The following is a 111,990-nucleotide window of genomic DNA, read 5'->3' as shown; positions in this document are numbered from 1 at the left end:
CGGCCCCGCCCCCCCCCAACCCCCCCCCCCCCCCCACAACCGCCCCCCCCGCCCCCCGCCGTATCGGCCGCGCCCGCCCCGCTTCCGGTTGTGCGGAAGCGCGAGGCGCCTCGCGCGGCGCGGCGGCGCGCAGCGCCGTCAGTCGCGCCGGGCGCCCTGCGCGGCGTGCACCGTGAACACGGTGGGCTCGCGGTACCCGGCCGCAGCGAAGGCGGACGTGACGGCCGTCGTGATCGTGTCACGGGCCTCCCGGTCGACCAGCGCGATCGCCGCACCACCGAAGCCGCCACCGGTCATGCGGGCACCGACGGCACCGTGCTCGAGGGCGGTCGACACCGCGAGGTCGAGCTCGGGCACCGAGATCTCGAAGTCGTCGCGCATCGACGCGTGCGAGGCGACGAGCAGGTCACCGATCGCACGCGGCCCCTGCTCGCGGAGCGTGCGGACGGTGTCGAGGACCCGCTGGTCCTCCGTGACGATGTGCCGCACACGGCGGAAGGTCTCGTCGTCGAGCAGCTCCTGGGCGCGGGGCAGGTCGTCGACGGACACGTCGCGGAGCGCCTCGACGCCGAGCACCTGCGCGCCCCGCTCGCACGAGTCCCGACGGGCCTTGTAGCCGCCGGTGGCGTGGGCGTGCTCGACGCGGGTGTCGATGACCAGGACCTCGAGCCCGTTCGCCTCGAGCGCCAGGTCGACCACGGCGGTGTCGAGCGTCCGGCAGTCGAGGAACACGACCGCGTCCTGCTCACCGAGGAGCGACGCGGACTGGTCCATGATCCCGGTCGGGGCGCCGACGGCGTGGTTCTCGGAGTACTGCCCGACGCGGGCCAGCGTCTTCCGGTCGAGGTCGAGCTCCCACAGGTCGGTGAACGCCAGCGCGACGCCGCACTCGATCGCGGCGCTCGACGACAGGCCCGCGCCGACCGGGACGTCCGACTCGATGAAGACGTCGAACCCGGTCTTGTCGGACAGGTCGGCGCCGGCCTGCTCGCGGAGCGCCCAGGCGATGCCGAAGACGTAGGCGGACCACCCCTGCATGCGGGACGGGTCCAGCTCGTCGAGCGAGAGCTCGTGGACGGCGTCCGGCTCGAACGCCGATGCGACGCGGATCAGCCGGTCGTCGCGCTGCCCGATCGAGGCGACCGTGCGCCGGTCGATCGCGAACGGCAGGACGTAGCCGTCGTTGTAGTCGGTGTGCTCGCCGATCAGATTGACGCGACCGGGGGCGGAGTACCGCACCGCCGGCTCGTACCCGTACACCTGCTGGAACGTCATGCGCGTTCGATCCCTCCTCGGATGAACTCGGCCGCCTTCTCGGGCACGAGGTCCCCGATCCAGGCGCCCATGGCGGCCTCGCTGCCGGCCAGGAACTTGAGCTTGTCCGCCGCGCGGCGCGGGGACGTGATCTGCAGCATGAGCCGCACGGTGTCGCGCGCGGTGTGCACCGGCGCCTGGTGCCACGCCGCGATGTACGGCGTCGGGGTGTCGTAGAGCGCGTCGAGCCCGCGGGTGAGCCGCAGGTGCATGTGCGCGAGCTCGTCCTTCTCGGCCTCGGTCAGGCCCGCGAAGTCGGGGACGTGGCGGTGCGGCAGCATGTGGATCTCGATGGGCCAGCGCGCAGCGAACGGCACGAACGCGGTGAAGTGCTCGCCCTGCAGGACCACGCGCTCGGAGGCCCGTTCGTTCGCGAGGTGCTGCTCGAACAGGTCCGGACCGAAGCGCTCGATCGACGCGAGCAGGCGCTGCGTGCGGGGCGTGACGTACGGGTACGAGTAGATCTGCCCGTGCGGGTGGTGCAGCGTCACGCCGATCGCCTCGCCGCGGTTCTCGAACGGGAACACCTGCTGGATGCCGGGCATCGCGGACAGCGCCGCGGTGCGGTCCGCCCACGCCTCGACCACGGTGCGAGCGCGGGACTCGGAGATCGAGGCGAACGAGCCGCTCGTCTCGGGGGAGAAGCACACGACCTCGCAACGGCCGACGCTCCGGAGCTGGCGGTTCAGGCCGACGTCGGACAGCGAGTCGAGCGACTCCGGGGCGTCCTCGGCCTCGAGCAACGGGCCGAACGACGGCGAGCGGTTCTCGAACACCGCGACGTCGTAGCGGCTCGGGATCTCGGACGGGTTTGCCGTGGTCTGCGGTGCGAGCGGGTCCTGGTCGGCCGGCGGCAGGAACACGCGGTTCTGCCGGCTCGACGCGATGGACACCCACTCGCCGGTCAGGACGTCCTGCCGCATCCGCGCGGTCTCGGGCCGGGGGTCGAGGACGCGCTCGTCGATGCTGCGCTCGGCGGGCAGCTGCGTGTCGGCGTCGTCGAAGTAGATGAGCTCGCGGCCGTCGGCGAGCGTCGTCACGCGCTTGGTGATCACCGCACGAGCCTAGCGCGTCCGTGAAGCATTGCGAAAGCCTCCGCAAGTGCGCGAAACTCGTCCCGTGCGCGACGACGACCTCTTCCTGGCCGGCTCGCTGCCCGCGCCCCTCCGACAGGACCGGATCGTGTCCATCGTCGAGGGAGCCCCCGGTCTCGTCCGCACCGCGGCGCTGGCCGCCGCGCTCGGCACGAGCGAGGTGACGGTCCGGCAGGACCTCGCGACGCTCGGACTGGAGGCCCGCATCCGCCGGGTGCGCGGCGGTGCCGTCCGCCTCGGGGCCGGCTCCGGCGAGCGTCCGCTCGAGGAGACCGCCGTCGAGCACCAGGTGGCCAAGGCCGCGATCGGGCGCGCCGCGGCGGACCTCGTCCGCTCCGGACAGTGCGTGGTGCTGGACGTCGGCACGACGCCGGCCGCCGTGGCGTCGGCCCTGGTCGCGCGCGAGGACCTGACCGACGTCACCGTCGTCACCAACTCGCTCACGACGGCGCTCGCCCTGGAACCGGCCGTCCCGCGCTTCACGGTGGTCGTCACGGGCGGTACCCTGCGCCCGCTCCAGCACTCCCTCGTCGCACCGTTCATGGGTGCCGTCCTGCCCGCGATCGCCGCCGACCTGGCGTTCATCAGCGGGACCGGGCTCGACGTCGAGCACGGGCTCACCAACGTGAACCTGCCCGAGACCGAGGCGAAGCGGATGCTCGCCGCGACCGCCGGGCGTACGGTCGTGGTGGCGGACGGCTCGAAGTTCGGCCGGGCACACCGAGGCCGCGTCCGCCCGCTCGAGGACATCGACGTCGTCGTCACCGCCGGGGCCACGGTGGATGCGGTCGCCCCGATCCGGGCGGCCGGGGTCGAGGTCGTGGTGGCCGACGGCGGACAGGACGACGAAGCAGCACGGAAGGACGGGACCGCATGACCGCAGCAGCACCCACCGGAGGGCAGTACCACCTCCGTCACGCCGGACCGGACGGCGTCGTCGAGGCCGTCGTCACCGAGGTCGCCGCGGGCATCCGGGAGCTCCGGGTCGCCGGCTTCGACCTGACCGAGCCGTTCCCCGTGACCACGCTCCCGCCGGGCGCGGACGGCATCGTGCTCGTCCCGTGGCCGAACCGCGTCGCCGGTGCCGTGTGGGAGCTCGACGGGAAGCGCCAGCAGCTCGACGTCACCGAGCCGAAGTACGGCAACGCCTCGCACGGCCTGCTCCGCTTCTCGCCCTACCGCGTGGTCGAGCAGACCGGGTCGGGCATCGTGCAGCAGGCGACGATCCACCCGCAGCACGGCTGGCCGTTCACGCTCGAGACCCGCGTGCACCACGAGCTCGTCGACGACGGCATCCGCGTGACGCACACGATCGTCAACCGGTCCGGCGTCCGCGCGCCGTTCGCCGTCGGTGCGCACCCGTACCTGCGCGCCGGGGACACCCCGGCGGAGGACCTCGTCGTGACGCTCGACGCGGCGACGGCCTTCACCGTCGACGAGCACAAGATCCCCGACGGCACCGTCCCGGTCGAGGGCACGCCCTACGACCTGCGGAGCGGGCAGCGGGCCGGGGACGCCGACCTCGACACCGCCTACCGCGACGTCACGCCCGACGCGGACGGCGTGCGACGGACGACGTTGCACGGGCCCGAGGGCGACGGCGTCGAGCTCTGGCAGGACGCGTCGTTCCCGTACGTGCAGGTCTTCACCTCGCGAGAGTTCCCCCGTGGCGACGGCACCGGACTCGCGGTGGCGGTGGAGCCCATGACGGCGCCCGCGAACGCGCTCAACTCCGGCGAGGGGCTCCGGTGGCTCGAGCCGGACGAGTCGTGGACGGGTACCTGGGGCATCCGCCGCGTCTGGTCCTGACCGACCGCTGCGGATCCGAGGCGCTCAGGCGCGACGCATCCGGAGTGCCTCGACCGCGAGGGACTCGGTGCCGTAGCGGCCGATCTCCTGCGCCCAGGCCGGGTCGTCACCGCGCAGGGCGACGTACGCCTTGCCCTGGCGGCAGACGTAGCCGAGCACGGTCGTGGCCGTCGCGACCTCGAGGAAGTCCGTGCGGATGTGCCGCGTCGTGACGCGCGCGTTGCGGCGGAGGGTGTCGAGGAGGAGCTGGTTGCTCATCGTGGTGTTCGTCGCTGCTGCGAGCTCCACGATGCGGCGCGCGTCACCGGTGGTGCTGGCCTGCGTGGCGTCGATGGGCTCGGTCACGGTGTACCCCGTCCGTTCTGTCGTGCTGCGTTCGTGCTCGGTCCGCTGATCGGGACCGGGCACGACACTATCGGCGCGGGGCCAACAGTCCGCTGAACGGAGACTGAACTGTGCACAAGACGCACCATGAACCTGCTGAGGACGACTTGTACCCCGCTCAGCGCTCGACGTCGGCGCACGAGAGGGTGGTCGTCCACGGCGCCCGGTCTGGGCTCTGGCGGAGGTCGACGCTCGTGGCTCCCGGCAGTGCCCAGGACGCCGCAGTCGCGACGACCAGGACGACCCCCGCGACGAGCCAGGGGAGCACCCGATGCAGCGTCGGAGGAAGAGCGCGCATGTGGGCCCCGTGGGGCTCGAACCCACGACCCTCGGATTAAAAGTCCGGTGCTCTACCGACTGAGCTAGAGGCCCTCACCCGCAAGGCTAGCGGTTGCGACCCGGCGGGAGGGACCGGCGGCGACGCCTCAGCTCCGGCGCCCGGTCAGGGCACGCACGATCCACGCGACGAGCGCGACGACGAACAGCACGATCCCGACGAACAGCAGGAGCTTCAGGCTCGCGACGATGCCGCCGATGAACAGCAGGACGACCGCGACGACCGCCAGGACCACGAGCAGGGCGTTCATGGGGTGACCTCTTCCTCACTCCGGGTTCCTCACGTCGGGGAGGGACCGCCTCCCCGCCCGAGCACGGTACGCGGAGGGTCGGGGTTGCGTCCAGGGCGAACGGGGGGCGCGCGCGTCGGCGGCCGTGCCTACACTCGCCGGGTGCCTCGCGATCACCACCGCCCCGTCCACTTCACCGACAAGGAGTTCGCCGCGATCCAGGGCGGCGACGACCCGGCGCTGGTGAACCGCGTCGCGCACGAGACCGCGAACGCCCTGCTGCACCGCGTGCGGGAGGACCCGGACCCTGCGGTGGTCGAGCGCCTGGTGACCTACACGGACGTGCACGGCATCGACGCGATCGCCGAGCTCTGGGCGCGCGTGGGGGCGCACACCCTGCCGGGCGCCCTGTGGCGCATCTACCTCGTCCGCGTCGTCATCCGGCAGAACCCGGAGGAGATCGCGTACTTCTTCGAGCGCGGCACGGAGCGGATCGGCACGATCGACGAGGCCGTCGCGGGCGCCGAGCAGCCGACGGGTCCGGCGGAGATCCTCACGCTCGCGGACCGCATCCTGCACGGCCTGTACACGGGCGACCTCGCGGTGGCACTCGACCGCGGAGCGGCGTTCTGCCGGCTGACCGCGGCGGGCGCGACGTCGGTCGCCGACGACGCCGACCTGACGGCGGGACCGCGTGCGAGCGAGCTGACCCGGCGCGCACTCCGGCTCACGGAACTCGCCGCGGACCTCACCGAGGCGGCGGCGCTCTGGCGTCGCGACAGCCTGGACTGACTCGAGCGCGCTGCCGCGACCGACTGCGCTGACGCGACCGCGGACGCGTCCGCCCGGACAGGCAGGACACCGCCCGGACAGCAGAAGACCGGGCCGCAGAAGCGCCTCTCGGCGCGAGGCCGCTCGAAGCGGCGAATTTTGGAGCCCGGGGCTTGCTGCGGCCCGGCGACACCCATCGTACGAGACGCTCGCTGGACGAGCGACCGTGTTCACTCTCGGTGGACACGATGCGCGGCCGGGCGTGCCCCCGACGGTCGCAGCGTGCCCCTGCTGACGGCTCCGGGACGAGCGTCCGTCGCAGCTGCTCCCAATCCGTTCAGGGGACGGTGCCGAAGAGAGGGTGTGACGCTCCTCGCGGACGTCACAGTGAGGGCCAGCGTGACCCGGTCCGGTACCCGCCGGTCAATTCCCTGCGGGTCGCGCTGCCCTCGCCCACGTACCCGCCGCGAGGACCCGATCACCCGAACCCGACCCTGCGAAGTGAACGCGTGTGTCGACCCTGATGCCACCGAGAGGGGGGAAACCTGCAATGCTAGCGCTCGTGGAACATGACACCGAGGCCTGGCGCTCCGACGAGCCCGCACCCGTGTCGCCCGACGACCTGCTCGCCCGCGTCGCCACCGGCGACCAGCCTGCCTTCTCCGAACTCTACGACGCCCTGTCCGGCCGCGTGCTCGGACTCGTGATCCGGCTCCTCAAGGACCGGGCGCAGTCCGAGGAGGTCACGCAGGAGGTCTTCCTCGAGGTCTGGCAGCAGGCCACCCGGTTCGACCGCTCCCGCGGGACCGCCGCCAGCTGGGTGCTCACCATGGCCCACCGACGGGCGGTCGACCGGATCCGGGCGTCGCAGGCGTCGCACGACCGGGACACCCGGATCGGGATCCGCGACCTCGAGGCCGGTTTCGACCAGGTGTCGGAGTCGGTCGAGATCCGGATCGAGCACGAACGCGTCAGTCGGGCGCTCGGCAAGCTGACCGAGTTCCAACGGCAGGCCGTGCAGCTCGCGTACTACGGCGGCTACTCGCACAGCGAGATGGCCGAACGGCTCGGTGTCCCGATCGGCACCGTCAAGACCCGTCTCCGTGACGGGATGATCCGACTCCGAGACGAGATGGGAGTGACGTCATGAACACCCGACACGACGACCCCGCCCTGCTCACCGGGTCGCACGCACTGGACGCCCTCTCGGACGACGAGCGCGCGCTGCTCGAGTACGCACTCACGACGTCGCCCGAGCTGCAGGCCGAGGCGGACTCGCTCCGCGAGACCGCGCTGCAGCTGGCCTACGCCGTCGAACCGATCGAGCCGCCGTCGTCGCTGAAGACGTCGCTGATGGCCCAGATCGCCCGGACCCCGCAGGCGGCCCCGGTCGCCGAGCAGACCGCTCCGGCGTCCGACCTCGGCACCGACGCTCCGGTCACCGGCCTGGAGGCCCCGGCCGAGCCCGTCACGTCCCTCGCCTCGTCCGCTCCCACGGCTCCGGCCGAGGGTCGCGCCGCAGCGACGGCTCGCCGCCGCTGGTTCCAGCGCCCGGCCGCCGCACTCGCGGCGTCGGCCGCCGTCGCCGTCGTGTTCCTCGGCGTCGGGCTCGGCGTCGGGACGAACTTCGGCCAGTCCGAGGGCACCGGCCCGGGCACCACGCAGGCCTCCGGCACGCTCGACTCGATCTACGCCGCGGCGGACTTCCAGCGCTCGACCGCGAAGGTCGCCGGCGGCGGTTCGGCCACGGTCGTCTGGTCGCACGACGTCGGACGCTCGGCGGTGATCCTCGACGGTGTCGAGCAGGCGCCCGAGGGCAAGACCTACGAGCTCTGGTACATCGGCAGCGAGGGCGGGAAGATCGTCCCGGCCGGCCTGGTCGACGGTGCCCGCAACGGGGTGCACACGGCGGTCCTCGACGGACAGCTGGCGCAGGGCGCGACCATCGGCATGACGGTCGAGCCCGAGGGCGGCTCCGACCAGCCGACCACGACGCCGATCATGGCGGTCCCGACCACGCAGGCCTAGCAGCACAGCACAGCACGACACGGGCGGGCAGCGGAGCATCCGCTGCCCGCCCGTCGTCGTCGGTGGGCGTGCCGTGCCAGCCGAAGCGTCGTACCGGCAGACGCGTCCCACCAGCAGACGCAGCGAGGCCCGGTGCCGTCCGTGGCGGACGTGCACCGGGCCTCCAGGCCGACCGTCAGGCGACGGTCCGACGGCAGATCAACCGAAGCGACCCGAGACGTAGTCCTCGGTCGCCTGCACCGACGGGTTCGAGAACATCGTCGCCGTGTCGTCGAACTCGATGAGCTTGCCGGGTGCACCGGTGCCCGCGATGTTGAAGAAGGCGGTCTTGTCGCTGACGCGCGACGCCTGCTGCATGTTGTGCGTGACGATGACGATCGTGAAGTCCTTCTTGAGCTCCTCGATCAGGTCCTCGATCGCGAGCGTCGAGATGGGGTCGAGCGCCGAGCACGGCTCGTCCATGAGCAGGACGTCCGGCTGCACCGCGATCGCACGGGCGATGCAGAGACGCTGCTGCTGCCCGCCGGACAGGCCCATGCCGGGCTTCTCGAGGCGGTCCTTGACCTCGTTCCAGAGGTTCGCGCCCTGCAGCGAGCGCTCGACGATGTCGTCGGACTCGGACTTCGACATGCGCTTGTTGTTGAGCTTCACACCGGCCAGCACGTTGTCGCGGATGGACATCGTGGGGAACGGGTTCGGGCGCTGGAACACCATGCCGACCTGACGGCGGACGAGCACCGGGTCGACCCCGGCGCCGTACAGGTCGTCGCCGTCGATCTTGACCGAGCCCTCGACGTAGGCGCCGGGGATGACCTCGTGCATGCGGTTGAGCGTGCGGAGGAAGGTGGACTTGCCGCAGCCCGACGGGCCGATGAAGGCGGTGACGGTGCGGGGCTCGATCGTCATGTCGACGCCCTCGACGGCCTTGAACTTCGAGTAGTAGACGTTGAGGCCGTCGACCTCGATGCGCTTGGACACGTGGTTTCCTTCGGGGTGGGGTGGTCTGACCGTGCGTGCTCGGCGCTAGCGCGGGAGCCGGGGGGCGAAGAGGCGGGTGATGAAGCGGGCGAGCAGGTTGAGCACCATCACGATGAGGATGAGCACGAGCGCAGCCGTCCAGGCCCGGTCGACGAACGGTACCGGGTTGGCGCCCTGCTGCGAGTACTGCGTGTACGCGAACACCGGCAGGGTCATCATCGGGTTCTTGAACAGGTCGTAGTTCATGCTCGCGGTGAAGCCGGCGGTGACGAGCAGCGGCGCGGTCTCACCGATGACGCGGGCGATCGAGAGCATGACGCCCGTGGTGATGCCGGCGAGGCTGGTCGGCAGGACCACCTTGAGGATCGTCAGGTACTTCGGGACGCCGAGGGCGTACGAGGCCTCGCGGAGCTCCATCGGGACGATCTTCAGGACCTCCTCGGTGGAGCGGACGACCACGGGGATCATCAGCACGCTCAGGGCGATGGAGCCGACGAGGCCGAAGCGGGCGCCCGGGCCGAGGAAGAGCGCGAAGAGCGAGTATGCGAAGAGGCCCGCGACGATCGAGGGGATGCCGGTCATGACGTCGACGAAGAACGTGATGCCCTTCGCCAGGGCGCCCTTGCCGTACTCGACGAGGTAGATCGAGGTGAGGAGGCCGATCGGCACCGAGATGAGCGCCGCGAAGAGCGTGATCTCGAGCGTGCCGATGAGGGCGTGCAGGGCCCCGCCGCCCTCGGAGATGACGCCGCGCATCGAGGAGCTGAAGTACGTGGCGTCGAAGCGGGCGACACCGTCGGCGACCACGGTCCAGAGGAGCGACACCAGCGGCAGGACGGCGACGACGAAGGCCGTGGCGACCAGCGACGTCACGAGGCGGTCGACCGCCTTGCGGCCGCCCTCGACGATGCGCGAGACGACGACGATGAGCACGTCGAAGAGGACCGTGCCGAGGAACAGGGCCGCGACGACGTTGAAGTCACGGACGGCACCGCCCGCGTTGAGCAGGGCGAAGACCGCGATCAGCGCGACCCACGAGCCGATGAGGAGCAGCCACGGCACGGACTTGTGCAGCTTGCCGTTGGCGTAGACGTTGCCGGCGACGCCGGTCTGACGGAGAGCGAGTGACATCGGGGCGCGACCTCTCAGGAGACCCGCTTGCGCACGATGTAGCGCGCCAGCATGTTGATGAGCAGGGTGATGACGAAGAGGATCAGGCCCGACGCGACGAGGGCGTTCAACGCGGTGCCGGACGCCTCGGCGAACTGCAGCGCGATGTTCGCCGCGATCGTCGAGGGGTTGAGCGATGTCAGCATCTGGAACGTGACGTTCGTCGACACCGAGAGCACCAGGGCGATCGCCATCGTCTCGCCGAGCGCGCGGCCGAGGCCGAGCATGATCGCGGACACGATGCCGGACTTCGCGAACGGCAGGACCGACAGACGGATCATCTCCCACCGGGTCGCTCCGAGGGCGAGCGCGGCCTCCTCGTTGAGGGTCGGCGCCTGCAGGAAGATCTCGCGCATGACCGCGGTCATGATCGGGATCGCCATCACCGCGAGCACGATCGACGCGGTCAGGATCGTGCGGCCGGTGCCGGACACCTGGCCGGAGAACAGCGGGAACCAGCCGAGGTACTCGTTGAGGAAGCCGTAGAACGGCTTGACGAACGGCGCCAGGACCACGATGCCCCAGAGGCCGTAGACGACCGACGGCACCGCGGCCAGCAGGTCGATCACGTAGCCGAGCAGCGGCGCGATGCGCCGCGGGGCGTAGTGCGAGATGAACAGGGCGATGCCGAGCGACAGCGGCACCGCGAAGACGAGTGCGATGAGCGCGGACCAGATCGTGCCGAAGACGAGCGGACCGACGTAGTCCCAGAAGCTCGTCGCGTTGTTCGGCAGCTCGCCGACCTTCGCGCTGAACGCGGGGATGCTCTGCCAGACCAGGAAGGCGGCGACGAGCACGAGCACGAAGAGGATCAGGCTGCCCGCGACCACCGAGGCGGTCGAGAAGACCCGGTCGCCGACGCGGACGACGGCCTTCGGCTTGGTGGGCGAGACGGTGGCCCCTGGCTGGGCCGGTGCGGTCGTCATGGGACTCCTGTCGGAGGGGAGGCCGTGCTCGGTCAGGAGCGGCCGGGGGAGGCGACGGGGTGGTGCGGGGTTCCCGGCCTCGGGCCGGGCGGACGTCGGGCGCTGGGCCGGACTGGCGTCGGGCGCTGGGCCGGACGGGCGAGAACCCGGACGCCGGTCGATTGGGTGGGACCGGCGTCCGGGTGCTCAGGGGGCGTTACTTGATGGAGGCGACGGCCTTCGCGGCCTTCTCCGCGAGGTCGGTCGAGAGGGCGGCCGACTTGGCCTCCTTCGCGGCGGCGTCCTGCGCGTCCTTCGAGACGACGTAGTCGAGGTAGCCCTTCACGAGCTCACCCTTGGCGGAGTCCTTGTACTCCTGGCAGGCGATCGCGTAGGAGACGAGGACCAGCGGCCACGCACCCTCGGCGGTGTCCTTGCGGTTGATGTCGATCGCGAGGTCGTTGTCCTCACGGCCGGAGACCGTCTCGGAGTCCGCGACGACCTTGGCAGCGCCCTCGGCCGAGATCTCGGTGGCCTTGTCGCCGACCATGAGCTTGGCCTTGTCGAGGTCACCGGCGCCGGAGTCGTCGATGTAGGTGATGGCGTTCGAGGCGCTGGCCATCGCCGACGCGACACCCGAGGTGCCCTTCGCCGAGTCACCGACCTGGTACGGGAAGGTCTGGCTCGGAGCCTCGGTCCAGACGTCCGACGCGTTCGCCGACACGTACTCGGAGAAGTTCTGCGTGGTGCCCGAGTCGTCCGAGCGGTGCACGACCGTGATGTTCGCGTCCGGCAGGTCGACGCCGTCGTTCAGTGCGGCGATCTGCGAGTCGTTCCACTTGGTGATCTTGCCCGAGAAGATGCCCGCGATGGTCTTCGCGTCGAGGGTCAGGTCGCTGACGCCGTCGATCTTGTAGGCGATCGCGATCGGGGAGATGTAGACCGGGATGTCGATGGCCTTGGCGTTGCACAGGTCGAAGGAGCCGGAGAGCTCCTCGTCCTTGAGCGCGGCGTCGGAGCCGGCGAAGTCCGCCGCACCCGAGATGAAGTTCTTGCGGCCGGCGCCGGAGCCGTCCGGCGAGTAGTTGACCGTCACACCGGAGGCGACGTTCTGGAAGCCGGCGGCCCAGGTGGCCTCGGCGGTCTGCTGTGCGGAGGAGCCGGAGCCGGTCAGCGTGCCCGAGAGCTTCGAGTAGTCGGTGCCGGAGCTCGAGGTCGGAGCCGCGGACTCGCCGCTGCCGCCCTCGTTCGCCGCGCAGGAGGAGAGCACGACGGCGCCGGCGATCGCGATCGCTGCGATCGAACCGAATCGCTTGATGTTCACAGGGGTCCCTTCGGGAATGTCATTGCAGGTGGGACCGCTGCTGGTCCCTCGGGCCGGTGCTGACCCGGGAGCGACTGTAGGGACGCGAGGTGACGGGGATGACGCTCATCGGTGAACGGGAGGTGAACGAGGGGTTGTGCCCGGTCCGGAACACGTGCGCGGACGCGCGAGCGGGTGCATGATCGGTCTCACTGTGCGACGATCCGGATGATGCAGATGCATCGGTCTGGAGGCGCGGCGCAGCTCCGCCACGTCGGTCCGCTTCCGGTCAGGCCGGGACGGTGTTCCGGTGGGTCTCGACCGCGACGAGCTTCTCGCCGGCGATGTGCAGGACCGCGAAGTCCCCGACGGACAGCATGGCGGCCCGCCGGAGGTCGAAGCGACGGCGGTCGTCGGCCGTCGCCGCGGCGATGCGCGCGACGATGTCCGGCAGGACCGGCCCGTGCGAGCACAGGACGGTCGACTTCGCCTTCGCGATGCGCTTCTGCACCACGCCCTTGACGTCGGCCGCGCCCCGGTCGTGGGCGTCCTGGCTGATGTCGGCCGTGCTCGAGACACCGATCTTCGTCCGGGCCGAGAGCGGCTCGACGGTCGCGAGGCACCGCGCCGCCGTGCTGCTGACGATCTTCTTCGGGCCGAAGGCCGCGACCGGGGCGGCGGCGGCCCTGGCCTGCGACCGTCCGACGGGCAGCAGCGGCCGGGTGGCGTCGGGGCCGTCCCAGTCCGATCCGGGCACGGTCTTCGCGTGCCGGAGCGCGATGAGCGCGAACGTGCGGTGCTCGCCGGCCGCGACGCGCTCGGCGAAGCGGTCGAGGATCGCGACGTCCCGCTCGTACGTGAGCCGGGCGCGGGCGTCGTCGATCGTCACCCAGTCGATGGCGGCGACCTCGTCGTTGGGGCGGAACCGCCCGGCCCGCTCGAACTCCTTCGAGCCGACGCGCGCCGACCAGTAGTGCACGACCTTGTCGCGGCCGCTCGGCAGGACGTACTCCGCCGTGCCGAGGGGCGCACCGAGGTGCACGCGGTACCCCGTCTCCTCGGCGATCTCGCGGACCGCGGTCGTCGGGACGCTCTCGCCCGGGTCGACCTTGCCCTTCGGCAGGGAGACGTCCTGGTGGTGGTCACGGTGCACGAGCAGCACGAGCGGGACGCCGTCGCGCTCGCGCCAGACGACCGCCCCCGCCGCGACGACGGGGCCCGAGGGGCCGCCGCTCACCGAGCCGAGCGCTTCCGGGCCGAGATCTTCCGCATGAGCACATTCTGCACGTCCGCGAGCGGGCGACCGTCGTCGTCCGTGGAGTGGCGCGTCCACTCGCCGTCGGACTCGAGGTGCCACGAGCTCGTCGTGTCCGCCATCGCGAGGTCGAACATCTCCTGGACCTCGGCGGTGTGCGCGGGGTCGACGAGGCGGACCAGGGCCTCGACGCGGCGGTCGAGGTTGCGGTGCATCATGTCCGCCGACCCGATGAAGACGAGCGGGTCGCCGTCGTTGTGGAACGTGAACGCCCGCGAGTGCTCGAGGTAGCGGCCGACGACGCTGCGGACGCGGATGGTCTCGCTCACGCCCTCGATGCCGGGCTTCAGCGAGCAGATGCCCCGGACCCACACGTCGACCGGCACCCCGGCCTGGCTCGCGAGGTAGAGCGCGTCGATGACCTGCTCGTCGACCATCGAGTTGACCTTGATGCGGATGCCGGACGGCTTCCCGGCGCGGGCGTTCTCGGCCTCGGCCTGGATGCGCTTCACGAGCCCCTTGCGGAGGTGCAGCGGCGCGACGAGCAGGCGCTTGAACTTCTTCTCGATCGCGTAGCCGGACAGCTCGTTGAACAGCCGCGTCAGGTCCTTGCCCACGGTGTCGTCCGCGGTGAACAGGCCCATGTCCTCGTAGATGCGCGAGGTCTTCGGGTTGTAGTTGCCCGTGCCGATGTGGCTGTAGTGCTTGAGGGTGCCGCCCTCCTGCCGGATCACGAGCACCAGCTTCGAGTGCGTCTTCAGCCCGACCAGGCCGTAGACGACGTGCACGCCGGCCTTCTCGAGCTTCCGGGCCCACCCGATGTTGTTCTGCTCGTCGAAGCGCGCCTTGATCTCGACGAGCGCCAGCACCTGCTTGCCCGCGGCGGCGGCGTCGATCAGTGCCTCGACGATGGGGCTGTCACCGGAGGTCCGGTACAGCGTCTGCTTGATGGCCAGCACGTTCGGGTCCGCGGCGGCCTGCTCGAGGAAGGCCTGGACGCTCGTCGCGAAGGACTCGTACGGGTGGTGCACGAGCACGTCGCGCGCCGCGATCGCGCGGAACAGGTCGGGCTTCGTGTTCGGCTCGCCCGGCTGGAACTGCACGGGCGTCGTCGGCACGTGGCGCGGGTAGTGCAGGTCGGGACGGGCGATCTTGGCGATCTCGAACAGTCCGCCGAGGTCGAGCGGCGACGGCAGGCGGTAGACCTCCTGCTCGGTGACGTCGAGCTCGCGCACGAGCAGGTCGAGGGTCACCGGGTCCATGTCCTCGGTGATCTCGAGACGGATCGGCGGTCCGAACCGACGGCGGAGCAGTTCGCGCTCGAGGGCCTGGATGAGGTTCTCGGCCTCGTCCTCCTCGATCTCGACGTCCTCGTTGCGGGTGACCCGGAACACGTGGTGCTCGAGGACCTCCATCCCCGGGAACAGGTCGTCGAGGTGGTTCGCGATGAGGTCCTCGAGGGGGATGAAGCGCATCCGGCCGGAGCCGTCGTCGGGCAGCGCGATGAAGCGCGAGAAGTTCTGCGGGACCTTGAGGCGCGCGAACTCCTGGCGCTGCGACTTCGGGTTCCGGACGCGGACCGCGAGGTTGAGCGACAGCCCGGAGATGTACGGGAACGGGTGCGCCGGGTCGACCGCGAGCGGCATGAGCACCGGGAAGATCTGCTCGTTGAAGTACTCGCGCATGCGCAGCCGGTCGGCCTCGTCGAGGTCGGACCAGTGCTCGACGTGGATGCCCGCGGCGTCGAGGTCCGGCTTGAGCGAGTCGATGAACGCCTGGGCGTGCCGGTCCTGCAGCTCGTGCGCCTTCGCCGCGATGTCCCGCAGGACGTCGCTCGGGGCGCGGCCCACGTTCGTCGGCACCGCGATGCCGGTGTCGATGCGGCGCTTCAGCCCGGCCACCCGGACCATGAAGAACTCGTCGAGGTTCGACGCGAAGATCGCCAGGAAGTTCGCGCGCTCGAGGAGCGGCTGCGTGCGGTCCTCGCCGAGCTCGAGCACGCGCTGGTTGAAGCGCAGCCAGCTCAGCTCGCGGTCGAAGTAGCGGTCCGAGGGCAGCGACTCGTGCTCGATCTCGACGACCTCGTCGAAGTCGTCGAGGTCGGGGGCGACGGATTCGCCGTCGAGCTGCGGTTCGGTGTCCATGTCGCCATCCTGCCACCCGCCCGGCACGGTCGGTGGAGCGCGGGTGGACGCCGGGGAGCGCGCGGGTGAACGAGGGGTCTCGGGAACGGCCCGGTCAGGACCGGCCCGGTCAGGACCGCTCGGCGTCGTCCGCGGCGTACTGCACGTCGATCGCGTGCCGGGTGAAGCCCGACCGGCGGTAGAGCGCCAGCGCCGGTTCGTTGTCGCCCTCGACGTAGAGCGCCGCCGCGGTCAGGCCCCGGCCCGCCAGACGCGCCGTCCCCGCGCGCATCAGCACGCCGCCGAGACCCTGCCCCTGCAGGTCGGGCCGGACGGCCACCGCGTAGAACTCCCCGGTGCCGTCCTCGACCTTGAGCCAGCACGATCCGGCGAGCGCCCCGTCGGCGTCGCGGAGGAGCAGGAGGTCGTCGCCGGAGAACCACGCCTCGGCCTCGCGGGCACGGAGGTCGTCGAGCGTCATCCGACCCTGCTCGGGGTGGTGCGCGAAGGCCGCCGCGTTCAGGGTCAGCCAGGCGTCCTCGTCGGCCGGGTCCCCGGCGCGGAACGCGTCCAGGCTCCAGCCCTCCGGCACCCGCGGGTCGACGGGCTCGGTGGCGATCGGCGCCCGGAGCTGCAGGAGCGTGCGGACGGCGGTCCAGCCGTACCGGTCGGCGAGCGCGCGTGCGGCCGGGTGGTCCCCGTGCGCCCACGCGAGCCGGGGCGTGGGGTCCGGCGGGGTCGCGGCCCCGCCGCCCGGGGCGAGCACCTGCGCGACGAGGGCCGAGCCGACGCCCTGGCCACGGGCCTCCCGGGCGACCACGAGCTCCAGCTCGCCGTCACGGACGACCGCCACCCCGCGCTCGTCGCCGACCACCGTCGCGCGGCCGGCGCGCACGTCGACCAGGGTCTGGTCGGAGAACGGCGGCGCCTCGCCCGAGGCGACCGACGCGCTCGCGAGCATCTCGACGACGGCGAGCACTACCGGTCCGCCAGGCGCTCGGCCTCGTCGTCGTGGACGTTGAAGCGGTAGCCGACGTTCCGGACGGTGCCGATGAGCGACTCGAGGTCGCCGAGCTTCGCGCGGAGCCGTCGCACGTGCACGTCGACCGTGCGCGTGCCGCCGAAGTAGTCGTAGCCCCAGACCTCGCTGAGGAGCTGCTCACGCGTGAACACCCGCGACGGGTGCGTTGCGAAGAAGCGGAGGAGCTCGAACTCCTTGAAGGTCAGGTCGAGCGGGCGTCCGCGCACCTTCGCCGAGTAGCTGGCCTCGTCGATGACGACGCCGGAGGCCTGGATCTTCGAGCCCGTCGGGTTCTTGGCGGCACGACCCGTGGTCAGGCGGATGCGCGCGTCGACCTCGGCCGGACCCGCGGTCTCGAGCACGACGTCCTCGACGTTCCACTCGCTGTTCACTGCGGTCAGGCCGCCCTCCGTGACGACGAGGACGATCGGCGTCGTCGACCCGCTCGTCGCGAGGATCTTGCAGAGGGCCTTCGCGCTGACCAGGTCGGTGCGGGCGTCCACGAACATCAGGTCGCTCTGCGGCGCGTTGACCAGCTGGGCGGCCTCGGCGGGGACGTGACGGATCCGGTGGCTCAGCAGACCGAGGCTCGGCAGGACGTCGCCGGGCGCGGCTGAGGTGAGTACCAGGAGCTGGGCCACAGGACCTCCAGAACGAGGGGGAGTCGTGGAGCCATCCTAGTGATGCCCGCGCAACCGCCCGCCGACCGGCTGGTCGGTCCGACGCCCACGCGGGCACGGCCCTGTCATGATGGAGCGCGTGACCGAGCCCGTCCCGCCCCTCGACCAGCGCCGTCTGCGGCTGACCTCCGTGCTGCCGGTGTGGGTGCTCGCGGTCGTCGGCGCGGTGCTCGTCCTCACCCTCACGCGGCAGGACTCCTTCGCGTGGCTGCTCCTCGTGTTCGTGCTGTGCGTGCTCGTCAGCTTCGTGCTGCAGCTCATCACCGCGACGAAGGACGGGCTGGTCGAGCGGATCAGCATCGCGTCCTCCGGGGCGTTCGTCGTCGTGCTCGTGACCGCCGTGGTCCTGCTGGCGCGCTGACCGCCCGCGCGACCCGCGGTGCCCGGCCCTGGCGCCGTCAGGCGTCCCGCGTAGACTCGCGGCATGGATTCGCTGCTTGCGCTCGAGCTGTTCTACGTGGGCCTCCTCGGCCTGGCGTCGCTCGCGATCGCGTTCATCTCGGTCGTCGTCGTCGTGAAGCTGTTCAAGGGTCAGCGTTGATCGAACTGCCCGAGGGCCTGGCACCCGAACTCGTCCCGCTGTCGTGGCTCGTCGGTGTCTGGGAGGGCACGGGCGTCGTCGAGTACCCCGTGGACGGCGAGGACGAGCCCCGGAAGTACGAGTTCGGCCAGCGCGTGAGCTTCAGCCACGACGGGCTGCCCTACCTCAACTACTCGTCGACCTCGTGGCTGCTCGACGACGAGCACACGCCGCTGGCCGCCGAGATGGGCTACTGGCGCATCGATCGCCCGAGCGAGCCCGGTGACCGCGGTCCCGCGATGCTGATGGGCGACGGTCCGGTGCCCTTCACCACGGTGGAGAGCGTCGAGGCGCTCCGCAACACCACCGACGGCTTCGACGTCGAGGCCGCGATCATCCACCCGACGGGCGTCAACGAGCTCTACGTCGGCCGCGTCAAGAAGGGCCGGATCGACCTGGCCACCGACGCGGTGATGCGCTCGCCGAACGCGAAGGACTACTCCGCCGCCACCCGGCTCTACGGCCTGGTCGAGGGCAAGCTGTTCTGGGCCTGGGACATCGCCGCACTCGGGCAGCAGCTCACGTCGCACGCCTCGGGGCAGCTCGCGAAGGTCGACTGATGGCCGTCTTCGCCGACCGTCCGGGCTTCGTCGCCGCACCGCAGGGGCCCGCGGCGCACTTCGGCAACCCGACCGGCGAGCAGCGCGCGCTCGCCGCCGGTCGCGCGGTCGTCGAGCTCGGGCTCGGCGTCGTCACGGTCAGCGGTCCGGACCGGCTCTCCTGGCTCAACTCGATCACGTCGCAGCTGCTCACCGGGCTCGAGCCGGGAGCGAGCACCGAGACGCTCGTGCTCGACCAGTCCGGCCGGGTCGAGCACGCCGCCCGCGTCGTCGACGACGGGTCGGTCGCGTGGCTCCTCACCGAGCCCGCCGACGCGGCACCGCTCGCTGCGTGGCTCGACACGATGCGCTTCATGCTCCGCGTCGAGGTCGCCGACCGCTCGGCGGACCTCGTCACGCTCGGCCGCTTCGACGGGTCGTCCGCCCCGGACGACGTGGTCGTCGAGTGGGTCGACCCGTGGTCGTCGGTCGCGCCCGGTGGGTGGGGCTACGCCGCAGGGGAGGCCCACCCCGGCGCCGACTGGACCCTCCGCATCGACGTGGTCACCCCGGAGGCCGCGGCCGCGCTGGCAGCGACGGGTGCGCCGGTCGCGGGGCTGCTCGCGTTCGAGGCGCTGCGGATCGCCGCCTGGCGCCCGACCCTGACCGACGTCGACGACCGGACGATCCCGCACGAGCTCGACTGGCTCCGCTCCGCCGTGCACCTGTCGAAGGGCTGCTACCGCGGGCAGGAGACCGTCGCCAAGGTGCACAACCTCGGCCATCCGCCGCGTCGGGTCGTCATGCTCCACCTCGACGGCTCCGACGGCGTGCTCCCCGCGCCGGGGACCGCGGTCGAGCTCGACGGGAACGAGGTCGGGCGGCTCACCGCGTCGGCGCTCCACCACGAGCTCGGGCCGGTCGGTCTCGCCGTCGTGAAGCGCTCGCTCGACCCCGCGGCGACGCTGACGCTCACCGTGGACGACGTCGTCGTCACCGCAGCGCAGGAGGTCATCGTGCCGCCCGGCGCCGGAGCGACGGCGAACGTCCCGCGTCTGCCGCGACTCGGCGCCGTCCGTCGGAGCTAGTCGGCGGGACGGTGTCCGGCGTGCGGTGTCCGGCGTGCGGCGTGCGGCGTTGCGAGGCTCGCCCAGGCGGACATCTTCGCGGCGGTCGGATCGCGAACGTGTCCGCTGGCACGAGCCTCGTGCTGGCGCGCAGGCGTGGGCGCGGCACGCCGTCAGGCGGGGGCGACGGCCGACCAGGGGACGCTGAGCTCGCCGAGGCGCCACCGGGACACCCCGTGCAGCACGGGCCAGCCCCGGTCGCGCACGCCCTGCACCGTGGCGATCCACCGCTGCCGCGGGCCGTACGTGCCGAGCGGGGCGGCGACGGCCCACGCCCGGTCGAGGTCGAGCAGGAACGCGTGCACCCGCTCCCCGGGGACGTTCCGGTGGATGAGCGCCTTCGGCAGCCGCTCGGCGACGATGCTCGGCAGTTCGAGGTCGGCGACCCGCAGCGACACCGTGAAGGTGTGCGGCGCGTGCTCGTCGAGCGTCACCCAGGACGCCACCCGGCCGACCTCGTTGCAGGTGCCCTCGACGAGCGCCCCACCGGGCTGCAACCGGTCCTGCATGATCCGCCACGAGTCGACCACGGCGGACTCGTCGTACTGCCGCAGGACGTTGAACGCGCGGATCACGACGGGCCGGCGACCGCCGGGCGTCGGCGTCTCGAAGCCGCCGAGCCGGAAGGTCACCCCGTCCCGGGTGCCCGCGTTCGCGAGCGCGACCCGGGCCGGTTCGATCTCGATGCCCGTCACCTCGACGTCGGGACGGACCCGCACCAGCCGGTCGCGGAGCTCGAGGGTGGTCGTCGGGCGGGCGCCGTAGCCGACGTCCGCGACGAGCGGGTCGGCGGTGCGCCGGAGCGCCGGCAGCGTCGCGATCCACCGGTCGACGCGACGGAGCCGGTTGTACCCGGTGGTCCCGCGCGTGACGTTCCCGATGGGCATGCAGCCCAGGGTACCGAGGCGCACCCGCTCGGTAGACTCGGGGCATGACCTCCACGCTCGTCCTGCTGCGTCACGGCAACAGTGACTGGAACCAGAAGAACCTGTTCACCGGCTGGGTCGACGTCCGACTCAGCGAGCTGGGCGAGAAGGAGGCGAAGCGCGCCGGCGAGCTCATCGCCGGGTCGGGCATCGTCCCGGACGTCCTGTACACGTCGCTGCTGACCCGGGCGATCCAGACCGCCGACATCGCGCTGCTCGAGGCCGACCTGGCCTGGCTGCCGGTGAAGCGCGACTGGCGCCTCAACGAGCGCCACTACGGCGACCTGCAAGGCAAGGACAAGGCCCAGACGCTCGAGCAGTACGGCGAGCAGCAGTTCATGGAGTGGCGTCGGTCGTTCGACGTCCCGCCGCCCCCCATCGCCGACGACGCCGAGTGGTCGCAGGCCGGGGACCGCCGCTACGCCGAGCTCGGCGACCAGCTGCCCCGCACGGAGTCGCTCAAGCTCGTGATCGACCGTCTGCTGCCGTACTGGGAGTCGGACATCACGAAGGACCTCGGCGAGGGGAAGACCGTCCTCGTCACGGCCCACGGCAACTCGCTGCGCGCGCTCGTGAAGCACCTCGACGGCATCTCCGACGACGACATCGCGGGCCTCAACATCCCGACGGGCATCCCGCTCGTGTACGAGCTCGACGACGACTTCCGCCCCACGAAGCCCTCGTACTACCTCGACCCCGAGGCCGCCGCCGCCGGTGCCGCAGCGGTCGCCGCGCAGGGCGCCAAGAAGTAGCACCAGCACGACGACGAACGCCCCGCCGGTCTCCGGCGGGGCGTTCGGTCGTCCAGGGCGCGATCTCAGACGAAGTGCGCGGCGATCTCCTGCACGAGCGCGCCGACGTCGTACGGCCGACCGGTGTCGACGCGCACGACGGGGACGCCCGGCAGCGCGACGGGCCCGGCGGTGTCGCCGTGCTCGTCCCAGAACGCGAGCACGTCCGTCAGGTCGCCGTGCACCTCGTGGCGGACCGGGAGGGTGCCGGGCTCGTACCGGTCGCGCAGCCGCTCTGCGGCGGTGACCCGGTCGACGTGGCACCAGACCTCGACAGCGCGCGGCGACCCGGCGGTGGCGAGCCCGGCCTCCAGGCGGTCGCGGTCCCGTGACGGCAGCCAGACGGCGTCGAGGACGACCCCGTTCTCGACGGCCCGTGCCATCGACCACATCGTGTCCATGGTGATGCCCCCGAGCTCGCGGGACCCGATCATCGGGCCGACCACGTCGGCGAGGGGCTCCTTGATGCGGTCCTTCGACAGGAAGGGGCAGCCGAGCACCTCGGCCAGGGCGGCCCCGACCGTGCTCTTGCCCGAACCGGGCATCCCGTTGACGACGATCGCGACCTGAGCCATGCCACGATCCTGGCAGAACCCGTCAGGCGGGGGAGGTCGTCACCGACGCGGCGCCGGCCCAGTCACCCGTCGCCAGGTACTCGACCTTCTTCGCGATCGAGACCGCGTGGTCGGCGAAGCGCTCGTGGTAGCGCGAGGCGAGGGTCGCGTCGACCGTGTCGATCGGGTTGCCCTTCCAGGTCTCACCGAGCACGAAGTCGAACACGCTCGCGTGCAGCTCGTCGACGGCGTCGTCCTCGTCGCGGATCTCCGCGGCCAGGGCGATGTCCTCGGTGGCGAGCAGGCGCGTGAGCTTCTGGGCCATCTGCACGTCGTGCGCGCCCATCTGCTTGAACGTGGGGCGCAGGCCCTTCGGCACGACCTTCTCGGGGAAGCGCTGGCGGGCGAGCTGCGCGATGTGCTCGGCCATGTCGCCCATGCGCTCGAGCGAGGAGCTGACGCGGAGGGCGGTCACGACGACACGGAGGTCGCGGGCGACCGGTGCCTGGCGGGCGAGGATGTCGATCGCGATCTCGTCGAGGCTGTTCGCCGCCTGGTCGATCTTGGCGTCGTCGGCGATCACCTCCTCGGCGAGGGCGACGTCGGACTCGCTGAACGCCTGGGTCGCACGGGTGATCGCGGACTCGACGAGCCCGGCGATCTCGGTCAGACGCTCCTGGACGTCCTGGAGCTCCTGCTGGAAGACTTCGCGCATGGGGGATGTGCCTCTCTGATGCGTACCGGACGAGTGTCGTCAGCCCAGGTGAACGAACGGTGACCTGCGGCTGAACACCTCGTCCCGAGCAGCGGGAAAGCAGGCCCGGGCGGGTGAACGGCGTCGGAACCCCGTGTGACCGTCCCTACACTGGCGGCATGGACAACGCGTGGCTCGTGCCACTGTCGATGCTCCTCGGCGGGGTGTTCGGCGCGGGTGTCGTGGTGCTGATCATCACGGCCGAGCGCACGGCCCGGGCAGCCGACGTCGCCGAGCGGACGCTGCCCGACGGTGTCGCCGCGGTCATCGCCACGATGCACAACCCGGCCGTGGTGGTCGACCCGTCGAACACGGTCGTCGCCGCGTCCCCGCAGGCGCTCACGGTCGGGCTGGTGGTCCGGCGCAAGCTCGTGCACGACGAGCTGGTCGAGCTCGTCGACCGGGTCCGTCGGAGCGGCGAGATGGGCTCCGAGGACCTCGAGCTCCCGCGCGGCCGACGCGGGGAGCTGATCGGCTACCTGAGCTTCCGAGCCGCGCAGCTCGGCAACCGGTACGTGCTCCTGACGGCGGACGACCTGACCGAGAGCCGGCGCATCGACGAGGTCCGTCGCGACTTCGTCGCCAACATCTCGCACGAGCTCAAGACACCCATCGGCGCCATCGGGCTGCTCTCCGAGACCCTCGTGCTCGCGGCCGACGACCCGGACCACGTGAAGAAGTTCGCTTCGCAGCTCGTCACCGAGTCCGAGCGGCTCGGCGCCCTGACGAAGGACATCATCGAGCTGTCCCGCCTGCAGTCCGTCGACACGCTCGAGAACAGCGAGGAGACGTCGATCGACAAGGTCGTGCAGGCCGCCGTCGACGCGAACGAGGTCGTCGCGCGGGCACGGTCGATCGAGCTGGTGCGCGCGAAGAAGTCGAAGCTCCGGGTCATGGGCGACCCGGGGCTGCTGCAGGTCGCGGTGTCGAACCTCATCGCGAACGCCGTCAAGTACTCCCCGGACCACACACGCGTCGGTGTCGGCGTGCGGCTGTCGAAGGGGTTCGTCGAGATCGCGGTGACCGACCAGGGCGTCGGCATCCCCGAGTCCGATCTCGACCGCGTGTTCGAGCGGTTCTACCGCGTCGATCCGGCACGGTCGCGAGCCACCGGCGGGACCGGACTCGGACTCGCGATCGTCAAGCACGTCGTCGGCAACCACGGCGGCGACGTGCGCGTCTGGTCCCAGCCCGGGAAGGGCTCGACCTTCACGATCCGCCTGCCCGAGGCGGATCCCGACCTCACCACCGCACTCGAAGAGCAACTGGAAGAGCAGCCATCGTGACCAAGATCCTCATCGTCGACGACGAGCCGGCCCTGAGCGAGCCCCTGGAGTTCCTCCTGCAGCGAGAGGGCTACGAGACCTCCGTCGCCGCGGACGGCGTGACCGCGCTGTCGAAGTTCGACGCGGAGAACCCCGACCTCCTGCTGCTCGACCTCATGCTGCCGGGGCTGAGCGGCACCGAGGTGTGCCGCCAGGTCCGCACCCGGTCGAACGTCCCGATCATCATGCTCACCGCGAAGGACTCCGAGGTGGACATCGTCGTGGGGCTCGAGCTCGGCGCCGACGACTACGTGACGAAGCCGTACTCGACGCGGGAGCTGCTCGCGCGGATCCGGGCGGTGCTGCGCCGTCGGACCGAGGACGACCCGGGCGACAGCGGCATCCTGCAGGTCGGTGGCATCCGCATGGACGTCGAGCGCCACACGGTGTCGGTGGACGGGTCCGAGACGCCGATGCCGCTCAAGGAGTTCGAGCTCCTCGAGCTGCTCCTCCGCAACGCCGGCCGGGTGCTGACCCGCGGGCAGCTCATCGACCGGGTGTGGGGCTCCGACTACTTCGGCGACACGAAGACGCTCGACGTGCACATCAAGCGGATCCGCTCGAAGATCGAGCGGGTGCCGAGCGCCCCGGAGATCCTGGTGACGGTCCGCGGCCTGGGGTACCGGATCGAGGGCTGACGCGAGCTGTCACGCAGTGGAGGCCCGGTGCCGGTCCGGAAGGCCGGCACCGGGCCCCCGGTGCGTTGCGTCTGGTGCGCGCCGGTCCGGCGCGCAGCGTGGTCAGTTCGAGCCGCTGTCGCCCTCGGACGAGTCGGTCTGCGAGTCGCTCGGCTGCGTGCCCGGAGCGGTCGCGTCACCGGTCGGGCGGCTGCCGCTCTCCGACGGCGAGGTCGCGGAGCTCGACGGGGTGGGGGTCGGTGCGAGGGTCTGGTACTCCTCGAGCGAGCTCGTGAGGACGGGGACGGACGCCGAGACGCCCTCGGCACCGGAGTACGAGAAGTAGGTCTTCACGAGGGACCCGGCGACGACGTCGGAGGCGTCGAACAGCACGGCCTTCGAGTCCGCGACCTCGGAGCCCTGCGAGCCGGCGCCCTCCTGCGAGTCGCCGCCGGCGGTGCTCGCCGAGGACGGGGTGTTCGCGCCGAGGTCGACGCGACCGTTCGCCGGGACCACGACGGTCTGGGTGTCGCCCCCGACCTCGATCGACAGGGTGATGTCGTCCGAGGCGTCGCGGTTGATGAGCGTGCCGATGAAGCGGGCGTCGTCGGCGTCGTCCGAGATGAAGAGCGCGTTGCGGATGTCGAGGTCGCCGGTCGTCACGTTCACGCCGTCGGTGATCTGCTTGATCTCCTTGGTGTGCGCGGGCGACATGAACTCGCAGCCGGTGGCGCCGAGCGCGATGGATGCCGCAACGGCGACGGACACGAGTACCCGAGCTCGCAAGAGATTCCTCCGGAAGATCACGTTGTGGACCGGACGGTCCGGCTCCATCCTAGCGATCGCCGGGGAGGGCAGGTGCCCAGGCCCCCCGTGGCCGAGGTGCCCCTGTGGTAAACTGGGGATCCTGGGAACGGAGCCTGATACATGCAATTCGAGGTCGGCGAGACCGTCGTCTACCCCCATCACGGGGCGGCAACCATCTCTGAAGTCAAGACGCGCGTCATCAAGGGTGAGGAGAAGGTCTACCTGAAGCTGCGCGTGACGCAGGGCGACCTGACGATCGAGGTACCGGCGGACAACGTCGACCTGGTCGGCGTCCGCGACGTCATCGGCAAGGAGGGCCTCGACAAGGTCTTCGAGGTCCTGCGTGCGCCCTTCACCGAAGAGCCCACGAACTGGTCGCGTCGGTACAAGGCGAACCTGGAGAAGCTGGCGTCGGGTGACGTCATCAAGGTGTCCGAGGTCGTCCGCGACCTCTGGCGCCGCGACCAGGACCGCGGGCTCTCCGCGGGGGAGAAGCGGATGCTGGCGAAGGCGCGGCAGATCCTGATCTCCGAGCTCGCCCTGGCCGAGAAGACCGACGAGGACAAGGCATCGACCGTCCTCGACGAGGTCCTCGCCTCCTAGCGCGGGCCACCACTGGACCACACGACGACCGTCCTGCTCCCCGACCGGGTGAGCAGGGCGGTCGTCGTCGTTGCGGCGGGCTCGGGGACCCGGCTCGGCATCGGCGACGCCAAGGCGTTCGTGCCCGTCGCCGGCGAACTCATGCTCACCCGCGCGGTCCGCACGGTGTTCACGTCGGCCGAACCGACCTTCGTCGTGGTCGTCGCCCCGGCCGCACGGCTCGACGAGTGCCGCGCACTGGTCGACGCCGTCGCCGGTCCGGCCGCGGGGCTGACCGCGGTCGTGCCGGGCGGTGCCGACCGGCACGCGTCCGTGCAGGCGGGGCTCGACGCCCTGCCCGACGGCGTCGAGTGGGTGGGCGTGCACGACGCCGCGCGGTGCCTGACGCCGGCGGCGCAGTTCGACGCGGTGTTCGACCGGGCCCGCGCGACCGGTGACGGCGTGGTCCCGGCGCTGCCCGTGACCGACACGGTGAAGCGCGTCGACGGCGACGAGGTCGTCGAGACCGTCGACCGCTCGGCGCTCGTCGGGGTGCAGACCCCGCAGGTGTTCCCGCTCGGAGCGCTCCGCGCGGCCTACGCGTCCTCGCAGCGGTCGGAGACCGACGACGCCGGTGTCTTCCGCGCGGCCGGTGGCACGGTCCGCACCGTGCCGGGCAGCGCGGACGCGTTCAAGATCACGACCCGGTGGGACCTCGCCCGGGCCGAGGCGCTCGTCGCCGGTGCCGCGGCATCGGCGGTGCGGATCGGCCTCGGGGTCGACGTGCACGCGTTCGACGCCGCATCGCCGTGCCGCGTCGGGCTCCTCGACTTCCCCGGCGAATCCGGCCTCTCCGGGCACAGCGACGGCGACGCGGTCGCGCACGCGGTGTGCGACGCCCTGCTGTCCGCCGGTGCGCTCGGCGACATCGGCGGCCGCTTCGGCACGTCGGATCCGCGCTACGCCGGTGCGGCGGGGGACGTGTTCGTCCGCGGTGCCGTCGAGCTCCTGCGGCAGGCCGGCCTCGTCCCCACCTCGGTGACGGTGCAGGTCGTCGGCAACCGCCCCCGCATCGGCGGCCGGCGGGGCGAGATGCAGGCCGCGCTCGCCGCAGTCGTCGGCGCTCCGGTCGCCGTCTCCGGCACGACGACCGACGGCCTCGGGCTGACCGGTCGCGGTGAGGGGCTCGCCGCGATCGCGACGGCCGTCGTCCGACCGGTCTGACGTCCTAGGGTGGTGGGCGTGACCGTTCGCCTCCACGACTCCCGCGCCGCAGCCGTCGTCGACCTCGTTCCGCTGGTCGACGGACAGGTCAGCATGTACGTGTGCGGCCCCACGGTGCAGTCGTCGCCGCACATCGGGCACCTGCGCTCCGCCCTCGTCTACGACATCTGGCGGCGGTGGCTGACGTACCGCGGGTACCGGGTGACCCTCGTCCGGAACGTCACCGACATCGACGACAAGGTGCTCGACCTGGCCGCCGGCACCGACGAGGAGTGGTTCGCCCGCGCCTACCGCGTCGAGCGGGAGTTCACCGCCGCGTACGACGCCCTCGGCATCCTCGCCCCGACCTACGAGCCGCGGGCGACGGCGAGCGTGCCGCAGATGCACGAGATCATCGAGCGTCTGATCGAGCGCGGGCACGCGTACGCGGCGGCCGACGGCTCCGGCGACGTGTACTTCGACACCGGGAGCTGGGAGGCGTACGGCGCCCTCACCCGACAGCGCCGCGAGGACATGGTCGAGGCGGCCGACGCGGACCCGCGCGGCAAGCGGGACCCCCGCGACTTCGCGCTGTGGAAGGGCGCGAAGCCGGGCGAGCCGGGCACGGCCACGTGGGACTCCCCGTGGGGCCCCGGGCGACCGGGGTGGCACATCGAGTGCTCCGCGATGTCGCGGCGGTACCTCGGTCCGGCGTTCGACATCCACGGCGGTGGACTCGACCTGCGCTTCCCGCACCACGAGAACGAGCTCGCGCAGTCGACCGCGGCCGGTGACCCCTTCGCGTCGTACTGGCTGCACAACGGGCTCGTGACCGTCGAGGGGCAGAAGATGTCGAAGTCGCTCGGCAACTCGATCTTCGCCGCCGACTTCCTCGCTGCCGCCCGACCCGCCGTGGTCCGCTACTTCCTCGGCGCCGCGCACTACCGGTCGTCGATCGACCACCACGAGGGCTCCCTCGTCGAGGCCGAGGCGGCCTACGACCGGATCGCGGGCTTCCTCGAGCGCGCCGGTGCCCGGCTCGCTGGTGTCCCGCTGCGGGACACCCCGGGCGTGCCGGAGGCCTTCGGGACCGCGATGGACGACGACCTCGCGGTGCCCCAGGCCCTCGCCGTGCTGCACGAGACCGTCCGGGCCGGGAACGCCGCCCTCGACGCCGACGATGCGGATGCGCTCGGAACCGCGTACCATCAGGTGGCTGCGATGGTCGAGGTGCTCGGCATCGACCCGCGCGCAGCCCACTGGTCCGGCACCGGCCACGACGTCGCTGCCGCACCGCTCGCCGCTCTCGTCGAGCGTCTCCTGCAGGAGCGCACCGACGCACGAGCAGCACGTGACTTCGCGGCCGCCGACCGGTACCGCGACGATCTCGCAGCAGCGGGCATCACGATCGAGGACACACCGTCCGGAACACGCTGGAGCATCGCCTGACCACGGCAGTGCCGAACAGGAGCTACGCATGAAGAACGTCTCGGGGAGCAGGAAGGGCCGGCCCGGCGCCGTCCGCTCCGGCCGCAAGGGCAACAAGCAGGTCGGCTCCGGCGGCCAGGGCGCCCAGGCGCTCGAGGGCCGGAAGCCGACGCCGAAGGCCGAGGACCGCCCGTACCACCCCGCCGGCAAGCGCAAGGCCGCCAAGGAGCGGCTCGACGCCGCCCGTGGTCGTCACGGGGCGTCGAGCTCGCCGCAGCAGCGCACCGGTCGCCCGCCGCAGCGGAAGTCCGACGACTCGGAGCTCGTGACCGGCCGCAACTCGGTGCTCGAGGCCCTCCGCACGAAGACCCCCTCCACGACCCTCTACATCGCCGCCCGCATCGAGGTGGACGACCGCGTCAAGGAGATCCTCGCGCTCGCCAACCACCGCGGCGTCCCGATCATGGAGATCATGCGGCCGGAGCTCGACCGCATCACGGGGCACGACAGCGTGCACCAGGGCGTCGCCCTCAAGGTCCCGGCGTACGAGTACGCCGTGGCGGAGGACCTCGCCGAGCGCGCCTTCGGCCGGGACGAGGTGCCGCTCATGGTCGCCCTCGACGGCATCACCGACCCGCGGAACCTCGGTGCGATCATCCGCTCGACGGCGGCGTTCGGCGGGCACGGCGTCATCGTGCCGCAGCGCCGCTCGGTCGGCGTGACGGCGAGCGCGTGGAAGACCTCCGCCGGCGCGGCCGCTCGCACGCCCGTCGCGATGGCGCCGAACCTGACCCAGACCCTGAAGTCGCTCAAGTCGATGGGCCTCTTCGTGCTCGGTCTCGCGGGCGACGGCGACGTGCAGCTCGACCAGCTCGAGCTCGCCGACCGGCCGATCGTCATCGTCGTCGGCTCCGAGGGCAAGGGGCTGTCCCGACTCGTGACCGAGACCTGCGACGCGGTCGTCTCGATCCCGATCTCGAGCGCGACCGAGTCCCTCAACGCGGGCATCGCCGCGAGCGTCACGCTGTGGGAGGTCGCCCGGCGCCGTCGCGCCGAGTAGCGGCCCGCACCAGCGCACCACCGCACCAGCGCACCGCGCACCACGGGAGGCCCGGCGCCGGTCCACGGGACCGGCACCGGGCCTCCCGTCCGAGCGGGCGCGGGCCGTCAGACGGAGGCGCGCCAGTCCTCGACGTCGTCGGACTCGTCCGCCGACCCGTCGTCGTCCACCACGGGGATCGGCAGGGTCATCGACGACGTCGGCGGGTTGATGAGCAGGCGCTCGTCACGACGGTGGCGCAGCACGTCGTTGATGTACGCGGTGGTGGCCTCGGGCAGCGAGACCGAGCGCTCCTCCTCCTGGGACATGTACCAGCGGTGCTCGAGCAGCTCGTGGAACACCTCGGCGGGTTCGAGCCGTCCCCGGAGGTCGCGCGGGATCGAGCGGACGACGGGCTCGAACACCCGCGACACCCACTCGTGCGCCACCATCTCCTCGTCGAGCTGGTCGCGGCCGTTTCGCGCCCGGTACGCGTCGAGGTCGTTGAGCAGTCGGCGGGCCTGGTTCTCGCCGGCGTCGAGGCCGGTCAGGCGCAGCAGCCGACGCTGGTGGTGCCCGGCGTCGACGACCTTCGGCTGGATGCGCACCTGCGACCCGCCCTCGGTCGTGTGGATCGAGAGCTCCTCGATGTCGAAGCCGAGCGCGTTGAGGCGTTCGACGCGGTCGTTGATGCGCCACCGCTCCTTGACGTCGAACTGCTCGGTGCCCGTGAGCTCCTTCCAGAGCGTCCGGTACTGGGCGACGATCCGGTTCGACACGTCGACGGCGTCGGCGTTCTCGTCGAGCCGCCCGCCGGCCTCGAGGTCGAGGAGCTCGCCCGCGATGTTCACGCGGGCGACCTCGAGGTCGTTCTCGCGCTGCCCGTTCGACAGGCCGCCGGGGTAGAGCTTCCCCGTCTCGGCGTCGACCAGGTACGCGGCGAAGGCTCCGGCGTCGCGGCGGAACAGGGTGTTCGACAGGGAGACGTCGCCCCAGTAGAAGCCGATGACGTGCAGGCGGACGAGCAGCAGCGCGAGGGCGTCGACGAGGCGCGTGGCGGTCTCCGGCCGCAGCGTCTGCGAGTACAGCGCGCGGTACGGCAGCGAGAACCGCAGGTGCCGGGTGACGAGCACCGGGTGCAGCGGCTCACCGTGCTCGTCGACGCGGTTCGTGATGACGGCGACCGGGTCCACGCACGGCACGTCCATGCGCTGCAGGGTGCGGAGCATCTCGTACTCCGAGCGTGCGACCTCCTCGCCCGTCTCCTTCACCGCCGCGACGTACCCGCTGAGGTGCACGAAGCGGACGAGGTGCCGCGAGATGCCCTTCGGGAGGGCGACGATGACGTCGTCCGGCCAGTCCTCCAGCGGGACGTCCCACGGCAGGTCGAGCAGACCGGGGTCGACCGTGGCAGCGGTGATGGCGAGGGAGTCGGGCACGGGTGGCTCCTGTCGGTGCGGTGTCCGGTGTCGGTCCGGCGGTCTCACAGACGGGAGGCGCGGTGCCAGCGGGCCCCGCGCCTCCCGTCCGGCTGTTCGCGCGTCAGGCGCTGATGACGGCCTTGTCGTCGAGGCGCTCGCCCGACTCGGTGTCGAAGGCGTGCACGTGGCCCTGCTTCGGCGCGATGACGATCGTGTCGCCGATCGAGGGGTGCGAGCGGCCGTCGACGCGCGCGACGATGTCGGTGCGCTGGCCGTTCACGTCGGCGTGACCGTAGAGGTAGCCGTCGGCGCCGAGCTCCTCGACGACGTCGACCGTGACGGGCAGGCCCTCGCCGGAGGTCGACACGATGACGTCCTCCGGGCGGATGCCCACCGTGACGTTGCCCGAGCGGGCGTTCGACAGGGTGTCGCGGTCGATCGGGTGGTTGAGCGTGCCGAACTTGATGCCGCCCTCGATGACGTCGGCCGGGAGCAGGTTCATGGCCGGCGAACCGATGAAGCCGGCGACGAACACGTTGTTCGGCTTCTCGTAGAGGTCGCGCGGCGAGCCGACCTGCTGCAGGATGCCGTCCTTGAGCACCGCGATGCGGTCGCCCATGGTGAGCGCCTCGGTCTGGTCGTGCGTGACGTAGACCGTGGTGACGCCCAGGCGGCGCTGGAGCGACGCGATCTGGGTGCGGGTCTGGACGCGGAGCTTGGCGTCGAGGTTCGACAGCGGCTCGTCCATGAGGAACACCTGGGGCTGACGGACGATCGCGCGGCCCATCGCGACGCGCTGACGCTGACCACCGGAGAGCGCCTTCGGCTTGCGGCCGAGGTACTGCTCGAGGTCGAGGAGCTTGGCGGCCTCCTGCACGCGGGTGGCGCGCTCCTCCTTGCCGACGCCGGCGATCTTGAGCGCGAAGCCCATGTTCTCGGCGACGGTCATGTGCGGGTACAGCGCGTAGTTCTGGAACACCATCGCGATGTCGCGGTCCTTCGGCGGGACGTCGGTGACGTCGCGCTCGCCGATGCGGATGGCGCCGGAGTTGACCTCTTCGAGGCCGGCGAGCATGCGCAGGGAGGTGGACTTGCCGCAACCCGAGGGGCCGACGAGGACGAGGAACTCGCCGTCGGCGACGTCCAGGTCGAGGGAGTCGACCGCGGGGCGGGTGCCTCCGGGGTAGAGACGGGTTGCCTTGTCGTAGGTGACGGACGCCATGAGCGTTCGATCCTTCCTTCACCGGCAGGTACGTGCCGGACGATCCGTTGTGAAGCGGTTGCCCGAGGGGGCCCCGGATGGTCGCCGTCGACCATCGCTGCTCATACAACACGACTTCCCCGGGCAGCGCCAGTGTCGGGGGCGACCTGGTTGGCTGGTCCCAGGAAGGACCACTACCATCGGTGGGTCCGTCCGGCGTACCGGGGGAAGGCCGCACGGACGTCAGGATCAACGTGAGGACCATCGACGCATGACCAACCGCCCCGAGGGTGACGCACGCGCCGCGCGCAACGAACGACGAGAAGCCGCACGGCAGCGTGCCCAGCGAGCACGGACGCAGCAGAAGCGTCGGCAGCGCGGGACGCGGCTCGGGCTCCGGATCGGGCTCGGTGTGGTGCTCCTCGCGGCGGTCGCCGTCGTGACGCTGGTGCTCGTCGACTCCGTCAAGCCCGCCGGCCCCGGCCCGTCGACGATGTCGCAGGGCGGGATCACCATCGGGCAGGGCCTGCAGCCCGTCGGGGCCTCCGCGTCGCCGTCGCCGAGTGCGACCGACGCCTCGGACCCGGTCCGCATCACCATGTACGTCGACTACCTCTGCGACACGTGCGCGCAGTTCGAGCGGGCGAACGGCGACTACATCGCGAGCCTGGTCGACTCCGGCGCCGCGACGGTCGACATCCACCCGGTGGCCGTGCTGACCAACCGGTCGCAGGGCACGAAGTACTCGCTCCGGGCGGCGAACGCGGCGGCCTGCGTGGCCGACCGCTCCCCGGGGCAGTTCTACGCCGTGAACCAGGCGCTCTTCGCCCGGCAGCCCGAGCAGGGCACGTCCGGTCTGACGAACGCGCAGCTCGAGCGGATCGTCACCGGCGTCGACGGCGTGCAGGACCGGGCGGCGATCCGTGACTGCATCCAGGACCAGACGTACGCGAAGTGGGTCGACGAGCGCACGACCGACGTGACGGACGGCGACATCCCGGGCTCGACGCTCGACGCCTTCCCCGGACCGCCGCTGGTGCTGGTGAACGGCAAGCAGTACGAGCTGACCTCGCCCATCACGAACGACGACTTCCGCACGTTCGTGGTGTCAGCGGCCGGTTCGACCGAGTCGACGCCCACGCCGACCCCCTCGGCCAGCGCGACCCCGAGCCCGTCCGGCGACTGATCAGCCGGTCCGGATCTCGGTCAGAGGGACGACCCCGGCACGCTGAACGTGTCGCACGCGGTCGCGCCGCGCTCGTACCCGCGGGTGAACCAGGCCTGGCGCTGCTCGCTGGAGCCGTGCGTGAACGAGTCCGGGTCGACGCGACCGGTCGCCCGCTCCTGGATGCTGTCGTCGCCGACCGCGCTCGCCGCGGACAGGGCATCGGCGATCTGTGACCGGCTGATCGGCTCGAAGAACGTCCGGCCGTCCGCGTCCTCGGTCGTCGCGGCCGAACCGACCCACGCCCCGGCGTAGCAGTCCGCCTGGAGCTCGACGCGGACGCTGCCCGACGACGCCCCGGTGCCGGAGCGGTCGGTGTCCGCGAAGGTGCCCTGGAGCTGCTGGACGTGGTGCCCCCACTCGTGCGCGACGACGTACATCTGGGCGAGCGGACCGCCGGAGGACCCGTACTGCGACTGCAGGTCGTCGTAGAAGGCGGTGTCCAGGAAGATCGAGCGGTCCGGCGGGCAGTAGAACGGGCCGGTGGCGGCGGAGGCCTGACCGCACCCGGTGCCGGTCGACCCGTGGAAGAGCACGAAGCCGGGCGTCTCGTACGAGATGCCGAGCTGTCGGGACTCGTCGGTCCAGTAGTCGTCGAGGGACTCGGCGGCGCCCTCCATCCGGCACTCGACCCGCTGGTTCGCGTCGCGGCCGGTCCGGCACTCCTCGGCCGGCTGCACCGTCTGGCCCTGGTCCTGGACCTGCGTGGTGCCGTCGTCGACGAAGCCGCTCAGGTCGACCCCGGTGAACTGCGCGATGAGGAACACCACGATCGCGCCGATGCCGACCGTGCCACCGCCGATCGCGGCCGTCCGCCCGCGGCGCTGCACCTTCCCGCCGCTGAGCTTCGAGTCGTCGTTGAACGTCATGCCGCAGACCGTACCCGCAGCCGGCCCGCGTAGCGTCGGGCTCGTCGTCTGAGCCGACACCTGTCGTGCAAGCGCTCGTCACCACCCGGAAGGAAGCAGCACCATGGCCACTCCGATCAGCACCGTCATGAGCCCCGCCCGCTACGTGCAGGGCAAGGACGCGATCACCCGCGTCGGCGAGTTCGTCGCCCCGATCGGCCGACGCCCGCTCCTCGTGGCGGACGACGTCGTCTGGGGCATCGTCGAGGAGGCCGTGCGCACCTCGTTCGCCGACGCCGACCTGCCCGTCGAGCGCGTCGGCTTCGGTCGGTTCGCCACCCCGCAGGCCATCGACGACCTCGTCGAGACGATCCGCGCGACCGACAGCGACGTGGTCGTCGGCCTCGGTGGCGGTTCGGCGATCGACGCCGCGAAGGCATCCGGGCACCTCGCCGGCATCCGCTGGGCGAGCGTGCCGACCGCCGCGAGCACCGACGCCCCGACCTCCGCGCTCGCGGTCGTCTACTCGGAGGAGGGGGAGTTCATCGAGTACCGCTTCTTCCCGCACAACCCCGACCTCGTGCTCATCGACACGAGGCTCGTCGCCAACGCCCCCGTGCAGTTCCTCGTCGCGGGCATCGGCGACGCCCTCGCGACCTGGGTCGAGGCCCGGGCCGCGAAGCGGGCGAACGCCGACACGATGGCGGGTGGGCTGCAGACCGAGACCGGTGTCGCGCTCGCGAAGCTGTCGTGGGAGCTCCTGCACGACAACGCGCTGCAGGCGATCGAGTCCGTCAAGGCGAAGGTCGTCACGCCCGCGCTCGAGAAGGTCGTCGAGGCGAACACGCTCCTCTCCGGCCTCGGCTTCGAGTCCGGCGGGCTCGCCGCGGCGCACGCGATCCACAACGGCCTGACCGCCGCACCCCAGGCGCACGGGCTCGCCCACGGGCAGAAGGTCAACGTCGGCACGATCGCGCAGCTCGTCCTCGAGGGTGCCCCCGCCGAGGAGATCGAGGACTTCGTCGTGTTCACCACGAGGGTCGGGCTGCCGAACACGCTCACCGAGATCGGTCTGACCGTCGACGACCGCGACGTCCTGCGGGCGGTCGCCGAGGCTGCCACCGTGGAGGGCGAGACCATCCACAACATGCCGTTCCCCGTCACCGCCGAGGCCGTCGTCGACGCGCTCGTCGCGATCGAGGGCATCGCGCGCAGCATCCGTGCCGCCCACGGGCTGCCGGCGCCGGAGCTGTACCGCGCCCACTGAGTCCGCACCGAGGGGGTGCGAGCAGCATGGCGGCATGGCCGACCTCGACGAACAGCACCCCCTCTTCCTCCTCGCGATGGACCAGCGTTCCTCGCTCCTCGAGCACACCTACGGCGACGAGTCCGGCGAACCAGCCGACGAGGCCGACGCCCAGCGCGTCCGCGCCGGCAAGCAGCTGGTCTACCGCGGAGTCCTGACGGCGCTCGCCGCGGGGGCATCGCGGACACGCACCGGCGTCCTCGTCGACGAGCGGTACGGCGCCGACGTCGCCCGGCTGGTCCGGGAGGCCGGCCTCCAGCTCGCGATGCCGATCGAGCGCTCCGGTCGCGACTGGTTCGAGCTCGAGTACGGCGACGACTGGATCGCGCACGTCGACTCGTTCGACCCCGACTTCGTGAAGGTGCTCGTCCGCGACAACCCCGCCTTCGACGCCGACGACCGGACGGCGCAGGCCGAGCGGCTCGCCGAGGTCTCCCGCACGCTGCACGACGCCGACCGGGCGTTCCTGGTCGAGCTGCTCGTGCCCGGCACCGACGAGCAGCAGGCGCAGGCCGACGACTACGACCGCGACGTCCGCCCCGGGCTCGTCGTCGAGTCGATCGGGTTCCTGCAGGAGCACGGCGTCGAGCCCGACGTGTGGAAGCTCGAGGGCCTGGACCGCGCCGAGGACGCCGAGCGCGTCGTGGCCGCAGCCCGTGCCGGTGGTCGTGACGGCGTGCAGTGCATCGTGCTCGGTCGGGACGCCCCCGAGGAGCAGCTCGACCACTGGCTCCGCACCGCGGCGCCCGTCGACGGGTTCGTCGGCTTCGCGATCGGTCGGAGCAACTGGGAGGACGCCCTCGACGACGTCGTGCAGCAGGGGCTCGACCACGAGGCGGCCGAGCAGGTCATCGCCGCGAACTACCGGCACTTCGTCGACACCTGGCTCGAGGCGCGTCCGGACGTGGTCGACGGGGTCGACGCCGGCGCGGCCTGACACCACCGATCAGGTGCGGACCAGCGGCTCCACGGTCGCCAGGTCCGCACCGATCCCGACGTCGACGAGCTCGATCCGTCCGGCGAGCGTCGCCCCGGGGCCGGTGAGCAGGCCCGCCTTCACCCCGCCGAACGTCACCGTGACGTCGGCGTGCAGCACGTGCTCGTCCGCGACGGCACCCGTGTCGACGTCGATGCCGCTCGGCACGTCGACGGCGACGACGAACGGGGCGCGCTGGTCGCGGGCGAGCTCGCGGATCGCGTCGACGACCTGCCGAGCGGGAGAGCGCAGGGGTGTGCCGCCGCCGGCGCCGATGCCGAGGATGCCGTCGAGCACGAGGTCGGTCGCCGCGGCGGCCTCGGCGGCGACCGCCGCCAGGCGCTCGGCGTCCGACGTCGCAGCCGCCCGCAGGATGTCGGCAGCGCCCGCGTCGTCACGGTCTGCCCCGGGGTCCGACGGGCCGTCCAGGAGGCGCGCCCCGGCGTCCAGCGCCGCTGCCAGGCCCGCCTCGTGAACCCGTGCGCCGACGCGCAGCACCGCCACGTGCCTCCCGGCCGACGCCAGCCGCGCACCCGCGAACAGGGCGTCACCGCCGTTGTCGCCGCTGCCCACCAGGAGCAGGACGGACCCGGACCCGTCCTGCGGGCGCACCGCCGGGTCGTCCAGCAGGTCGCCCACGATGCGGGCGAGCCCGTCCGCCGCACGCTGCATGAGGGGTTCGCCCGCCTCGAGGTGCGGCCGCTCCGCCGCCCGGACCTGATCGCCGCCGTAGCCGTCCATGGGGACCACCATGCCCCGGTAGCCTGGTGGGGACATGTCACTCGTCCCCGAAGCGCCCCGTCCCCGTGCCGTGATGTCCCCGGACGGCCTGAAGCTCGCGACGTACGACTTCGGTGACCCGGACGCCCCCGTCGTGGTGGCCGTGCACGGGTTCGCCTCCGGCGCGGTCCTCAACTGGCACGCCTCGGGGTGGACCCGCGACCTCGTCCGCGCCGGCTACCGGGTCGTCGCGCTCGACCAGCGCGGCCACGGGGCGTCGTCGAAGCCGCACGACCCGTCGGCGTACTCGATGGAGCTGCTCGTCGCCGACGTCACGACGGTCGTCGACACGTACCTGCTCACCGACGTCGCCTTCCTCGGGTACTCGCTCGGCGCCCGGGTCGGTTGGCACACCGCCGAGCAGATCCCCGACCGGATCTCGCGGGCCGTGCTCGGCGGGATCCCCGACGCCGACCCGATGCGACGGGTCGCGGTCGACCAGGCGAAGGCGTACATCGCGGACGGCACGCCCGTCGAGGACCGCGTCACGCGCGGGTACCTGCAGATGGCGGCGAACGTCGAGGGGAACGACCTGCGGGCGCTCGTGGCGATGGTCGAGGGGATGCGGAACAGCGTCGAGCCGACGCCCGAGAACGCACCGGCGCAGCCGATCCTGATGGCGGCGGGCAGCGAGGACGGCATCCGGGACAGCGCGGTGCGCCTGGCCGAGGCGGCGCCGGACGCGTCGTTCTTCGAGATCCCGCGGCGGAACCACTTCAATGCGCCGACGTCGCGCGACTTCCGCGAAGCGGCCATCGCCTTCCTGTCCCAGGGACGCTGACCGGGCAGTGCGCTTCCCCTGACGGGTACTGGCGGGTCCCCTCGGGGCCAGCCGACCGGGCGTAGCGTCCCGCCCATGGACTACAGACTCCTCGGCAACAGCGGGACATCGGTGTCGACGCTGACCCTCGGCACCATGACGTTCGGCAGCGAAGCCGACGAACCCACCTCCCACCAGATCATCGACACGTTCGTCGCCGCCGGCGGCACCCTCGTCGACACGGCGGACGTCTACTCGGGCAACGAGTCCGAGCGGATCATCGGCCGATGGCTCGCCGCGCACCCGACCGAGGCGCAGCAGGTCGTCCTCGCCACGAAGGGCCGCTTCCCGCAGGGCGACGGCCCGAACGACCTCGGGCTGTCCCGCCGGCACCTCCGGGTCGCCCTCGACGCCTCCCTCGAACGGCTCGGCGTCGAGCACATCGACCTGTACCAGATGCACGCGTGGGACGCCCTGACGCCGATCGAGGAGACCCTGCGCTTCCTCGACGACGCCGTCTCCGCCGGCAAGATCGGCACCTACGGGTTCTCGAACTACCTCGGCTACCAGGTGACGAAGGCCGTCTACGAGGCGAAGGCCCACGGCTGGGCGCCGCCGGTGACGCTGCAGCCGCAGTACAACCTGCTCGTCCGCGACATCGAGCACGAGGTCGTCCCGGCCTGCGTCGACGCCGGCATCGGCCTGCTGCCCTGGTCGCCGCTGGCCGGCGGGTGGCTCTCCGGCAAGTACCAGCGCGACGAGGCCCCCACCGGCGCGACCCGCCTGGGCGAGGACCCGAAGCGCGGCATGGAGGCGTGGGAGGCCCGGAACGCGGACGAGCGCACGTGGCAGGTGCTCGACGCGGTGTCCGCCGTCGCCGACGCGCACGGTGCGTCGAGGTCGCAGGTTGCCCTCGCCTGGCTGCTCGCCCGCCCGGCGGTCACGAGCGTCATCCTCGGTGCCCGCACGGTGTCGCAGCTCGAGGACAACCTCGGTGCGGCCGACCTCGTGCTCACGGACGAGGAGCTCCGCAGCCTGACGGACGCCAGCGCACCGCGCATCGACGACTACCCGTACGGCACGGCCGGCGTCGCCCAGCGCGAGCGGCGCATCACGGGCGGGCGCTGAGCGTCCGTCCCGGGCGGTCGTCGGGCAACCGCACGGCGACCGCCCAGCCCGGACGCAGACGGGGCAGCCGCTTCCTGCAGATCCGTGCGGGAACCCGCGGAACCGGGAGGATCGGTGGTCGCGGGACGCCGAACGGTGCGACCATCGAGGGACGACCGGCTGGTTACCGCGTCGAGCGCCCGGAACGCCCCCTGATCCGCGTTCCACGCGCCGAAGGGCCCGGACGGCTTCCGTCCGGGCCCTTCGTCTTCGTACCGGGGCCGGCAGCGGGACTCGAACCCGCAACCCCCGTATTACAAGTACGGTGCGCTACCAATTGCGCCATGCCGGCTGACGCGCCCATCCTAGCGGCGGACACGACGGGCGCGTCGGGGGGTCACTCGGCCGAGGAGTCCGCCGAGAAGTTCAGCGACAGCGAGTTCATGCAGTACCGGTCGCCGGTCGGCGTGCCGAAGCCGTCGGGGAACACGTGGCCCAGGTGCGAGCCGCAGTTCGCGCAGCGGACCTCGGTGCGGACCATGCCGAGGGACTTGTCCTCGATGAGCTGCACGGCCTCGGGGTCGACCGACTCGTAGAACGAGGGCCAGCCGCAGCCGGAGTCGAACTTCGTACCGCTCTTGAAGAGCTCCTTGCCGCACGCCGCACACGTGTAGATGCCGGCGCGCTCCTCGTCGAGCAGCTCACCGGTCCACGGACGCTCGGTCCCGGCCTGCCGGAGCACGGCGTACTGGTCCGGGGAGAGCTCCTCGCGCCACTGGGCGTCGGACTTGTCGACGTTGTACGCCATTGCTTCCTCCTGCTTCCGGTCGAGGCTCGATGGTGGTGCCCGACCCCTTCAGTAAACTCGCCACGATGTCCGAGCATTCCGTGCGCCACGCCCGCTGGACCCGCCTGACGACGGACGAACTGTACGGCATCGTGCGGTTGCGGAACCGTGTCTTCGCGCTCGAACAGCGCGTCACCGCCGAGGACCTCGACGGCCGTGACCGCGAGCCCGAGACGGAGCACTGGTGGTTCGGAGCGGACGACGATCCGGTCGGGTACCTCCGGCTCGTCCGGCCCGCCCGGGACGAGGCGCACCCGTCGGGTCTCCAGCCGCCGGCGTGGGTGATCGGACGGGTCGCCACGCACCCGGACCACCGCGGGCGGGGGATCGCGGGTCGGTTGGTCGCCGCGGTGCTCGACCGGCACGGGCACGAACCGTTCGTCCTGCACGCGCAGGAGTACGTCGCGGGGCTGTACGAGCGGCACGGCTTCGTCCGCTTCGGGGAGCCGTACGACGAGGCCGGCATCCGTCACGTCGGCATGCACCGCCCGTGACGAGCACCCGGCAGCGCTACGCCGCCTACGCGGACCGCATCGCCGCGGTCTCGCCGTCGTACGCCGCGTGGGCCCGGTCCGTCGACGACGGCCTGGTCGCGCTGCTCGACACCGTGCCCGAGCAGCAGCGGCAGCCCGAACTCGTGTTCGCGGTCGCCCGGCGGCTCGGCGCCGACCCGTCGGACCCCGGGGCGCTGTGCGCGCTCGGACGGGAGGCTCCGCTCCCCTTCACGAGAGCCCTCGCGACCGCCACGGTGCAGGCGAACGACCCGCGGCGGCTCGGACCCGTCGTCCCGCTCTTCGCGGCGCTCGCCGCGGCCGCGGCGCGGACCGGCGACCCGCGGCCGCTCGGCCTCGTCGACGCCGGTGCGGCCGCCGGGCTGTGCTCGATCCCGGACCGGGTGACGCTCGACCACCGGACCGGGGACGCCACCGTCCGGTTCGCGACCGCAGTCGAGGAGCCCGCCCTGCACCTCACCGTCGAGGTCCGGGGCACGGTCCCGGCACCCGCGACGGTGCCGATCCGGATCGGAGCCCGGGTCGCCCTCGACCCGGCACCGATCGACCCGGGCGACCCGGACGCGTTCGAGCGGCTGGTCGAGGCGGTCCCGCCCGAGGCGACGGACCGCACCGCCCTGATGCGCGAGGCGGCGCGCGCGACGCTCGCCGTGCCTCCCGTCCGGATCCGCGGGACGCTGCCCGGCGACCTCGACCGCGCGCTGGACGCCCTGCCGGACGGCGTGCGGCCGGTCGTCCTGACGACGGGCACGCTGGTCTACGTGCCCGGCGCCGACCGGCAGCGCGTGGTCGACCGGCTGCGGGAGCGGCGGGTGCACTGGATCGCCCTCGAACGCACCGGCATCCTCGGCGGTGTGGCCGCGACGCTGCCCGACGACGTCGACCCGTCGGACCCGGCCGCGTTCGCGACGGTCTCGCTCGACGGTGTCGCCCTCGCCGTCTGCGACCCGTTCGGCCTCCGCGTCCGCTGGTTCCGCCGGCCGCTCGCCTGAACCGGGCTTCGCGACAGTCCAGCCGCGTGCCAGGGTCCGGCCCCGGACCACCCCTACGATGTGCGAGACCCGTGACCCGACCGTGACCGGAAGTGCCGTGACCGCCCTCCCCACCGACGAGCTCAGCGAGCTCGACCAGCGCGTGCTCGCGTTCGAGCACGACCGGGCGCAGCACGACCGCACGAAGGAAGCCGACATCCGCGTCGAGTTCGACATGTCGCCGGCGCGCTACTACCAGGTGCTCAACCGCGTGATCGACCTGCCCGCCGCCCTCGTCCTCGACCCGCAGCTGGTCGGACGCCTGCAGCGCCTGCGGCACGCACGCACCCGCGCACGAGCGGCACGCGCCTTCGTCGCCCCCGCGCCCGATCCCCGTGAAGAGGAACGATGACCCAGAGATTCCCGCGAGACCGGTTCGACGACGCGACCGACGGGCCCCGGGTCGGCGCGCACCGTGGTGCCCGTCGTCGTGGTCGCGGCTGGATCGCGTTCGCCTGGGCCGCGCTCGCCACGGGCGTCCTGGTGCTCGTCGGGGTCCTCGTGCTCGCGCTCCTGAACGGCAGCACGTCGTTCCCGGGCGTGGCCTCGCCGTCGTCGACGCCCAGCGCCTCGGCCTCCGCGTCGGCCGCGCCGTCCGGGGAGCCGTCGGCGTCGTCCTCGTCCTCCGCCTCGCAGGCACCGAGCGCCGCGAAGCCCGCCGACCAGGGCTCGACGAGCGTCGTCGTGCTGAACGGCACGACCACGACCGGTCTCGCCGCCCGGGGCAGCACGGCGCTCACGAGTGCCGGGTGGCGCGTGACCTCGACCGGCGACGCCGGTACGACCGGGGCCACCGGGTCGGTCGTGTACTACCGGCAGGCCGACCAGCAGGCGGTGGCGCAGGGCATCGCGAACGCGCTCGGCATCACGGCCGTGCAGCAGTCCGCCGCCTTCCCGAACGCCGACGTCAGCGTCGTGCTCGGGGCGGACTACCGCGGCTGATCCCGATCGGCGACCGCCCGTGTGTCGGGCGTGTTTCCGACACGTTGATTTCTGACGGCATCGTCGTGAAACAACGTCACACCTCTTGCCCTCCCGCGTGCGTTCCAGCAGAGTCGTCGCCAGACGGCGACTGCGTCGTTCGCACCAGCAGCACCAGGGAGCAAGAGATCATGGCCAACGGAACCGTGAAGTGGTTCAACGCCGAGAAGGGCTTCGGCTTCATCACCGTCGATGGAGGGGGCCAGGACGTGTTCGTGCACTACTCGGCGATCGACATGTCGGGCTACAAGGTCCTCGAGGAGGGGCAGGCGGTCACGTTCGACGTCGGAACCGGCTCGAAGGGGCCGCAGGCCGAGTCCGTCCGACCCGCCTGACGTCCGGAACCACTGCGAGCGCGCCGTCCCCTCGGGGGCGGCGCGTTCGTCGTGTCCGGCGGACCGCACCGTCCGCGTGGCCACGGTGGCCCATGCCGGACGGGGTGTGTCCTGGGAAGTCGACCCGTGCCTCCCGGCTGTGTTGCACTCGCAACCGGCGAGTGCCAGAATCGGCGTTGGCACTCGCTCACGCTGAGTGCCAGCAGGACCCCCATGCACGACGTCCGGGAGGGACGAGAAACTCACATGGCTAAGATCATTGCTTTCGACGAGGAGGCCCGTCGTGGCCTCGAGCGCGGCCTGAACATCCTGGCTGACGCCGTGAAGGTGACGCTCGGCCCGCGCGGCCGCAACGTCGTCCTCGAGAAGAAGTGGGGCGCCCCCACGATCACGAACGACGGTGTCTCCATCGCCAAGGAGATCGAGCTCGACGACCCGTACGAGAAGATCGGCGCGGAGCTCGTCAAGGAGGTCGCCAAGAAGACCGACGACGTCGCCGGTGACGGGACGACCACCGCGACCGTGCTCGCCCAGGCGCTCGTCCGCGAGGGCCTCCGCAACGTCGCCGCCGGTGCCGACCCCGTGTCGCTCAAGCGCGGCATCGAGAAGGCCGTCGCCGCCGTCTCCGACCAGCTCCTCGCCAACGCGAAGGACATCGAGACCAAGGACCAGATCGCCGCGACCGCGTCGATCTCGGCCGCCGACCCCACCATCGGTGAGCTCATCGCCGAGGCGATCGACAAGGTCGGCAAGGAGGGCGTCGTCACCGTCGAGGAGTCGAACACCTTCGGCACCGAGCTCGAGCTGACCGAGGGCATGCGCTTCGACAAGGGCTACCTGTCGCAGTACTTCGTCACGGACCCGGAGCGCCAGGAGGCGGTCTTCGAGGACCCGTACATCCTCATCGTCAACTCGAAGATCTCCAACATCAAGGACCTGCTCCCGGTCGTCGACAAGGTGATCCAGGCGGGCAAGCAGCTCCTCATCATCGCCGAGGACGTCGACGGCGAAGCCCTCGCGACCCTCGTCGTGAACAAGATCCGTGGCATCTTCAAGTCCGTCGCCGTCAAGGCTCCGGGCTTCGGTGACCGCCGCAAGGCCATGCTGCAGGACATCGCGATCCTGACCGGTGGCCAGGTCATCTCCGAGGAGGTCGGCCTCAAGCTCGAGAACGCGACCCTCGACCTGCTGGGCAAGGCCCGCAAGGTGATCATCACCAAGGACGAGACCACGATCATCGAGGGTGCCGGCGACGACGAGCAGATCGCGGGCCGCGTCCGTCAGATCCGCTCCGAGATCGAGGCGACCGACTCCGACTACGACCGCGAGAAGCTCCAGGAGCGCCTCGCGAAGCTCGCCGGTGGCGTGGCCGTCATCAAGGCGGGTGCCGCGACCGAGGTCGAGCTCAAGGAGCGCAAGCACCGCATCGAGGACGCCGTCCGCAACGCGAAGGCCGCCGTCGAGGAGGGCATCGTCGCCGGTGGTGGCGTCGCCCTCATCCAGGCGTCCGTCGCGCTCGACTCGCTCGACCTGCAGGGTGACGAGGCGACCGGTGCGAACATCGTCCGCGTCGCCATCGACGCGCCGCTCAAGCAGATCGCGCTGAACGCCGGTCTCGAGCCGGGTGTCGTCGCCGCCAAGGTCCGCGAGCTCGAGTCGGGTCACGGCCTCAACGCCGCGACCGGTGAGTACGTCGACCTCGTCGCCGCGGGCATCATCGACCCGGCCAAGGTCACGCGCTCGGCGCTGCAGAACGCTGCGTCGATCGCCGGCCTGTTCCTGACCACCGAGGCCGTCGTCGCCGACAAGCCGGAGAAGAACCCGGCCATGCCGGCCGGCGACCCCACGGGTGGCATGGACTTCTAAGCGGTCCTGACAGAAGGGCCCCGCACGCTGCGCGTGCGGGGCCTTTCCGCGTGCCGGGGCGGGGGCGGGGCGGGGCGGCCGAGCGGGCCGAGCGGGCCGAGCGGGCGCGGGCACGTGAGTCGCGAGGTTCCAGAATTACGACATCTCGCGGGCTGCTCGCCGCAGGCGTGGGACCTCGGCGCGCCTCACACGGCAAGTCGTGGAACCTCGGTGGACTCCCGTTGCGGGTGTCGGCCGGGAGGCACGGCGCACGTCGTTCTCCACAGGCACCCGGGTAGGCGGTCACCACCGGCGAAACGTGCACGATGCTCGGTCCATGGGGAGTCGGACCGAGCTGGAAACGGGTGCCGGACCGTTCCGGGTGCGTGATGCACTGGCCGAGGGCGCGACGCGGACTCGACTCACCAGGAAGGACCTGCGGGCACCCCTGCACGGTGTCCGCGCTCCTGCGCAACTGCCACTCGAGTTGGTCGAGGCGGTGGCGACGGTGCTCCGGTCGGACCAGTTCGTCAGCCACGTCAGTGCAGCCCGACTCTGGGGAGTTCCGCTACCCCCACGGTTCGACGGAGGACCGGTGCACGTGTCATCGATCGGCACGGCGCCGGTCATGCGTCGTCCGCAGGTCATCGGTCACCGCGCTCGAGGAGACGTCGCAGTCGCCACCGTCCGAGGCGTTCGGGTGAGCGCACCAGGCCGCGCGTGGTTCGAGTGCGCGTCGCTCCTGACGCACGAGGAGCTCGTCGTCGTCGGAGATGCGCTCGTCGGCCCGGACGGCCCGGCCACCGCCGACGACCTGCGTCGCGCGATCGTCGCCGGCGCGCGCTCGGCCCACGCCGCTCGCATCGCGCTGGACCGGGTGAGGAGCGGAGTCGAGTCCCCGATGGAGACCCGCTTCCGACTCACGGTCGTCGACGCGGGCTTCCCGGAACCGGAGGTGAACGTCGACGTGTCCGACGATTCCGGCACGTTCCTGGGGCGGGTCGACCTCGCGTGGCCGAGGCTGCGGATCGGGCTGGAGTACGACGGCGACCACCATCGTGACCGCCCGACGTTCCAGCACGACCGACGTCGGTCGAACGGCTTCTCCGTGAACGGGTGGATCCTCATCCACGCCACGGCGGCGGACGCTTCCCGCCCAGCCGTGCTGTTGGAGCGGCTCCGGCAGGCCTTCGTGCAGCGGCGACTCGAGGACCGCAGCGGTCGGTGAGGGCTGGCGCGCACGGTCTCTGCCGGCGAGGTTCCACGACACGCCGTGTGAGTGGCACCGCGGTCGCACAGAACGCGGTCGTGCGCGCCGAGAGCGCAGAATTGCGCAACCTCGGCGGCGGCCGCCCCCGGGACGGGCGGGCGCAGCGGGTGGGCGGGGCAGGGCGGCGGGCCGGGGCCGCCGGCGGCGTCAGACGCCGGGCGCCGGGGACGCGGGGGTGGGGGTGTAGTCGCGGGGGAGCAGGGGGAGCCAGACGCGGAAGGTGGCGCCGCCGCCCTCGGTGTCGAAGACCTCGACGGAGCCGCGGTGCGCGTGCACGATGCCGGAGACGATCGCCAGGCCGAGGCCGGAGCCGCCGGTGTCGCGGGCGCGGGAGGTGTCGGCCCGCCAGAAGCGCTGGAAGATCTTCTCGCGCAGCTGCGGCGGGATGCCCTCGCCGTGGTCGATGACGTCGAGGTGGGCCATGCCGCGCTCGTCGTCGACGCCGATGCCGATCTCGATCGGGTCGTCGTGCTCGGTGAACCGCATCGCGTTGCCCATGAGGTTCGTCACGATCTGCCGGATCTTGTTCTCCTCGGCGAGGACGATCGGCGGACGGGCCGGCAGCACGACCGTCGGCAGGGGCGAGGTCTCGTCGGACGGCTCGAGACCGTCGAGGCCCATCGCCCGGGTCCGACGGGCACGCAGGCGCGCGATGGTCTGCCGCGAGAACGCGATCGGACCGGTGGTGTTGGCGGACGGCGGCGACACCGGGGCCTCGCCGGTGTCGGAGCCCTCGGTGCTGACCGGCCGCACGGCCTGCGGCACGCTCACGCCGGTCACCGAGTCCTCGACGAGCACCTGGATCTCGCGGTCCGGGTTGGAGGCCATGGTGTCGAGCGCCGAGTCGCGCGCGATCGCGACGAGGTCGACCGGCCCGAGCTCGAGCGGCTTGGACTCGTCGATCCGGGCGAGCTGGAGCAGGTCCTGCACGAGCAGGCCCATGCGCTGGGCCTCCTTCTCGATGCGGTCCATCGCCTGGGCGACGTCCTCGTCCTTGCGCAGGGCACCCATGCGGTACAGCTCGGCGTACCCGCGGAGGGACACCAGTGGCGTCCGGAGCTCGTGCGAGGCGTCCCCGACGAAGCGGCGCATCTGTGCGATGGTGCGCTCGCGGTCCTCGAACGCCGAGTCGATGCGCTCGAGCATCGCGTTCAGCGAGCGGTTCAGGCGGCCGACCTCGGTGTTCGGGGTGTCCGCCTCGAGGCGCTGGTTGAAGTCGCCCGCGGCGAAGCGTGCCGCGGTGTCCTCGACGTCGCGTAGCGGGTCGAAGGTCGCCGTCACGAGCAACCGCGTGAGCATCGCGCCGAGCAGGATGACCGAGATGCCGAAGCCCAGGAAGATCACCGTGAACCGGGCGATGGTCTGGTCGGTGTCCGCGCTCGACACCGCGACGAGCACGAAGCCCGTCTCCGAGGTCCCGCTCGACTGGTTCTGCAGCGACGCGGGGATGACCTGGGCCCGCCACTCGTGGTTGTGCTGGCTGTCGTACAGCGAGAACCGCTGCGACGACTGCGCTGCGGCGGGGAAGTCGAGGCTGCGGATGTCGGGCCGGCTGGCCGCGCGCGTCTGGCAGATCTGGTCGCCGCGGGCGTCGTACGCGGCGACGTAGGCACTCTGCGACAGCACGACCGAGAGCGTGCAGTACTGCTGGCCGTCGCTGATGTTCTGGCCCTCGAGCTGCTCGGTCGTCTGCTTGACCGTGTTGTCGAGCTGCTGCATGAGGTACGTCGACAGCACCGTCATGGTGCCGAGCCCCGCGACGAGGAGTCCGAGCGCGACGAGGAGCACCGTGATCCCGGTGATCTTCGTGCGCAGGGAGATCCCGTCCCACCAGCGGCTCATTCGCGTGTGCATGCTGCCCCAACGATAAGCGGCGACCGCCCGGTGAAACCGGACGGTCGCCGTGTGCCCGACGTCAGGACGCCTTGGTGGCCTTCAGCATGTAGCCGAACCCGCGCTTCGTCTGGATGATCGGTTCGGTCGAGTACTGGTCGAGCTTGCGCCGCAGGTACGAGATGTAGGACTCGACGATGCCCGCGTCGCCGTTGAAGTCGTACTCCCACACGTGGTCGAGGATCTGCGCCTTCGACAGCACCCGGTTCGGGTTGAGCATGAGGTAGCGGAGGAGCTTGAACTCCGTCGGGGACAGCTCGATCTGCGCGTCGCCGATGGTGACCTCGTGCGTGTCCTGGTCCATCGTGAGCTCGCCCGCGCGGATGATGGCGTCCTCTTCGTCGTTCATCGTGCGACGCAGGATGGCCTTGATGCGCGCGACGATCTCGTCGAGGGAGAACGGCTTCGTGACGTAGTCGTCACCGCCGACCGTGAGCCCGGTGATCTTGTCCTCGGTGTCGTCCTTCGCGGTGAGGAACAGGATCGGCGAGGTGTAGCCCGACGACCGGAGGCGCTTGGTGACGCCGAAGCCGTTCATGTCGGGGAGCATGACGTCGAGGATGATCAGGTCGGGCTCCTCCTCGAGCACGGCGGAGATCGCCTGGGCACCGTTGCCGACCGCGCGGACGGCGAACCCGGCGAAGCGCAACGAGGTCGTGAGGAGGTCGCGGATGTTCGGTTCGTCGTCGACGATCAGGATCTTGGGGCCATCGGTCATGGACCCATCCTCTGACCGTTCCCTAGAGGTTTCCTGGGAGCGGGACGTGTGGTGGCTACGCGGCAGCCAGGACCTGGTCGGCGTCGAGGATCGTGTAGGCGTACCCCTGCTCGGCGAGGAACCGCTGCCGGTTCTGCGCGAAGTCCTGGTCCACCGTGTCCCGTGCCACGAGGGTGTAGAACGACGCCGGCAGGCCGTCCTTGTTCGGCCGGAGCAGTCGGCCGAGCCGCTGGGCCTCCTCCTGCCGTGAGCCGAACGAGCCGGACACCTGGATCGCCACCGTGGCGTCCGGCAGGTCGACCGAGAAGTTCGCGACCTTCGACACCACCAGGACGTCGATGGACCCCTCGCGGAACGCCTGGAACAGCCGCTCGCGTTCGTCGACGGGGGTCGACCCCGTGATCTCCGCGGCGTCGAGCGACGCAGCGAGCTCGTCGAGCTGGTCGATGTACTGCCCGATGACGAGGATCTGCTCGCCGTGGTGCTTGCCGATGAGCTCGCGCACGACCGGGGTCTTCGCCGGTGAGGTCGCGGCGAGGCGGTAGCGCTCGTCGTCGCCGGACGCCGCGTACTCCAGGCGGTCCTCGTGCGGCAGGTCGATGCGGACCTCGTAGCAGGCAGCGGGGGAGATGTACCCCTGGGCCTCGATCTCCTTCCACGGGGCGTCGTAGCGCTTCGGCCCGATGAGCGAGAAGACGTCGCTCTCGCGACCGTCCTCGCGCACGAGCGTCGCCGTGAGCCCGAGCCGGCGACGTGCCTGCAGGTCGGCGGTCAGCTTGAACACCGGTGCGGGCAGGAGGTGGACCTCGTCGTAGACGATGAGCCCCCAGTCGAGTGCGTCGAGCAGCGACAGGTGCGTGTACTCGCCCTTCCGACGGGCGGTGAGGATCTGGTAGGTCGCGATGGTGACCGGCCGGATCTCCTTCGAGGTGCCGGAGTACTCGCCGATGTCCTCGGGCGTGAGCGTGGTGCGGCGGAGCAGCTCGTCGCGCCACTGCCGCGCGGAGACGGTGTTCGTGACGAGGATGAGCGTCGTCGCCTTGACGGTCGCCATCGCCCCGGCGCCGACCAGCGTCTTGCCCGCACCACAGGGCAGCACGACGACGCCGGACCCCTGCGCGAAGAACGTGTCGACGGCCTGCTCCTGGTACGGACGCATGTGCCACGACTCGGTGTCGAGGTCGATCGGGTGCGGCTGCCCCGGCGTGTAGCCCGCCAGGTCCTCCGCCGGCCAGCCGAGCTTCACCAGCTCCTGCTTGACCTGACCGCGGGCCCACGGCTGCAGCGCGACCTCGTTCGGGGACCGCTGGTCGCCGAGCAGGGGCTTGATGCGCTTCGACCGGGTCACCTCGGCGAGCACCGCCGGGTCCTCCGCCGTGAGCAGCAGGACCGGCTGGCGCTCGAGCTCCTCGGTCGGGGAGTTCGCGATCGCCGGGGCGTCCTCGCGCTCCTCGCGCCGGATGACGAGTCGTCCGTACCGCGAGACCGTGTCGCGGATGTCGACCGTGACGCTCTGCGGGACCGGGAACTTGGCGAACCGCTCGAGCGTGCCGGTCATCGAGTCGGCGTCGTGTCCGGCGGCGCGGGCGTTCCACAGACCGAGCCGCGTGATGCGGTACGTGTGCACGTGCTCGGGCGCGCGTTCGAGCTCGGCGAAGGCCGCGAGTTCGTGCCGGGCGTCCTCGGCGTCGGGGTGGGCGACCTCGAGGAGCACGGTGCGGTCACTCTGCACGATCAGCGGTCCGTTCATGACGGATCAGCCTAGGCGGCGCGCCTGCGAGCAGTCGCCGTCAGCGCGCTGTGGTGGAGAACCGGCCCGTCCGGCACGGGTGTGCAGGACGGCCCGGGGCATCACGCCTCGCTGTCGACCGCCACGACGAGCGACAGCGGCAGCGTCCGCTCGACGTCCACCGCGGTGTCCCGGCCCCGCACGCGACCGGCCGCGACGGACGTCGGCACGATGGAGAACGGCCGCTCGGAGCCGTCCGGCATCCGCACCGTGAGCCGGATCGGCGTCTTCCCGCGCACCGCCAGGTCGATCTGCCGACCGAGCCACTCCTGCTCCGGCTCCGCCTCGCCGCGCTCGGTCGTCAGCCGCAGCCGCTCCACGAGCGCGCGGGCGGCCTGCTCCGGCGTCCGTCCGGCGGCACGGCGACGGACGGGAGGCGCGTCCTGCGTCACGGGTCGGGCCGCGGCCGTCAGCACGGCCGGGTAGCGCTGCTCCTCGAGCGCCGCGTGCACCACGTGCGGCGGGTGGGCGGTCGCCAGGGTCGTCAGGTCGACGCGGTCCCAGCCCAGCTGCCGGAGTTCGGCGTCGACCCCGACCAGGTCGAGCTGGTCGGGCGTCCCGACCACCCGTGCCCCGGTACCGGTCGGGTCCACGTCGACGACGATGCCGCCGTCGCGCGCCGCGACCTGGTCGACGAGGTACCGCAGCGGCTGGGGCACGTCGGTCGCGGACAGGCGGTCGAGCAGCGCGAGCAGGTCGTCGCGGGTCGCACCCGCGCGGAGGGCCCGGCGGACGGAGTCCTCCGAGACGCGGTACCGCGCGGCGAGGCCGGGCGCCTCGAGGTCGGCGACGCTCCGGAGTGCCTCGTCGTCCGCGGGGGAGAGCGGGCCGGGAGCGATGACGGTCAGGTCGTGCTGCAGGTACACGCCCTCGACGGTCGGCGGCAGGTCCGCCGTGGCCGCCGCGACGTCGCCGTCGAGCACCGCACGGCCGGTCGGGGTCACCCGGCCGTCGACGGCGGTGCCGAGGACCTCGGCCGTGCCGCCGACGTCGAGCAGGACCGCGTCGAGCCAGCGCGCCCCGGCCGGGAACGCCCAGCGACCGACGGACACCAGGTCGCGGAGGTCGTCGTCCGCGGCTGCGAGCACGTCGTGCACGGCAGGGTCGAGCGACCGCCACCACCGCGTCGCGAGGTCGACCCAGCGCTCCGGCCAGGCGGCACGGAGCCAGGAGTGACCGTCGTCCGTGACGCTCCACCGGCCCTCGCCGGCGTCCGCGAGACCCGTCCGACCGAGCAGGGCCAGGCGGTCCGGCACCACCTCGGGCTCGGCGCCGACGCGCTCGCCGAGCGTCCGGGCGAGCGGTGTGCCGATGCCGCCCTTGACCAGTTCGCGGACCTCGCCCGCGTCGACCGCGCGCAGCAGCTCGGCGAGCACCGTCATCGTCGCGAAGGCGCGCTCCGCGCCGGTGGCACGGGCGCGGGTCGGGTCGGTGGCTGTGGCTGTGGCTGTGGCTGTGTCTGTGTCGGCCGTCTCCGGAGCGGAGGCCGCGGGGCGGGGCTGTTCCGTGCCTCCCGTCCGCAGCGCCGTGACCTCGGGGGAGGCGGCCAGGCGGGCGGCGACCGCGTCGTCGACGGCGCCCGCGTCGTCCGCCAGGCCGAGTGCGACCGCGGGTGTCAGTGCGTCGGGGTCCGCGGCGCCGTCCCGGAGCGCGAGGAGCGTGGCGCGCGGCAGGTGCTCGAGCGCGGCGTCCACCGCGTCGTCGGTGCGGAGCGCCTCGGCCAGGTCGAAGAAGTCGGACGCGTGCTGGGGCCCGGAGTCGGCGAGGACGGCCGCGGGCAGCCGTCGGGCGACGACGAGCCGCTCGAGCTCGTCGTCGGGCATCGCCCGGAGCCGGGCGGCCAGGTCGGCGGTGGTCGTCATCGTCCGCCCCGACGGTCGGCGCGGGGGATCAGCGTGCCGACCGGTTCTCGCGGGCGCGCTTCGACCACGTGATGCCGAGCAGGACGATCACGAGCACCATCCCGATCGGCAGACCGATCAGCGGGATCGCCATGATGACCGGCCAGGGCATCGAGCCGTTGGCGCTCGGCACCGTCAACCACATCACGACCATGGCGATGATGCAGAGGATGCCGGCGACGAAGATCCCACCGATCATGAACCCGAGGACGCGTTCGGTACGATTGAACGTCATCGAGGGCTCCGCTGCTTCGCGGGGAGTCCCGGTGGATCGGGTCGGCTTGGCCATCGGCCCAGGATATCCGACGCACCACGGCCGTTCCACGACCACGAGGAGACCACGCATGCCCACCGGCAAGGTCAAGTTCTACGACGAGCAGAAGGGCTTCGGGTTCATCACCGGCGACGACGGCGAACCCGTGTTCCTGCACGCGTCCTCGCTGCCGGACGGAACCACCTCGGTCAAGGCCGGCACGCGCCTGGAGTACGGCGTCGTGCAGGGCAAGAAGGGCTCGCAGGCGCTCACCGTGCGGCTGCTCGAGGCCCAGCCGTCGCTGTCGAAGCGCTCCCGGCGCTCGGCGGACGACATGGCGGTGATCGTCGAGGACCTCGTGAAGGAGCTCGACCGGATCAGCGGGGACCTCCGCCGCGGTCACTACCCGAAGAACGGCGAGCGTCTCGCCGCGATCCTGCGCCACGTCGCAGACCAGCTGGACGCCTGATGGAGGACGTCACGGAGCTCGCGCGCACGGCGCTGCTCGAGGTCACGCCCGAGTCGACGGTCGGTCAGCAGGTCGGCACGGTCGACGAGGGCGACGGGGTCGTCTCCGTCCTGTTCGCGAACCGCATGCCCGGGTACCCCGGCTGGCGCTGGACGGTCTCGGTCGCGCAGGTCGAGGGCGACGAGCCCACCGTGCTCGAGGTCGAGCTCATGCCGGGCGACGGGTCGCTCGTCGCGCCGGAGTGGGTGCCGTGGGCCGACCGGATGGCGGAGTACCGCGCCGGACAGGACGACGAGGGCGACGACGACGAGTCGGACGACGAGGGCGACGACGAGGGCGACGACGACGACCTCGACGAGGACGCCGACGAGGAAGCCGACTACGAGGACCCGGACGACGACGAGGCGGACGACGACGCCTCGGACGACGACGACGACGAGTTCGACGACGACGAGGACGACCTCGGGGAGTCGGACGACGACGAGCTCGACGGGGTCGACGTGGACGCTGCCGCCGAGCAGGACGACGCCGAGCAGGACGAGGGCGACGCCATTGACGAGGAGACCGTCCCGACGCGCTCCCGCGGCGCCCGCCGCCGGGCGTCCCGCGTCCGTCCGACCGACCCCGACGAGGATCTCGAGGTCGACCGGCTCGACCCGGGGGAGACGGACCCGGAGCGCCACGGGGCCTGACCGCGGGTCACCCGGTCGGACCTGACGGACGACGGACGGGAGGCGCGGTGCCAGCCGGCACCGCGCCTCCCGTCCGTCGTGCTGGTGCGTCAGCCGCGCAGCGCGTCGACGACGTGGTCGATCGCCCGGACGAGCTTCGCGACGTCGTCCGGGTCGATCGCCGTGAAGGTCGCGACGCGGAGCTGGTTGCGGCCGAGCTTCCGGTACGGCTCGGTGTCGACGATCCCGTTCGCGCGGAGCGTCGCGGCCACGGCCTTCGCGTCGACCGAGTCGTCGAGGTCGATGGTCGCGACGACCTGCGACCGGGCTGCGGGGTCCGTCACGAACGGCGTCGCGTAGTCGGAGGCCTCGGCCCAGTCGTACAGCGTCGAGGACGACGTCCGCGTCCGGGTGTCCGCCCACGCCAGGCCACCGGACTCGTTGATCCAGCCGATCTGGTCGTCGAGCAGCAGCAGGGTCGCGAGCGCCGGGGTGTTGAGGGTCTGGTCGAGCCGGGAGTTGTCGACGGCGTTCTTGAGCGACAGGAACTCGGGCACGTACCGGTCGCTCGCGGCGATCCGCTCCACGCGCTCGAGCGCGGCGGGGGAGAACAGCGCGAGCCAGAGGCCACCGTCCGACGCGAAGTTCTTCTGCGGGGCGAAGTAGTAGACGTCCGTCGCGGAGACGTCGAACGCCGCACCGCCGGCGGCGCTCGTGGCGTCGACGACGGTCAGTGCGCCCGCGTCGCCCTCGGCCCGGACGACCGGGGCCATGACGCCGGTCGAGGTCTCGTTGTGCGGGTACGCGTAGACGTCGACGCCCTCGACCGGTTCGAGTGCGGCGAGGGAGCCGCCGGGTGCCTCGACGACGTGCGGCGCCTCGAGCCACGGGGTCTGCACGGCCTTGGCGAACTTGGAGCCGAACTCGCCGAAGGACAGGTTCTCGGCGCGGCGCTCGACGAGCCCGAAGGCGGCGGCGTCCCAGAACGCGGTGGAGCCGCCGTTGCCGAGGACGACCTCGTAGCCGTCCGGCAGCTGGAAGAGGTCGGCCAGGCCACGGCGGACGCTGCCGACCAGGTCCTTGACGGGCTTCTGGCGGTGGGACGTGCCGAGGATCGTCGCCCCGCGGGTCACGAGGGACTCGAGCTGTGCGCCACGGATCTTGGACGGGCCGCAGCCGAAGCGTCCGTCGGTGGGGAGGAGTTCAGCGGGGATGACGATGTCTGCCATGCGCCGATCCTAGCCAGTGGTATCCCAGCGCTCCCGCCCCTGGACCGGCCGGACGGGGCGGAGGTGCGCCGTGCCTCCCGTCCGTCCAGCGTGCCGGCGGTGCCGCCTCGTCGTCGTGCTCAAGTAGGGTGGACCGGGCTGGTCCCGGACATGAGAGGCGACACGCGTGACCGATCTCGTCGACACCACGGAGATGTACCTGCGGACGATCCTCGACCTCGAGGAAGAGGGGATCGTCCCGCTGCGCGCGCGCATCTCCGAGCGGCTGGGGCACTCCGGTCCGACGGTCTCGCAGACCATCGCCCGCATGGAGCGCGACGGCCTGGTCGTCGTCTCCGGCGACCGGCACCTGGAGCTCACCGGCGAGGGACGCTCCCGCGCGACCCACGTGATGCGGAAGCACCGGCTCGCCGAACGCCTGCTCGCCGACGTCATCGGGCTCGACTGGGCGTTCGTGCACGACGAGGCCTGCCGGTGGGAGCACGTGATGAGCGAGCAGGTCGAGGTCCGCCTGCTCGAGATGCTCGGCAACCCGACCGAGTCCCCCTACGGCAACCCGATCCCCGGGCTCGCCGAGATCGGCGGTCCCACCGCCGGACACTTCCTCGACGGCGTGCAGAACATCGTCGCGGCGACGGACGGCACCGACGCGGTGGCGACCGGTGTCGTGCGGCGTCTCGGGGAGCCCGTGCAGTTCGAACCGGAGCTGCTGCACCAGCTGCGCATCGCGGGCGTCATGCCCGGTCGCGTCGCGAGCGTGCAGCGTGCCGGGGCGTACGTGGCGGTCCGGGTCGAGGGCGAGGACGCCGGCATCGAGCTGCCGACCGAGGTCGCCCAGCACGTCTACATCGAGCGCTCCTGAGGCGAGCCGGGGCCGCCCGAGCCTGAGAATGGGCTCATGCTGGCGCCCGGGTCCCGCTCCTGACCAGGGCTTCGTGATCGTTCCGTTACCGAACGGTCGTTTCGTCTCGACAAGGTAACGGCCCCCACGTACACTCGTCGAGTCCCCGGGCCGCCCACAGAGGCCCAGGACCCGTGGCAGGACGTCTCGACCCGTCTCCTGCCTGGATCGGAGACGATGACGAACGGATGGGGTCCACCCCTCCGCCCCACCCAGGCGGAGACGGGGGACGAGACGCCGGAGACACCGCCCTTGACGCAGACCGGTTCCGCCGCGGACGCCCCGACGCCCGCAGCTCCGACGCCCGCCCTTCCGACGGCCGCCGCGCCGCTCACCCGACGAGCAGCCCGCGAGGCCTCGACGCCGGTCCGCCGCGTCACCCCGGTCCGCGACGCCCCGCTGCCCGGCGGACGCCGTGCCGCGCAGGCCGCCCGCGCCGCCGAGACCGCCAAGGCGAGCAGCGCGGCCCGCAAGCGTCGCTTCCTCGCCCCGGTGGTGCTCACCGTCGCCGCCGGCATGTTCGGCACCGTCGCCGTCGCCCCGGCCTTCGCGGCGACGCAGCAGACCGGGACCGACGCCGCGACCGCGCAGCGCCAGGTCCGTGCCGCCGAGGCGCAGCAGTTCTCGGTCTCCGACGCCGTCGCCCTCGCCGGGACCTCGCGTGACGGCTTCGGTGCCACCGCGCAGTCGACGCTCGACGCCGAGGCGGCGCAGCAGGCCGCCGCGAAGGCAGCGCAGCAGGCAGCGGCGAAGCAGGCCTCGGACGCGGCCGCCACGCAGGCCGCGCGCGCCCAGACCGCGAAGCAGTACTCGTCGTACAGCGGCCCGAGCGCCGACGAGATCGCCACGTCGGCGACTGCCGCGAACACCCCGTTCTCGCTCCCGGCCGTCGTCGCGACCGCGAAGCAGTACATCGGCACCCCGTACGTCTTCGGCGGCGCCGACCCGTCCGGCTTCGACTGCTCCGGCTACGTCATGTACGTGTACGCGCAGTACGGCATCAGCCTCGCGCACTCCGTGCCGCTGCAGGACCAGGCCGGCACCACGATCCCCGAGTCCGAGGCGCAGCCCGGCGACGTCGTCATCTTCAACAACGAGGCGCACGACGGCTTCTACATGGGCAACGGCATGATCATGGACGCGCCGAAGCCCGGCGGTGCCGTCTCGATCCGCCCGATCTGGACGAGCGACTACCACATCGTCCGCTTCGGCATCTGACGCCAGCGCGCGCACCACGTCGGACGGCCCTCGTGTCGTTCCCGTGAACACTCCCGGAAACCGGCCCGCACACCCTCGTGCTGGGCCGGTTCCTGACGTAGCCTGGTCCCGCACCGGTCCGATCCGGCCCGAACACGGGAGACCTCATGTCAGCGTTCCGCACGACCCGCACCACGGGTCGGCGCGCGCTCGTGGACATACGGTCGACCGCCCCCTGCGTGCACCATCACGCCCCTGCCTGACGAGAGCACTGCCCATCCGGGTGGTGCTCTTCGTGGTTCCGGGCGTGGTCGCAGACCGCGGTCCCCTGTCGGCGACGCTCGGCCCGACGCACCCGCAGCGCCTGGAAGCCGTCCAGGCACCGTCGGAAGGGAACCCATGCGCACTCTCGTCCTCAACGCCGGTTACGAGCCCCTCGCGGTGATCTCGGACCGACGGGCCCTCGTGCTGGTCATGAACCAGAAGGCCGCCATCGTCGCCGCCGACGCCGACCACCCGGTCACCGGGTCGACGACGAGCTTCGACCGACCGTCCGTCATCATCCTCACCCGGTACGTCCGCATCCCCCACGCGCGGCTCGTGCCCGTCTCGCGCCGCGGGGTCCTGCGGCGTGACGGCAACCACTGCGCCTACTGCGGTCGGCACGCGACCACCATCGACCACGTGCAGCCGCGGTCGCGGGGCGGTCAGGACTCGTGGGAGAACCTCGTCGCCTGCTGCCTGGCGTGCAACAACACCAAGGGCGACCGCACGCCGCAGGAGATGGGGTGGCGCCTCCGGTTCCGGCCGAAGGCACCGCACGGGGCGTCCTGGGTCGTGCGCGGGATCGAGCGTCCGCAGTCGGAGTGGGACGAGTACCTGGTGGCCGCGTAGCGGTCGGCCGCGCCGAGTCGGGATGGACGGGAGGCGCGTGGCGGGGTCGCCACGCGCCTCCCGTCGTCCGCGGTCGCGGTCGTGCGGGCGCTGGTGCCGGTGGGCGCTGGGCGCTGCTGCCGGGTGGTTCCGGGCGTACCGGGGCGGGTCGGGGGTACCTGGTCGTTCCGGACCACCAGGTACGCCCGATCCCGCTTCCCATCGCGACCGTCGTGGGAAGGAACGGGCGGGCGTAGCGTGCGCAGCATGAGCGAGACGCCGGTGATCGACGACGCCACCATCCAGGACCTCCGCACCCGGCTCCGTGCCACGCGCTGGCCGGACGCACCCGCCGGCACCGGGTGGTCGCTGGGCGTCGACGTGGACGAGCTCCGGCCGCTCGTCGAGTACTGGGCCGACGGCTTCGACTTCGACGCGCACCGGGCGGCGCTGGCGGCACTGCCCTCGCGCCGGGTGGCCGTCGACGGGATCGACGTGCACGTGCTCCATGCCCGGGCGGACACCGAGGACCCGCTGCCCCTGCTGCTGGCGCACGGCTGGCCGGATTCAGGGTGGCGGTACCGGAAGGTGCTACCGGTGCTCGTCGCTGCCGGGTTCGACGTCGTCGTGCCGGACATGCCCGGGTACGGATTCTCCGACGCGCCGCCGCGGGTGCTCGACGCCCGCGAGGTCGCCGGCATGTGGGCCACGCTCATGACCGACCTCGGGTACGAGCGCTTCGCCGTGTCCGGCGGGGACATCGGCACGCACGTCGCCCGGTACCTCGCGCTCGACCACCCCGACCGGGTCGTCGCCGTGCACCGGATCGACGGCGGGCTGGCGTGGCCGGGGCTCGACGAGACCGAGCTGTCGCCCGCGGAGCGCTCGTTCGTGCGTGCGACGGAGCAGTGGCGCACGGCGGAGGGCGCGTACGCGATGATGCACCGCACGAAGCCCCAGACCGCGGCGGTCGGCCTCACGGACTCGCCCGCGGGGCTCGCGGCGTGGATCGTCGAGAAGCTACGGTCCTGGAGCGACTGCGGCGGCGACCTGTGGTCGGTGTACACGCGGGACGAGGTGCTCGCACTCCTGACCGAGTACAGGGCCACGGCGACGATCGGGTCGGCGATGCGGATGTACTACGCGAACGCGGCGATCCCGGCGGCGCAGCTGTCCCGTCGGGTCGTGGTGCCGTCCGGCTTCTCGGTGTTCCCGGGCGACATCGTCCGGGCGCCGCGGGAGTGGCTCGAGCGCACGACGAACCTCGTGTACCACCGGGAACTCGAGCGCGGCGGGCACTTCGCACCGTTCGAGGTGCCGGAGCTGTACGTCGAGGAGCTCCGGACGTTCCTGGAGCCGTACCGCGGGGCGATCCGCCGCTAGAGTGGTGGGGCCAGCCTCTGTAGCTCAACGGAAGAGCAGTTCCGTCCTAAGGAAACGGTTGGGGGTTCGAGTCCCTCCAGGGGCACATTTTCTCGAGCCGGACCGGGTCGGGTTCTCCACAACCGTCGCGCTGGACGGTAGCGCGGGCCGCGCGCCCCGTACGATTGACCCCGTGTCCAAGGTCCTGAGCAGTCTCCCCGTCGGCGAACGAGTCGGCATCGCGTTCTCGGGAGGGCTCGACACCTCCTGCGCGGTCGCCTGGATGCGCGAGAAGGGAGCGGTGCCCTGCACGTACACGGCCGACATCGGACAGTACGACGAGCCGGACATCGACGCCGTCCCCGGTCGCGCGAAGGAGTACGGCGCCGAGATCGCCCGCATCGTCGACGCGAAGAGCGCCCTGGTCGAGGAAGGCCTCGTCGCGCTGCAGACCGGTGCCTTCCACATCCGCTCCGGCGGCAAGACCTACTTCAACACGACGCCCCTCGGCCGCGCGGTGACGGGCACGATGCTCGTCCGCGCCATGAAGGAGGACGGCGTCGACATCTGGGGCGACGGCTCCACCTACAAGGGCAACGACATCGAGCGGTTCTACCGCTACGGCCTCATGGCGAACCCGCGCCTGCGCGTCTACAAGCCGTGGCTCGACACCGAGTTCGTCGAGGAGCTCGGCGGTCGCAAGGAGATGAGCGAGTGGCTCGTCGCCCGCGGGTTCCCGTACCGCGACTCCACCGAGAAGGCCTACTCGACCGACGCGAACATCTGGGGCGCGACCCACGAGGCGAAGAGCCTCGAGGAGCTCTCGAGCGGTCTGGACATCGTCGAGCCGATCATGGGCGTCGCCGCCTGGCGTGACGACGTCGAGGTCGCCACGGAGGAGGTCTCCGTCCGCTTCGAGGCCGGTCGCCCGGTCGCGATCAACGGCACCGAGTTCGCCGACGCCGTCGCCCTCGTCTACGAGGCGAACGCGATCGGCGGTCGCCACGGCCTCGGTGCGTCGGACCAGATCGAGAACCGCATCATCGAGGCGAAGAGCCGGGGTATCTACGAGGCCCCGGGCATGGCCCTGCTCCACATCGCCTACGAGCGACTGCTCAACGCGATCCACAACGAGGACACCGTCGCGGCGTACCACAACGAGGGTCGCCGCCTCGGTCGCCTGATGTACGAGGGCCGCTGGCTCGACCCGCAGTCCCTCATGCTGCGCGAGTCGCTGCAGCGCTGGGTCGCCTCGGCCGTCACGGGCGAGGTCACGCTGCGCCTGCGTCGCGGCGACGACTACACGATCCTCGACACGACCGGTCCGGCGCTGTCGTACCACCCCGACAAGCTCTCGATGGAGCGCGTCGGCGATGCGGCGTTCGGCCCGGACGACCGGATCGGTCAGCTCACGATGCGGAACCTCGACATCGCGGACTCGCGTTCGCGCCTCGAGCAGTACGCGGCGGCCGGGCTGATCGGCGGCGCGACGGGCGAGCTCGTCGGCGAGCTGCAGTCGGGCGAGGCGGAGGAGATCCTCGGCGGAGCGATCGTCTCCAGCGAGGACGAGGCGCTCGGCCGCGCGACCGATGCGGCGTCCGAGGGTGCCGCGTTCGACTCCGGCACGGACTGACCCGCACCGCAGACGGACGGGAGGCGCGGTGCCAGCCGGCACCGCGCCTCCCGTCCGTCTGCTGTGACCGACTACCGCCGCTCGGCGGTCTCCGGACGCTTCTGCCGCCACGGCAGGGCCGGCTGGCCCGGCGCGTCCCACACCTGCACGGCACCCCAGGCCGCCGCGAGCAGCGGGACCGAGATGATCGCACCGGTGATGCCGGCGAGGACGGTGCCGGCGGTCAGGCCGATGAGGATGACCAGGCCGTGCAGCTTCAGCGTCTTGCCCATCAGGACCGGCTGCAGCAGGTTGCCCTCGAGCTGGTTCACGAGCACCACGATGCCGACGACGATGAGCGCGGCGACCGGCCCGTTCGCGACCAACGCGACGAGCGCCGCGAGGATCCCGGCGGCCGTGGCACCGACGATCGGGATGAAGGCGGTGATGAACACGACGACGGCCAGGGGGAGTGCCAGCGGGACCCCGATGATCGCCAGGCCGACGCCGATGCCGACCGCGTCCACCGCGGCGACGCTCGCCGTCCCGCGGACGTAGCCGCCGAGGGTCTGCACGACGCGGTCACCCACCCGGCGGGCGCGCTCGTAGCGGGCGCCGGTGAACGGGCGCAGCAGGAACTCCCAGATCGCCGGGCCGTCCTTGAGGAAGAAGAAGAGCACCACGATCATCAGCACGAGGCCGGTGAGGAAGTTCGCGGTGGCGGATGCCCCGGCCAGTGCGCCGGAGCCGAACTGCGAGCTGGTCAGGAAGCCCTGGACGCCCTTGACGGCCTCGTCGACCTGCTGGTCGGAGATCGCGAACGGCAGGTGCGCCACGAAGTCCTGCAGCTGGCCGAAGCCCTCGACGGCGGACTTCTGCAGGTCCGGCCACTGCGAGATCACGGCGACGACGATGAGCCAGCCGACGAGCCCGAGGACGATCAGCACCCCGACGAGGACGATCAGGGTCGCCAGCACGGACGGCACTCCGTGGCGGCGGAGCCAGGAGACGACGGGGTGCATGGCCGAGGCGATGATGAGCGCGAGCAGCACCGGGATGGTGACGACGCTGAGGGTCGCGGCGGCGTAGACGATGCCGATCGCGACCACGAGCACGATGATCACCTGCAGGCACCGGGTGGCGAGGCTCCCGAAGCCGTCCGTCCACTTGCGGACGAAGGGTCCCGGGGTGGCGTCTGGCGGGGCGGCGGTGTTGCCGAACAGGGGCATGGGGCTCCTCGGTGTCGTGCGGAGCCACCACGCTACCGATGCGGCGGCTCCTCGGGTCGGGCACCGACGGACCCGTGGAGAGCGCGGTCAGCCGACGGGCGCACGCGGACGCGGTCGCCGGTAAACGCATCGTCGTGGACGCGTGGTCCACCCACTTCTACCCTGGAGTCACCGGGTTCTCCTTCAGGGTCCCGTCGTCACGATGCCCTCGCGGTCTGCGAGGTCTGGCACAGCGGGACGGCCCGGTCGGATCCGGAGTGCGCACCACTCCGACGGAAGGCTGTCTCGTGACCGCCATGCGCTGCACGTGCTCCACGCACCTCGACTTCTCCGCGGGCCAGACCCGCTACCCCGTGTCCTCCCCCTTCGTCACGACCGCGCTGTCGGTGCTCTCGTGACGCCCCGCTTCGCAGAGGACTGGCACCGGCACGGCCTGCGTTCCCCCGACGAGGTCGCCCAGATGATCGCCGACCGCGTCGGCGGTACCTCCGACGCCGCGGGCCCGGCGGGCGCCGACCACGACGAACCGTCCTACGCCGACTTCCTCGGCGAGCAGGTCTGAGGGCCGAGCGGGTCTGATCGCCGAGGCTACGGGACCCCCGTACAGGGGTATCGCGGCGTGGCGTGGCCCACGTGGAGAATCTCGGCAAGGGCTCCCAGGAGCCCTCCTCTGCCTCACCAGCGGAGTCCGGATCAGGGAGGACCCGACGTGCACGACCACGACACCCATCCGTTCGACCGTCACATCGGACCGCCGCACGTCGAGCGGTTCCGGTTGAGCCGCACCGACGAGACCCTGCGGGTCGTCTGCACGTGCGCGATCGGGGCGGACCACGACAACACGATCCGGCACGCCGCCCCGTCGATCGGCTGAGTCCGGCCGGACGAGTCGGCCCGGTGAACGGGAGCCGCGGGCTCGCGGTGAATCCGGGCGCGGGTGGGGACGGCGCGCGATACTGGTCGCGTGCGTGAACTCCAAGCCACCATCGCCGCGGACCTCGACGTCCAGCCGACCATCGACCCGGAGCAGGAGGTCGCCCAACGCGTCGGGTTCCTCCGTGACTACCTGACCACCACCGGTGCGAAGGGCTACGTCCTCGCCGTGAGCGGCGGGCAGGACTCGACGCTCGCCGGGCGCCTCGTGCAGCTCGCCACCGAGTCCCTCCGGGCCGAGGGGCACGACGTCCGCTTCGTCACCGTGCGGATGCCGTACCGGGTGCAGGCGGACGAGGACGACGCGCAGCTCGCCCTGCAGTTCATCGCCGCCGAACCGGGCATCGTCGTCAACATCGAGCACGGCGTCGACGGGGTCGTGCAGGACACGGCGGCGTCGGGCGTCGAGCTGAGCGACTTCGTCAAGGGCAACGTCAAGGCGCGGACGCGGATGGTCGCGCAGTACGCGGTCGCGGGGCAGCTCGGGCTCCTCGTCGTGGGGACGGACCACGCGGCCGAGGCCGTGACGGGCTTCTTCACGAAGTACGGCGACGGCGGCGTGGACCTCACGCCGCTCACCGGCCTCACGAAGACGCAGGGCCGGCAGCTGCTCGAGCACCTCGGTGCTCCGGCCCGCCTCTACGAGAAGGCACCCACCGCGGACCTGCTCGACGACCTGCCCGGTCAGACGGACGAGGCCAACCTCGGGCTCACCTACCTCGAGATCGACGCGTACCTGCAGGGGCACGACGTGCCGGACGAGGTCGCCGAGGCGATCGAGACGCGCTACCGCGCGACCGAGCACAAGCGTCGCGTCCCCGCGACGCCCTTCGACGACTGGTGGCAGCAGGGCGCGTAGGCAGCCGACGCGACCACCGGACGGGAGGCGCGGTGCAGGTCCCGACCTGCACCGCGTCTCCCGTCGTGTCCGGCGGAGTTCTCCACAGCCCCCGTCCCGGGGCTGCCGCGGCACCGCGCCGCGCTCCTAGGATGGGCGCAACGGAACAACAGATGCGGAATCCCGGTCACGACCGACCGTGGCGGGCCCGCTCGGGGGAATCATCATGGAAGTCCTGCTCGCGCTCGGCGCCGTCCCGCTCGTCATCGTGGGGATCGTCGTCCTCGCCGTCATCGTGCTCGTGTACGCCAAGCTCGTCTACCGCAACGCCGGTGCGGACGAGGCGCTCATCATCACCGGCAAGCGGTCCCGCAAGGTCAAGAACCCGGACGGCACCGAGACGGTGGAGTCCGGCATCAAGGTCGTGCTCGGCGCGGGTGTGCTCGTCCGGCCGTTCTTCGAGCGCGTGGCGAAGATCTCGCTGTCCTCGCGGGCGATCGACATCAACGTGAACGCCCAGGACTCCCGCGGCGTCACGATCGACGTCGAGGCCGTGGCGCTCGTCAAGGTGGGCGAGGCCGACGCGTCGATCCGCGCGGCGGCGCAGCGCTTCCTCGGGCAGGAGAAGAAGATCGACGACTTCGCACGGGAGGTCCTCTCCGGATCGCTCCGCGCCTCGATCGGTGCCACCGACGTGTCGACGATCATCCGCAACCGCGACCAGCTCACGGTCGCGGTGCTCGACGTGGCGAAGGACGCCCTGCACAGCCAGGGGCTCGACGTCGACTCGTTCGAGATCAAGGGCATCTCCGACCGCAACGACTACATCAGCGACCTCGGTCGGGCCGAGCGTGCCCGCGTGCGGCTCGAGGCCGAGAACGCCGAGGCGCAGGCCGACCGCGAGGCACGTGAGGCCCGGGCCACCGCGGACCAGGCGATCGCCGAGGCCGAGAACACCCTCGCCATCCGTCGTGCCGCGCTGCAGCTCGACGCCGACCGTGCCTCTGCCGAGGCCGCTGCCGCCGGCCCGCTCGCCCAGGCCCGGGCGTCCCAGGGCGTCGTCGAGCAGGAGCAGATCACCGCGCAGAAGCGTGCCGAGCTCCGTCGTGCCGAGCTCGAGTCCGAGGTCTCCGCGGTGGCCGAGGCGAACGCGCGGAAGACCCGGGTCGAGGCCGAGGCCGCCGCGGCCGCCCAGGTCGAGACCGCCCGCGCCCAGGCCGAGGCCCGCCGCATCTCGGCCGAGGCCGTCGCCGCCGAGGCGCAGGCCGAGGCCGCTGCCCGCAAGCTGGCAGCCGACGCCTCCCGTGCCGAGGGCGAGGCCGCCGCCGACGCGATCCGCGCCAAGGGCCAGGCCGAGGCCGACGCGACGAAGGCCCAGGCCGACGCACTCGCGCAGCACTCCGAGGCCGTCCTCCGCGTCAAGGCCATCGAGACGCTGCCGAGCATCGCCCGTGAGCTCGCCGCCCCGATGGGGAACATCGACAAGCTCACCGTGGTGTCCTCGGACGGTGCCGGTGCCCTGTCCAAGAGCGTCGTGAGCCAGTTCAGCGAGGTCGACGCGCTGCTCGGGACCACGGCCGGGTTCACGCTGAGCGACATCGTCAAGAGCACCACGACCGGCCAGGCAGCGGCGCGTGCCGTCGTCCGTGAGCAGGAGACCGCGACCGCGGACTGATCGGACGACCGGGCACGTCACGACGGGCGCGGCGGGATGCTCCCCGCCGCGCCCGTCGTCGTCCGTCCGGATGGTCCCGCCGTGGGACGGTCCCGGTGTCGGTCAGTCCTGCTCGCTGCCGTCCTCGTTGCGACGCTGCTGGCCGCCGGCGTCCTCGCGCTCGCCGAGCCCGTCGCGCTCCGCCGCCAGCCGCTGCTGCCACACGACGCTGCGCGCAGCACCGCCGAGGACGTCCTCGACGCTGCCGCCCGTCTTCGCCGCGAGTGCGCCGCTCAGTCCGGCGGTGAGCGTGCCACCGGCGGCGGCGAGCCGCTCCACCACCTCCTCCTGCCGCGGGGTGAGGGGTTCGTCGACCATGCTGTCGACGGTGTCGCGGATGTTCGCCTCGCTGGCGTCCAGCGCGGCGTCGTCCCCGGCGTGCAGGGCAGCGGCCTCGCCGACCACGACGAGTCCGAGTCGTGCAGCGTCGTCCTCGGGGCGTGAGCGTTCGGTGTCGTCGGTCATGGCGGGGACGGTACGCGCTGCACCCTGGGTCCCCCGGCATCGCGTGCGACCCGGGTGCGCCGAGCCTTGCGGTACGACGACGACACCCCGGGCCCGCGTCGTGCGGTCCCGGGGTGTCAGCGGTGCGGGAGGCTGCGTCAGCGGCGCGCGCCCCGCCCGGCGAAGCGCGTGTAGAGGAACAGCACGATGACGGCACCGATGATCGAGCCGATGATGCCGGCCGGCTGGAAGAAGCCGTCCATCGGGTCGTGCTGGAAGATCAGGAAGCCGAGGAACCCGCCGACGAACGAACCGACGATGCCGAGGACGATCGTCATGAGGATCGACATCTGCTGCTTGCCGGGGATGATCAGCCGCGCGAGGGCACCCGCGATGAGGCCGATGATGATGAGGCTGATGATGAGACCGAGCACGGTGTCCTCCTGGGGTCGGACCTTGTCGCGGTCAGGGGTGCCCGCGGTCGTGGTCGGTGCCCGAGTGAACACCGGCTTCCCTCAGCACGTACCCAGCCTGCGCGGAGGTTCAGGTCCCGGGCGCCGGACCGGACCCGTCAGACGCCGCCGCTGGCCGTCAGCGCGGCCTGCAGTTCGGCGTCCGAGGGCTCGACGAGGTGCCGGCCGTCCGGCAGGACCACCACGGGGATGTTCTTGCGTCCGCTGATCGCCTCCGCACGGTCCGCCGCGGACGGGTCCGCCTCGACGTCGACGTAGTCGTGGTCCACGCCGAGCCGGTCGAGCAGCGCCTTCGAGCGTCGGCAGTCGCGGCACCAGTCCGCACCGAACATGGTCACCTTGTCGAACGTCGCGTCGGTCATGTCCCAACAGTACGTCCGGCCGGGACCGGACATTCCCCGAACCGGGCAGCCGTGGCGGGGAGCACGATGGCGCCATGACCGCGATCCCGGACGGCGCCGTCCACCCGCACCACCGCCACGGCTGGTGGTGGAAGACCCTGCTCGCCGGGTTCCTGCTCTGGGTGGTGACGATCGTCGTCACCGTCGTCACGAGCAACACGAACCTCGTGCCGACGATCATCCTGCTCGGCAGCTTCCTGGTGCCGTTCACGGTAGTGCTCTTCGTGATCGAGCGGGTGACCGGCACGGTGAGCACGCTGCAGCTCGTCACGGCGTTCTTCGTGGGCGGGATCCTCGGCGTGCTCGGGGCGTCGCTGCTCGAGGCCGACCTGCGCCAGGGCGCGTTCATCTACGTCGTGGTCGGGTTCGTCGAGGAGTTCGTCAAGGCCGTGCTGCTGCTCGTCGTCGGCTGGCGGGTACGGCCGAAGTCCGCGCGTCAGGGTGCCCTGCTCGGCGCGACGATCGGGGCCGGCTTCGCCGCGTTCGAGTCCGCCGGGTACGCCTTCAACGCGGCGATCACCCAGCGCGGCATCGACCTCGTCTCGCTGCTGCAGACCGAGGTGGTCCGCGCCGTGCTCTCGCCCGTGGGGCACGTGCTCTGGACGGCGATCATCGGTGCCGTCCTGTTCGGTGCCGCCCGCGGCGGTGCCCGGTTCCGGTGGTCGTGGTGGATCCCGGTCGCCTACGTCGTCTCCGCGGTGCTGCACGGCCTGTGGGACAGCAACGGGACGCTGTCGACCGTGCTCGCGTTCGTGCTCACGGGGACGCCGTTCTCCGCGGCGGCCTCGGGATCGGTGCCGCCGGGGCTCGCCGGCGTCGCGACGACGCTGTACGTCGTCGGGCTGCTCGTGGTGACGGCCGTCGGGGTCGTGGTCCTCGTCGGGGTCCTGCTCCACCACCGCCGCGTCGACCGTGCCCGGGTGGACGCGCGGATCGCCGACGCCCCGGTCTGGGCGACGACCCCGCCCCCGCACGCCCCCTGACCACCCGACCCCGCCGTGGCACCACCCGACCCCGCCGCAGCACCGGCCAGCACCACCCCGGCACCGACCCGACCGCCGCGCGCCCTACGATTGCCCCATGCCGCAGCGACTCGACCCCGAGCGGGCCGCCTGGGCCTCCGCCGCCGTCCGTCGTTCCGCCGCCGCGACGAACCTGCTCCTCGCCGGCCGCGCCGTCCGGGTCCTCGGTGGCGACCCGCGCGACGCCGCGGCGCTCGCCGGGCTGCTGACGGCCCTCGGCGCCCGCGTCGCAGCGGACGACGAGCCGGTCGACCAGCTCTGGTGCCTCGGCGACCCGGACGAGTCGACCGCGGCCGTCGAACGTGCGGCCGACCGGCCCCGCGGCGCCACCCTCGTCGTCGTCGACGCCGGTCGGTACGCCCCGGCCGTCGACGAGGACGCCTTCGGCCCGGTCGCCCCGGCCCGCCCCGGGGTCCTCGCCGTCCCGGCGCTGTCCGACGACGTCTTCCTCGTCTCGACCGGCAGGGAGCCGGAGCACGACCCCGCCGCGACCGCCCGGATCCGCTGGGCCCGTCGGTCCATGCCGGTCTCCCGTGCCCTGGCCGCCGACCTCCGCGACGACGGTCTGCTCCGCGGGACCCGGGTCGTCGTCGCGATGGTGCTCGAGCCGAAGACCGCGGTGCTCAGCCTGCTGCTCCGCGACGCGGGCGCCGACGTGGTCGTCTACGCCCACGCGGACGAGACCGACGACGCCGTCGCCACGGTGCTCCGCGAGGCCGGCCTGCCCGTGCACGCGAGCAGCACCGCGTCGCTCGCCGAGCAGCGTGCGCTCGCGCTCGCCGCGCTCGACACCCGACCGCACGTGCTGCTCGACGACGGGTCCCACCTGATCCGGCTCGCGCACCAGGAGCGGCCGGACCTGCTGCCGACGATGCTCGGCGCGGCGGAGGAGACGACGAGCGGCCTCCGCCCCCTGCGGGTGATGGCGGAACGCGGCACGCTCGGGATCCCGGTCGTCGCGGTCAACGACGCCCGCACCAAGACCGTCCCGGACAACCGGTACGGCACCGGGCAGTCGACGGTGTTCGCGACGCTCGACCTGGTCGACGGGCTCCCGTCCGGTGCCCACCGCGTCCGGCCGGGAGGCGCCGCCGTCGTCGCCGGGTACGGTCCGGTCGGCGAGGGGGTCGCCCAGGTGCTCGCGGCGCTGGGTCTCCGGGTGACGGTCGCCGACGTGGACCCGGTGCGTGCCCTGCAGGCACGGCTCGCCGGGCACGCCGTCGCGCCGCTGGTCGACGCCGTGCGCGGGGCGGACCTCGTGGTGAGCGCCTCGGGGGTGCCGGACACGATCGACCACGCGGTGCTCCGTGCGTGCGCCTCCGGTGCGGTCGTGTCGGTCGCGGGGGGCGTGGACCACGAGGTGGCTCTCGTCGACGCAGCGACCGCGGGTGCGGTCCGGACGGCCGAGGCCCCGCACGCGGAACGGCTCACCTGGCCGGACGGGCACCAGGTGGTGGTGCTCGCCGGCGGCAACGGCGTGAACACCAGCGCCGCCGAGGGCAACCCCGTCGAGGTCATGGACCTGTCGTTCGCCGTGCAGCTCGGCGCGGTGCGGATGCTCCTCGAGCGCGGCGACGAGCTCGAGCGTGCCGTCGTGCCGGTCGACCCCGCGGTGGACGAGGCGACCGCCCGTGCGGCGCTCGCCGCCTGGGGGAGCCGCCACGCGCCTCCCGTCCGGCCAGCCGCGCAGCCCGCCGACCGCGAGCCCGACGTCCGGACGCACCGTTTCGGGGACCCCTCGTGAGCGCGGCCTCCGTCGTGCGCGCGACCACGGCACCCGTCGTGGTGCACTCGGCGCGCGTCGTCGTCCCGATGACCGCGCCGCCGATCGCCGACGGCGCGGTCGCGGTGCAGGACGGCCGCATCCTGCACGTCGGCGACCGCTCGTGGGTCGTCGACCAGCTCGACTCGGTCGGGCGACCGTGGTCGGAACGGCGGTGGCGGGGCGCCCTCCTGCCGGGCCTGGTCAACGCGCACACGCACCTGCAGTACACCGGCATGTCCGGTGTCGGGCAGCGGCAGTACGCCGGCTTCGAGGCCTGGGCGGCCGCGTTCAACGAGGACTACGCGCTCCCGCACGACTGGCGCGCGGAGGCGTCGGCCGGAGCGGTCGCCTCGCTGGCGGCCGGGGTCACCAGCGTCGCGGACGTCGTCACCGACATCGAGGCCGCGGACGTCCTCGAGCAGCACGGCCTGGGCGGGATCGCGTACTGGGAGGTGATGGACTGGGAGAACGCCGCGTGGGAGTCCCGCGGGCGCGACCAGGTCCTCGACGAGCTCGCGCGCATCCCGACCACACCCGGCGCGGGACTGTCCCCGCACGCGCCGTACTCGCTCGACGTGGCACCGCTCCTCGAGCTGCCGGACATCGTGCGCCAGCGGGGCCTGCGCCTGCACCTGCACCTCGGTGAGGCCGCCTTCGAGGGGGAGCGGATCGCCCTCGGACCCGTCCCCGGGCTCGAGGGGGTCGACGGCGTCGCGCGCTCCGCGGACTGGCACACCGCCGACTGGCACCTGGCGAACGTGCCGTCCTTCCGGGCGATGCGTGCGCTCGGCTTCGGGGCGAGCGCCACCGCGTTCGTCGACCGGCTGGGCGTCCTCGGCCCCGACTGCCACATCGCGCACGGCGTGTACGTGACCGCATCGGACCGGGCACTGCTCCGTGCACGCGGCACGACGGTCGCGCTCTGCCCGCGGTCGAACGCGGTGATCGGCCTCGACCCGCCGCCGGTCGCCGACTACCTGCGCGAGGGCAGCCCCATCGCCGTCGGCACGGACTCGCTGTCGTCCTCGCCCTCCCTCGACCCGATGGCGGACGTCACCGCGCTGCACCGGATCGCCCGCGCGCAGGGCTACGGCCACCGCGACCTGCACGAACGGCTGCTCGCGGCCGTCACGCTCGGCGGCGCGCACGCCATGGGCACGGCGGTCGGACCGGACCGGGTCGGGCACCTGGCGGTCGGTGCCCGTGCCGACCTCGCGGTCTTCGACGTCGACGCGCGAACCGTGCCGGACGCCCTGGCCGAACTCGTCGAGGACGGAGCCGGTCGGGCCGTCGCGACGGTCGTGCGCGGCGCGGTCCGCGCGACGGACGGCGTCGTCCACCCCACCGCCGGCGTGGTCCGTCCGACCGCAGCCCACCCGGGGCACCCCGCCCCGACCCGTCCCCTGGAGGAACGATGACCGACACCGCACCCCGCCCCGGCATGGTCGCCCGCCGCACCGTCACCGGTGAGCTGATCGAGTGGCTCGACGTGCCGCAGCGGGCCGTCGCCCTCGGCATGGACCCGCACCCGGAGGGCGGCTGGTACACCCGCACCTGGACCTCGCCGGCGACCGTCGAGACCCCCGCGGGCGAGCGTCCCGCCGCGACGCTCATCCACTTCCTGCTGCCCCCGGGCGAGGCCTCGGCCTGGCACCGGGTGACGAGCGACGAGATCTGGATGTGGCACGGTCCGGACACCGTCGTGCTCGAGCTCGGCGGGTCCGGCGACCAGCCGGAGCCGGGCGACCGCATCACCCTCGGACCCGACGCCGGCCGGCACCGGGTGCACGACGCACAGGCGTTCGTCCGCGGCGGCGTCTGGCAGCGGACGCTCCCGGGCGAGGGCGAGGTGCTCCTCAGCTGCCTGGTCTCGCCGGGCTTCTCGTTCGACGACTTCACGATGGCGGAGTGAGCCGCGCCGGCGGTGCCGTCCTCCCGGCGTCACGAGCGGTCGTCGCCTTCGCGCTGGTATCCCACTCGCCGGTACACTGCGTCCTGCCCCCGCCCCTCCTGACGAAGGCCCGCCCGTGACCCGCACCCGCCGTCTCTCCCTCGCCGTCGCGACCGCCGCGGTCGCCGCCCTCGCGCTCGCCGCATGCTCCGCCGGTGGCAGCGGCAGCGGCGGCGACACCGTCACCGACGGCAAGCTCACCATCGCCACCGGCCAGCCGGCGTACTCGCCCTGGGTCGAGGACGACGCGCCGCAGTCCGGCAAGGGCTTCGAGTCCGCCGTGGCGTACGCCGTGGCGGAGGAGATGGGCTACGCGAAGTCCGACGTGGTCTGGAAGCGCAGCACGTTCGACAGCGCCATCGCGCCCGGCCCGAAGGACTGGGACCTCAACGTCCAGCAGTTCTCGATCGACGCGAAACGCAAGAAGGCCGTCGACATGTCGTCGGCGTACTACACGACGACCCAGGCCGTGGTGACCACGAAGTCGTCGAAGGCGATCGACGACACGACCGTCGCCGCGCTGAAGGGCGACACCATCGGCGTCGCGTCCGGTTCGACGAGCATCAGCAGCGTGAAGGACGTCCTCGGCGTCACCCCGCAGGTGTTCAACTCGAACGACGACGCCGTCCTGGCGCTCAAGTCCGGCCAGATCGACGCCATCGTCACCGACCTGCCCACCGCCTTCTACATGGCCGCCGCGCAGCTCGACGACGGCACGGTCTCGGCGCAGTTCCCCGAGGACGGCTCGGGCGACCAGTTCGGCTTCGTGCTGCCGAAGGGCTCGGCGCTGACGAGCAAGGTCGACGACGCCCTCGCCGCGCTGCGCAAGGACGGCACGCTCGAGCAGCTGCAGACGAAGTGGCTCTCCTCGGCGACGAACACCCCCGTGCTGAAGTAGTCGCGTGACCGCCCCAGCAGGCGCCGGCACCCCGGTCGCCGCCCCCGCGCCGAGCCCGGTCGAGGCCGAGCGTCGGCTCTACCGCCGACAGCGTGGCCGTCGCTCGGTCGTGGTGTCGGTCGTCTCGACGCTCGTCGTCGTCGTGGTGGTGTGGCTCGGTGTCGTGAACACGCCGGGGTGGGCCGCGGTCCAGCAGTCGTTCTTCGACCCGCAGACCGCGATCGACACCTTCCCGGACGTCCTGCTCGGCCTGTGGCTCAACGTCCGGATCCTGTTCTTCAGCGCGATCGGCGTCGCGGTGCTCGGCACCCTGCTCGCCGTGGTGCGGGGGCTGCGCAACCCGGTGTTCTTCCCGCTGCGGATGCTCGCCACGGCGTACACCGACCTGTTCCGCGGGCTCCCGCTCATCATCGTGCTGTACCTGGTCGGGTTCGGCGTCCCGGGCCTCGGCATCTTCCCGCGCCAGCCCCCGGAGGTCTGGGGCACCATCGCGATCGTGCTGACGTACTCGTCCTACGTCGCCGAGGTGCTCCGCGCCGGGATGGAGGCGGTGCACCCCTCCCAGCGCCTCGCCGCGCGGTCGCTCGGGCTCTCGCACGCGGGGACGTTGCGCCTGGTCGTCCTGCCGCAGGCGGTCCGGAAGGTCACGCCCGCGCTCATGAACGACTTCGTGTCCATGCAGAAGGACGTCGGGCTCGTGTCGATCCTCGGTGCCGTCGACGCGGTCCGGAGCGCCCAGATCGCGCAGGCCGAGACCTACAACTTCACGCCGTACCTCGTCGCGGGGCTGCTGTTCGTCGTGATCAGCCTGCCGCTCATCCGCGTGACGGACGCGATCGCACGGCGGCAGCAGCAGCGCGAGCAGATCGGGGGGACGGTGTGAGCGAGTCGGTGGTGCTGGAACTGCGCGGCCTGCGCAAGGCGTTCGGCGAGCACGAGGTCCTGCGCGGGATCGACCTGACCGTGCACCGGCACGAGGTGATCTGCGTCATCGGCGCCTCCGGCTCCGGCAAGTCGACGCTCCTGAAGACCGTCAACCTGCTCGAGGGCATCGACGACGGCGAGGTCCTGCTGCAGGGCACCGACATCGCCGACCCGCGCATCGACGTGGACGCCACCCGCGCGCGGATCGGCGTCGTGTTCCAGCAGTTCAACCTGTTCCCGCACATGACCGTGCTCGACAACGTGACCCTCGCGTCGCGGCGGGTGCACGGCATCGCGAAGGCCGAGGCCGAGGCGACCGCGCGACGGCTGCTCGACCGGATCGGCCTGGGCGACTTCGCCGGGGCGTACCCGGACCGGCTCTCCGGCGGCCAGCAGCAGCGCGTCGCCGTGGTGCGCGCGATCGCGACGTCGCCGGAGCTGCTGCTCCTCGACGAGGTGACGAGCGCGCTCGACCCGCAGCTGGTCGGCGAGGTGCTCGGCCTCGTGCGGGAGCTCAAGGAGCAGGGGGCGACGATCCTCATGACGACGCACGAGATGGCCTTCGCGCGGAACGTCGCCGACCGGATCGTGTTCCTGCACGAGGGCGAGGTGGTCGAGCAGGGCGCCCCGGCGGACGTGCTCGACCGACCGCAGCACCCGGCGCTCGTCACGTTCCTGTCCCGCGTGCACGCCTGACCCCGCGCCCGGGCTACGGCGTCAGCAGCACCTTGCCGATGACCTCGCCGTCACGGACCCGGCGGTGGGCCTCGGCTGCCTCGGCCAGGGGCAGGACCGAGTCGACGACCGGACGGACGCTGCCGTCGGCGACGAGCGGCCACACGTGCTCGCGCACGGCGGCGACGATCGCGGCCTTCTCGTCCGCCGGCCGGGCGCGCAGGGTGGTCGCGCTGATCGTCGCGCGCTTGCGCATCATCGCGCCGAAGTCGAGCTCGCCCTTCTGGCCGCTGCCCGCGGCGATCACGGCGATGTGCCCGTTCGGGGCGAGCACCTCGAGGTGCTTCGCCAGGTAGTCCGCGCCGACCACGTCGAGCACGACGTCGACCCCGCGGCCGTCGGTGAACGCCAGGGCGCGCTCGACGAAGTCCTCGGTGCGGTGGTCGACGACCAGGTCGGCGCCGAGCTCCTGCGACGCCCGGACCTTCCGCTCCCCGCCGCTCGTCGCGATCACCCGCGCACCGAGCGCCTTCGCCCAGACCACCGCGTGCGAGCCCATGCCGCCGGTGCCGCCGTGCACCAGGAGCGTCTGCCCCGGTCGGAGGCCCGCGATCATCCCCACGTTCGAGTACACCGTGCACGCCGCCTCGGGCAGACCGGCGGCCTCGACGAGGTCGACGCCGTCCGGCACGGGCAGCACCTGCGCCGCGGGGACCGCCACGAGCGTCGCGTAGCCGCCGCCGGAGAGCAGGGCGCAGACGCGGTCGCCCACAGCGAAGCCGTCGACGCCGTCGCCGAGCGCGCGGACGGTGCCGGAGACCTCGAGGCCGAGGACCTCGGAGGCACCGGGCGGCGGCGGGTAGTTGCCGGCGACCTGCTGCAGGTCCGCGTTGTTGACGCCGGCGCCGGCGACCTCCACCAGGACCTCGCCGGGCCCGGCCACCGGGTCCTCGTGGTCGTCGAGTCGGAGTCCGCCGTCGTTAGCCGTGATCGCCTGCATGCACCCGACCGTACGCGCCGCGGAGGACCGGACGCAGACGACCGGCGTCCGGCCCGCCGCGGAGGGTCCGCGGGTCAGGCCGCGGGCTGCGACCGGTCCAGCCGCTCGACGTCCTCGTCGCGGAGCTTGATCGTCGCCGCCACGACCGAGTCGAGGATCGACTGCGGTCGCGATGCGCCCGGGATCGGGACCACGACGTCGCTCTGCTGCAGCTCCCACGCGAGGGCCACGACCTGCGGCGAGACGTCACGCTCGCGGGCGATCACGGCGAAGTCCTCGTACGCGGTGCCGAGGTCCGCCGCCTTCGCGATGCCACCGAGCGGGCTCCACGGCAGGAACGCGATGCCGAGCTCGTCGCACAGGTCGAGTTCCGGCTGGCTGGAGCGGAACGCCGGCGAGTACTGGTTCTGCACCGACGCGAGTCGGCCGCCGAGGACCTCGTTCGCCGTGCGGATCTGGTCGGGGTCGGCGTTCGAGATGCCCGCCATGCGGATGACGCCCTCGTCGAGGAGCTCCGCGAGCGCCCCCACCGAGTCGGCGTACGGCACCGCGGGGTCCGGTCGGTGGAACTGGTACAGCCCGATCGCGTCGACGCCGAGCCGAGCCGCCGAGGCCTTCGCGGCCTCCTTGAGGTACTCCGGCCGGCCGTCCTGCGCCCACGGGCCGGCCTCCGGGCGCAGGTGCCCGCCCTTGGTGGCGATGAGCACGGCGTCCGTGTCGCCGTGGAACTCCCGCACCGCCTTCGCGATCAGGAGCTCGTTGTGGCCGACCTCGTCGTGGCCCGCCTGGTGGTAGGCGTCGGCGGTGTCGATGAGCGTGACGCCCGCCTCGAGCGCCGCGTGGATGGTGGCGACCGCCTGTCGCTCGTCGGGACGCCCCTCGATCGACATGGGCATGCCGCCCAGTCCGATGGCGCTGACCGACACGTCTCCGATGACTCGTTGCTTCATGCCCCGAGCATGCGCCGGGGCGACACCGCGACTCCCAGCGTCGACACGGACGGGAGGCGCGGTGCCGACCCGCACCGCGCCGTGCGTCCGGTGGTCGGTCGCGCCTCAGCCGGCGGTCGGCTCCGCGGGTCCGCTCGCGGCCGACGCGGTCACCGACCCCGCCGCGCTGCCGTCCGTGGCCTCGGCGAAGACGACCCCGCCCCACGTGACGACCGCGATCGCGAGCACGAAGCCGATCGCCGCGATCCACCAGGACGAGCGACGGCGCACCCAGGCGCCGATCGCGAGCACGACGGTCACGACACCGATCACGAAGGACCCGCCGGCCGCGATCGCGGCGCCGCCGAGGAACCGGCCGGGCGAGCACCCCGCCGCGGCGTCGCAGCTCGCGGCGGCGGACACGACCGCGATGATCCCGATCACGACGGCGAGCACCGTCAGCACGGCGCCGGACACGAGCAGCAGGACGGTCGAGACGCGGTCGGCGACCCGACCGGCGGGGAACAGCGTCGTGCCGCCACGCTCCCAGGCGGCGCGTTCGGCACCGCTCGGCCCCGAGGGCGAGGACTGCGGCGGACCGCCGGACGGGTGCGACCAGGTCATGGGGACCGGTCTACCGTGCCTCGACGCCGAACGCCCGGGCGAGGCGCTGGATCTTCTGCGCACGGCCGAGCCGCGGCAGGTCGGACCCGTCGCGGATGACCTGCCCGCGGGCGTCGAAGTCGTCGAGGAAGTCCTGCGCCCACGCCACGTCGGTCGGCGTCGGCGAGATGACCTCGTTGATGACCGGGAGCTGCTCGGTGTCCAGGCAGAGCTTGCCGGTCAGGCCGAGCGACACCGCGACCTGGGACTGCTCGCGGAGGATGGCGTGCGCCGAGCCCACGGTGGGCCCGTCGATCGGGCCGGGCAGGTCGCCGACGCGCGACGCCACGACCAGCCGCGAGCGGGGGTACGCCATCGCGAGCGTGTCGGCCGAGGTGCCGGTGTCGCGCCGGTAGTCGCCGGAGCCGAACGCCAGACGGAACGCACCCTGCGCCCGGGCGATCGAGGTGGACTCCTCGATGCCGAGCGCGGACTCGACGAGGGCGATGACCGGCGTGTGGCCGCCGAGACGGTGCCACGTGTCCGTGACCTGCGCCGGCGACTCGGTCTTCGCGAGCATCACGCCCTGGAGACCGGGCAGGCCGCGGAGCTCCTCGACGTCGTCCTCCCAGAACGGGGTGGTCACGTCGTTGATCCGGACCCAGGCCTCGCCGCCGCCGGCGAGCCACGAGGCGACGGTCTGTCGTGCACCCGGCTTGGCGGCCGGGTCCACCGCGTCCTCGACGTCGAGGATGATCTGGTCGGCGCGGGACCGCTGCGCGCGCTCGAAGCGGTCGGCCGCGGTGCCCGGCACGAGGAGCCAGGAGCGGGAGATCTCGGCGGGGACCGATCGGCGGCGGTCCGGGCCCGCCGTCGAGGTGGCGGGGGCGGACGGGGCGGTGCGGTCGTCGGTGGCCATGTCCTCGTTGGTACCACACCGGCCCTCCCGAACCGGCATCGGGCTCCCGCGGAAACCCCGAAACCTCGGGTCATTGCCGCAGGGGTCGCCCGCTTCCGCCTACAGTGTCGGATGTGTGGCGAGACAGGGTGACCGACGGCGCGGACGACGGAAACGACGACGTCCCCGTCGATGCTGCCCCGACGCCCGAGGCCGGGCAGCAGCAGGAGACCGTCGTGACGGACGAGCCGGACCGCACCCTGCGTCCCGAGCTGCAGCTCACGAGCCCGCAGGCGATCAGCCTGGGTGACCCGCGCCTCCAGGCCGGCAACGCCGCCGAACCGACGTGGGACGCGTGGCGGACGCAGCTGACCGGTGTCGGTGGCACGAGCCCGCTCACCCACTTCAGCGACCACCCGCGCGCCCGGATCGAGCTGTCCACGACGCACCCGGGCGGACTCGCACAGTTCATCACGGGCAAGACGACGCTGCTGTCGAGCCTCATCCGCGACGAGGTGGCGCTGCGCGCCGCCCGCATCGCCGCCGCCCGTGTCGAGGCGAAGGGCACCGAGCTCGCGACCGTGCGCGGCATCGACGCCGTCAAGCTCGGCATCGGCATGGCGGACTGGCAGCACGGCGACGAGCACTTCCGCGGACCGGTGCTCCTGCGCCCGCTCGCGATCCGTCGCCACGGCCGCGACTTCGAGGTGCGCCTGCTCGGCGAGCCCGTCCTCAACCCCGGCCTCGCCGATGCGCTGCACGAGCAGCACGGCGTCATCCTCGACGCGCAGTCCTTCGTCGCGCTCGCGCAGCAGGACGGCTCGTTCACGCCGAACCCGGTGATCGACCGGCTCCGTGGCCTGACCGCGCACATCCCCGGCTTCTCGGTGCACGCGCGCCTGGTCGTGTCGACCTTCGCCGAGGTCGCCAGCGGCATGGTCGAGGACACCGGCGACCTGTCGCACCCCGTGCTCGACGCCCTCGCCGGCAACCCGAGCGCGAAGTGGCAGGTCGAGCAGTCCTACCACCCGGTCGAGCAGACCCCGTCGGACGAGCGCAGCCCGGAGACGGACACGCTGCTCCTCGACGCCGACGACGAGCAGGAGAACGTGATCGCGCAGATCACGGCCGGCAACTCGATCGTCGTGAAGACGCTGCCGGGCACCGGCGGGACGCAGACCATCGTCAACGCGCTCGGCGGCCTCGTGGCGGCGAACAAGCGCGTCCTCGTGGTCAGCCCACGCCGGGCGACGCTCCGCGGGATCGCGGCCCGGTTCGCCGAGGTCCAGCTGCCCGGCGTCGCCGTCACCCCGGCCACGCTGCGCCGTGATGTCGTCCGGGCGATCGCTCGTAACGAGAAGTCGCAGCGCCCGAACCTCCGCGAGGTCGACGACGCCCTGGTCCGTCTCCGCAAGGTCCTCACCGATTACCGCGGCTCGCTCACCCGGGTCGACGCGGACTTCGGCGTCTCGGTGCTCGACTGCCTCGTCGAGCTGTCCCGCCTGTCGCTCCTGCCGGTGCCGCCGTCCACCACGGCGCGCCTGTCGAAGCGCTCGGTGACGAGAATGGTCGAGGGGCGTTCGCGCGTCGCCGAGACGATGGTCAGCGCCGCGAACCTCGGCGAGTTCCGCTACGGCCCCGACGACTCGCCCTGGTACGGCGCGAAGTTCGGCTCGAGCGACGGCGCGCAGCGCGCCCACCGCACGGCGCAGGACCTCGACACCGAGGGCCTGCCGACGCTGCTCCGCCGCGCGCACGACCTCGTCGCGACGACCCGGATGCGGCAGTTCACGACGATCAACGAGCTCGGCATCTACCTCCGCCTGCTCACCGAGATCCGCGACACCCTCGACCGCTTCCTGCCCGTCGTGTTCGACCGGTCGGTCTCCGAGCTCGTCGCCGCCACCGCACCGCGGGGCGAGGGCGCTCCGATGTCGTCGACGAACCGTCGTCGCCTGAAGAAGCTGGCACGCGAGTACGTCCGCCCCGGCGTGCACGTGTCCGACCTCCACGAGGCCCTGACCCGCGTGCAGCAGCAGCGCGTGCTCTGGCAGCGGTACGTCGCCGCGGGCGTGAACCCCGAGGTGCCCACGGGCATCGGCGACGTGCAGGTGCTCTTCTCGAACGTCGTGCAGGACCTCGCGCGGCTCGACGAGCCCCTCGGCCGCACCGACCGTGACCGGCAGCTCGCGAACCTGCCGATCGACGAGCTCGTGCCGACCATCGCCGAGCTCGCCGCCGAGTCCGACGTCCTGCACAACCTGCAGGAGCGCACCGAGCTCATGCAGACCCTCCGCGACCTGCAGCTCGAGCCGCTCATCACCGACCTGGCGAACCGGCACGTGCCGGACCTGCAGGTGCCGGCCGAGCTCGAGCTCGCCTGGTGGCAGTCCGCGCTCGAGACGATGCTCGAGTCCGACCGGGCACTGCTCGGCGGCAACACCGACATGCTCGACCGGGTGGAGGCCGACTTCCGCCTGGTGGACGACGCGCACGCGGCCGGGGTCTCGCAGGGCCTGGCGTGGCAGCTCGCCGAGAACTGGAAGGTCGGCCTCGTCGACTGGCCGGACGAGGCGACCGCGTTGAAGACGCAGCTCAAGGAGGGCGCGATCACCTCGCGCCTGCTGCAGGACTCCGCGCCGCACCTGTCCCGTTCGATCGCGCCGGTCTGGCTCGCGAGCCCGTACGAGGTGCCCGACATCGCCGACACGATGCCGTTCGACACGGTGATCCTCGTCGACGCCGGTGCGGTCACGATCGCCGAGACCGTCGGCGCCGTCCGTCGTGCGCGGCAGACCGTCGTCTTCGGCGACCCGGTCACGCAGACCCCGTCGCCGTTCGGCATCGCCGTCGACCCCGACCGCCGTGCCCTGCAGGTCGACGAGGGCACGCTCGACGCCCTGCACGCCGACTCCGCGCTCGCGAAGCTGTCGACGCTCCTGCCGACGCTGTCGCTCACCCGCTCGTACCGCGCCGGCGGCGAGGACCTCGCCGAGCTCGTGAACCGCCGCTTCTACGGCGGCCGCATCGAGTCGCTGCCGTGGGCCGGGTCGTTCCTCGGGCACGGCTCGATCGCGATCGACTACGTCAGCGACGGCAAGGCCGTGCCGGACCCGGAGTCCGGTGCCGTGGAGAGCGTCGACGCCGAGGTCGACCGCGTCGTCCGGCTCGTGCTCGACCACGCCCGCACCCGGCCGACCGAGTCGCTCATGGTGATCACCGCCTCGGCCAAGCACGCCGTCCGCGTCGAGCAGGCCGTGCTCACCGCGGCGCAGGGCCACAAGGACCTGACCGAGTTCGTCATCGGCGACCGCGCCGAGCCGTTCATCGTCGCGACGCTCGAGCAGTCCGTGGCCCAGAGCCGCGACCGGGTCGTGTTCTCGATCGGCTACGGCCGGACGCCGCACGGTCGGGTGCTCCGCGACTTCGGTCCGCTCGGCAAGCCGGGCGGGGAGCGCCTGCTGGCGGTCGCGATGACCCGGGCGCGCCGCTCGATGATCATCGTCACCTGCTTCCAGCCCTCGGACATCGAGGCCGAGCGCATGGGCCACGGCACCGTCGCGCTGGCCGAGATCCTCGCCGAGGTCCGCGCCCGCACGGCGGCCGAGTACGTGCCGGACGACTCCGACCCGCTGCTCGTCGACCTGGCCCGCCGGCTCGAGATGCGCGGCATCCCGGTCGCGCTCGGCCACCGCGGGAAGCTCGGCCTGGTGGCCGCGCACGGCGGTGTCTGCGTGACGATCGAGACGGACGCCTCGCTGGTCCGCGGTTCCCTGCGCGAGACGCTGCGGCTCCGGCCCGAGGTGCTCCGCCGACTCGGGTGGCACTACGTGCGCGTGCACGCCTTCCAGCTGTTCTCCGACCCGGACCGCGTCGCGGACACGGTCGCGTCGGTCCTCGGTGTCGACCGGGGTGCCACGCAGGAGATCTCCATCCCACCGATCCCGGCACGTCGGTGACCCGGTCCCGGCGCGCGTCCCGCGCCGCCGGGCCGGTGACGTCGGAGACCGACCAGCTGGTGGGCACGTGGACGCGGGCCGACGACGCGGCGGAGGCCGCGCCTCCCGTCCGCCCCGCGGCCGACGGCGTCCCCGCTGCGGATGACGGCGTCCGTCCTGCAGTCGATACGGCGGCACGGCCGGGAGGCGCGTCCCGCCCCGGCAGGCGCGTCACCACCCGCCCGGTGCCGGGCTACGACCCGGCCGCGCCGCCGGAACCGGCCCGCCACCGCGAGGGCGAGAACGACGCCCGACTCCGGGGGGACGTGCCCCCGCACTGGTGACGGGTAGCCTGGGGGCGATGACTGACACCGCGCGACAGCGACCCGACTGGCAGACGTGGCCGAACCTGATCACGCTCGTGCGCTTCGTGCTCATCCCCGTGTTCATCGGGTTCGTCGTCGCCGGTCACCCGGGCTGGGCACTCGTCACGCTCGTCGTGCTCGGCGTCAGCGACTGGGCCGACGGGTTCATCGCCCGGAAGTTCGACCAGGGGTCGCAGCTCGGCAAGGCCCTCGACCCGATCGCCGACCGGCTCGCGATCATCGCGATCGTGCTCTCGCTCGTGCTCGTCGGCCTGCTGCCGTGGCCGAGCGTGGCGATCATCGTGCTCGTGGACCTGGTGCTCGTCGTGCTCTCGTGGCTGTGGTTCCGCGGCAACCCCGACCTCGACGTCACGTGGACGGGCAAGATCCGGTCCGCGCTGCTCTTCGTCGGGCTGCCGCTCCTGCTGTTCTCCTCGACGTCGTGGGCGTCGCAGTACGACTGGATCCGCGTGCTCGCGCTCGTGTTCGTCTGGCTCGGCACGATCGGCCACGTCATCGCGGGTGCCCAGTACGCCGCGGCCCTCGCCGCGAAGCACCGCACGGTGTCCCGCACGGCCTGAGCCGCCGGCCGGCCTTCGCCCCGCCTCCGTCTTCGTGGAACCACGGAACCGACGTCGAACCCGCCCTGCAGCGTGGTTCGACGTCGGTTCCGTGGTTCGACGCGACTAGAGCTTCGTCGAGCCGCCGATGCCCGGACCCTCGGGCGCGGTCGACGGGGCCACGTGCGCGCCGCCGCCGGTGTCCGCCGCGACGCCGTTCTGCGTCCGGAGCAGGTCGCGGATCTCGAGCAGCACCTCGACGTCGGTCGGCGGGACGTCCTGCGGCGTCTGCTGCTCGTCGTTCTTGACCCGCTCGAAGGCGATCTTCTTGAGCCGGTTGACCGGGACGACCAGGGCGAAGTACACCACCGCGGCGACGATCACGAAGTTCAGCGCGGCGCCGATGATCGCGCCGAACAGGATGTTCGCCGAACCACCGGAGACCGTCGGGATCGCGACGATGAGTGCCTTGTCGGGGCTCGACGCGTTGAACACCGCGCCGATGAGCGGGTTGATGAGCGCGTTGACGATCGTCGTGACGATGGCGGTGAACGCGGCACCGATGACGACCGCGACGGCCAGGTCGATGACGTTCCCGCGGAGCAGGAACTCCTTGAAGCCCTTCACGCGGGCCTCCTTCCGTGTCGAGGAGACCCCACCGTACCGACGGTGGCGAGCGTCCGTCAGGAAGCGCTGGGAGCGGCCGGCTTCGACTCGGTCTTCTTCGGTTCGCTCTTCTTCGGCTCGCTCGTCGACGACGTGCCGGACGCCGACGACGACCCCTCGGCCTTCGGCGTCGACCGCGAGTCGGTGCGGTAGAACCCGCCGCCGTTGAAGGTGACGCCCACCGGCGAGAACACCTTGCGCAGGGCGCCGCCGCACACGGGGCACTCGGTCAGGGTGGCGTCGGAGAACGACTGCTTGACGTCGAAGGCGTTGTCGCACTCGGTGCAGCGGTACGAGTAGGTGGGCACCCTAGCTCCGGAAGGTGATGATGCGCGACGGCGTGATGATGCCGTCGACGGGTTCGTCGTGGGCCTCGCGCGGGACCTCGTCGAGGTACTCCGCGTCGAAGATCACAGCATAGACGGGCGGGCGGTTCGCCATCGACCCGAGGGTCTTGTCGTAGTAACCCCGTCCCCAGCCCATCCGGCAACCGTCGTGCCCGACCGCGGCCGCCGGCGCGAGGATGGCGTCGACGTCGCCGAGCGCGAGCGGGGAGAGCAGCTCGCCGACCACCTCGGGCATGCCGTGCAGGCCCTGCTGCTCGGTCGAGCCGTCGCCCACCGCCCAGTCGAGCAGGCCGTCCTCGCGGGTGATCGGCAGCAGCACCCGGACGCCGTGCTCGTGCGCCCACACGAGGAAGGGACGCACGTCGGGCTCGTCGGGGGCGGACAGGTAGAGCGCGAGCGAGCGGACCTGCCGCTCCTCCACGAAGCGCTGCAGCGTGGCGGTCAGCCCCGCGGTGTCCGTGTCGCGCTCGGTCGTGGTCCGGGTGCGCCGCCGCTGCCGGAGCTCGGCTCGCAGGGCGCGCTTCTCGTTCCCGAGATCGGCGGTCATGGCGGGGAGTCTACCGAGACCGGGTTTGCGGCTTCCCGCCGCAGGACGCGGCTTGCCGTGTCCCCCGAAAGGCCCATGCCACGGCTCAGTGGTCGTCCGGTACGTTCATCCGCATGGGCTTCCAGATTTCGAAGGCGGTGATCCCGGCCGCAGGCCTGGGCACGCGCTTCCTCCCCGCGACCAAGGCGATGCCGAAGGAGATGCTCCCGGTCGTCGACAAGCCGGCGATCCAGTACGTGGTCGAGGAGGCCGTCGGCGCCGGTCTCACCGACGTGCTGATGATCACCGGACGCAACAAGAACGCGCTCGAGAACCACTTCGACCACGTGGCCGAGCTCGAGGAGACCCTCAAGAAGAAGGGCGACCACGAGAAGCTCCAGAAGGTCAACCAGTCGACCGACCTCGCCGACATGCACTACGTCCGCCAGGGCGACCCGCTCGGCCTCGGCCACGCGGTGCTCCGCGCGAAGATGCACGTCGGCCGCGAGCCGTTCGCCGTCCTGCTCGGTGACGACATCATCGACGCCCGCGACCCGCTGCTCAAGCGCATGATCGAGGTGCAGGGCCAGAAGAACGCGACGATCGTCGCGCTCCTCGAGGTCCCCGAGTCGCAGACCCACATGTACGGCATCGCCACGGTCGAGGAGACCGACACCGACGACGTCGTGAAGATCACCGGCCTGGTCGAGAAGCCCCCGCAGGGCGAAGCCCCCTCGAACCTCGCCATCATCGGCCGCTACGTCATCCGCCCCGAGGTCTTCGACGTCCTCGAGAAGCAGGAGCCGGGCAAGGGCGGCGAGATCCAGCTGACCGACGCGCTCATGAAGATGGCGGGCGCCGAGGAGTGGACCGGCGGCGTGTACGGCGTCGTGTTCCGTGGACGCCGGTACGACACGGGTGACAAGCTGGACTACATCAAGGCGATCGTGCAGCTCGCCTCGGACCGCGACGACCTCGGCCCGGACCTCAAGGCCTGGCTGAAGGACTTCAACGCGGGAGAGTAGCCACCCCGTCACGAACGGGTCCGGGGTCGCCCCCGGGCCCGTTCGTGCATCCACCCGGTCGACCACCGGGCACCGGAGGAACCACAGCGATGACGACGATCCCGACCCTGTCCCACGGGCGGGTCACCATCCGGCCCCTCCGGCTCCGTGACACCCGCGACCTCGACGTCGCGCTCGCCACCAACCGGTCGTGGCTCCGGACGTGGGAGGCGACGAACCCCTCCGGGCACGTCTCCACCGACGTCCGCGGCAGCATCCGGGCGCTCCAGGCGAACGCCCGGGCGGGGCTCGGGCTCCCGTTCGCGATGGAGCTCGACGGCCGCTTCGTCGGGCAGCTCAACGTCTCCGGGATCACCTACGGGTCCCTCGGCAGCGCGTCGATCGGCTACTGGGTCGTCGAGGACGCCGCCGGGCACAACGTCACCCCGATCGCGGTCGCGATGGCGGTCGACCACTGCTTCCGCGTCGTCGGCGTCCACCGCGTCGAGATCTGCATCCGACCGGAGAACGCCCCGAGCCTCCGCGTCGTCGAGAAGCTCGGCTTCCGGTTCGAGGGCCTGCGCCGCCGCTACATCCACATCAACGGCGACTGGCGCGACCACTTCTGCTTCGCGCTCGTGGCCGAGGAGGTCCGCGAGGGCGTCCTCGACCGCTGGGTCGCCGGCCGGGTGCCGTCCGGCGTCGGCAGCGTCCCGCTCGCCGCGCGCGACGAGGCGGCGGTCCCGCTCGACACCCGCCCCCGGATCTGACGCACCGCCGCTGACGGACGGGAGGCACCGCCTCCTCCGACGGATTCCGTCGCGACTCGCGCAACACGCGTCCGGCAATCAGCGGCCGGGGGAACCCGCACCCCTACCGTGGCCCCATGGCAGGTATCGGCTCCTGGGGCGGCGGCATCGTCCTGCTCATCGCGGCCGTGCTCTGGGTCGTCTACCTCATGCCGTCCTGGGCGGCTCGTCGCCAGTACCTCGCCACCGAGCGGAACGCGATCCGGCTGCAGCAGACCCTGCGCATCCTCGCCCAGACCGCCGAGCTCCCCGACGAGGTCCGGGTCGAGATGAACGCACGGTCCCTCGCCGAGGCGCAGCGCGTCGCCCGGTCCGAGGAGGCCAAGCGCACCGCGATCGTCCGCGCCCACGAGGCGGCGCGGCAGCGGGAGATCACCCGGCGTCTGGCCGAGCAGCAGCCGACGCTCGAGCTCGTCTCGTCGGTCCCCGCGCTCACCGCGATGCGCATGCGTCGGTCCCGGCTCGGCGCGACCCTGTTCGGCACGCTCGGGATCGTCGTCGCGCTCGTCGTCCTCGTCGCGGCACCCGGAGCGTGGCTCGTCGCCGTCGCGGGGCTCGTCGCCGCGGGCGCGTCCGCAGCGGTCCTCGCGCAGCTGCACCAGGTGGCGCAGGCGCGGAAGGCGCGTGCCGCGGCCGGGGCTGCGGAGGCGACCCGTGCCTCCCGTCCGGCCGCCACCTGGACGGACCCGGCGCCGCCGCTGTCCACTGAGCAGCCCGCCGGACCCGCCCGTGACCGAAGCTGGACCCCGGCCGGTGTGCCGAAGCCGCTCTACGTGCAGCGGCCGTCGGCGCCGGCCCCTTCGCCGGAGTCGTCGGCGGAGCTCGCCGCCCGGCTGCGGGAGCGCGTCGCCGCGGCGAAGGCCGAGGCCGACGCCGAGGCGGCGGCGATCCGCGCGGGGGAGCAGGACCCGTCGCTCGCGCGGGTGTCCCGCCTGCGTGCCGACGTCGAGGAGGCCGCGGCCTCGCTGTCCTCGCACGACCAGGGGCGCCTGGCGGAACGGCTCGGGCTCCGTGCACCCGCGTCCGCCGACGCGTCCACCGCTCCGGCCTCGCCGGTTGCCGCAACCGCTCCGGCTGCTGCGGCGCCCGAGCCCGAGCAGCCCGCGACGCCGAGCCGCTGGGCCGGCATGGGCGTCATCGGCGACGACGACTACCGGCAGACCGACCTCGACGCGGTCATGCGTCGACGTCGCGCGGTCTGACGCCGCGGCACGCCCGGCCGCCGCGTCCCGATTTCGGATCGCGCTCGCGGTGGTGCTAGTGTGGTCGAGCACTTGGGGCTATGGCGCAGTTGGTAGCGCGTCTCGTTCGCAATGAGAAGGTCAGGGGTTCGAATCCCCTTAGCTCCACCAGATGCACGAAGGCCACCCGGACCGGGTGGCCTTCTGCGTTCCCGAGGGCCCGTCGTCAGCTCGGAGCGCTGTCCGTCAGGACGCCAGCGCGCGCGAGTTCGGCGTGGATCGCGTTCGCGGCCTGCTCGAACGCCCGGGTGCCGCGGGCGACGCCGATCGCCCCGCCCTTGAGCACCGCCCGCCCGGACCCGCGGAGGAGCCGTGCCACCGTGCTCCCGTCCGGTGCGACCATGAGCTGCACGTCGAGCCGGGTGTGGAACGTCCGCTCGCCCGCGAGCGCCCCGATCAACAGGGTGACGCCCAGGCTGCCGCGGGTCGCACGCAGGGCGCCCTGCGCGCCGTCCTCGACGATGTAGCCCTCACGGACGAGTGCGTCGCGGACGCGGAGGCGGGTGGAGTCGGGGTCGGCGGCGACGAAGAAGTCGTGGCTCTCGGGCATGCGGGTGGCGGTCCTTCCGGTCGGTGGTGCGCTTCCGGTGATCCTGCCGCACCGTCGCCTACCCTGGTGCAGACATGACTGCCTCGTTCACCCGCCGCTCCCTGCTCTCCCTCGCCGGCGTCGCCGGCATCGGGATCGCCGTCGCCGCCTGCTCCCGCGGCGACGACGCCACGTCGAGCCCGTCGGGCTCGTCCGGATCGTCGAGCTCGTCCGGGGCGGCTTCCGGTGGCAAGGACGGCGGGTCGTCGTCGAGCGCCCGCCCGGCCGCCTCGTCGATCGAGCCCGCACAGGTCCCGCTCGCCGGCGGCGTCACCGTCACGGTCGCCGGGACCGGCCTGGCCGAGGTCCGCGGGGTGACGGTCGGCGGGATCGCGGCGCATGACGTGCGGGCCTCGGCGACGAAGGTGACCTTCACGGCTCCGCACCAGGCGATGTACACGCCCGGCTCGGCGGACGTCGCGCTCTTCACGACGGCGGTCGAGCCGAGTCCGTCCGCCAACCGGTCGTCGGACGGCAACGGCAGCGCGGCGAACGACGGGCAGGCCGGTGCGACCCAGGACCAGGCGACCGCGACCCCGACGCCCACGGCTGCACCCGTCCCGGACGCGTCGACGGCGGTCGCGACGTCGACGGTCGCCTACGCGGCGCTGACCGACGTCGACCGGCAGCTCGCGTACGCGATGCGGTACTGGTCCGACTACAACCTCGCCGAGTACGGCACCATGAACCCGATCGGTGGCGACTGCGCGAACTACGTGTCGCAGACCCTGGTCGCCCGCGGGTGGCAGCAGCGCTCCGACTGGTACAACCGGGCCGGCGGCGCCCAGCACAGCGCCACGTGGACGTACTGCCCGGCGATGGACCCGTGGATGACGGCCAACGCGGCGGAGTTCGGGCTCACCCGACGCTCCCTCGACGAGCGGAGCAAGGTCAGGGTCGGCGACATCGTGTTCTACGACTGGAACGACAACCAGTCGCCCGACCACGTGACGATCGTCTCCGAGGTCTTCACCGAGCCGGACGGCACCGTCCGGATCAAGTCGGCGAGCCACAACCAGGACGGGCCCTACCGCGACCTCGACGAGATGATCACCGTGCAGCACCCGGGCGGCACCGCCTGGTTCCACACGTTCGACGCGTAGAACCGCGTCGCGGGGCGGCCCCGACGGCGGACGTCCCGCCGACACGCGGTGGCGCGTCGCACAGCCGAAGGCACGTCGCGCCGCGCGATTCCGTAGCGCGACGTGCCTTCCGTTGTGCGGAGGCGCGTCGCACCGCGAGACCGCGGCCGGTCAGCGCTCGGCCCGCCCCACCCGCCGGCGCGTGCTCAGGGGAACCCGAGGAACCACAGCAGCACGACCGCGACCGGCTGCAGGCACACCCCGACCACGAGCCACGCGACCGTCCGCCGCCGCGTCCCCGTGAAGCCCGCCGCCCCGAGGAGCGGCGCCGTCGGCAGGAGCAGTCGCGGCAGGCTCTGCTGCGGCAGGAACACCGCGACGAGGTACAGCGCGTACGACGCCGTGAACGCCACGACGTCCGTCCCGAGGGCGCGGACGCCCCGCCGGGTCCAGACCCACACCGCGGCGGCGAGCACACCCACCACGAGCACGACGCCGAGCGGCCCGAGCCACGTCGAGGCCATCCGGAACCAGGGCGTCAGCGGTTCGAAGTGCTGCCGACCGACGAACCCGACCCACCAGGACGTCTCCGTCTCGAGGTAGGCGTCCGGCCGCCCCGTCACCACCGACGCGACGACGGGCCACGCGAGGCCGGCCGCCGCGACCCCGAGCCCGGCGACGACGATGGCCACCGCGTCGCGCACCGGCAGCGCCCGGCGCTCCCGGACGACCCGCACCACCAGGTGCACCGCGAGGGCCACCGCGAGCGCGAGCACCCCCGGCTTCGTGAACGCCGCGACGAGCCCGAGCGGCAGCACGAGCCAGTACCGCCGGCGCACCAGTGCGAGCAGGCCGCCGAACAGCAGGAGCAGGAACGTGCTCTCGGCGTACGCCACCTGCAGCAGGAACCCGGTCGGCGCGAACGCGAAGAGCGCCGTCGCCCGGGTCGCCCGCCGCTCGTCGGTCACCGCGCGAACCAGGTGCCAGAGGACGACGCACGTGCCGGCCCCGGCGAGCGTGGCGACGAGCACGCCGGCGGCCCAGAAGGACCCGCCGGCCAGTGGCTGGACGAGCCGCGCCAGCGTCGGGAACACCGGCAGGAAGGCCCACGGGTTCGGCAGCACGTGGCCCGCCGCGTCGGTGGGCAGCGTCGTCGGGTAGCCGTGCTCGGCGATGGTCCGGTAGAACGACGCGTCCCACGACCCGAGGAACGCCGTGAAGGTCCCCTCGCGTCGGTACGACGCGAACCGCCAGCCGTGCGCGGTGGCGAGCAGCCAGACCGTGAGCAGCAGGACGGTGCTGACCACGCGGGAAGCCAGCCACACGAGGAGGGGAGCGGTCCACCCGCTGTGCCGTCCCTCCAGGCCGACCGTGAGCAGGCGACGGACGCGGGACGACAGCCCCGGCCGGGAGGCACGGGTCGTCTCCGCCAGGTCGGTCACCGACCGATCCTCCCACCTCCACAGCCGACGTTCACTGTCCGGTCGCCGCACCTCCAGGGAGCACCAGGGTGCAGGGAGTTGCATCAGCCGCGTTCCCTGGAAGGACCACGACAGGAGGAATCATGCCCTTCATCACCGTCGGCGCCGAGAACGGCCACGACATCGACCTGCACTACGACGACTTCGGCTCGGGCGACCCGGTCGTCCTGATCCACGGTTGGCCGCTCTCCGGCCGCTCGTGGGAGGGCCAGATCCCGGCACTCGTCGAGGCCGGCCACCGCGTCATCGCCTACGACCGCCGCGGGTTCGGCCAGTCCTCGCAGCCCTGGGGCGGGTACGACTACGACACGTTCGCCGCGGACCTCGACAAGCTCATCACCGAGCTCGGGCTGTCGAACGTCACGCTGATCGGGTTCTCGATGGGCGGCGGCGAGCTCGCGCGCTACGCCTCGCGGTACGGGACCAGCAACATCAAGAAGCTCGTCTTCGCCAGCGCGGTGCCGCCGTACCTGTGGAAGTCGGACGACAACCCGGACGGCGCGGTCGACCAGGACCTCGCCGACTGGTTCGCGAACGGCATCACGGGCGACCGTCCCGCGTTCCTCCACCAGTTCGTCGACATGTTCTACACGGCGGGCGGCGAGCCGGGCCTGCTCAAGAAGCCGCTCGTGAGCGACGACCAGCGTGCGTACGACCTGTCGATCGCCGAGCTCGCCTCGCCGAAGGGCACGCTCGACTGCACCGTTGCCTTCGCGACGACGGACTTCCGCGACGACCTGACGAAGATCGACGTCCCGACGCTCGTCATCCATGGCGACTCGGACGGCATCGTGCCGTTCGAGGCGTCCGGTCAGCGCACCGCCGCCGCCATCCCGAACGCGCAGACGCACGTCATCGAGGGCGGCCCGCACGGTGTGCTCGCCTCGCACAAGGACGAGTGGAACGAGACGGTCCTGCGCTTCCTCGCGTCCTGACCCTCCCGCGACACGCAACGTGGGCGGTTCCTCGCAGCGGTAGTTCGCTGCGAGGAACCGCCCACGTTGCGTTCTGCGGGAACGGACCGACGTGCCGCGCGTCAGCGCCCGGTGACGGCCGCCCGGATCCGCTCGATCGGCACCTTCGGGCTGCGGTCGGCGTTGAGCAGCCCGTTCGTCTCCTGCATCGTGTCCGTGAGCTGCGTCCAGCACGACCCGGCCAGGAACGAGCTCGCCCGGACGCCGTCGTACAGCGCTGTGATCCGGTCCACCCAGTCGTCGCCGTCGACGGCCGAGGTGTAGCCCCAGCCGTCCTCGCGGCGGGCTCCCGGCTGGAAGTCCACGCCGCCGAACTCGGTCAGCATCACCGGCTGGCCCTCGTCGGTCGCCCCACCGACCAGGATCCGGCGGTCGGCGGGTCCGCGGCCGCCGAGCAGCGCCGTCCGTGCCGCGTCGTCCGCGTACGTCGCCGCGAGCCGGACGCCGTCGCCCTCGTAGTCGTGGATCGTGACGATGTCCGAGTTCGTGTGCTCCCAGCCGTCGTTCGAGATCACCGGGCGGGTCGGGTCGAGTGCCCGCGTCAGGTCGGCGAGCGCCCTCGCGTACGCCTGCTGCGCCGGGTCGGTCGCGACGTGCTGCACGCCCCAGCTCTCGTTCGCGGGGACCCACGTGACGATCGACGGGTGGGAGGCGTCCCGTTCGACGGCGTCCATCCACTCACGCACCAGCCGCTGCACCGCGAGCGGGGAGAACGCGTACGCGCCCGGCGCCTCACCCCAGACGAGCAGCCCGAGGCGGTCCGCCCAGTAGAGGAAGCGCGGGTCCTCGATCTTCTGGTGGTTCCGCGCCGCGGTGAAGCCGAGCTCCTTGATGAGCTCGACCTCGCGCCGGAGGGCCGCGCGGGACGGGGCCGCGAGGTGCGACTCGGGCCAGTAGCCCTGGTTGAGCACGCTGCGGACGTCGTACGCGCGCCCGTTCAGCAGGAACGCGCCGCCGTCGGTGCCGACCGTCCGCAGGCCGAAGTAGCTCGCCACCGCGTCGACCCCGACGAGTGCCACGGTCGCGTCGACGAGGCGCGGGGTCTCCGGGCTCCACACCAGCTCGTCCTCGGCCTGGCCGTTCGTCTGGCGGGCGACGGGAACCGGGACGACGACCTCGTCGGCGTCGGCGGGCACGGCGACCTCGACCGACGCGAGCTCCTCGCCCGTGCCCTGCCACCAGGCGTCCACGCGGACCCGTTCGGCGTCCCGGCGCTCGCCGGCGAGCCGCACGGTCAGGCGCACGGTGGCGTGGTCGACGTTCAACCAGCGGAGGGCCGCGATCGACCGCGACGGCACGGCCTCGAGCCACACGGTCTGCCAGATCCCGGTCGTTCGGCGGTACCAGATGGCGTGAGGCTCCTCGTGCCAGTCCTGCTTGCCGCGGGGCTGCGTGACGTCGTGCGGGTCGTCCTCGGCGCGGACGACCAGCACGTGCTCGCCGTCGGGGTCGGTGCCGAGCGCCTCGGTGACGTCGAACGAGAACGGGGTGTGGCCGCCCTCGTGCTCGCCGACGAACCGGCCGTCGATCCAGACCCGGGCGCGGTGGTCGACGGCGCCGAAGTGCAGCCGCAACCGATCGGCCCCGGGGCCGTACCCGGCGGCGTCGAGCTCGGCCCGGGTCAGGGTGCGGGCGTACCAGACGACGGGGTGGAAGCCCGGTTCGTCGATGCCGGACGCCGGCGACTCGGGCGGGAACGGCACCGTGATGTCCCGCGCGTCGGGGAAACCGCTCCGCCAGGACGGGTCGTCCCCGGTGTTCCGGAACGACCACGTGCCGTCGAGGTCCGCCCAGGCACGACGCAGCAGCTGCGGACGCGGGTAGGTGCCGTCCTGCTCGGAGGCCAGGGGGAGGGATGCGCGGGGAGAGGGGGCGGCGCCGGTGCCGTCGAGGGAGCTCATGCCCCCATGCTGGTCGTTCTGTACATCGTTGTAAAGAGCAGAGGACGCGCCACCCGGGGCGTACTCCGGTCCCGACGCGTAGCGTCCTCCCCATGAGCGCCGAGGCACCCGACCGCGTCCACGACCGCACGCTCGAGGGCTGGATCGCCCGGCAGCGCTGGTACACGGCGAAGGGCAGCACGCCGTCCCTCCGCACGCTGTCCGAGTCGGACGGCACCCGGCTCGTCCTCGACGACGCTCCGACCGGGCCGGTGCTCTACCAGGTGCCGGTGCTGTCCCCGGCGCCGGATGCGGGCGGGTCGGGGTCGGACCCGGTCGACGCGACGACCGACACCGCGTGGGTGCAGGAACTGACCGAGCGCATCGACGCCGACCCGTCGTCCCTCCGCCCGATCGGACGGGTGACCGCGTCGCGCGTGCTCTCCGGCGAGCAGTCGAACACCTCGGTCATCTGCGACACCGCGGACGGCGCGCAGGTCATCGTGAAGGTCTTCCGCGTCCTGCACCACGGCGACAACCCCGACGTCACGACGCAGCTCGCACTGTCGGCCGCCGGCAGCGCCCGGGTCCCCACCGTGTACGGCGCCCTGCGCGCCACGTGGCCGGACTCCGGACGCCCGGACGGGACGGCCACCGGACACCTCGCGTTCGCCCAGGAGTTCCTCCCCGGGCTCGAGGACGCCTGGCGGGTCGCGCTGCACGACGCCCGCGAGGGGACGCCGTGGGACGCGCACGCCGCGGCCCTCGGGTCGGCGCTCGCCGAGGTGCACCGCACCCTCGCCGAGGCGCTGCCGACCGAACCCGCCGACGAGGCGCGCCGGAACGCGGCCGTCGCGACGATGCACGCGCGGCTCGACGCCGCGGTCCGCGAGGCCCCGACCGTCGCCCCGCACGTCGACGCCGTCCGCGCCGTGTACGACCGGGCCGCCGCGGCCGAGTGGCCCGCCCTGCAGCGCATCCACGGCGACCTGCACCTCGGCCAGGTGCTCGCGGCGCCGGAGCCCCGCGGGTGGGTGTTCCTCGACTTCGAGGGGGAGCCGCTCCGCCCGCTCACCGAGCGCTCGCTCCCGGACGTCACGCTGCGCGACGTCGCCGGCATGCTGCGGTCCTTCGACTACGTCGCCGGTTCGCTCGCGCACGACGCCGCGTTCGTCGACGCGGGCGCGTGGGCACAGGCCGCCCGCGAGGCGTTCCTCGACGGCTACCAGCGCGGCACCGGCACGGACCTCGGAGGCCACCGCGCGCTCCTCGACGCGTTCGAGCTCGACAAGGCCCTGTACGAGGTGGTCTACGAGACCCGCAACCGACCGGACTGGGCCGGCATCCCGCTCGCCGCGGGCGCGCGGCTCGCGTCCCGCGACGCGGGGTGACCGCGCCGGCCCGCTGACCGCACCGCACCAGCAGCGGCCCCTGACGGACGGGAGGCGCGTGACCAGCCGGTCACGCGCCTCCCGTCCGTCACCGGGTGCGGCGCGTCAGTGTCGCGTCAGTGTCGCTTCAGTTGACGGGCCCGGTGTACTTCTCGCCCGGACCCTTGCCCGGGGCGTCCTGGATCGTCGACGCCTCGCGGAACGCGAGCTGCACCGAGCGGAGCCCGTCGCGCAGCGGACGCGCGTGGTGGTCGCCGATCTCGGTGGCTGCGGCGGTCACGAGCCCGGCGAGTGCCGTGATGAGCTTCCGGGCCTCGTCGAGGTCCGTCTGCTCCTGCGGGTCGTCGGCCAGGCCGACCTTGACGGCCGCCGCGCTCAGCAGGTGCACCGCCACGGTGTTGATGAGCTCGACGGCGGGGACCTCGGCGATGTCGCGTGCCTCGGCGGCGGCCGCCTCGCCGGCGATCTCCTGCGGGACGTCGTTCCCAGGGCTGTCGTTCTCGGGGGTGTCGGGCACGGTGCTCCTCTGCTAGACTCATCGGCGGCAGATACTGTCCGTGCGCTTCGACCAGCTCTCCGAGCGGGTCCGGCAACCGGACGGCGTCGTAGAAGAGGAGTCTCTCCCACCCGCGGCCGTGCACCACAGGCTACCGGGTCCCAACCGCTCCGCCGGCGTCCGCGCCGGCTGGCCGTTCCGGACGGAACGGCGTCGGGCGGCTGCCGAACGGGTTCCAGATCCGTGCGTCAGATCTCCTCTCTCGTGCCGTCGTCCAGGGCAGATGCCCCGGACGACCACCACCTGATTGAAGGAGCTCCGCATCACCGATCCCCGTACCAACGACCGAATCCGCGTCCCTGAAGTCCGTCTCGTCGGACCGCAGGGTGAGCAGGTCGGCGTCGTCCCGATCGCCATGGCCCTGCGTCTCGCGCAGGAAGCCGAGCTGGATCTGGTCGAGGTCGCGCCGAACTCGAAGCCGCCCGTGGCCAAGATCATGGACTACGGCAAGTTCAAGTACGAGGCCGCTCAGAAGGCCAAGGAAGCACGTCGCAACCAGGTGAACACCGACCTCAAGGAGGTCCGGTTCCGCCTGAAGATCGACGTGCACGACTACGAGACCAAGCGCAAGCGTGCCGAGGGCTTCCTCCTCGGTGGCGACAAGGTGAAGGCGATGATCCTCTTCCGTGGCCGCGAGCAGTCGCGTCCGGAGCAGGGTGTCCGTCTCCTCCAGAAGTTCGCCGAGGAGATCGCCGAGTTCGGTGTCGTCGAGTCGCGTCCGACCCAGGACGGCCGCAACATGACGATGATCATCGCCCCCCTCAAGAACAAGTCCGACGTCAAGGGCGAGCAGAACGCCAAGCGTGCTGCGCAGAAGGCCGAGCGTCGCGCGACGGAGCACGCCGCGAAGGGCAAGGAGACCGACGAGTCGACCGAGTCCGCGGCCGTCGAGGCTCCGGCCGAGTAGGTCCTCCCCGGACACGCCGCGCAGCTGCCCCTCGGCGCAGCTGACCCACCCGCAACGGCGCGGCCCCCCATCCCATCCCACGGAAAGGCACCTCCATGCCCAAGCAGAAGACCCACTCCGGGTCGAAGAAGCGCTTCAAGGTCACCGGCAGCGGCAAGATCATGAAGCAGCAGGCCGGTATGCGTCACAACCTCGAGGTCAAGAGCGCCAAGCGCAAGGCCCGCCTCAACGAGGACCAGGTCCTCGCGAAGGCCGACGCGAAGAACGTCAAGAAGCTTCTCGGCCACTGAGCCGGCGGAAACGTAAAGGAACAGATCAATGGCACGTGTAAAGAGAGCGGTCAACGCCGCCAAGAAGCGCCGCGTCATCCTCGAGCGCGCCGAGGGCTACCGCGGTCAGCGTTCGCGCCTGTACCGCAAGGCGAAGGAGCAGGTCACCCACTCCCTCGTCTACGCGTACCGGGACCGTCACGCGAAGAAGGGCGAGTTCCGTCGCCTGTGGATCCAGCGCATCAACGCCGCGTCGCGCGCGAACGGCCTGACCTACAACCGCCTCATCCAGGGCCTCGGCCTGGCCGGCGTCGAGGTCGACCGTCGCATCCTCGCGGACCTCGCGGTGAACAACCCCGAGACGTTCGCAGCGCTCGTCGCGACCGCCAAGGGCGCCCTCCCGGCCGACACCTCGGCTCCGAAGGCCGCGTAGTCGTCACCGCTCCACCCGAAGCCCCCGTTCCGTTCCGGAGCGGGGGCTTCGTCGTTCCTAGACTGGTGTCGTGAGCGATCTCCTCGAGAACCCGAAGTCCGGTCGTGTCCGGGCCGTGGCCGCCCTGGCGAAGAAGGACGTCCGTGCCGACACCGGCCTGTTCCTGCTCGAGGGGCCGCAGGCGGTGCGCGAGGCGATCGCGTACCGGCCGGAGCTGCTCCGCGAGCTGTACGTCACGCCGACGGCCGCCGCGCGCTACGCGCTCGACGACGCACCGGTGGACACGTGGTTCGTCACCGAGCAGGTGCTCGACACGATGGCCGACACCGTGACCCCGCAGGGCGTGGTCGCGGTGTGCCAGCAGTTCCCGACGTCGGTGAAGGACGTCTTCCCGGACACGGTCGACGGCCTGGAGGAACGGGGCGGCCTCCCGGGGATCGTCGCGATCCTCGAGGAGGTGCGTGACCCCGGCAACGCCGGCACGATCATCCGCGCCGCGGACGCCGCCGGGGCCGACGCCGTGGTGCTGACCGGGCGCTCGGTCGACCCGTACAACCCGAAGGTGGTGCGCTCGACCACGGGCTCGCTGTTCCACGTCCCGGTGTCGGTCGGCGTGACCCTGGCGGACGCGGTCTCCCGGGCACGCGGCCTCGGGTACACGATCCTCGCGGCCGACGTCTCGGGCGACGACCTGCCGGACGTCCGTGCCGACGGGATGCTCGACGGGCCGACGGCGTGGGTGTTCGGGAACGAGGCACGCGGGCTGACGGCGGAGGACCTCGCCCTCGTCGACCGAGCCGTCAAGGTGCCGATCTACGGCAGGGCGGAGTCGATGAACCTGGCGACGGCCGCGTCGGTCTGCCTGTACGAGTCGGCGTTCGCCCACCGGACGAAGTAGTCCTGCACGGGCGGGGTCGTCCGCGTCGCCGTCCACCGTCCGATCGGTGCAGGACGGCGGTATCCCACGGGCCGGTAGGCTTGGGCCTCGTGTCAGAACACCTCGAGATCAGCGAACCGGCCGTCGCCGCCGCCGTGGACGAGGCCCTCGCCGCCGTCCGTGCCGCGACGACCGTGGCCGAGCTGAAGCAGGCCAGGACCGAGCACACCGGCGAGCAGTCCGCACTCGCGCGGATGAACGCCGCGATGCGCACCGTGCCGAAGGAGCAGAAGGCCGCGGCCGGCAAGCTCGTCGGGCAGGCCCGTGGGCAGGTGAACCAGGCGATCGCCGAGCAGGAAGCCGTCCTGGCCGAGGCCGAGGAGCGCGCCCGGCTCGAGGCCGAGCGGGTCGACGTCACGGCGCTGCCGAGCCGCAGGACCCCGGGCTCGCGCCACCCCCTGTCGGTCCTCAACGAGACCGTCGCCGACATCTTCGTCGGCATGGGGTGGGAGGTGGCGGAGGGCCCCGAGCTCGAGCACGAGTGGTTCAACTTCGACGCCCTGAACTTCGACCCGGACCACCCCGCCCGTGCGATGGCGGACACGATCTTCGTCGAACCGGTCGACCGGCACCTCGTGATGCGCACCCACACCTCGCCGGTGCAGGTCCGCTCGCTCCTGTCGCGTGACCTGCCGCTCTACGTCATCGCCCCGGGGCGGGTCTACCGCGCCGACGAGCTCGACGCGACCCACCTGCCGGTCTTCACCCAGGTCGAGGGCATCGCCATCGACAAGGGCCTGACGATGGCGCACCTGCGCGGCACGCTCGAGCACTTCGCGCGCCAGGTCTTCGGGGCCGAGGCGCAGATCCGCCTGCGCCCGAACTACTTCCCGTTCACCGAGCCGAGCGCCGAGATGGACGTCTGGCAGCCGAACGCCAAGGGCGGGGCGCGCTGGGTCGAGTGGGGCGGCTGCGGCATGGTGAACCCCAACGTCCTGCGTGCCGCCGGGATCGACCCGGACGAGTACCAGGGCTTCGCGTTCGGGATGGGCATCGAGCGGACGCTGCAGTTCCGCAACGGCCTGAACGACATGCGTGACTTCCTCGAGGGCGACGTCCGCTTCTCGCAGCAGTTCGGAACGGTGGTCTGATGCGCGTCCCACTCCGTTGGCTCGGCGAGTCCGTCGACCTGCCCGACGACGTCACCCTCGAGCACGTCCACGCGGCGCTCGTGTCGGTGGGCTTCGAGGAAGAGGCGATCCACACCTACGACCTGACCGGCCCGATCGTCGTCGGCCGCGTACTCGAGCGCGAGCCCGAGCCGCAGAAGAACGGCAAGACGATCAACTGGTGCCAGGTCGACGTCGGCGAGCCCGAACCGCGCGGCATCGTCTGCGGTGCGCACAACTTCGACGTGGGCGACCTCGTCGTCGTGACGTTGCCCGGCGCCGTCCTGCCCGGACCGTTCCCGATCGCCGCGCGCAAGACCTACGGCCACGTTCCCGACGGCATGATCGCCTCGGCGCGCGAGCTCGGTCTCGGCGACGAGCACGACGGCATCCTCCGCTTCGCGGACCTCGGCATGGACCCGGAGGTCGGCGCCGACGCGATCGCGCTGCTCGGCCTCGACGACGCGGCGGTGGAGATCAACGTCACGCCGGACCGCGGGTACGTGATGAGCATGCGCGGTGTGGCGCGCGAGTACGCCCACGCGACGGGCGCGAGCTTCCACGACCCCGTGGAGCGTGTCACGCCCCGCTCCGGCGAGGGCTTCCGCGTCACGATCGACGACCGGGCACCGATCCGCGGTCGCGTCGGCGCGCACACCTTCGTCACGCGCGTCGTGCGCGGCATCGACCCGACCGTGAAGACACCGGCGTGGATGGTGTCCCGCCTCTCGCTCGCCGGCGTGCGCTCCATCTCGCTCCCGGTCGACGTCACGAACTACGTGATGTTCGAGCTCGGGCAACCCCTGCACGGCTACGACCTCGCGAAGGTCGTCGGCGGCCTCGGGGTCCGTCGCGCGACCACGGGGGAGACCCTGGTCACCCTCGACGACACGACCCGCACGCTCGACCCCGAGGACCTCGTCATCACCGACGACGAGGGCCCGGTCGGGCTCGCCGGCGTCATGGGCGGCGCCCGCACCGAGATCTCCGGCAGCACGACGGACGTCCTCATCGAGGCGGCCGGCTTCGACCAGGTCTCGATCGCCCGGACCGCCCGTCGCCACAAGCTGCCGAGCGAGGCCTCGAAGCGCTTCGAACGCGGGGTCGACCCGCTCGTCGCCGAGGCCGCGGCGAACCGCGCCGTCGAGCTCCTCGTCGAGCTCGCGGGCGGCACGGCGGACGCCCTCGGCTCGACGCTCGTCGACACCGAGCCGCGCCCGACCACCACGATGCGGCTCTCACGTCCGGCCGAGCTGGTCGGCGTCGACTACACCGACGCCGAGGTCGTCGACACCCTCCGCGCGATCGGCGCGTCGGTCGAGGCGGACGGGGACCTCCTCGTCGTCACGCCGCCGTCCTGGCGCCCCGACCTCACCGACGACACCACCCTGGTCGAGGAGGTGGCACGCATCGTCGGGTACGACCGCATCCCGAGCGTGCTGCCGGTCGCCCCGCCCGGGCGTGGTCTCACGCGCCACCAGCTGGCTCGTCGTCGGGTGGCCGCCGCCCTCGCCGCGGACGGCCTCGTCGAGGTCGTCACCGCGCCGTTCGTCTCCCCCACGATCCAGGACGCGTACCCCGGCATCGACGGGGACGGCGGACCGAGCGTCGTGCTCGCGAACGCCCTCGACAGCGAGCAGTCGCTGCTCCGTCGCAGCGGGCTGCCGGCACTCGTCGACGCCGCGCGGCGGAACGTGTCCCGCGGGCTCGTCGACGTCGCTCTGTACGAGACCTCGCGGGTGTTCCTGCCGACCACCGGCGTGGAGCTCGGCACCGAGACCGTCCCGGCGGGCGCCGCGCTGCCCGCCGCCGACACCCTGGCCGCGCTCGACGCCGCGCTCCCGCCCCAGCCGTTCCACCTCTCGGCCCTCCTCACGGGCAACCGCACGGTGAAGCAGCCGGGCGTGCAGCCGGAGCCGTACGGTGTCGCCGATGCGCTCGACGTGGCCCGCACGGTGGCGTGGGCGGTCGGCGTGGAGCTCCGCATCGCGCAGACGAGCCACCCGTCCCTGCACCCGGGGCGCGCGGCCTCGCTGCTCGTGGGCGACACCGTCGTCGGCGTCGCGGGTGAGCTCCTGCCCGTCCTCACCGAGGCCGCGGTGCTGCCGCGGGTGGTCGCCGTCGTCGAGCTCGACCTCGACGCGCTGATCGCCGCGGCACCGGACCTCGTGTCGGTCGCGCCGATCGTGTCGTACCCGGCCGCGACGCAGGACCTGTCCCTCGTGGTCGGCGTCGACGTGCCCGCGGGCGACGTCCTCGAGACCGTGCGCTCCGGCGCCGGCGAGCTGCTGGAGTATGCTCGGCTCGTGGACGACTACCGGGGCACGGGCGTGGACGAGGGACAGAAGTCCCTGACGTTCGCGCTGCGCTTCCGCGCCACGGACCGCACGCTGACCGCTGCCGAGGCCTCCGAGGCCCGTGACGGCGCCGTCCGACGTGCCGGCGAGCGATTCGGGGCGACCCTGCGCGACTGATCCACCGGATCAGCACCGCCCGGGGCCGCCGCCTCCGACTCTCTCGACGACCAGTCCGACCAAAGGTGGAACCCATGTCCGTATCCGTCGCCGTGGCGGGAGCCTCCGGCTACGCGGGCGGAGAGCTCCTGCGCGTGCTCGCCGCCCACCCGGAGTTCGACATCAGGACGGTGACCGCGCACAGCAACGCCGGTCAGCCGCTCGTCGCGACCCAGCCGCACCTGCGATCGCTGGCCCACATGACCCTGGTCGAGACGACGGCGGAGCACCTGCGCGGACACGACGTGGTCTTCCTCGCGCTGCCGCACGGGCAGTCCGGTGCGATCACGGCGGAGCTCGACGAGGACACCCTCGTCGTCGACTGCGGCGCGGACCACCGGCTGACGGACCCGGCGGCCTGGGACGCGTTCTACGGCGGCGCGTACCACGGCGCGTGGGCCTACGGCCTGCCGGAGCTGCTGCACGCCGCGCCGGCGCCCGGGACCGCGGAGGAGTGGCGGGACGTCGACGACATCGAGGGCCTCGGGCGGCAGCGCACCGAGCTCGCGGCGACGAAGCGGATCGCCGTCCCCGGGTGCAACGTCACCGCGGTGACGCTCGGCATCCAGCCCGGCGTCCAGGCCGGACTCGTCGAGACGGACGACCTCGTCGCGGTGCTGAGCGTCGGCCCGAGCGGTGCCGGCAAGAAGCTCGCGACCACGTACCTCGCATCGGAGATCATGGGATCCGCGAGCGCCTACGCGGTCGGCGGCACCCACCGGCACATCCCGGAGATCCAGCAGAACCTGGTGGCCGCCGGGGCCGGCGACGTCCGGATCTCGTTCACGCCCGTGCTGGTCCCGATGTCGCGCGGCATCCTGGCGACCACGACGGCGAGGCTGTCGCCCGGCGTGAGCGCCCGCGACGTCCGGCTCGCCTGGGAGCAGGCGTACGCCGACGAGCCGTTCGTGCACCTGCTGCCGGAGGGCGAGTTCCCGCGGACCGCGGACACCGTCGGCGCGAACACGGCGCTGGTCGGCATCGCCGTCGACGAGGCCGCCGGTCGCGTCGTCGCCGTGAGCGCCCTCGACAACCTGGCCAAGGGCACCGCCGGCGCGGCCGTGCAGTCGGCCAACATCGCCCTGGGCTTCCCCGAGACCCTCGGCCTCAGCGTGGACGGAGTCGCCCCGTGACCGACGTGACCTCGACGGACCAGGCCGGGACGGGCCTCCAGGGCGTGACCGCCGCTGCGGGCTTCCGCGCGGCCGGCGTGACCGCCGGACTCAAGGCGAGCGGGAAGCCCGACGTCGCCCTCGTCGTGAACGACGGGCCGGACGCAGCCGCAGCCGCGGTCTTCACGAGCAACCGCGCGCAGGCGCACCCGGTGATCTGGTCGCGCCAGGCAGTCGGCGACGGCGTCGCCCGGGCCGTCGTCCTCAACTCCGGTGGCGCTAACTGCTTCACCGGCCCGTTCGGGTTCCAGACCACCCACATGACCGCGGAGGCCGTCGGCGACGCACTCGGAATCGGCGCCGGCGACGTCGTCGTGTGCTCGACCGGCCTGATCGGCGTCGGTGACCAGACGTTCCGCGACGGCGTGCTCCGCGGGGTCGAACTGGCGAGTGCCGCGCTGTCGGCGGCCGGCGGCCCCGATGCCGCGACCGCGATCATGACGACGGACACGACGCCGAAGCAGTCGGTCGTCACCGAGGACGGCTGGACCGTCGGCGGGATGGCGAAGGGTGCGGGCATGCTCGCACCCGGGCTCGCCACGATGCTCGTCGTGATCACGACCGACGCCGTGCAGACCCCCGAGCAGCTCGACCAGGCGCTCCGCGCGGCGACCCGCGTCACGTTCGACCGGGTCGACTCGGACGGCTGCATGTCGACGAACGACACGGTGGTGCTGCTGTCCTCGGGCGCGAGCGGTGTGACACCGGAGGTCGGCGACTTCCAGGAGGCCCTGACCGCCGTCTGCGCGGACCTCGCCCGGCAGCTCCAGCAGGACGCCGAGGGTGCGAGCCACGACATCACCATCACGGTCACCGGCGCGGTCAGCGAGGACGAGGCCGTCACCGTCGGTCGCAGCGTGGCCCGCAACAACCTGTTCAAGGCCGCGGTGTTCGGCAACGACCCGAACTGGGGCCGGGTGCTCGCCGCGATCGGCACGACGGACGCCGAGTTCGACCCGTACGCGGTCGACGTCAGCATGAACGGGGTGCGCGTGTGCCACGCCGGTGCCCCCGACCGGCCGAGCGACGAGGTCGACCTGACCCCGCGCGACACCCACGTGCTCATCGAGCTGGGGGTGGGCACGCACGCGGCGACCATCCTCACGAACGACCTGACGCACGACTACGTCCACGAGAACAGCGCGTACTCCAGCTGATGAGCGACCTCACCAAGGAAGAAGAGCACGAGCTCGCCGCCGTCAAGGCCGCGACGCTCATCGAGTCCCTGCCGTGGTTGAAGCGGTTCACGGGCAAGACCGTGGTCGTCAAGTTCGGCGGCAACGCGATGGTGAACGACGACCTCAAGCGGGCGTTCGCCGAGGACATGGTCTACCTGCGCTACGCCGGTCTGCACCCGGTCGTCGTGCACGGCGGCGGTCCGCAGATCTCGGCGGCGCTCAAGGAGCAGGGCATCGAGTCCGAGTTCCGCGGCGGCTACCGGGTCACGACGACCGAGGCGATCACGGTGGTCCGTGACGTCCTGGCCGGCGAGGTCAACCGCGAGATCGTCGACCTGGTCAACGAGCACGGCGACGGTCTGGCCGTCGGGGTCTCCGGTGACGGCGGCTCGCTGTTCACCGGCGAGAAGAAGGGCGTCGTCGTCGACGGCGAGCACTTCGACCTCGGGCACGTCGGCGACATCACGCACGTCGACCCCTCGGGGGTCCTCGCCGCGATCGCTGCCGGTCGGATCCCGATCGTCTCGAGCATCGCGATCGACGACGCCCACCCGGACCAGGCGCTCAACGTCAACGCCGACGCGGCCGCGGGTGCCCTGGCGATCGCGCTGGGCGCCGCCAAGCTCCTCATGCTGACCGACGTCCCCGGGCTCTACCGCAACTGGCCGGACCGCGACTCGATCATCGACCTCATCGCGGTCGAGGAGCTGCGCGAGCTGCTCCCGACCCTCGAGTCCGGGATGATCCCGAAGATGACCGCGTGCCTCGACGCCGTGGTCGGCGGGGTCGGCGGCGCGACCATCATCGACGGCCGGATCCCGCACTCGATCCTGCTCGAGGTCTTCACCCTCCGGGGTGCGGGCACCGAGGTGATCCCGGACCCGAGCCGTCGCACGGAGAACCAGAACACCCACGCCGAGGTCGGACGCCGTGTCCCGGAGTCCGCAGCAGACCCGGGCCGGCACACCGCCGACACCACGAGCACCACGCAGAAGGGGAACGAGCAGTGAGCACCGAGACGCAGACCCAGACCTGGAACGACCGGTTCGGGGCGTCGCTCATGCGATCCCTGACACCGCCGAAGATCATGCTCGACCACGGCAAGGGGTGCCGCGTGTGGGACGTCGAGGGCAACGAGTACCTCGACTTCCTCGCCGGCATCGCCGTGAACTCGCTCGGCCACGCGCACCCGGCGCTCGTCGACGCCGTCGCGGACCAGGCCGCGAAGCTCGTCCACGTGTCGAACTACTTCGCGACACCGCCGCAGCTCGAGCTCGCCGAGCGGCTCAAGCGGATCACCGGGGCCGGTGCGGCCGGCCGCGTGTACTTCGGCAACTCGGGCGCCGAGGCGAACGAGGCGGCCTTCAAGCTCGCCCGTCTGAACAAGGGCGCCGACGGCCGCAAGACCCGCATCCTCGCGCTCAAGCAGGGCTTCCACGGCCGGACGATGGGCGCGCTCGCGCTCACCGGCAAGCCCGCGCTGCAGGAGGACTTCCTGCCGATGGTCCCCGGCGTCGAGCACATCGACTCGACGGTCGAGGCGCTCGAGGCCGCGATCGACGACACCGTCGCCGCGCTCATCGTCGAGCCGATCAAGGGCGAGGCCGGCGTCGTCGACCTGCCCGAGGGCTTCCTGCAGACCGCCCGACGGCTCACGGAGGAACACGGCGCGCTGTTCATCCTCGACGAGATCCAGACCGGTGTCGGTCGGACCGGCAACTGGTTCACGTTCCAGGGGCACGGCTTCACCCCCGACGCCGTCACGATCGCGAAGGGCATCGCCGGCGGCTTCCCGATCGGGGCACTCGTCACGTTCGGGTGGGCGTCGGAGCTGTTCTCGGCCGGGCAGCACGGATCGACGTTCGGTGGCAACCCGCTCGGCACCCGCGTCGCGAACGCGGTCCTCGAGGAGATCGAGCGCGCCGACCTCGTCGCCGGAGCGGTGACGAAGGGCGAGCGCATCCGTGCCGGCATCGCGGGGCTGGGATCGCCGCTGGTGCAGGAGGTCCGCGGCACGGGCCTGCTCGTGGGCGTCGGGCTCACCGCACCCGTCGGGCCCGCCGTCAACGCCGCCGCCCTCGGGCGCGGTCTCATCATCAACGCCCCGAACGAGTCGAGCCTGCGCATCGCGCCGCCGCTCATCGTGTCCGACGACGAGATCGACGAGTTCGTGTCGATCCTCGGCGAGAGCCTGGCCGCCGTGGCCGCCGAGCAGGGCACCCCCACCCAGGAGACCTCCGCATGACCCGCCACTTCCTCCGCGACGACGACCTCACCCAGGCCGAGCAGTCCGCGATCCTCGACCTGGCCGCGCAGGTGAAGGCCGACCGCTGGGGCGAGCAGCCCCTCGCCGGACCGCAGACCGTCGCGGTGATCTTCGACAAGTCGTCGACCCGTACCCGGGTGTCCTTCCACGTCGGCATCTCCGACCTCGGCGGCAGCCCGCTCGTCATCACGACGGCGAACAGCCAGCTCGGCGGCAAGGAGACCCCGTCCGACACCGCCCGCGTGCTCGAGCGCATGGTGTCGGCGATCGTCTGGCGCACCTACGCGCAGTCCGGGCTCGAGGAGATGGCCGCCGGCACGCGGGTCCCCGTCGTCAACGCGCTGTCCGACGACTTCCACCCCTGCCAGCTCCTCGCCGACCTGCTCACCATCCGCGAGCACCGCGGGACCCTGGCCGGCCAGACCGTCGCCTTCATCGGCGACGGTGCCAGCAACATGGCGCAGTCCTACCTGCTCGCCGGCGCGACGGCGGGCATGCACGTACGCGTGGCCGCTCCGGCGGCGTTCAGCCCGGACAGCCGGGTCGTCGCCGACGCCGAGCGTCGTGCCGCCGAGACGGGCGGCTCGGTCCTCGTCGTGACCGACCCGGTCGCGGCGGTCGCCGGAGCGGACGTCGTCGTCACCGACACGTGGGTGTCGATGGGCAAGGAGGACGAGAAGCAGTCGCGGCTCGACACCTTCGCCGGCTACCGCGTGGACGACGAGCTGATGGGCCACGCGGCGGCCGACGCGGTCTTCATGCACTGCCTGCCCGCCGACCGCGGGTACGAGGTCACAGCCGAGGTGATCGACGGACCGCGCAGCATCATCTGGGACGAGGCGGAGAACCGACTGCACGCGCAGAAGGCCCTGCTCGCCTGGCTCCTCGCGGCGAACGCCACGGGTGCGCCCGCGGCACCCGCCCCGCTCGCCGTCTGAGCGGACCGGGGACCCGACCGTGACCGACCGCATCGTGGTGGCCTGCTCCGCCGGCGTCGACCCGTCTGCCGCCGTCCGGCAGTTCGGTGTCGACCACGAGGTCCTGGCCCTCGTGGTCGACGTCGGCGGGCGGTCGCGCGAGGTCGACGCCGTCCGCCACCGTGCCCGCACGGCGGGTGCGGTGGACGCCATCGTCGTCGACGCCAAGGCCGAGTTCGCGGAGCAGTACGTCGTCGCGGCGGTCCGTGCGAACGCAGGCGACGGCGACCGGGTGCTCGTACCGGCACTCCGCCGCCCCCTCGTCGCGACCCACCTGGTACGCACCGCCCGGCAGCTCGGCGCGACCGCGGTCGCCCACGCCACCGTCGCCCCGGACGAGGTGGCCCTGGCCGCCGCGGTCGGCGGGCTCGACCCCGATCTCGACGTCGTCGCCGTGCCGACGAGCGCCGTCCCGTCCTCGGGGACCGAGCAGGACCTGTGGGGCCGACTCGTCACGACGTCGGCGGCGGACGACCCCTGGTCCGGTGCCGAAGCGGACGACTGGACGCGGTCGCAGGACCCGACCGACGCCCCCGACCCCGACGAGGTCGTGGTCACGTTCGAGCACGGTGTCCCGGTCGCCCTCGACGGCCAGCGCTTCCCGGTCCTGCGGCTGCTGCTCGAACTCGACGCCCTCGCCGGTCGGCACGGCGTCGGACGGCACGACGGGATCGACGACCTGCTCGACGGGCGGAAGGTCCGTCGCCTGGCGGAGAGCCCCGCCGCCACCACGCTCGTCGCCGCGCACCGCGACCTCGAGCGGCTCACCCTCGAGCGGGACGTGCTCCGCTGCAAGCGGTCCGTCGACCAGGAGTGGGCCGACCTCGTGCACGACGGGCGGTGGGGGAGCGGTCTCCGTCGCGCGCTCGACGCCTTCGTCGAGCAGTCCCAGGAGCACGTCTCCGGCGACGTCCGGCTCCGGCTCCACGGCGGGACCGCGACCGTGGTCGGGCGCCGGTCGGGCCAGAGCCTCTACGACTACGAACTCGCCGCCGCTCCGTCGGACGAGCCCGTGACCCTCGCCGCGGCGTGGGCCCGACCCGCCCGGATCGCCGCCCGGCGTGACCGCGCGAACTGACCGGGCTCCGAGACGACCGCCGCCAGCAGCACCCGCCACTCGACAGCCCGCGCCGATGCACCCGAACCGACCGACCCCGACACCACCACCAGGCAGGACGACATGACCGACGCGAACCAGCCCGCCAAGACCGACGCCACGAACACCGGCGCCCTCTGGGGCGGGCGCTTCGCCGACGGCCCCAGCGCCGAGCTGGCCGCGCTGTCCCGGTCGACGCACTTCGACTGGCAGCTCGCCCCGTACGACATCGCCGGATCGCGTGCGCACGCCCGGGCGCTGCACACGGCCGGGTACCTGACCGCGGACGAGCTCGACCGCATGCTCGGCGGCCTCGACCGGCTCGAGACCGCCCACGCCGACGGTTCGCTGCTCCCCGACGACGGCGACGAGGACGTCCACGGCGCCCTCGAACGCCTGCTCATCGCGGACCTCGGCTCCGAGCTCGGCGGCAAGCTCCGGGCGGGACGGAGCCGCAACGACCAGATCGCGACGCTCGGCCGCATGCACATGCTCGACCACGGTCGCCGCATCGGGCGGCTCGTCATCGACCTCGTCGACGCGATCTCCCAGCAGGCGAGCGAGCACCCGGCTGCGATCATGCCGGGCCGGACGCACCTGCAGCACGCCCAGCCCGTGCTCCTCGCGCACCACCTGCTCGCGCACGCGTGGCCGCTCGTCCGCGACCTCGAGCGGCTCCGCGACTGGGCCGACCGCGCGAGCGTCAGCCCGTACGGCGCCGGTGCCCTCGCGGGCAGCTCGCTGGGGCTCGACCCGACGGCGATCGCCCACGAACTCGGCTTCGCCCGGCCGGCGGACAACTCGATCGACGCCACCGCAGCCCGTGACGTCGTGGCCGAGTTCGCGTTCGTGCTGGCACAGGTCGGGATCGACGTGTCCCGCCTCGCCGAGGAGGTCATCCTCTGGAACACGAAGGAGTTCGGCTTCGTCCGCCTCCACGACGCGTTCTCGACCGGTTCGAGCATCATGCCGCAGAAGAAGAACCCCGACATCGCCGAGCTCGCCCGGGGCAAGTCCGGGCGTCTCGTCGGGAACCTCACGGGGCTCCTCACGACGCTGAAGGGGCTCCCGCTCGCGTACAACCGCGACCTCCAGGAGGACAAGGAGCCCGTCTTCGACTCGGTCGCGCAGCTCGAGGTCCTGCTGCCCGCGTTCACCGGCATGGTCGCGACGCTGTCCTTCGACACCGACCGGATGGCCGAGCTCGCGCCGCAGGGCTTCTCGCTCGCCACCGACGTCGCCGAGTGGCTCGTCCGCCAGGGCGTGCCCTTCCGCGACGCGCACGAGATCTCGGGTGCGCTCGTCCGGCACTGCGAGGAACGCGGCATCGAGCTCGACGAGCCGACCGACGCCGAGTACCGCTCGGTGTCAGAGCACCTGACCCCCGAGGTCCGCGGTGTCCTGACGATCGAGGGCAGCGTCGCGTCCCGCGCCGGCGTCGGCGGCACTGCGCCCGACCGCGTCGCCGAGCAGCTCGCGTCCCTGACCCGTCGGGTGCACGACCTGGCCGCGGGGGCGCCCTTCACCCGATGACGTCCCCGCTCCGCGCGCTGCTCGAGCTGCCGGCACCGACCTCGGCGCCGGCCCTCCTCGGCGCGACGATCTCGGGTCGGGGCGTCACCCTCCGGATCACCGAGGTCGAGGCCTACTGGGGTCCGACCGACCCCGGCTCCCACGGGCACCGCGGCATGACCGAGCGGAACCGGCACCTGTTCGGTGCGCCCGGCACGCTGTACGCCTACCGCTCCTACGGGATCCACACGTGCGTCAACGTGGTCAGCGGCCCCGAGGGCACGTCGTCCGGGTCGCTCCTCCGGGCCGCGGAGGTCGTCGACGGCGTCGCGACCGCTCGGGCGCGCCGGGGCGACCGGCCTGCCGACGTCGCGCTCGCACGCGGTCCCGGCAACCTCGGGACCGCGCTCGGCGCGGTCCTCGGCACGGACGACGGCACGTCGGTGCTCGACGGGTCCGGTCCCTTCGTGCTCACCTTGGCACCCGGCCTGGAGGCGCGCATCACCGAGCACGGACCCGCTGCGGTCGCCGACGCGCTCCTGTCCGGACCGTCGGGGCCGGCCGACGGGCTCGGCCCGCGCATCGCGCGGGGACCGCGCACCGGCGTCGGCGGCATCGCCGGCGGCGCGTCGTTCCCCTGGCGCTTCTGGCTGGCGGGCGACCCGACGGTCTCGACCTACCGGCGTCACAAGGGTGCGGTCGACCGGTGAACCGGCACCGCGCCTCCCGGCCGGATCCCGGTGCGCCGCCGCACGCCGCTACGATCGTCGTGTGTCCAGCGCAACCGATCACGACGTCCTGACACGCCAGCGGAACGACCCCACCTTCGCCTCGGTGTGGGACGAACTGCGCTGGCGCGGTCTGGTGCACGTCTCCACCGACGAGACGGCGCTCAAGGAGGCCCTCGACGGCGAGCCGGTCACCTACTACTGCGGCTTCGACCCGACGGCCCCGTCCCTGCACTGCGGCAACCTGCTCCAGCTGCTCACGATGCGTCGGCTGCAGCTGGCCGGGCACAAGCCGCTCGCGCTCGTCGGCGGATCCACCGGGCTCATCGGTGACCCGCGCCCGACGGCCGAGCGCACCCTGAACACCCCGGAGACGGTGGCCGAGTGGGTCAGCCGGCTGCAGGCCCAGGTGTCACGCTTCCTCAGCCCGGAGGGCGACAACGGGGTGCGGCTGGTGAACAACCTCGACTGGACGTCGCCGCTGTCCGCGATCGACTTCCTCCGTGACATCGGCAAGTACTTCCGCGTCGGCACGATGCTGAAGAAGGACGCGGTCGCGGCGCGCCTGAACTCCGACGCGGGCATCAGCTACACCGAGTTCAGCTACCAGATCCTGCAGGGACTCGACTACCGGGAGCTCTTCCGGCAGTACGGCTGCACGCTGCAGACCGGTGGATCCGACCAGTGGGGCAACCTGACCTCGGGCACGGAGCTGATCCGACGCTCCGAGGGTGCATCGGTGCACGCGATCGGGACGCCCCTCATCACGAACTCGGACGGCACGAAGTTCGGCAAGAGTGAGGGCAACGCCATCTGGCTCGACCCGGAGATGACGTCCCCGTACGCCTTCTACCAGTTCTGGCTCAACACCTCGGACGCCGACGTGATCGCCCGGCTGCGGGAGTTCACCTTCCTGTCCCGCGAGGAGATCGAGCGGCTCGAGCGTGCCGTGGCCGAGGAACCCTTCCGTCGCGAGGCCCAGCGGACCCTGGCTCACGACGTGACCGCGACCGTGCACGGCGAGGCGGCCACCCGTGCGGCGATCGACGCCGCGGCCGCGCTGTTCGGCAACGGCGACCTCGGTGCCCTCGACGCCGACACCCTCCGGTCCGCCATCGCCGAGCTGCCCGGATCGGTGACCCTCGCGGGGGATGCCGACGTCGCTCGCGCGCTCGTCGAGACCGGACTCGTGAAGTCGCTGGGCGAGGCCCGGCGTGCAGTGGACCAGGGCGGGGTCTCCGTGAACAACGTCCGCGTCGAGGAAGGCACCGCGCTGCTCGCCGACCTCGCGCTCCCCGGTGGCATCGTGGTGCTCCGACGGGGGAAGAAGACCCTCGCCGGCGTCACCCTCGTCTGACACCGGATCCCGCACACCACTCGTGCCCGCTCGCCCGTACCCGGGGAAGCGGGCACGAGTTGTTCCCCGCCGTGTTGCACAACGCGACACGCCCGGGAGGCGGGGCAGTTGGCGCTCCCCGGGATCGCTGCGTAGAGTTCTTACTCGTCACCCCAAAGGTGCGGCGGAGCGGCTGGAGCGAAAGCCCAGAGCACGCCGGCCCTCAAGCGGGACCATCCTCCACCGGAGTTCAGATCAGGCCTTGTGCTCGATCGCTCCGACGCTTAGGATGACTACTCCACCGGCCCTCTCCCCTCGGGATGAGCCACAGGACCTCGGTCCGACGCGTTGCCGGTGGCAGCCGAGAACGAATGCCCCTCTGGCGGAACTCCTGATGGAGTCGAGTGGGGGGTGCGTCTGGTCCTTGAGAACTCAACAGCGTGCACATTGTCAATGCCAATTTAT

The 111,990-nt window shown here is 72.2% G+C and carries 111 protein-coding genes and 4 tRNA genes; 70 read left to right on the top strand and 45 right to left on the bottom strand.

Annotated features, from left to right (window positions below; translation table 11 throughout):
- Positions 1–138 precede the first annotated feature (138 nt).
- Both galK and galT read right to left on the bottom strand, forming a co-directional pair.
- Positions 139–1,275: a galactokinase gene (gene galK, locus QUG92_RS15095; RefSeq protein ID WP_289459776.1), complete on the bottom strand. Its 1,137-nt coding sequence runs from the start codon at positions 1,273–1,275 to the stop codon at positions 139–141.
- Positions 1,272–2,369: a galactose-1-phosphate uridylyltransferase gene (gene galT, locus QUG92_RS15090; protein ID WP_289459774.1), complete on the bottom strand. Its 1,098-nt coding sequence runs from the start codon at positions 2,367–2,369 to the stop codon at positions 1,272–1,274. Before galT ends, galK begins: the two co-directional genes overlap by 4 nt.
- Before the next feature lie 64 nt (positions 2,370–2,433).
- Between galT and QUG92_RS15085 the strand changes: the two genes are divergently transcribed.
- Together QUG92_RS15085 and QUG92_RS15080 are read left to right on the top strand one after the other, a co-directional pair.
- Positions 2,434–3,285 carry a DeoR/GlpR family DNA-binding transcription regulator gene (locus tag QUG92_RS15085; protein WP_289459773.1) on the top strand — a complete coding sequence of 284 codons (852 nt, stop codon included), beginning with the start codon at positions 2,434–2,436 and terminating at the stop codon, positions 3,283–3,285.
- Positions 3,282–4,217 carry an aldose 1-epimerase family protein gene (locus QUG92_RS15080; RefSeq protein ID WP_289459772.1) on the top strand — a complete coding sequence of 312 codons (936 nt, stop codon included), beginning with the start codon at positions 3,282–3,284 and terminating at the stop codon, positions 4,215–4,217. The genes QUG92_RS15085 and QUG92_RS15080 overlap by 4 nt, the downstream gene beginning before the upstream one ends.
- 24 nt (positions 4,218–4,241) lie before the next feature.
- Here QUG92_RS15080 and QUG92_RS15075 read toward each other — a convergent pair whose 3' ends face one another.
- From QUG92_RS15075 to QUG92_RS15060, 4 genes are all read right to left on the bottom strand, one after another.
- Entirely contained in the window at positions 4,242–4,562 is a 321-nt protein-coding gene (locus tag QUG92_RS15075; protein WP_069713283.1) for a hypothetical protein, read from the bottom strand.
- A gap of 157 nt (positions 4,563–4,719) precedes the next feature.
- Entirely contained in the window at positions 4,720–4,869 is a 150-nt protein-coding gene (locus tag QUG92_RS15070) for a hypothetical protein (RefSeq protein ID WP_289459771.1), read from the bottom strand.
- Between the two features lie 31 nt (positions 4,870–4,900).
- A tRNA-Lys gene (locus tag QUG92_RS15065) sits at positions 4,901–4,973 on the bottom strand.
- 53 nt (positions 4,974–5,026) lie between these two features.
- On the bottom strand, positions 5,027–5,188 hold the full coding sequence (locus QUG92_RS15060) for a hypothetical protein (protein WP_182046141.1): 162 nt from the start codon (positions 5,186–5,188) through the stop codon (positions 5,027–5,029).
- A 141-nt stretch (positions 5,189–5,329) separates the two neighbouring features.
- On the opposite strand from QUG92_RS15060, the gene QUG92_RS15055 reads away from it, so the two are divergent.
- From QUG92_RS15055 to QUG92_RS15045, 3 genes are all read left to right on the top strand, one after another.
- Positions 5,330–5,959 (top strand): DNA-directed RNA polymerase subunit beta, encoded by a 630-nt coding sequence (locus QUG92_RS15055; protein ID WP_182046142.1) that lies wholly within the window; start codon positions 5,330–5,332, stop codon positions 5,957–5,959.
- A 529-nt stretch (positions 5,960–6,488) separates the two neighbouring features.
- Positions 6,489–7,088 (top strand): ECF RNA polymerase sigma factor SigK, encoded by a 600-nt coding sequence (sigK, locus tag QUG92_RS15050; RefSeq protein WP_069713285.1) that lies wholly within the window; start codon positions 6,489–6,491, stop codon positions 7,086–7,088.
- Positions 7,085–7,966: an anti-sigma factor gene (locus QUG92_RS15045; RefSeq protein WP_289459767.1), complete on the top strand. Its 882-nt coding sequence runs from the start codon at positions 7,085–7,087 to the stop codon at positions 7,964–7,966. The genes sigK and QUG92_RS15045 overlap by 4 nt, the downstream gene beginning before the upstream one ends.
- A 198-nt stretch (positions 7,967–8,164) precedes the next feature.
- Here the strand turns inward: QUG92_RS15045 and pstB are convergent, their stop codons facing one another.
- From pstB to QUG92_RS15005, 8 genes are all read right to left on the bottom strand, one after another.
- A complete protein-coding gene (gene pstB / locus QUG92_RS15040) occupies positions 8,165–8,944 on the bottom strand; it encodes a phosphate ABC transporter ATP-binding protein PstB (RefSeq protein ID WP_182046144.1) in 780 nt (259 codons plus the stop codon).
- Positions 8,945–8,989: 45 nt separating this feature from the next.
- Positions 8,990–10,075: a phosphate ABC transporter permease PstA gene (pstA, locus tag QUG92_RS15035; protein WP_182046145.1), complete on the bottom strand. Its 1,086-nt coding sequence runs from the start codon at positions 10,073–10,075 to the stop codon at positions 8,990–8,992.
- A gap of 14 nt (positions 10,076–10,089) precedes the next feature.
- On the bottom strand, positions 10,090–11,040 hold the full coding sequence (gene pstC, locus QUG92_RS15030) for a phosphate ABC transporter permease subunit PstC (protein WP_069713289.1): 951 nt from the start codon (positions 11,038–11,040) through the stop codon (positions 10,090–10,092).
- 196 nt (positions 11,041–11,236) lie between these two features.
- Positions 11,237–12,343 (bottom strand): phosphate ABC transporter substrate-binding protein PstS, encoded by a 1,107-nt coding sequence (gene pstS / locus QUG92_RS15025; RefSeq protein WP_289459764.1) that lies wholly within the window; start codon positions 12,341–12,343, stop codon positions 11,237–11,239.
- Between the two features lie 268 nt (positions 12,344–12,611).
- Positions 12,612–13,559, bottom strand: a complete 948-nt coding sequence (locus QUG92_RS15020; RefSeq protein WP_182046146.1) for an NUDIX hydrolase — start codon at positions 13,557–13,559, stop codon at positions 12,612–12,614.
- Complete coding sequence (locus QUG92_RS15015; protein WP_182046147.1) at positions 13,556–15,721, bottom strand: RNA degradosome polyphosphate kinase; 2,166 nt, start codon at positions 15,719–15,721, stop codon at positions 13,556–13,558. Before QUG92_RS15015 ends, QUG92_RS15020 begins: the two co-directional genes overlap by 4 nt.
- Positions 15,722–15,830: 109 nt before the next feature.
- A complete protein-coding gene (gene mshD / locus QUG92_RS15010) occupies positions 15,831–16,679 on the bottom strand; it encodes a mycothiol synthase (RefSeq protein WP_289459762.1) in 849 nt (282 codons plus the stop codon).
- Entirely contained in the window at positions 16,679–17,362 is a 684-nt protein-coding gene (locus QUG92_RS15005) for a response regulator transcription factor (RefSeq protein WP_069713293.1), read from the bottom strand. Before QUG92_RS15005 ends, mshD begins: the two co-directional genes overlap by 1 nt.
- A 118-nt stretch (positions 17,363–17,480) precedes the next feature.
- On the opposite strand from QUG92_RS15005, the gene QUG92_RS15000 reads away from it, so the two are divergent.
- The 3 genes from QUG92_RS15000 (at position 17,481) to ygfZ (ending at position 19,608) form a co-directional block, all read left to right on the top strand.
- On the top strand, positions 17,481–17,762 hold the full coding sequence (locus QUG92_RS15000) for a hypothetical protein (protein WP_182046149.1): 282 nt from the start codon (positions 17,481–17,483) through the stop codon (positions 17,760–17,762).
- 176 nt (positions 17,763–17,938) lie between these two features.
- Positions 17,939–18,541: a heme-binding beta-barrel domain-containing protein gene (locus QUG92_RS14995; protein WP_069713294.1), complete on the top strand. Its 603-nt coding sequence runs from the start codon at positions 17,939–17,941 to the stop codon at positions 18,539–18,541.
- Positions 18,541–19,608, top strand: a complete 1,068-nt coding sequence (gene ygfZ, locus QUG92_RS14990) for a CAF17-like 4Fe-4S cluster assembly/insertion protein YgfZ (RefSeq protein ID WP_289459761.1) — start codon at positions 18,541–18,543, stop codon at positions 19,606–19,608. The genes QUG92_RS14995 and ygfZ overlap by 1 nt, the downstream gene beginning before the upstream one ends.
- A gap of 152 nt (positions 19,609–19,760) precedes the next feature.
- Here the strand turns inward: ygfZ and QUG92_RS14985 are convergent, their stop codons facing one another.
- Complete coding sequence (locus QUG92_RS14985; protein ID WP_182046152.1) at positions 19,761–20,534, bottom strand: class I SAM-dependent methyltransferase; 774 nt, start codon at positions 20,532–20,534, stop codon at positions 19,761–19,763.
- Between the two features lie 44 nt (positions 20,535–20,578).
- Here QUG92_RS14985 and QUG92_RS14980 point away from each other — a divergent pair, with 44 nt between their 5' ends.
- Complete coding sequence (locus QUG92_RS14980) at positions 20,579–21,325, top strand: phosphoglyceromutase (protein WP_069713296.1); 747 nt, start codon at positions 20,579–20,581, stop codon at positions 21,323–21,325.
- Positions 21,326–21,390: 65 nt separating this feature from the next.
- Here the strand turns inward: QUG92_RS14980 and QUG92_RS14975 are convergent, their stop codons facing one another.
- Together QUG92_RS14975 and phoU are read right to left on the bottom strand one after the other, a co-directional pair.
- On the bottom strand, positions 21,391–21,939 hold the full coding sequence (locus QUG92_RS14975) for a P-loop nucleotide/nucleoside kinase family protein (RefSeq protein ID WP_289459760.1): 549 nt from the start codon (positions 21,937–21,939) through the stop codon (positions 21,391–21,393).
- 22 nt (positions 21,940–21,961) lie between these two features.
- Entirely contained in the window at positions 21,962–22,633 is a 672-nt protein-coding gene (phoU, locus tag QUG92_RS14970) for a phosphate signaling complex protein PhoU (protein ID WP_069713298.1), read from the bottom strand.
- 158 nt (positions 22,634–22,791) lie between these two features.
- Here phoU and QUG92_RS14965 point away from each other — a divergent pair, with 158 nt between their 5' ends.
- Entirely contained in the window at positions 22,792–23,958 is a 1,167-nt protein-coding gene (locus QUG92_RS14965) for a sensor histidine kinase (RefSeq protein WP_069713299.1), read from the top strand.
- Complete coding sequence (locus QUG92_RS14960; RefSeq protein WP_069713300.1) at positions 23,955–24,635, top strand: response regulator; 681 nt, start codon at positions 23,955–23,957, stop codon at positions 24,633–24,635. Before QUG92_RS14965 ends, QUG92_RS14960 begins: the two co-directional genes overlap by 4 nt.
- 102 nt (positions 24,636–24,737) lie before the next feature.
- On the opposite strand, the gene QUG92_RS14955 is transcribed toward QUG92_RS14960, so the two are convergent.
- On the bottom strand, positions 24,738–25,382 hold the full coding sequence (locus QUG92_RS14955; RefSeq protein WP_182046155.1) for a hypothetical protein: 645 nt from the start codon (positions 25,380–25,382) through the stop codon (positions 24,738–24,740).
- Positions 25,383–25,541: 159 nt separating this feature from the next.
- On the opposite strand from QUG92_RS14955, the gene QUG92_RS14950 reads away from it, so the two are divergent.
- From QUG92_RS14950 to rlmB, 4 genes are read left to right on the top strand one after another with little or no spacing between them, the layout of a single operon-like run.
- Complete coding sequence (locus QUG92_RS14950; RefSeq protein WP_017888066.1) at positions 25,542–26,024, top strand: CarD family transcriptional regulator; 483 nt, start codon at positions 25,542–25,544, stop codon at positions 26,022–26,024.
- Between the two features lie 48 nt (positions 26,025–26,072).
- Positions 26,073–27,227: a 2-C-methyl-D-erythritol 4-phosphate cytidylyltransferase gene (ispD, locus tag QUG92_RS14945; RefSeq protein ID WP_289459732.1), complete on the top strand. Its 1,155-nt coding sequence runs from the start codon at positions 26,073–26,075 to the stop codon at positions 27,225–27,227.
- 18 nt (positions 27,228–27,245) lie between these two features.
- Positions 27,246–28,655: a cysteine--tRNA ligase gene (cysS, locus tag QUG92_RS14940; RefSeq protein WP_289459730.1), complete on the top strand. Its 1,410-nt coding sequence runs from the start codon at positions 27,246–27,248 to the stop codon at positions 28,653–28,655.
- A gap of 28 nt (positions 28,656–28,683) precedes the next feature.
- Entirely contained in the window at positions 28,684–29,694 is a 1,011-nt protein-coding gene (gene rlmB, locus QUG92_RS14935) for a 23S rRNA (guanosine(2251)-2'-O)-methyltransferase RlmB (protein ID WP_069713303.1), read from the top strand.
- Positions 29,695–29,801: 107 nt separating this feature from the next.
- On the opposite strand, the gene QUG92_RS14930 is transcribed toward rlmB, so the two are convergent.
- Both QUG92_RS14930 and QUG92_RS14925 read right to left on the bottom strand, forming a co-directional pair.
- On the bottom strand, positions 29,802–31,112 hold the full coding sequence (locus tag QUG92_RS14930; RefSeq protein ID WP_069713304.1) for a DUF4032 domain-containing protein: 1,311 nt from the start codon (positions 31,110–31,112) through the stop codon (positions 29,802–29,804).
- 103 nt (positions 31,113–31,215) lie between these two features.
- Positions 31,216–32,316, bottom strand: coding sequence for an ABC transporter ATP-binding protein (locus QUG92_RS14925; protein ID WP_182046158.1), 1,101 nt, complete (start codon positions 32,314–32,316; stop codon positions 31,216–31,218).
- 250 nt (positions 32,317–32,566) lie between these two features.
- Between QUG92_RS14925 and QUG92_RS14920 the strand changes: the two genes are divergently transcribed.
- A complete protein-coding gene (locus QUG92_RS14920; protein ID WP_289459727.1) occupies positions 32,567–33,481 on the top strand; it encodes a DsbA family protein in 915 nt (304 codons plus the stop codon).
- Positions 33,482–33,501: 20 nt separating this feature from the next.
- On the opposite strand, the gene ypfJ is transcribed toward QUG92_RS14920, so the two are convergent.
- Positions 33,502–34,389: a KPN_02809 family neutral zinc metallopeptidase gene (gene ypfJ, locus QUG92_RS14915; RefSeq protein ID WP_289459725.1), complete on the bottom strand. Its 888-nt coding sequence runs from the start codon at positions 34,387–34,389 to the stop codon at positions 33,502–33,504.
- A 103-nt stretch (positions 34,390–34,492) separates the two neighbouring features.
- Between ypfJ and QUG92_RS14910 the strand changes: the two genes are divergently transcribed.
- Entirely contained in the window at positions 34,493–35,635 is a 1,143-nt protein-coding gene (locus tag QUG92_RS14910; protein WP_289459724.1) for a glycerol dehydrogenase, read from the top strand.
- 34 nt (positions 35,636–35,669) lie between these two features.
- Complete coding sequence (locus tag QUG92_RS14905) at positions 35,670–36,611, top strand: 2-deoxy-5-keto-D-gluconate 6-phosphate aldolase domain-containing protein (protein WP_289459723.1); 942 nt, start codon at positions 35,670–35,672, stop codon at positions 36,609–36,611.
- Positions 36,612–36,620: 9 nt separating this feature from the next.
- Here QUG92_RS14905 and QUG92_RS14900 read toward each other — a convergent pair whose 3' ends face one another.
- Complete coding sequence (locus QUG92_RS14900) at positions 36,621–37,427, bottom strand: NAD(P)H-hydrate epimerase (protein WP_289459722.1); 807 nt, start codon at positions 37,425–37,427, stop codon at positions 36,621–36,623.
- Here QUG92_RS14900 and QUG92_RS14895 point away from each other — a divergent pair.
- A complete protein-coding gene (locus QUG92_RS14895; RefSeq protein WP_289459721.1) occupies positions 37,426–38,211 on the top strand; it encodes an alpha/beta fold hydrolase in 786 nt (261 codons plus the stop codon). The genes QUG92_RS14900 and QUG92_RS14895 overlap by 2 nt on opposite strands.
- Before the next feature lie 75 nt (positions 38,212–38,286).
- Complete coding sequence (locus QUG92_RS14890; protein WP_289459720.1) at positions 38,287–39,318, top strand: aldo/keto reductase; 1,032 nt, start codon at positions 38,287–38,289, stop codon at positions 39,316–39,318.
- Between the two features lie 258 nt (positions 39,319–39,576).
- On the opposite strand, the gene QUG92_RS14885 is transcribed toward QUG92_RS14890, so the two are convergent.
- Together QUG92_RS14885 and msrB are read right to left on the bottom strand one after the other, a co-directional pair.
- A tRNA-Thr gene (locus QUG92_RS14885) sits at positions 39,577–39,649 on the bottom strand.
- Positions 39,650–39,694: 45 nt separating this feature from the next.
- Positions 39,695–40,105 carry a peptide-methionine (R)-S-oxide reductase MsrB gene (gene msrB / locus QUG92_RS14880; RefSeq protein WP_069713313.1) on the bottom strand — a complete coding sequence of 137 codons (411 nt, stop codon included), beginning with the start codon at positions 40,103–40,105 and terminating at the stop codon, positions 39,695–39,697.
- Positions 40,106–40,170: 65 nt separating this feature from the next.
- Between msrB and QUG92_RS14875 the strand changes: the two genes are divergently transcribed.
- From QUG92_RS14875 to QUG92_RS14845, 7 genes are all read left to right on the top strand, one after another.
- A complete protein-coding gene (locus QUG92_RS14875; RefSeq protein ID WP_289459717.1) occupies positions 40,171–40,638 on the top strand; it encodes a GNAT family N-acetyltransferase in 468 nt (155 codons plus the stop codon).
- Positions 40,635–41,648, top strand: a complete 1,014-nt coding sequence (locus QUG92_RS14870) for a DUF2332 family protein (protein WP_289459715.1) — start codon at positions 40,635–40,637, stop codon at positions 41,646–41,648. The genes QUG92_RS14875 and QUG92_RS14870 overlap by 4 nt, the downstream gene beginning before the upstream one ends.
- A 97-nt stretch (positions 41,649–41,745) precedes the next feature.
- The gene (locus QUG92_RS14865; protein ID WP_223246633.1) at positions 41,746–42,039 is read left to right on the top strand and encodes a DUF3263 domain-containing protein; all 294 of its coding nucleotides are present in this window, start codon (positions 41,746–41,748) and stop codon (positions 42,037–42,039) included.
- Positions 42,036–42,629: a LytR C-terminal domain-containing protein gene (locus QUG92_RS14860; RefSeq protein WP_289459712.1), complete on the top strand. Its 594-nt coding sequence runs from the start codon at positions 42,036–42,038 to the stop codon at positions 42,627–42,629. Before QUG92_RS14865 ends, QUG92_RS14860 begins: the two co-directional genes overlap by 4 nt.
- Before the next feature lie 170 nt (positions 42,630–42,799).
- The gene (locus QUG92_RS14855; protein ID WP_022903461.1) at positions 42,800–43,003 is read left to right on the top strand and encodes a cold-shock protein; all 204 of its coding nucleotides are present in this window, start codon (positions 42,800–42,802) and stop codon (positions 43,001–43,003) included.
- A 246-nt stretch (positions 43,004–43,249) separates the two neighbouring features.
- Positions 43,250–44,869 (top strand): chaperonin GroEL, encoded by a 1,620-nt coding sequence (gene groL / locus QUG92_RS14850; RefSeq protein ID WP_289459702.1) that lies wholly within the window; start codon positions 43,250–43,252, stop codon positions 44,867–44,869.
- 679 nt (positions 44,870–45,548) lie between these two features.
- A complete protein-coding gene (locus QUG92_RS14845; protein WP_289459700.1) occupies positions 45,549–46,076 on the top strand; it encodes a putative endonuclease domain-containing protein in 528 nt (175 codons plus the stop codon).
- Between the two features lie 189 nt (positions 46,077–46,265).
- Here QUG92_RS14845 and QUG92_RS14840 read toward each other — a convergent pair whose 3' ends face one another.
- From QUG92_RS14840 to QUG92_RS14820, 5 genes are all read right to left on the bottom strand, one after another.
- Positions 46,266–47,972 carry a sensor histidine kinase gene (locus QUG92_RS14840; protein ID WP_289459698.1) on the bottom strand — a complete coding sequence of 569 codons (1,707 nt, stop codon included), beginning with the start codon at positions 47,970–47,972 and terminating at the stop codon, positions 46,266–46,268.
- Between the two features lie 61 nt (positions 47,973–48,033).
- Positions 48,034–48,729: a response regulator transcription factor gene (locus QUG92_RS14835; RefSeq protein ID WP_069713320.1), complete on the bottom strand. Its 696-nt coding sequence runs from the start codon at positions 48,727–48,729 to the stop codon at positions 48,034–48,036.
- A 55-nt stretch (positions 48,730–48,784) separates the two neighbouring features.
- Complete coding sequence (locus QUG92_RS14830; protein ID WP_289459697.1) at positions 48,785–50,479, bottom strand: DNA repair helicase XPB; 1,695 nt, start codon at positions 50,477–50,479, stop codon at positions 48,785–48,787.
- A 101-nt stretch (positions 50,480–50,580) separates the two neighbouring features.
- Positions 50,581–52,380: a helicase-associated domain-containing protein gene (locus QUG92_RS14825; protein ID WP_289459695.1), complete on the bottom strand. Its 1,800-nt coding sequence runs from the start codon at positions 52,378–52,380 to the stop codon at positions 50,581–50,583.
- A 28-nt stretch (positions 52,381–52,408) separates the two neighbouring features.
- Positions 52,409–52,708 carry a hypothetical protein gene (locus QUG92_RS14820; protein ID WP_141719005.1) on the bottom strand — a complete coding sequence of 100 codons (300 nt, stop codon included), beginning with the start codon at positions 52,706–52,708 and terminating at the stop codon, positions 52,409–52,411.
- Between the two features lie 55 nt (positions 52,709–52,763).
- Between QUG92_RS14820 and QUG92_RS14815 the strand changes: the two genes are divergently transcribed.
- Together QUG92_RS14815 and QUG92_RS14810 are read left to right on the top strand one after the other, a co-directional pair.
- Positions 52,764–53,141 (top strand): cold-shock protein, encoded by a 378-nt coding sequence (locus QUG92_RS14815; RefSeq protein ID WP_069713324.1) that lies wholly within the window; start codon positions 52,764–52,766, stop codon positions 53,139–53,141.
- On the top strand, positions 53,141–53,833 hold the full coding sequence (locus QUG92_RS14810) for a DUF3027 domain-containing protein (protein ID WP_289459693.1): 693 nt from the start codon (positions 53,141–53,143) through the stop codon (positions 53,831–53,833). The genes QUG92_RS14815 and QUG92_RS14810 overlap by 1 nt, the downstream gene beginning before the upstream one ends.
- Before the next feature lie 89 nt (positions 53,834–53,922).
- On the opposite strand, the gene serC is transcribed toward QUG92_RS14810, so the two are convergent.
- Positions 53,923–55,041 carry a phosphoserine transaminase gene (gene serC, locus QUG92_RS14805; protein ID WP_289459692.1) on the bottom strand — a complete coding sequence of 373 codons (1,119 nt, stop codon included), beginning with the start codon at positions 55,039–55,041 and terminating at the stop codon, positions 53,923–53,925.
- Between the two features lie 166 nt (positions 55,042–55,207).
- On the opposite strand from serC, the gene QUG92_RS14800 reads away from it, so the two are divergent.
- The 6 genes from QUG92_RS14800 to argG all read left to right on the top strand — a co-directional run bounded on the left by QUG92_RS14800 (position 55,208) and on the right by argG (position 61,007).
- On the top strand, positions 55,208–55,903 hold the full coding sequence (locus QUG92_RS14800) for an iron-dependent transcriptional repressor DtxR (protein ID WP_069713327.1): 696 nt from the start codon (positions 55,208–55,210) through the stop codon (positions 55,901–55,903).
- Between the two features lie 291 nt (positions 55,904–56,194).
- Entirely contained in the window at positions 56,195–57,160 is a 966-nt protein-coding gene (locus QUG92_RS14795; RefSeq protein WP_289459690.1) for a C40 family peptidase, read from the top strand.
- 378 nt (positions 57,161–57,538) lie between these two features.
- Positions 57,539–58,033, top strand: a complete 495-nt coding sequence (locus QUG92_RS14790; protein ID WP_069713329.1) for an HNH endonuclease — start codon at positions 57,539–57,541, stop codon at positions 58,031–58,033.
- 246 nt (positions 58,034–58,279) lie between these two features.
- Positions 58,280–59,395 carry an epoxide hydrolase family protein gene (locus QUG92_RS14785; RefSeq protein ID WP_289459689.1) on the top strand — a complete coding sequence of 372 codons (1,116 nt, stop codon included), beginning with the start codon at positions 58,280–58,282 and terminating at the stop codon, positions 59,393–59,395.
- 13 nt (positions 59,396–59,408) lie between these two features.
- A tRNA-Arg gene (locus tag QUG92_RS14780) sits at positions 59,409–59,480 on the top strand.
- Positions 59,481–59,567: 87 nt separating this feature from the next.
- Positions 59,568–61,007, top strand: a complete 1,440-nt coding sequence (argG, locus tag QUG92_RS14775; RefSeq protein ID WP_069713331.1) for an argininosuccinate synthase — start codon at positions 59,568–59,570, stop codon at positions 61,005–61,007.
- 71 nt (positions 61,008–61,078) lie between these two features.
- On the opposite strand, the gene QUG92_RS14770 is transcribed toward argG, so the two are convergent.
- The gene (locus QUG92_RS14770; RefSeq protein WP_289459687.1) at positions 61,079–62,215 is read right to left on the bottom strand and encodes an AI-2E family transporter; all 1,137 of its coding nucleotides are present in this window, start codon (positions 62,213–62,215) and stop codon (positions 61,079–61,081) included.
- A gap of 394 nt (positions 62,216–62,609) precedes the next feature.
- On the opposite strand from QUG92_RS14770, the gene QUG92_RS14765 reads away from it, so the two are divergent.
- The 4 genes from QUG92_RS14765 (at position 62,610) to QUG92_RS14750 (ending at position 65,661) form a co-directional block, all read left to right on the top strand.
- Positions 62,610–62,777, top strand: coding sequence for a hypothetical protein (locus QUG92_RS14765; protein WP_289459686.1), 168 nt, complete (start codon positions 62,610–62,612; stop codon positions 62,775–62,777).
- 147 nt (positions 62,778–62,924) lie between these two features.
- A complete protein-coding gene (locus QUG92_RS14760) occupies positions 62,925–63,089 on the top strand; it encodes a hypothetical protein (protein ID WP_289459685.1) in 165 nt (54 codons plus the stop codon).
- A gap of 90 nt (positions 63,090–63,179) precedes the next feature.
- On the top strand, positions 63,180–64,007 hold the full coding sequence (nadE, locus tag QUG92_RS14755; RefSeq protein WP_289459684.1) for an NAD(+) synthase: 828 nt from the start codon (positions 63,180–63,182) through the stop codon (positions 64,005–64,007).
- A gap of 205 nt (positions 64,008–64,212) precedes the next feature.
- On the top strand, positions 64,213–65,661 hold the full coding sequence (locus QUG92_RS14750) for an SPFH domain-containing protein (RefSeq protein ID WP_182046184.1): 1,449 nt from the start codon (positions 64,213–64,215) through the stop codon (positions 65,659–65,661).
- 102 nt (positions 65,662–65,763) lie between these two features.
- Here the strand turns inward: QUG92_RS14750 and QUG92_RS14745 are convergent, their stop codons facing one another.
- The 3 genes from QUG92_RS14745 to QUG92_RS14735 all read right to left on the bottom strand — a co-directional run bounded on the left by QUG92_RS14745 (position 65,764) and on the right by QUG92_RS14735 (position 66,979).
- A complete protein-coding gene (locus tag QUG92_RS14745; RefSeq protein WP_141718792.1) occupies positions 65,764–66,165 on the bottom strand; it encodes a hypothetical protein in 402 nt (133 codons plus the stop codon).
- 137 nt (positions 66,166–66,302) lie between these two features.
- On the bottom strand, positions 66,303–66,578 hold the full coding sequence (locus QUG92_RS14740; RefSeq protein WP_069711455.1) for a GlsB/YeaQ/YmgE family stress response membrane protein: 276 nt from the start codon (positions 66,576–66,578) through the stop codon (positions 66,303–66,305).
- 137 nt (positions 66,579–66,715) lie between these two features.
- Positions 66,716–66,979: a glutaredoxin family protein gene (locus QUG92_RS14735; protein ID WP_289459682.1), complete on the bottom strand. Its 264-nt coding sequence runs from the start codon at positions 66,977–66,979 to the stop codon at positions 66,716–66,718.
- Positions 66,980–67,053: 74 nt separating this feature from the next.
- Between QUG92_RS14735 and QUG92_RS14730 the strand changes: the two genes are divergently transcribed.
- From QUG92_RS14730 to QUG92_RS14700, 7 genes are all read left to right on the top strand, one after another.
- The gene (locus QUG92_RS14730; RefSeq protein WP_289459681.1) at positions 67,054–68,001 is read left to right on the top strand and encodes a PrsW family intramembrane metalloprotease; all 948 of its coding nucleotides are present in this window, start codon (positions 67,054–67,056) and stop codon (positions 67,999–68,001) included.
- Between the two features lie 97 nt (positions 68,002–68,098).
- Positions 68,099–69,784 (top strand): adenosylhomocysteinase, encoded by a 1,686-nt coding sequence (locus tag QUG92_RS14725; RefSeq protein WP_289459680.1) that lies wholly within the window; start codon positions 68,099–68,101, stop codon positions 69,782–69,784.
- Positions 69,781–71,223: an amidohydrolase family protein gene (locus tag QUG92_RS14720; protein ID WP_353063270.1), complete on the top strand. Its 1,443-nt coding sequence runs from the start codon at positions 69,781–69,783 to the stop codon at positions 71,221–71,223. The genes QUG92_RS14725 and QUG92_RS14720 overlap by 4 nt, the downstream gene beginning before the upstream one ends.
- Positions 71,220–71,717, top strand: a complete 498-nt coding sequence (locus QUG92_RS14715) for a cupin domain-containing protein (RefSeq protein ID WP_289459679.1) — start codon at positions 71,220–71,222, stop codon at positions 71,715–71,717. Before QUG92_RS14720 ends, QUG92_RS14715 begins: the two co-directional genes overlap by 4 nt.
- Positions 71,718–71,832: 115 nt before the next feature.
- A complete protein-coding gene (locus QUG92_RS14710; protein ID WP_069711304.1) occupies positions 71,833–72,654 on the top strand; it encodes an ABC transporter substrate-binding protein in 822 nt (273 codons plus the stop codon).
- 4 nt (positions 72,655–72,658) lie between these two features.
- Positions 72,659–73,537, top strand: coding sequence for an amino acid ABC transporter permease (locus QUG92_RS14705; RefSeq protein ID WP_069711303.1), 879 nt, complete (start codon positions 72,659–72,661; stop codon positions 73,535–73,537).
- Positions 73,534–74,274: an amino acid ABC transporter ATP-binding protein gene (locus QUG92_RS14700; RefSeq protein ID WP_289459678.1), complete on the top strand. Its 741-nt coding sequence runs from the start codon at positions 73,534–73,536 to the stop codon at positions 74,272–74,274. Before QUG92_RS14705 ends, QUG92_RS14700 begins: the two co-directional genes overlap by 4 nt.
- Positions 74,275–74,287: 13 nt before the next feature.
- On the opposite strand, the gene QUG92_RS14695 is transcribed toward QUG92_RS14700, so the two are convergent.
- The 4 genes from QUG92_RS14695 to QUG92_RS14680 form a co-directional block, all read right to left on the bottom strand.
- Positions 74,288–75,253: an NAD(P)H-quinone oxidoreductase gene (locus QUG92_RS14695; protein ID WP_289459677.1), complete on the bottom strand. Its 966-nt coding sequence runs from the start codon at positions 75,251–75,253 to the stop codon at positions 74,288–74,290.
- A 74-nt stretch (positions 75,254–75,327) separates the two neighbouring features.
- Positions 75,328–76,203: an aldo/keto reductase gene (locus QUG92_RS14690; RefSeq protein ID WP_289459676.1), complete on the bottom strand. Its 876-nt coding sequence runs from the start codon at positions 76,201–76,203 to the stop codon at positions 75,328–75,330.
- 105 nt (positions 76,204–76,308) lie between these two features.
- The gene (locus tag QUG92_RS14685) at positions 76,309–76,806 is read right to left on the bottom strand and encodes a DUF6264 family protein (RefSeq protein WP_289459675.1); all 498 of its coding nucleotides are present in this window, start codon (positions 76,804–76,806) and stop codon (positions 76,309–76,311) included.
- Between the two features lie 10 nt (positions 76,807–76,816).
- Positions 76,817–77,704: an HpcH/HpaI aldolase/citrate lyase family protein gene (locus QUG92_RS14680; protein WP_220456195.1), complete on the bottom strand. Its 888-nt coding sequence runs from the start codon at positions 77,702–77,704 to the stop codon at positions 76,817–76,819.
- A 113-nt stretch (positions 77,705–77,817) separates the two neighbouring features.
- Here QUG92_RS14680 and QUG92_RS14675 point away from each other — a divergent pair, with 113 nt between their 5' ends.
- Positions 77,818–81,642, top strand: a complete 3,825-nt coding sequence (locus QUG92_RS14675; RefSeq protein ID WP_434533052.1) for an AAA family ATPase — start codon at positions 77,818–77,820, stop codon at positions 81,640–81,642.
- Between the two features lie 340 nt (positions 81,643–81,982).
- On the top strand, positions 81,983–82,567 hold the full coding sequence (locus tag QUG92_RS14670) for a CDP-alcohol phosphatidyltransferase family protein (RefSeq protein WP_289459673.1): 585 nt from the start codon (positions 81,983–81,985) through the stop codon (positions 82,565–82,567).
- A 105-nt stretch (positions 82,568–82,672) separates the two neighbouring features.
- Here the strand turns inward: QUG92_RS14670 and mscL are convergent, their stop codons facing one another.
- From mscL to QUG92_RS14655, 3 genes are read right to left on the bottom strand one after another with little or no spacing between them, the layout of a single operon-like run.
- Positions 82,673–83,173 carry a large conductance mechanosensitive channel protein MscL gene (mscL, locus tag QUG92_RS14665; protein WP_289459672.1) on the bottom strand — a complete coding sequence of 167 codons (501 nt, stop codon included), beginning with the start codon at positions 83,171–83,173 and terminating at the stop codon, positions 82,673–82,675.
- A 56-nt stretch (positions 83,174–83,229) separates the two neighbouring features.
- A complete protein-coding gene (locus tag QUG92_RS14660; RefSeq protein ID WP_069711293.1) occupies positions 83,230–83,520 on the bottom strand; it encodes an FmdB family zinc ribbon protein in 291 nt (96 codons plus the stop codon).
- Position 83,521: 1 nt separating this feature from the next.
- Positions 83,522–84,106, bottom strand: coding sequence for a 5-formyltetrahydrofolate cyclo-ligase (locus QUG92_RS14655; RefSeq protein WP_289459671.1), 585 nt, complete (start codon positions 84,104–84,106; stop codon positions 83,522–83,524).
- Between the two features lie 113 nt (positions 84,107–84,219).
- Here QUG92_RS14655 and galU point away from each other — a divergent pair, with 113 nt between their 5' ends.
- From galU to QUG92_RS14635, 4 genes are all read left to right on the top strand, one after another.
- On the top strand, positions 84,220–85,110 hold the full coding sequence (gene galU / locus QUG92_RS14650; protein ID WP_069711291.1) for a UTP--glucose-1-phosphate uridylyltransferase GalU: 891 nt from the start codon (positions 84,220–84,222) through the stop codon (positions 85,108–85,110).
- An 89-nt stretch (positions 85,111–85,199) separates the two neighbouring features.
- Positions 85,200–85,859, top strand: a complete 660-nt coding sequence (locus tag QUG92_RS14645) for a GNAT family N-acetyltransferase (protein ID WP_289459669.1) — start codon at positions 85,200–85,202, stop codon at positions 85,857–85,859.
- Positions 85,860–85,975: 116 nt separating this feature from the next.
- On the top strand, positions 85,976–87,100 hold the full coding sequence (locus QUG92_RS14640) for a hypothetical protein (protein WP_289459668.1): 1,125 nt from the start codon (positions 85,976–85,978) through the stop codon (positions 87,098–87,100).
- A 74-nt stretch (positions 87,101–87,174) separates the two neighbouring features.
- Positions 87,175–87,250 (top strand) — tRNA-Ala (locus tag QUG92_RS14635).
- A 55-nt stretch (positions 87,251–87,305) separates the two neighbouring features.
- On the opposite strand, the gene QUG92_RS14630 is transcribed toward QUG92_RS14635, so the two are convergent.
- On the bottom strand, positions 87,306–87,689 hold the full coding sequence (locus QUG92_RS14630; RefSeq protein ID WP_289459666.1) for a hypothetical protein: 384 nt from the start codon (positions 87,687–87,689) through the stop codon (positions 87,306–87,308).
- A gap of 74 nt (positions 87,690–87,763) precedes the next feature.
- Between QUG92_RS14630 and QUG92_RS14625 the strand changes: the two genes are divergently transcribed.
- Positions 87,764–88,831, top strand: coding sequence for an amidase domain-containing protein (locus QUG92_RS14625; RefSeq protein ID WP_289459665.1), 1,068 nt, complete (start codon positions 87,764–87,766; stop codon positions 88,829–88,831).
- 185 nt (positions 88,832–89,016) lie between these two features.
- Here the strand turns inward: QUG92_RS14625 and QUG92_RS14620 are convergent, their stop codons facing one another.
- On the bottom strand, positions 89,017–90,252 hold the full coding sequence (locus tag QUG92_RS14620) for a hypothetical protein (protein WP_182048108.1): 1,236 nt from the start codon (positions 90,250–90,252) through the stop codon (positions 89,017–89,019).
- A 122-nt stretch (positions 90,253–90,374) separates the two neighbouring features.
- On the opposite strand from QUG92_RS14620, the gene QUG92_RS14615 reads away from it, so the two are divergent.
- Entirely contained in the window at positions 90,375–91,226 is an 852-nt protein-coding gene (locus tag QUG92_RS14615; RefSeq protein WP_289459663.1) for an alpha/beta fold hydrolase, read from the top strand.
- 101 nt (positions 91,227–91,327) lie between these two features.
- On the opposite strand, the gene QUG92_RS14610 is transcribed toward QUG92_RS14615, so the two are convergent.
- Positions 91,328–93,166, bottom strand: coding sequence for a glycoside hydrolase family 2 protein (locus QUG92_RS14610; RefSeq protein ID WP_182048110.1), 1,839 nt, complete (start codon positions 93,164–93,166; stop codon positions 91,328–91,330).
- A gap of 92 nt (positions 93,167–93,258) precedes the next feature.
- Between QUG92_RS14610 and QUG92_RS14605 the strand changes: the two genes are divergently transcribed.
- Positions 93,259–94,536: a phosphotransferase gene (locus QUG92_RS14605; protein WP_289459662.1), complete on the top strand. Its 1,278-nt coding sequence runs from the start codon at positions 93,259–93,261 to the stop codon at positions 94,534–94,536.
- A gap of 127 nt (positions 94,537–94,663) precedes the next feature.
- Here QUG92_RS14605 and QUG92_RS14600 read toward each other — a convergent pair whose 3' ends face one another.
- The gene (locus QUG92_RS14600; RefSeq protein WP_069711450.1) at positions 94,664–95,002 is read right to left on the bottom strand and encodes a DUF1844 domain-containing protein; all 339 of its coding nucleotides are present in this window, start codon (positions 95,000–95,002) and stop codon (positions 94,664–94,666) included.
- Positions 95,003–95,339: 337 nt separating this feature from the next.
- On the opposite strand from QUG92_RS14600, the gene infC reads away from it, so the two are divergent.
- From infC to tyrS, 15 genes are all read left to right on the top strand, one after another.
- Positions 95,340–95,999: a translation initiation factor IF-3 gene (gene infC / locus QUG92_RS14595; protein ID WP_182047761.1), complete on the top strand. Its 660-nt coding sequence runs from the start codon at positions 95,340–95,342 to the stop codon at positions 95,997–95,999.
- 95 nt (positions 96,000–96,094) lie between these two features.
- A complete protein-coding gene (rpmI, locus tag QUG92_RS14590) occupies positions 96,095–96,289 on the top strand; it encodes a 50S ribosomal protein L35 (protein ID WP_022903519.1) in 195 nt (64 codons plus the stop codon).
- 28 nt (positions 96,290–96,317) lie between these two features.
- Positions 96,318–96,701, top strand: a complete 384-nt coding sequence (gene rplT / locus QUG92_RS14585; protein ID WP_289459659.1) for a 50S ribosomal protein L20 — start codon at positions 96,318–96,320, stop codon at positions 96,699–96,701.
- A 70-nt stretch (positions 96,702–96,771) separates the two neighbouring features.
- Positions 96,772–97,599, top strand: coding sequence for a TrmH family RNA methyltransferase (locus QUG92_RS14580; RefSeq protein ID WP_182047759.1), 828 nt, complete (start codon positions 96,772–96,774; stop codon positions 97,597–97,599).
- 89 nt (positions 97,600–97,688) lie between these two features.
- The gene (gene pheS / locus QUG92_RS14575) at positions 97,689–98,729 is read left to right on the top strand and encodes a phenylalanine--tRNA ligase subunit alpha (RefSeq protein WP_289459657.1); all 1,041 of its coding nucleotides are present in this window, start codon (positions 97,689–97,691) and stop codon (positions 98,727–98,729) included.
- Entirely contained in the window at positions 98,729–101,221 is a 2,493-nt protein-coding gene (gene pheT, locus QUG92_RS14570) for a phenylalanine--tRNA ligase subunit beta (protein WP_289459656.1), read from the top strand. The genes pheS and pheT overlap by 1 nt, the downstream gene beginning before the upstream one ends.
- 74 nt (positions 101,222–101,295) lie before the next feature.
- Complete coding sequence (locus QUG92_RS14565; protein WP_182047755.1) at positions 101,296–102,393, top strand: N-acetyl-gamma-glutamyl-phosphate reductase; 1,098 nt, start codon at positions 101,296–101,298, stop codon at positions 102,391–102,393.
- On the top strand, positions 102,390–103,589 hold the full coding sequence (gene argJ, locus QUG92_RS14560; RefSeq protein ID WP_289459654.1) for a bifunctional glutamate N-acetyltransferase/amino-acid acetyltransferase ArgJ: 1,200 nt from the start codon (positions 102,390–102,392) through the stop codon (positions 103,587–103,589). The genes QUG92_RS14565 and argJ overlap by 4 nt, the downstream gene beginning before the upstream one ends.
- Complete coding sequence (gene argB, locus QUG92_RS14555; protein WP_182047751.1) at positions 103,589–104,620, top strand: acetylglutamate kinase; 1,032 nt, start codon at positions 103,589–103,591, stop codon at positions 104,618–104,620. The genes argJ and argB overlap by 1 nt, the downstream gene beginning before the upstream one ends.
- Entirely contained in the window at positions 104,617–105,855 is a 1,239-nt protein-coding gene (locus QUG92_RS14550; protein WP_289459652.1) for an acetylornithine transaminase, read from the top strand. Before argB ends, QUG92_RS14550 begins: the two co-directional genes overlap by 4 nt.
- Positions 105,852–106,814, top strand: coding sequence for an ornithine carbamoyltransferase (gene argF, locus QUG92_RS14545; protein WP_182047747.1), 963 nt, complete (start codon positions 105,852–105,854; stop codon positions 106,812–106,814). Before QUG92_RS14550 ends, argF begins: the two co-directional genes overlap by 4 nt.
- A 19-nt stretch (positions 106,815–106,833) precedes the next feature.
- Positions 106,834–107,931 (top strand): argininosuccinate synthase domain-containing protein, encoded by a 1,098-nt coding sequence (locus QUG92_RS14540; protein ID WP_182047745.1) that lies wholly within the window; start codon positions 106,834–106,836, stop codon positions 107,929–107,931.
- Between the two features lie 102 nt (positions 107,932–108,033).
- Positions 108,034–109,482: an argininosuccinate lyase gene (gene argH / locus QUG92_RS14535; protein ID WP_289459650.1), complete on the top strand. Its 1,449-nt coding sequence runs from the start codon at positions 108,034–108,036 to the stop codon at positions 109,480–109,482.
- Positions 109,479–110,171, top strand: a complete 693-nt coding sequence (locus tag QUG92_RS14530; protein ID WP_289459649.1) for a DNA-3-methyladenine glycosylase — start codon at positions 109,479–109,481, stop codon at positions 110,169–110,171. The genes argH and QUG92_RS14530 overlap by 4 nt, the downstream gene beginning before the upstream one ends.
- Positions 110,172–110,232: 61 nt before the next feature.
- A complete protein-coding gene (gene tyrS / locus QUG92_RS14525; protein ID WP_289459648.1) occupies positions 110,233–111,546 on the top strand; it encodes a tyrosine--tRNA ligase in 1,314 nt (437 codons plus the stop codon).
- The last annotated feature ends 444 nt before the right edge of the window (positions 111,547–111,990 follow it).

It is taken from the genome of Curtobacterium citri (assembly GCF_030362955.1).
GTDB classification, from domain to species: Bacteria; Actinomycetota; Actinomycetes; order Actinomycetales; family Microbacteriaceae; genus Curtobacterium; species Curtobacterium citri.
Note: the sequence above shows the minus strand (reverse complement) of the source record. Positions and strands in the feature narration are given on the sequence as shown.

Bases quoted from the DNA above. Each gene is read 5' to 3' on its own strand.
- QUG92_RS14655 (WP_289459671.1), bottom strand. From the start codon at position 84,106: ATGACCGCCGATCTCGGGAACGAGAAGCGCGCCCTGCGAGCCGAGCTC.
- pheT (WP_289459656.1), top strand. From the start codon at position 98,729: ATGCGCGTCCCACTCCGTTGGCTCGGCGAGTCCGTCGACCTGCCCGAC.
- QUG92_RS14815 (WP_069713324.1), top strand. From the start codon at position 52,764: ATGCCCACCGGCAAGGTCAAGTTCTACGACGAGCAGAAGGGCTTCGGG.
- QUG92_RS14785 (WP_289459689.1), top strand. From the start codon at position 58,280: ATGAGCGAGACGCCGGTGATCGACGACGCCACCATCCAGGACCTCCGC.
- QUG92_RS14950 (WP_017888066.1), top strand. From the start codon at position 25,542: ATGCAATTCGAGGTCGGCGAGACCGTCGTCTACCCCCATCACGGGGCG.
- argH (WP_289459650.1), top strand. From the start codon at position 108,034: ATGACCGACGCGAACCAGCCCGCCAAGACCGACGCCACGAACACCGGC.
- sigK (WP_069713285.1), top strand. From the start codon at position 6,489: ATGCTAGCGCTCGTGGAACATGACACCGAGGCCTGGCGCTCCGACGAG.
- QUG92_RS14640 (WP_289459668.1), top strand. From the start codon at position 85,976: ATGGCAGGTATCGGCTCCTGGGGCGGCGGCATCGTCCTGCTCATCGCG.
- QUG92_RS14745 (WP_141718792.1), bottom strand. From the start codon at position 66,165: ATGACCGACGACACCGAACGCTCACGCCCCGAGGACGACGCTGCACGA.
- QUG92_RS15060 (WP_182046141.1), bottom strand. From the start codon at position 5,188: ATGAACGCCCTGCTCGTGGTCCTGGCGGTCGTCGCGGTCGTCCTGCTG.
- QUG92_RS14855 (WP_022903461.1), top strand. From the start codon at position 42,800: ATGGCCAACGGAACCGTGAAGTGGTTCAACGCCGAGAAGGGCTTCGGC.
- argF (WP_182047747.1), top strand. From the start codon at position 105,852: ATGACCCGCCACTTCCTCCGCGACGACGACCTCACCCAGGCCGAGCAG.
- QUG92_RS14900 (WP_289459722.1), bottom strand. From the start codon at position 37,427: ATGTCCCCACCAGGCTACCGGGGCATGGTGGTCCCCATGGACGGCTAC.
- QUG92_RS15080 (WP_289459772.1), top strand. From the start codon at position 3,282: ATGACCGCAGCAGCACCCACCGGAGGGCAGTACCACCTCCGTCACGCC.
- galK (WP_289459776.1), bottom strand. From the start codon at position 1,275: ATGACGTTCCAGCAGGTGTACGGGTACGAGCCGGCGGTGCGGTACTCC.
- QUG92_RS14895 (WP_289459721.1), top strand. From the start codon at position 37,426: ATGTCACTCGTCCCCGAAGCGCCCCGTCCCCGTGCCGTGATGTCCCCG.
- QUG92_RS14890 (WP_289459720.1), top strand. From the start codon at position 38,287: ATGGACTACAGACTCCTCGGCAACAGCGGGACATCGGTGTCGACGCTG.
- QUG92_RS14980 (WP_069713296.1), top strand. From the start codon at position 20,579: ATGACCTCCACGCTCGTCCTGCTGCGTCACGGCAACAGTGACTGGAAC.
- QUG92_RS14735 (WP_289459682.1), bottom strand. From the start codon at position 66,979: ATGACCGACGCGACGTTCGACAAGGTGACCATGTTCGGTGCGGACTGG.
- pstC (WP_069713289.1), bottom strand. From the start codon at position 11,040: ATGACGACCGCACCGGCCCAGCCAGGGGCCACCGTCTCGCCCACCAAG.
- QUG92_RS14610 (WP_182048110.1), bottom strand. From the start codon at position 93,166: ATGAGCTCCCTCGACGGCACCGGCGCCGCCCCCTCTCCCCGCGCATCC.
- QUG92_RS14790 (WP_069713329.1), top strand. From the start codon at position 57,539: ATGCGCACTCTCGTCCTCAACGCCGGTTACGAGCCCCTCGCGGTGATC.
- QUG92_RS14825 (WP_289459695.1), bottom strand. From the start codon at position 52,380: ATGACGACCACCGCCGACCTGGCCGCCCGGCTCCGGGCGATGCCCGAC.
- QUG92_RS14715 (WP_289459679.1), top strand. From the start codon at position 71,220: ATGACCGACACCGCACCCCGCCCCGGCATGGTCGCCCGCCGCACCGTC.
- QUG92_RS14770 (WP_289459687.1), bottom strand. From the start codon at position 62,215: ATGCCCCTGTTCGGCAACACCGCCGCCCCGCCAGACGCCACCCCGGGA.
- QUG92_RS14910 (WP_289459724.1), top strand. From the start codon at position 34,493: ATGGCCACTCCGATCAGCACCGTCATGAGCCCCGCCCGCTACGTGCAG.
- QUG92_RS14875 (WP_289459717.1), top strand. From the start codon at position 40,171: ATGTCCGAGCATTCCGTGCGCCACGCCCGCTGGACCCGCCTGACGACG.
- QUG92_RS14605 (WP_289459662.1), top strand. From the start codon at position 93,259: ATGAGCGCCGAGGCACCCGACCGCGTCCACGACCGCACGCTCGAGGGC.
- QUG92_RS14530 (WP_289459649.1), top strand. From the start codon at position 109,479: ATGACGTCCCCGCTCCGCGCGCTGCTCGAGCTGCCGGCACCGACCTCG.
- groL (WP_289459702.1), top strand. From the start codon at position 43,250: ATGGCTAAGATCATTGCTTTCGACGAGGAGGCCCGTCGTGGCCTCGAG.
- ygfZ (WP_289459761.1), top strand. From the start codon at position 18,541: ATGGCCGTCTTCGCCGACCGTCCGGGCTTCGTCGCCGCACCGCAGGGG.
- pstA (WP_182046145.1), bottom strand. From the start codon at position 10,075: ATGTCACTCGCTCTCCGTCAGACCGGCGTCGCCGGCAACGTCTACGCC.
- rpmI (WP_022903519.1), top strand. From the start codon at position 96,095: ATGCCCAAGCAGAAGACCCACTCCGGGTCGAAGAAGCGCTTCAAGGTC.
- QUG92_RS14920 (WP_289459727.1), top strand. From the start codon at position 32,567: ATGACCAACCGCCCCGAGGGTGACGCACGCGCCGCGCGCAACGAACGA.
- QUG92_RS14750 (WP_182046184.1), top strand. From the start codon at position 64,213: ATGGAAGTCCTGCTCGCGCTCGGCGCCGTCCCGCTCGTCATCGTGGGG.
- argB (WP_182047751.1), top strand. From the start codon at position 103,589: ATGAGCGACCTCACCAAGGAAGAAGAGCACGAGCTCGCCGCCGTCAAG.
- QUG92_RS14690 (WP_289459676.1), bottom strand. From the start codon at position 76,203: ATGAAGCAACGAGTCATCGGAGACGTGTCGGTCAGCGCCATCGGACTG.
- QUG92_RS14905 (WP_289459723.1), top strand. From the start codon at position 35,670: ATGGCCGACCTCGACGAACAGCACCCCCTCTTCCTCCTCGCGATGGAC.
- QUG92_RS14645 (WP_289459669.1), top strand. From the start codon at position 85,200: ATGACGACGATCCCGACCCTGTCCCACGGGCGGGTCACCATCCGGCCC.
- QUG92_RS14565 (WP_182047755.1), top strand. From the start codon at position 101,296: ATGTCCGTATCCGTCGCCGTGGCGGGAGCCTCCGGCTACGCGGGCGGA.
- phoU (WP_069713298.1), bottom strand. From the start codon at position 22,633: ATGCGCGAAGTCTTCCAGCAGGAGCTCCAGGACGTCCAGGAGCGTCTG.
- QUG92_RS14840 (WP_289459698.1), bottom strand. From the start codon at position 47,972: ATGCACACGCGAATGAGCCGCTGGTGGGACGGGATCTCCCTGCGCACG.
- serC (WP_289459692.1), bottom strand. From the start codon at position 55,041: ATGGCAGACATCGTCATCCCCGCTGAACTCCTCCCCACCGACGGACGC.
- rlmB (WP_069713303.1), top strand. From the start codon at position 28,684: ATGAAGAACGTCTCGGGGAGCAGGAAGGGCCGGCCCGGCGCCGTCCGC.
- QUG92_RS14975 (WP_289459760.1), bottom strand. From the start codon at position 21,939: ATGGCTCAGGTCGCGATCGTCGTCAACGGGATGCCCGGTTCGGGCAAG.
- QUG92_RS14965 (WP_069713299.1), top strand. From the start codon at position 22,792: ATGGACAACGCGTGGCTCGTGCCACTGTCGATGCTCCTCGGCGGGGTG.
- QUG92_RS14820 (WP_141719005.1), bottom strand. From the start codon at position 52,708: ATGGCCAAGCCGACCCGATCCACCGGGACTCCCCGCGAAGCAGCGGAG.
- QUG92_RS14680 (WP_220456195.1), bottom strand. From the start codon at position 77,704: ATGGCCACCGACGACCGCACCGCCCCGTCCGCCCCCGCCACCTCGACG.
- QUG92_RS14830 (WP_289459697.1), bottom strand. From the start codon at position 50,479: ATGAACGGACCGCTGATCGTGCAGAGTGACCGCACCGTGCTCCTCGAG.
- QUG92_RS15015 (WP_182046147.1), bottom strand. From the start codon at position 15,721: ATGGACACCGAACCGCAGCTCGACGGCGAATCCGTCGCCCCCGACCTC.
- QUG92_RS14695 (WP_289459677.1), bottom strand. From the start codon at position 75,253: ATGCAGGCGATCACGGCTAACGACGGCGGACTCCGACTCGACGACCAC.
- QUG92_RS14860 (WP_289459712.1), top strand. From the start codon at position 42,036: ATGACCCAGAGATTCCCGCGAGACCGGTTCGACGACGCGACCGACGGG.
- rplT (WP_289459659.1), top strand. From the start codon at position 96,318: ATGGCACGTGTAAAGAGAGCGGTCAACGCCGCCAAGAAGCGCCGCGTC.
- msrB (WP_069713313.1), bottom strand. From the start codon at position 40,105: ATGGCGTACAACGTCGACAAGTCCGACGCCCAGTGGCGCGAGGAGCTC.
- QUG92_RS14725 (WP_289459680.1), top strand. From the start codon at position 68,099: ATGCCGCAGCGACTCGACCCCGAGCGGGCCGCCTGGGCCTCCGCCGCC.
- QUG92_RS14625 (WP_289459665.1), top strand. From the start codon at position 87,764: ATGACTGCCTCGTTCACCCGCCGCTCCCTGCTCTCCCTCGCCGGCGTC.
- QUG92_RS14835 (WP_069713320.1), bottom strand. From the start codon at position 48,729: ATGACCGATGGCCCCAAGATCCTGATCGTCGACGACGAACCGAACATC.
- QUG92_RS14730 (WP_289459681.1), top strand. From the start codon at position 67,054: ATGACCGCGATCCCGGACGGCGCCGTCCACCCGCACCACCGCCACGGC.
- QUG92_RS15045 (WP_289459767.1), top strand. From the start codon at position 7,085: ATGAACACCCGACACGACGACCCCGCCCTGCTCACCGGGTCGCACGCA.
- QUG92_RS14630 (WP_289459666.1), bottom strand. From the start codon at position 87,689: ATGCCCGAGAGCCACGACTTCTTCGTCGCCGCCGACCCCGACTCCACC.
- QUG92_RS14685 (WP_289459675.1), bottom strand. From the start codon at position 76,806: ATGACCTGGTCGCACCCGTCCGGCGGTCCGCCGCAGTCCTCGCCCTCG.
- galU (WP_069711291.1), top strand. From the start codon at position 84,220: ATGGGCTTCCAGATTTCGAAGGCGGTGATCCCGGCCGCAGGCCTGGGC.
- QUG92_RS14925 (WP_182046158.1), bottom strand. From the start codon at position 32,316: ATGGCGTCCGTCACCTACGACAAGGCAACCCGTCTCTACCCCGGAGGC.
- QUG92_RS14670 (WP_289459673.1), top strand. From the start codon at position 81,983: ATGACTGACACCGCGCGACAGCGACCCGACTGGCAGACGTGGCCGAAC.
- QUG92_RS14810 (WP_289459693.1), top strand. From the start codon at position 53,141: ATGGAGGACGTCACGGAGCTCGCGCGCACGGCGCTGCTCGAGGTCACG.
- QUG92_RS14615 (WP_289459663.1), top strand. From the start codon at position 90,375: ATGCCCTTCATCACCGTCGGCGCCGAGAACGGCCACGACATCGACCTG.
- QUG92_RS14985 (WP_182046152.1), bottom strand. From the start codon at position 20,534: ATGCCCATCGGGAACGTCACGCGCGGGACCACCGGGTACAACCGGCTC.
- ypfJ (WP_289459725.1), bottom strand. From the start codon at position 34,389: ATGACGTTCAACGACGACTCGAAGCTCAGCGGCGGGAAGGTGCAGCGC.